Source organism: Microbulbifer rhizosphaerae (assembly GCF_014191725.1).
Lineage (GTDB): Bacteria > Pseudomonadota > Gammaproteobacteria > Pseudomonadales > Cellvibrionaceae > Microbulbifer > Microbulbifer rhizosphaerae.
The window spans coordinates 57,672-173,014 of sequence record NZ_JACHWZ010000008.1; the positions used below are offsets into that span (position 1 = coordinate 57,672).

A 115,343-nucleotide genomic window follows, 5' to 3' on the forward strand; every position below is an offset into this window, starting at 1 on the left:
GCGAGAAAGCGGGTCTTGGCTGCGTGCAGCTCCCGCATCTTCGCCTCCACCTCGGCGCGACGGCGGTTCTCTGCCTGCAGCGCCTCGTTGCTGCGCAGCAGCTCCGCGGTGCGCTGCTGCACCCGCTCTTCGAGAGTGCGCTTGTTTTCCTCCAGGGCGTCCACCGCGGCACGGTAGTCGCTGATATCGGTAAAGGTGGTCACGAAGCCGCCGCCAGGCATGGGCGTGCCACGCACCTCCACGATGGTGCCGTTGAACAGTCGGCGCTCGAAACGATGGGCGCTGCCGTGGCGCAGCAGTTCCAGGCGCCGCTCAATCTCCGCCTCGATGTCCACCCCTTCGCCATAGAGGCCGCGCTCAGCGTTGTAGCGGTACAGATTCGCCACCGGGCAGCCGATGTACAGCAACCGCTCCGGGTAGTCGAACAGCTCCACATAGTGCCGGTTCCAGGCCACCAGGCACAGTTCCGCGTCCACCACGCTGATGCCCTGGCCGACGGTCTCCACCGTAGTTTGCAGCAGCTCCTGGCTGAAGCGCAGCTTCTGTGAGGTACCGTCCACCAGCCGCGCGATATCCTCCAGCCCGAAAGGCCGGTTGCTGCGCAGCAGGTCCACCACCTGGTGTGCGGTGGCGGAGCCGACGATACCCGCCAGAATGCTCTCCGACTCCTGCACTACAAAACGCGGCGCCGCATCGTCCGCCAGCAGGCGCTGCTGGCTGCGCCGCTCGAAGCCGCTCCAGATCTCCTCCAGGCGCTCCGGCCCCACGAAGGGCTGCATCAGGCTGCGCAGCTGGCCCACCTGAATGGCTGTCAATTCCAGGTCGGCGCTGCGGTCCAGTTCGGTCAGTTCCACGAAGGCGTCCGCCTGGCGGCGATCGCGGGCCTGCTGTCGGCACACCAGGGACACCGCGGCGAATAACAGCAGGTTGACCAGCAGGCTCCAGAAGACGCCGTGGCTCAGCGGGTCCAGCTCCGACAGGCTGAACAGCTGCTCCGGCCTCAGCCACTGCTGACCGAACAGGCCCTGGGAGAGCAGCAGGTGCTGCGGGTACACCGCCGGCAGCACCAGGCAGTAGAACCAGAGCCCGTAGCCAGCCACCAGTCCCGCCAGCACCCCCAGGCGGTGGGCGCGGCGCCAGTAGAGGGCGCCGATCAGCGCCGGTGCCAGCTGCGCGGCGGCGGCGAAGGACAGCAGGCCGATAGACGCCAGCGGCGCCACCCCGGTGATCGCTTTATGCATGCCCCAGCTCATCAGCAGCAGCAACAGGATGCTGGCCCGGCGGATCAGGCGCAGGTGGTTGCCCAGGGACGCGGCGGACAGGCGGGTGTAGCGACTCAGGAACAGCCACAGGGGCGCCACCAGTTCGTTGGAGATCATCACCGCCAGGGTCACCGAGGCGACGATCACCATACCGGTGGCGGCGGAGAAGCCGCCGATATAGGCGAGCAGGGTCAGCGCGCTGTTGCCGCCGACCATGGGCAGGGTCAGCACCAGGCTGTCCGGTTCCGGCAGACCGAGGGCCAGCATCGGCTCCCCCACCAGGGCGATGGGCAGAATCAGCAGAGAGAAGAGCCCCAGATACAAGGGCAACAGCCAGCGCGCGGTGCGCAGGTCGCGCTGGTCCTGGAACTCTACCACCGCCATATGGAACTGCCGCGGCAGGCAGACGATCGCCACCGTGGCCAGCAGGGTCTGGGTGAGGAAATTGGCGTCCGGCACCAGGGGGTCCAATTGCCCGGGGGAAAGCACATCGCCGCCGTCGAGCAGCAGCCCGGCGGCCAGCGCGGCCACCGCGCCAAAAGCAAACAGCTTCACCACCGACTCCAGGGCGATGGCCGCCACCACCCCGCGGTTGCGCTCGCGCCCCTCCAGGTGGCGGGTGCCGAACAGCATGGCGAAGAGCCCCATCAGCAGTGCGGTGGCCAGGGCGGTGTCGAGATCGATAAAACTGCCGGAGCCCGGCCCATCGCCGACCGTGTCCCAGGCCATGGTCACCGCGCGCAGCTGCAGGGCGATATAGGGCAGGCTGCCGACAATCGCCAGCAGGGTCACCAGCGCGGACAGCCCCTGGCTCTTGCCGTAGCGGGAGCCGATAAAGTCGGCAATGGAAGTGACCTTCTGCCGCTCACTCACCAGCATCAGCTTGCGCAGGAAGCCGCCGCCGAACAGGAACAGCAGCATGGGACCCAGGTAGATGGGCAGGTAGCTCCAGGTGCTGTTGACCGCCTGGCCCACGGCGCCGAAGAAGGTCCAGGAACTGCAGTAAACCGCCAGGGTCAGCGCGTAGACCAGGGGGCGGTAGCGCAGCAGCCAGCCCTTGCGCCGCTCGGCGCGCCAGGCCACCCAAAACAGTACCGCCACGTACAGCAGGGCAAAAACCAACAGGAAGGGTTTGCCGATCATTCGCTCACTCCGCGCGACCTTTTTTGTCTATTTGTCGCTTCTGAGCACTTTATAACTGATTGGGAGTGGGAGAGGCTATTGGCGATTGGTCGATGCGTGGGCTAGGCTCCAACGTAAGTCCCTAGCAGCCCGGAGAGGCCGTCATGATTATTGCAACCGATATGCCGGAAGTGACCCAGTGCGCGGTGACCCAGTGCGCCTACAATGCCGGCGCAGCCTGCCACGCCAGAGCGATCACCGTCGGGGAGGGCGACGAGCCCGACTGCGACACCTTTTTCGGCAACTCCCACCATACCAAGAGTGCTCGTACTGCCGGTGTTGGCGCCTGCAAGATGACCGACTGCGCGCACAACGACGACCTGGAGTGCTCCGCGAACGGTATCAAGGTGGGCCCTTCGATCAACTGCCTGACCTATACCCACTAAACTGCCCGACCTATATTCACTGCCCACTGCCCACTGGAGGGGGCGAACACAAGGTTTGCCCCTACAGCGCGCTTTCGTCGTTCCGGCGCATCACGGTTTTGATGCACCTGCGCTTGGCTTTGTTCCGCTTCAGAAGCGTTTTTCCGCATGTCGAAGCTACGGATTCAGGTTTCCATCCGTTTACGTTTGACCCTGCTTATCTTATAGGCCTCGGTGTTCGTTACCCGTTTGCCCCCACCGCACTTAATTTGTATGATCCCCCGCCCTTCGTCCCCAAAATAAAGATATCAATCCAAAGAGAGTGAGAGAATGAAATCGCTTATCCGTTTCGCCCTGGCCCTGAGCGCGCTCTGGGCTCTGCAAGCCAGCGCCACCCAACCGTCAGCCCCGGCCCGGGATCACATCAACACCACCCATATTTATCTGGCTGGCGATTCCACCATGACCGACCAGACCCTCAACGCCGACTATTGGGAAAGCCGCCATCCCGTGACCGGTTGGGGACAAAAATTCGAGCCCTTCGTCAACGGCGAAAACCTGGAAGCCTTGCGCCCCCTGATTCAGGGTGATCGGGTGAAGGTGGTGAACCGCGCCCGGGGCGGGCGCAGTACCCGCACCTTTTTCGAGGAGGGTCGCTGGGAAGGCATTTACCAAGACCTGAAACCCGGCGACCTGGTACTGATCCAGTTCGGCCACAACGACGCCTCCGTCAAAAAGACCGAGCGCTACGTCACGGTTGAGGGCTACAAGCAATACCTGCGTCTGTTTATCGACCAAACCCGGGCTCGCGGTGCCACCCCCATCATCCTCACCCCCGTGGCCCGGAACTATCCGTGGGAAAACGGCAAACTGATGAACGACCACGGCGAGTATGATGACGCCGCACGGAAAGTGGCCCAGCAAGATGGGGTCGAATGGATTGACTTGCAAGAGCGATCCAAGGCCTTCTTCAGCGAAAAAGGTCAGGAATACGTCAGCAAAACCTATTTCATGAACCTGACCGCCGGTCAATTTCCCGCCTACCCCGACGGCCAGAACGACAATACCCACTTCCAGCCAGAAGGCGGCGTGGAAGTGGCGCGACTGGTATACGAGGGCCTGAAGGATATTGCTTCAACCCATTGATCGCGCCACAGCGGGGCTAACCTTCTTCTGATCTGAACTCACCGAGTTTATTACATCTTCTGCAGCTATCAGTCAGTTTCGCGCCAGGTTTTCGCCGGGAAATTTCATTGCAAAACCACCGTGACCCGAGATTTCCACCGCAACGGCACTGCCGGTTTCCACTTCGCTGCGGGTAAACTCTCGCGGCGTGTTACCGTCGGTGATCAGCTCACCCGCTCGCGGGCCGATAAAGGACAGATCCAGCTGCAGTCTCCTGGCCTCCTCTTCGCCGTTGATGCCGGCGATATACCAGGTGTCGCCGTTTCTGCGCGCCATCACGGCGAACTTTCCGGGATAGCCGTCCAGCAGGCGGCTCTCGTCCCAGACGCTGGGAATATGGCCCAGGTAGTCCCGCACATACTGCGGTACCCCTGCCATGCCTTCATCCGTTTCGGCAATATGCTGCAGGCCCGATAGGAAAAGCACCGGCAGTGCCAGTTCAAAGCCGTTGCTGGTGCGGCGGTCGATATTCGGGATTTCCGAAAATGCCGTGGGAGTAAAATCCATCGGGTCAAAAACGTTGCGCGTGAACGGCAGCATGGCCATATGCCCGGGTGCCCGGTCGGCGGCCCCCTGCCCAAAGGTGATAAATTCCATACCACGCACCGCCTCCATGGTCATCAGGTTGGGGAAGGTGCGCTGCCATCCACGCGGTAGTGTGGCACCGTGAAAATTCACCAGTAGTTCAAAATCTGCCGCGTCTTCGAGAATATCCCGGTAGTAAGCAATCATCGACTGGCCGTCGCCGGCAAAGAAATCCACTTTGACACCGGCGATGCCCATCTGCTGCAGGCGCGCGAACTCCAGGCGGCGCTTGTCGCGCTCCAGTAGCGCGCCCTTGGGCGTATACTCGGTCTTGTTCCAGGCGCCGGAGGAGTTGTACCAGAGCAGTAAGCGGACATTTTTCTGCGCGGCGTAGTCCGCAAGCTCGGCGATTTTTTCGTAACCAATATTCTGGTCCCAGTTCACATCCACCAATGTATAGGGCCAGCCCATATCCGCTGAGTAGTCGATAAAACGCTTCTGGGTTTCGTAGTTCACCGAGGCGTCTTTCAGCAGTGCCCAGCTCCAACTCGCCAGCCCCGGTTTCACCCACGGCATGAGGGACACAGCCGGTTCAGCCAGATCGGTGCCCAGGGTCGACCGCGCAATCGTCGGCAGGTCACCGATAGCGATAATCCTCCAGGGAGATTCAAGCGGCAGTTCGGCCTGCGCCATCAGGGCGCCGCCGGTGAATTTCTCCGGTGCCATCGGATAGCCGATACGGTATTCGCCATCGGGTGATTCCGCCTGCAGGCGGGAAGCGTGGTATCGGCCGTCCATATCCGCCTCGGTAATCAGGGCCCAGCCACCGCCGGTGTGAAACAGCGCGGGGAAAACCCAACCGGCCCCGGAAGGCGATGCCTCGCCAACAGGAATATCCATCTGGTAGTGCTCTTCGTAGGAGGGGTTGGTATTCGCCCAGCCGGTCTGCGCCTCGGCCATCGGCTGCAGCCAGGCGCGACTGTCAGCGGCAAAGGCAAAACTGGTGAGTTCCTCCTTCAGCTCGTACTCACTTTGCGTATCTCCGGGAACCCGGTAGCGGAAAGCCACACCATCGTCGAATACACGCAGTACAATCTGCAGGATTTCACCATCCGTATTTTCTACGCGATACATCTGCTCGTTGGCCCGGTACTCGATCACCCGCTGCTTGCCCTGAACCATGGTGTAGTCATCGCGCACCTGGTTCACAGGTCCCGCACTCAGGTTGCGCAGTTCGCTGCCCAGGTCGCGATCGTTCAGTACCAGTCCCATCTGCGAGGGCTGCAGCACCTCGGCCCGGTCACGCGTGATCGAGTAGTGCAACTGGCCCCGATCATTCAGTTCTATCTCCACCGCGATGCGTCCATCGGGGCTCTGCAGTGCGTATTGCTGCTCCCCACTACACGCGGCGAGCCCCAGAACCAGCCAAGTCGAAAACAGCCTGAATAGTATTCGTTTCATGATTTGATCCGTTGAAATTACCCTTGCCAATAACAAACCCGGTAAACGTCACTCCCGGTGAAGATGAAACCGCTTGGCCCGCCGGAGTCAGGTTCTAACCCGATATCAGGTTTCGGGCATCGCTTTACTGAGCGTTTTCTATCTCCCGATAGTAATTTTTCAATACCGCGAACGCTTTCTTCTTGATGCCTTTATCATCGATCAGGCCTTTTCGGTTCCAGCCCTGCTGGTAAACCGGGTGGTTTCGCCGGGGTGAGCGGAAGTCCGCCAGTATCCAGGGAGAGAGACCGCTGTAGTTGTCCGGCATCCGCTTGAACATGGCCACCTGTTCTTTGTAAAACCACTCCTGGAACTCTTCGCTCCAGCGGGTTTTTTCGTCGGCATAAAAACCACCTTTGGCTCCGGCCCCGGTTTCGCTAAAAAACAGCGGCTTGTCATAGGCGACTTCCCACTTTGCGGTGCGGCAATCATCCGGCAGGCCGCCATACCAACCCAGGTACTCGTTCACCGAGACGATATCGGTATATGCGCCCAGCGGGTCGTCGATACGGTTGACATCGCCGTTGTAACCGACTTCCAGCGCCGCGGAAATCAGGCGGCTGTCATCGAGGGACCTGGCCTTGTCGATCAGGGATTTCATAAAGCTGGTGCGCAGGGGACTGACTGGTGTCTCGTTGCCGACGGACCAGATGATCACCGAGGTCCGGTTCCTGTCGCGAACGATCATCTCCTCCAGTTGAGTTTTGGCCTTGTCCAGCACCTCATCACTGCCGAAGTCGATAGTCCAGTAGACCGGAATCTCCGACCAGACCAGTATTCCCATGGCATCTGCCATACGGGTCATCTGCTCGTTGTGGGGATAGTGGGCGAGGCGCACCATATTGGCGTTCAGCTCCTTCGCCCAGGTAAGGAGCTGTTCCGCGTCCTCCGCACTGAAGGCTCTTCGCACCTGCTGGGGAATCTCCTCGTGAACACTGATGCCGCGCAGGAATACCTGCTCGCCGTTCAACAGTATTTTTTTGCCGGCAGTCTCGATTTTGCGAAAACCGATGCTATCCGTAAGCGTCTCGCCATTGAAGTCCAGCTTCACCTGGTACAGCTTGGGACTGTCGGGAGACCAGAGCCCCAGGTCTTCCAGCTCGAACTCGAATTCCAGCCGGCCGCCGCTCACCGGGAAACGGCGTTCGAAGCTGAGTTCCGGAACGGCGATGGTCACGTCGCCCTTGCCGGCCGCCCTGTTCAGGTCGACGCTGCCGGACACCAGAAAACGGCTGTCCTTCTTGGCCTTGCGGATATCCTGTGCCGGGTCCAGCTGCAGGGCATACTGCTGAATAAAATTGTCCGGCGTGACCAGCAGTTTGACGTCCCGGGTAATACCGCCATAGTTCCACCAGTCGGTATTGACCGTGGGGATTTCCTGCGGGTGTCGCTTGTTGTCGACTTTTACCACAAGAAAATTGTCTTTCTCTTTCAGGAGATCTGCGGGAATTTCAAAATTGAACGGGGTAAAACCACCTTTGTGGCTTCCCAGCTTCTTCCCGTTGACATAGACATGCGCCTCATAGTTCACTGCGCCGAAATAGAGGAATGCCCTCTCCCCCTTTTTCAATTTCCGCAGGTCGAAATCCCGCTGGTACCAGATGGTACCCTCGTAGTAGGTGAGCGTATCGCTCTGGGAATTCCAGTCCCCAGGTACTTCGATGGAATAGGGTTTTTGATATCCGTGTTCCAGCCGGTCGAGCTTATCCTTCGCCACCGGCCGGTTCCAGTAGGCTTCCCGGTCGCCCTCGCCCCGCTCCTTGTAACGGTAGGTATAGAAGCCGGTTTCGTAGGGATCGACGATATAGTGCCAAGTGCCGTTCAGGGAGATCGACTCCCTGCTGTCGGTGTTGACGATCAATTTTTCCATCGCTGTGGAGTCCAGGGCAATCAAGGTAATTGCAAAGAAACTCAATAATTTTTTAATCATAAGCATCACATTGTTACGAAGATTAGAGGGGCAGAACCCTGGGAACGCCGAGTTCCAGCTCGGCAAGCGGGCCAGTGGCCCGCCCGGGTGAACACAAGGTTCGCCCCTACCAAGTACGCTCGTCATTCCCGCGCCGGTATGACAAACCTATAAATACCGGATTTGAAATAGAGTATCTACAAACCGCCATTTACCCGATCAAGCGGCTTATTATTTCAAAGGCGGGATTTCTATCGGTTGAATCGTGCCATCATCATTGTAAGACAGCGGTGCCATGGATACGCGCCGCTCCCAGTGACTGGGCCCCTCGACATGATAGAAAAGATACCACTGGTCTTTGAATTCGGTAATCGATCCATGAACGTTGAACGAATGACTATCTATTATCTCCCCCTTGAATTCAAACGGGCCTAACGGGCTCTTGGCGGTACTGTAAAACATTCGATTGGCTTCACGCTGTCCGGGTGGCCTGGTGGGGTAGCTTGCGTAGTAAATGCCATTGTGCTTGTGGACCCAGAGGCCTTCGTAGAATCCCTTCATATCCAGACGTTGAATTGGCCCGTCGCGGGTAATCATGTCCTCTTTTAATTTCACCACACCCAGCTGCTTAGCGCCGCCGACGTAAAGAAATGCCTGCCCGTCATCATCTATGAAAACGTTGGGGTCTATCATATATTCAATTCCCGCCTCATGCTTTCTTACAAGAGGCTTGCCGAGCGCATCCTTAAACGGCCCGATCGGAGAATCTGACACAGCTACGCCGATCTCCCCTCCCGCGGTAAAGTAAAAATAGTACTTTCCATTTCGCTCTATGCAATCCGGTGCCCAGGCTTCTTCGTCAGCCCAGGCGATGTCTTCGAGGCTGAAAATAACACCATGATCGGTCCAGGTCTCCATATCGTCCGTGGAGAAGACGTGCCAATCCACCATACCCTTCCAGTTGCGCGCTCCCTCGGCATCGTGGGAAGGGTAGACATACAGCTTTTCATCAAACACGCGAGCGGACGGATCAGCATGGAAATCAGGCAGGATGACTTCCTGGCCGAATACGGGAGTTGTGAGTGCCTGCAGCCCCACTGCAATAACGAGAGTTTTTATGGGAATTTTTTTCATAATGTTGTCTACCTAATATCCGCAATTACTATTGTGCCTCAAGGGTTAACACCTCATCTGACAACCCTTCCGAAGAGACTCTTACCCTTATTGTTCCTTTTGAACGACCCGATTGAAGCGTAAGCAGGGCCTTTCCAAAATAGGTTTGAATCGAGTGTCCGGTGAAAGGGTCTCTGAGGTCTCCATTGTCCAGCCCAAGCAACCTGCCATTGCCAACCACCTCTACCGTAATTTCCTGGTCTGCATTTGGAACTACGACACCATTCTCATCCACAAGCCTGATCGCAATGTGAGACAGGTCCTGACCATCGGCGGAAATCTGTGTACGGTCAGGGGACAATAGAATTTGTGCAGGATTTCCGGCGGTTTTCAACTCATAGGAAGCTACTTCCCGGCCTGCCTTGTATCCTTTGGCCACAATGCGGCCTTTTTCATAAGGGACATGCCAGGTGATCGTGTTATTCGAATAATCAGAAGTATTTCGGAATCCTAAGGATTTATCATTCAAGACCAATTCCACACTATCGCAATTGGTGGTGGTATGCACCTGGATGACGCGCCCTTCATATTGGGGGAAACTCCAGTGGCCTGCTAAAAAAGGCCAGCTCCAGTGCGGCTTTCCTGTGTCCATATCCAGCGACTGATCGGCTACTGCGATTCTCACCATGGGCACATCATTCCAAACGGACCGGTGAAATGCAGCTGCGGGTTTTTCAACCATACTGACATCAAAAAGACCGTTCACCCGTCCGAAGCTCGGCCATGCTTTGCTTTCACCCAAATAATCAATCCCGGGCCAAAGAAACTGACCAAAAACAAAGTCATTGTTCGCTACATCGAACCATGGATTAATAGGGTCAAAAGCTCTGAACTGATCTTTTCTCCCGCGATAGTAAGAAAAGGCTTCAGATACGTAGATAATTCGATCGGGAAATTCTCTTTTTTCATCTTCCAGCCAGGGCTCTTGGTAGTTATAACCAACTACATCCAGGCTTTGGGCAAAACCATTTACATTATACCTTCTCTCCTGATCCGGCCGAAGCGCAGCTGTAACCAATCGACTGGGATCCAGGTCATGAACATAATCTCTTAACTTGATAGCCCGCTCCGTGCCTTTTCCGCTCGTATCGAACTGCTCATCTGTTTCATTTCCGATGCTCCACAGCACAATAGAGGGGTGATTGCGGTCCCGCAGCACCATTGCTTCTATGTCTTGTTGCCACCACTCATCGAAATATTTCGCATAATACCCACCTTTCCATTTATCAAACGCTTCGCCGATGACTACAAAGCCCAACCTGTCGCACATGTCCAGGAACTCCGAAGTAGGCGGATTATGGGAGAGGCGGATCGCGTTGACGCCATATTCCTTGAGTATTTGAAGCCTGCGCAAGTATGACTTATCAGGGACTGCAGTACCCAGAGATCCCGCATCAAGATGGAGGTTCATACCCTTCATCTTGATATTCTTTCCATTAAGAAAAAAGCCTTTATCCGGGCGGAACCTTATTTCCCTGACACCAAAAGTGGTTTTGTATTCGTCAACCGTTTTACCATTTACTTTTACCTTGGTTTCCATCGTGTACAGGTAAGGCTCTTCGATGGACCAGAGCTGCGGTTCCTTGAGGTTTAAGGATTGCTGCAGGGTCTCTTGCTTCGATTTACCAACCTGAAGCTTCGATTTCTCTAAAGCGATTTGCTTTCCCTCCTTGTCAACGATCCGGTTTTCTACCAAAACTTCTACCAGACTTTTACTGCTGTTCTCAATAGTGGTAGCTATGTTGACTTGCGCTTCCTTTTCTGAAATTTCCGGAGTGGTGATGTATGTCCCCCATGTTGCGATATGTATCGGATCAGTAACTTTTAGCCAAACATGTCTGTAGATCCCTGAGCCTGAATACCAGCGTGATGAAGGGCTGTCGCTATGGTCTACTCTCACGGCAATGGTATTCTCCCCTCCGTAGTTTAAGTAAGGGGTTAAGTCATATTCGAAGGTGGTATATCCATAAGGATGAAATCCTAAATGCTTACCGTTGAGATACACATTGCTTTGATGGTATACCCCGTCAAATTGAATAACTACCTTTTTGTTTTCATGGGATTTGGGGACTGTAAAACTTTTGCGGTACCAACCAATGCCTCCAGGGAAATAACCCATTGCTCCTGCCATCCAACCTTGCCCGGCATTCTCCTTTGACACTTGCTGCTTTACACTCCAGTCGTGCGGCAACTGTACTTCCTGCCAATTGCTGTCATCGAAATTGGGATTTTTGGCTTCAGAGGAATCTCCGAGAAAAAACTTCCAGTCAAAATCAAAATTCTTTGTCTCTCTTGGGCTTTGCGCCAGGCTAAAGGCAGATACTGCCAGGAGAATAATTGTGCAGATAAATTTCATTCTGTTTGATTTCTAATCGTTAGTTTGAAATTCTTTTAAACCAAGGGCTCGTCAAGTGCACCCTTAAATGGTCCGACGGGACGGATCAGCGTGAAAATCGGGCAGGATAACCTCCTGGCCGAATACGGAGGCTGCGTATGCCAGCAACCCCACTGCAATAACGAGAGGTTTTTTCATGGGTTTGGACTCCGTGTACTGTCCAAGTAAGGCTTTAAAGCAGGAGCCAATTGTTTGGCGACCTTTGCATGACCCAGGGGGGATGGGTGAACACTCGGACTGCTTTTCTTTACGTAGTCTACCGGATTGGCAGTTCCATACCCCTCAAGCCACCCGCTGGTATCAATATAGTGAACCTTGGCGTCACCCGCTGCGATTCTGGCATCTACCGCATTTTTGACTTCAGTCTCAAACCAGCCGTTAAACAGTCTTAGGCTGAATATCTCAGTATTGGGGTAAATGTGCCTCAGGTATGCCAGGAAATCGATGTAACGACTTTGAAAAAGAGCCGGATCGATGTCGGTGTAATGATCGTTTGAGCCCAGGTTTACGACAATGGCCGCAGGCGTATAGGTTGAAAAGTCCCAGTTTGACGTTGTTGTGTAATTGGGTGTTTGCAATTTTGAATAGGCAGATTCCATTCCTACAGGATGCGCTCCGTATCCATCCACAAGCGCTATGCCAGGATCTGAAATCTGCGTATGCTCGACACCCAACAAGTCGCCTGCCACCCACGCGAATGCAGCCCCATTTCCATAGGTAGTATCCGCACCGGTAGTAATCGAATCACCAATGAACTCGACGATCTTATTGTTGGAACTGGAAGGTGCTACCGTCGTTGCCTCTGCATCAAAAACCAGACCGTTAAATGCAATTTCTTTCTGATCAAATTGTGCTGCAACTCTTAGCGTATGCGTTCCTGGAGGTAATCCATCAGGCGTTAAATCAACGGTCCCATTGACATTGCTGAACAATTTATCAGCGGCATCGTCGATCTTCACAAGAAGCGTAGTCGCTTTGTTTAACTTGATTTGTACATTCGCACCTGTAAACCTGACCTTCAGGTATGCTCCACCCCAATAGCTGTGATAGGAATCCGGATCACTTTTGTCCCAGCGGCCGTAATACTCTATATTGGGGTCAGCAGGCTTTACGACCGTGAATTGGTCAATTTCTGCTGAATTGTCCAACAGTGGCGCATGTCCAGCCCCACTGATTGCTTCTGCGGCATAGAACGCCTTCTCATTAGCACATCCTGATGTACTGATTAACAATGCCGTGACTATGAAGAAGATTGCGTATTTTTTCATTTTCTCAAACCAACTCTTTAGGGCAGCGACCGGCCGCATTGGCGGCCGGTAGGGCATTGAAAAGTTTTTCCTTGAGGCGGTTAAAAAATTTACTGTCCTGGGCGATTACCAGTTGAACAAGGTTCCGTCCTGCAGGCGGTTTACCGGCAGGTAGGCAGGCTTGTAAGGGTACTCGGCTGCCAGCTCTTCGTTGATATCCACACCATGACCGGGCTTGTTCCCGGGATACAGGTAGCCATCGGCAAAGTGATAATCGTGCGGGAATACTTCATCGGTTGCTTCAGTGTGCGGCATATATTCCTGGATACCGAAATTGGGCACCCAGGTATCAAAGTGCAGCGCGGCGCCCATGCACACCGGGGACAGGTCCGTGGCTCCGTGACTACCCGTACGTACATGGTAGAGGTCAGCCAGGTTGGCAATACGGCGCAAATGCGAAATGCCGCCGGCGTGAACAACAGTTGTGCGGATATAGTCGATCAACTGCTCTGTAATCAACTGCTGGCAGTCGTGGATAGAGTTGAAAACCTCTCCGACCGCTAGAGGGGTGGTCGTATGCTGGCGAATCAGACGGAAACTCTCCTGGTTTTCAGCGGGCACACTGTCTTCCATCCAAAACAGGCGGTAGGGTTCCAGGTCTTTGCCTACCCGGGCCGCCTCTATCGGGGTGAGGCGGTGGTGAACGTCGTGCAGCAGGTGGTACTCAAAACCAAATTTTTCGCGCAGCCTGTCGAACAGGTTGGGGACAAACGTCATGTACTTTTCCGTCGACCACCGGCTCTCGGTAGGCAGGGCGGCATCGGCCGGTTCGTAGTGCCTTCTGTCCTTGCTGTTTTTGCTGACCCCGTAGGTAGACGACAGGCCGGGAATGCCGCTCTGGGCGCGAATCGCCTTGTAACCCAGCTCAATATAGCGCGCCACCTCATCCACGGTTTCCTCAATATCGCCACCGTTGGCATGGCCATAGACCATAACGCCGTCGCGGGACTTCCCTCCGAGCAACTGGTAGAGCGGTAAGCCGGCAATTTTGGCTTTGATATCCCAGAGAGCGGTATCCACCGCCGCAATCGCGGTCATGGTCACCGGCCCCCGACGCCAGTAGGCGCCGCGATAGAGGTACTGCCAAATATCCTCGATCTGCTGCGGGTCGCGACCGATCAGGCAGGGCACCACGTGATCCTGAAGATAAGACACCACGGCCAGCTCCCGACCGTTGAGCGTCGCATCACCCAGGCCGTAGACGCCTTCGTCAGTCAGCACCTTCAGCGTTACAAAATTTCTGCCCGGGCAGGTCACGATCACCTTGGCGTCTATGATTTTCATGGTCGACATCTCTTTGAATTAAGAACGTCCAATGCGCTCACACTGTGAATAATCGAAACCCCGAATATTACACTGTAGGAGCGGCCGTTGGCCGCGATCGGCTTCGCTTCGTAGTGAAGACTGATCGCGGCCAGCGGCGGATGGCCGCCCCGCCGCTCCTACAGGGAGGGAGTAGTTACCCCTCGGCTGCGATATCGATCACCGTTTCCCGCAGGCCCTCGCCCGATACGGTGAGCTTGATCTCGCCCGCCTGACCCGGTTTGGCACGCACGATCGCCAGGCACAGGCCGTTGAAGGCCGCGCGCTCGGCCGAAGCGAAGGACACCATGCTCGTGGGATCGCCGTTATCCGTGGCCACCAATTCACCGGGCCCCTCGACGGTGAAGGTGAGATCGTTGTGCGTTCGGGGTACCACCAGCCCGTCTTCATCGACCACCTTCACCGTCACAAAGGCCAAGTCGAGGCCGTCGGCCCGAATAACCGGCCGATCCGCTTCGGCTTCGAGCGCGGCCGGTGCGCCGGTAGTGCGCACACTGGCTGTGGCCCATCGTTCGCCCTTCTTGTAGGCCACCACTTTCAACTCACCGGGTTGGTATTTCACATCGTCCCAACGCAAACGGTACTTGTATTCCCCCTTTTTCCTGCGCCCCAGGGATTCCCCGTTCAGGAACAGCTCCGCTTCGTCGCCCGAGGTGAACACGTGCACCGGGGTCACCTCACCGACCCGCTCCGGCCAGTTCCAGTGCGGCAGTATGTGCGCCATGGGCAGGTCCGGCCGCCAGTGGGACTGATAGAGGTAGAAGCGATCCTTCTTGAATCCTGCCAGGTCGATGACGCCGAAGTAGGAACTGCGCGAGGAATAGTAGGGCGTGGGCTCGCCCAGGTAGTCCCAGCCGCTCCAGACGAAGCCGCCACCGACATAGGGATGCTTCGCCAGGGAACCGAAGACCTTGTCGGCGGAGGAGCCGAAGGGCGTGCTGTACAGCTCGTAGGCGCTGACCTGGCCGGATTGCGGGTCGCCGCCGTCGCCGTCCTTGACCGGTGCACTGATTTCACCGGTGACGGGGAACAGATACTCCCCGCGGGAGCTCACGGCGGCTGCGTTTTCGCTGCTGAAGATCAGCTTATCGGGAAAGGTTTTGTGAAATTCCGGGTACAGCGGCGCGGTGCGTATACCCGGGAGACCGGCGTAGGCCGGCGCGTCGCGGATGCCCTCGCCCTGGTAATTCAGGCTGATGGTATCCATGACCCCGGGCAGGGGCATGTGCGGCTTGGCGTAATTCATGGCCGCGGCCGTCGGCCGGGTGGGGTCCTCTTGTTTGGCGATCTCGTGGAGACGCAGCGCCACGGCCGCCCCACTCTCATCCGTGTACTGCTCGCCGACTTCGTTGCCGACGCTCCACATAATTACCGAGGGGTGATTGCGGTCGCGGCGAATAAACGCGCGCAGGTCCGGCTCGTGCCAATCCGGAAAGATAAGGTGGAAATCCAGCGGCGTTTTCTTCCGCTCCCACGCATCGTAGATTTCGTTCACCACCAGAAAGCCCATCCGGTCGGTCAGCTCCAGCAGTTCGGGCGCGGGCGGATTGTGGGCGATGCGAATGGCGTTGGCGCCCATCTCACGCAGCATCTCGAGCTGGCGCTCGGCCGCGCGGACATTGAAGGCCGTCCCGAGAGCGCCCAGGTCGTGGTGCTGGTTGGCGCCCTGCAGGTAGATGGGCTCGCCGTTGACGAACACTCCCTGTTCTGCATCGAAGCGCAGCTCGCGAATACCGAAGCGGGTTTCGTAGCGGTCGAGGGTTTGACCGTTCTGCTCCAGGGTGGTTACAGCTACGTAGCGGTGAGGCGTCTGTGTGGGCGGCGGTCCCCACAGGCGGGGTTTTTCAATGGTAACCGCGCTCTCCAGCTCGGCACTTTCACCGGCGGTCAGCGCAACCTGAAGCGGCTCGAAACGGGCAACCGCCTCCCCGGTTTTCCGCCCCTCGGTATCCAGCGCGTACAGTTTAGTAGTCGCGGTCACGGCGGCATCTTTGTCCGAGTCGTTGTCGATGGACACCGCCAAATGGACCCTGGCGAAGGCTTCGGACACTTGGGGTGTGGTGACGCGGGTGCCCCACTGGCCAATATGGACGGGATGGGTTTTGGTCAGCCAGACATTGCGGTAGAGCCCGCCCCCCGGATACCAGCGCGACGAGTCGGGCGGGTTGTCCAGGCGGATGGCCAACTGGTTCTCGCCACCCGGCACCACGAAGGGCGTGATATCCAGGCGCCAGGACGCGTAGCCATAGGGCCAGCCGCCGACCAAGTGGCCATTCAGCCATACCATGGCGTAGGACATGGCACCGTCGATATCGAGGAAAATGAACTTGCCGGCATCCGACGCCGGAATATCGAGCTTGTTCCGGTACCAGGCCACCCCCGGGCTCGGCAGGCGGCCCATGCCGCCGCCGACTGCGGCATTCTCGCCGGCCATAAACGGGCCTTCAATCGCCCAGTCGTGGGGTACACGCACGGTTTCCCAATCGCTGTCGTCAAACCCGGTTTGTACGAACGGGAAATCGCTGCCCGGGTCGCCCGATGGGCGCTGGAACCGTTTCGCGGGGTCTTTGATGAAGTCGTTGGCCGTGGGCAGAATCCAGGGCTTGAGCACCGGCGTGTCCGACTCGACTGCGACCGCCTCTGTGGGTTTGGCGTCGGCGGGCCGGTCGTCCCGGTGATTCCCGACCTCCGGACGAACGTCGTAAATCAGCGCATCGGCGTCCTTCTCCGACGCGTATTTCATAAAGCGCCAGCCTTGATCGAGCAGAATCCGCTCGCGAACGGACGCCTGCGGCGACTCTGCCAGGCCGCTCGACCCCTCACGGCTGGCCATTTGCTTATCGCAAGCGCATAACACGGCACCGATACTGAAAAATATAACCGCCCGGACAAAGAGAGTTTTTATAGTCATTTTTCTGGTTCAATCGAAGATTATAAAAATGGATATCGCTTTGAGTACTGAGATCTGAAACTCACGTTTTTACTTACGTTTTTAATCACGCAGTCGGTTTATTCTTGTCTGAGATGGCCCGACATAAGACGGCTTCAAGCCTCCAAAATCAATCGTGACCCGGTCAACACTAACAGAGGGATCTGTCCCCCATAGCTTGAATCGGTAGTTGCCGGGAACAAGATCCAGTTCCCCGGTTCCGACCATGCGGCTTTCCAACACATTATTCTGCCAAGGCTGCGCTCCCGGATCACCCATATTAAATGTAATCCACCGGGGATTCTCATCACCAATGCTGATGGCGCATCGCAATTGTCGGGATACATCCAGAGGAAAAGCCGGAACAGCCTCTACGATAACCTCGGCTTTTCCGCCCTCGACGACAACCACTTCATATTCCAGAACGGGGGATTCCTGACGAACCTGCAACAAATCCTCAATGTACCACCCTTGCATCGGCTCCAGCAGCATAGCCGAACCACTTCGCCCCAAACCGGTCACCGAACGCCAGGAGGCCACCCTTCCCATCTGTTTTTGATTGTACTGGCTTGCCGGCATGGAAATTACACCATTAGTCTCAATGTAGGCGCCAGACGGGGCATTCAATTCTTGATTGAATACTGAGACATCTACACGGTAGCGGTGCTTTCCATCGGTAATTTCTATGTCGCCGTCGATGTCCTGGCCGACAGGTGCCTTATCATAGTTGACAGTTACCCAGATACGCTCCGAGTCATCGCTCAACAAACCCCCATCATCACTTAGCTCTATCCAGGGAGCACTGGTTTTAGCCGACCATTCCTGCGGATCCTGTCCGCGGTTAAAAATGTCGATAAAATGGCGCTCTTGGGTATAACGATTAAATGCCGGGAGACGATTCTCTTCCGTAAACACCGGAGACAGTTGTCGGGATTTCTGCACGAACTCCACCCCATACAGTTTTGCCCCATCCCCGCGGGGATGGATCGTCAATTTGTTCAAGCCGGGCCGCAACACATAATCTTCGACTTCGAGCTTCTGTATCCGGCCAACTGAACCGTTAACCCTGATCGATTTATGATCATTTAATGTAACCCACCAGGAATTACTGTCCTGATCCGGGTGGTCGACCGACAAACTAAGGGTATGAACCCCACCGGGCCCTCCCTCAAAATAGAATTCAAAGTCGGCTTTTGTAGGGCTGTCCACAACATAGGGAATCGTATCCCACGAACCCGGGCCGGGAATGGTGCGTTTGCTTCCTTTCCCAGGCCATATCAGAAACGTACCATCCGAATCATTCCCGGTCGTAAGCTCCCCTGATATGTTGGCCTCCGAAGCGCTTATGGTTACCTTCGATTCCCGGGTTGTGATGTCGGGAAGGGAGCCAGTCAGCGGTTTTAACGGTTGCGGTTGCCCCTCAATAGCGACACCAACTCCACCAGCGTGTTTCGTTTCAATGCGAGTCGTAATCGGTTCAAAAAACACCGAAGAGCCTTCCTGGTATCCGGGACGATAATCTGCAATATGCTCCCATTTGCCACCGGCAATTTCCTGGTTGTAATGGCGGGTTAACTGTTTAATCCGGTCGAACGCCGCAAACGCCGAATCGCTCATCCGGTTCGCTGCCACCCGGCCCTGTTTGGCGTATTCCCTGCTTTTATAGGCATACAACCACTTCTCGTTCATCGCAGTGGCGCCGGCGATGGGATAGTACACCAGCTGAAAGTATGCATCCGAGGCCTGCTCGGGAAGCTCTTTCGAGATTTTCTCTGCAAGGGTGTTCAGATCCTGATAGCTGCGCACCCGCTGTTCGACCTCATCGCCGTAATGCCACAGACTATACAGAGGATCCCGAACGGGCGGATACCCGGCCCATTGGGATTCATTGAAGCCCATGAATTCAGGTTTCCGTTCGGTGGCCAGCCGGTAGTACTCCCACATCATGTCGGATATCGCTTTCCCATGTTGTTGGGAAATATCCCGTGATGCCACCGTCTCAAAGAAGTCCCGCAGGTTATCCGGCGTCCATGAATCGATATCCCAGGCGAGATCCATGAAAAATTCGGTCTCCCACTCGCGGCGTTTCAGATCCCCCACATTGGCAATCCATATGTGATCCATATTCTGCTGGCTGGCGCGGGTCATTTCGCGCCAAATCAGGGCAGGCGATGTCGGGGACAGCCAGATATAGGGATGAGGCGCCCCGAGATAGGACAGATGATAATAAACCCCCGCACCGCCGGAGCGGTGTTGCTCAGCTTCATTGGAAAACCGCCGGATATATCCATGGTTATCTTCCGGCCATATGATGGTTATCTCTTCCGGAATCTCCAACCCGTTTTCATAGATTTCGAGCACTTCTTTATAGGGGGTAAACGACTGCGGAACTTCGGACACATCATCATTGATATACTGTTTGAGCAATCCCCGCTGATCTGAAATTACCTTTTCGAGTAGACTGACCTTGTCTTCCATGGAGCCGGCACCTATCATGCCGGTGTCGTGAATGCCCCGCATACCTACCGTGTACATGGCGTTCAGCCCCTGGCTTTCCTTCACACGCTGCTGCCAGTACTCGTAAACGGAGGAGGCGTTGTTTTGATAATTGAAATCCCCCCGCGTGTGGTGATCCCATTCACCCACGTTGTTTCGAAGCATCGGCTCGGCATGGGAGGTTCCGACCACAATTTCCCATTCCCGGGCGGTCTCCGGATTCCCCGGAACCTGGAAAAACGGCACCGTGTTCGGGTGCATCGCCGGCCATAGCATATTGGCTTTCAGGCGCAGCATTAATTCGAATACTTTGGCATAGGTTTTGGGGCCTATATTGCCAACTGACGGCTCAAACGTCTTGGACGCCCAGGGTTCAAGACCCCATCCTTCATCATTGAGAAAGATCCCCCGATACTTAACCGAAGGGGAGGTGGAAAAGGTGTCCTGGTTGCTTACGGATAAAGAGTTCTTCTTCTCAACCGGCACATCCGCCCACCAGTACCAGGGAGAGACACCCATCTTTTTTGAAAGGTCAAACACCCCGTAAGCCATGCCCCTCGGATCACTGCCCACGATAAACATCGCCTGATCGATGCCCGCAGCAGGCTCGGCTTTAAACATATACCCGTAGGTCTCCCATTCTCCTGTGAGGCGAGAGGTGTCGATAGTTCTGCGAATCATCCCGGAAGTGACATCCCCAAGGATAATCGCATTCCCTACAACGTTTTCAAGGCTGGTATATACTTCCGGTTTTCGACCGGTGATAGCTTCTATATCCTGAGCCAGTAAGTGTGCGACTATGGGATTTAATGTAGAACCCTCGACATCGTAAATAATGGAAACTGTTCTGTTTTGGTCTGCAATAGCAAATTGTTCATCGACTGGTTGGCAGCCGACTATCGGTATTAATAGAAGCCACCCCAACAGGGCGAGCACACTGAGGTTAAAACGCAGAACATTTACCATCATAAGCATCACATTAATAGATAGTATTCCTATCCTTCTCACCCACTGAAAACAAATGTTATTATTTATCATACATTTATACAAGCAGAAGAACGAGGCCTGAATGATGACTAGAATCACGGTATTATTCGCCTTCTTGTTTGGGATAGTGGCTTCGGCGGATGCCCAGGAAACCATTCCCCTATACTCCGGCGAAATCCCCAATGCCGTCGAAGCACCTGACGAGGAATCCGTCAGGGACCCCTCCGCGAAGCACACCTTCAAATTGAAGGTGTCCCGCCCCACGCTATCGGTCTACCTGCCGGACCCGCAACAGGCCAACGGGACCGCGGTCATCATCTGCCCCGGCGGTGGCTACACCGGACTGTCCGTCGTCAAAGAAGGCAGTGAGGTCGCCAGGGCCTTCAACGAAATGGGTGTGGCGGCTTTCGTGCTCAAGTACCGCACCCCGAGCGACCGGCATATGACCGACAAAGCCACCGGCCCCCTGCAGGATGCGCAACAGGCTTTGCGGGTGGTGCGCCGGAACTCGAAAAAATGGCATGTCGATCCCGACCGCGTTGGTATCATCGGCTTTTCCGCCGGCGGACACCTGGCCTCCACTGCCGGTACCCACTTCGATCGCCCGGTAGTCGCCACCTGGGAGAGGGACAACCTCAGACCCGATTTTATGGTCTTGGTCTATCCCGTTATCAGCTTCACTGATAGACAGACACACGTTGGGTCGCGCACAAATCTGTTGGGCCCCAAACCGCCCGAGGCACTGACCCGGCGCTACTCCAACGAACTCCAGGTGACAGCCCAGACACCGCCTACCCTACTGGTCCACGCCGGCGACGATCGGGCGGTACCGGTGGGGAACAGCATCACCTTTTTCCAGGCGCTGCACGTCCAAGGTGTACCGGCACAACTTATCGTCTACCCCGAGGGCGGCCACGGCTTCGGCCTGCACAACCCCACCACCCCGGACAGCTGGATCGAGCGTTGCCGGGACTGGCTGGCGAGCCGTGGCCTTTTGATCGCGCAGGGCGCGTAGGCGGCTCCTACTCCGCCATTAACCCGGGGGAGTCTTATCGATGGGCCAGACAAAGAGAACTGCTGGCCCATCCTCAGGCATTCCGCCAATTCAAATTTCAGTGAGCGACACTTGTAGTTGCCCAAGGCAACCACAGCAGATAAAGAAAGGCTGAAAATAATATTCTTCTACATGACCACCAAGGGGTTAGTGGTGGTTTCACAACGTAGCAAGCGGATGCTTGGCGGTGGTCACCGGAGCCCAGGAAGCGCAGTATATACACAGCACTTGAGCATTCCGGTCACCGCCAAGCGATACCTTCTCAAAAAATCCTGAGATTGGGTTTATCAGAATCTCGCATTAATACCTATAAGATAACGAGGTCCGGCGTACTCGATTAAGCGCATATGCTCCTCGGAATCTGCATAGTGAAAGACCTTTTCATCGGTCACATTCAATGCCGATGCGGATACCGTGATGTTCTCGGTGAGATCATAAGAGGCGCGTAGATCCAGCTGTCCATAGGGTCAACATGCCTGGGCAGCCCTTCGTCTTCCCGACGGCTCAGGCAATCACCACGCCAGTTATAGGCAGCGCGGAATTGTATGCCGTCCTTGTCGTGGAAGCCGATAATGTTTATAGGTGTCTTCGGCAAGCAAATCGCCATGATGACATTTGACCGACCTCGCTCTCCGTACCCTTCAGGTTTTTATGCGATTGCCCTGCCCCCGGCAAGCGGGCCTGAGGCCCGCCCGGGAGAACACAGGGTTCGCCCTTACAAAATTGTTGATCTGTAGGGACGAACGCAAGGTTCGTCCCCAACAACGCAATTTCGTCGTTCCGGCGAAAGCCGGAACCCAGGAGCCACAGTCCTGGATACCGGTACCGGATCAAGCCCGGGTCAGTCGTCGTCCAGGATGGTGCCAACACCCACCCCGTCCTGCACTTCGGCGCCCTTGGCCCAAATGGCCTCCAGGGTAAACTGCTCATCGCCTTCGCGCTTATGGTCCGGTCTAACCCGGACCTCGACGACCTTGCTCTTCTCGCCGACCGCGAAGTGCACCACGCGCCCCAGCGGAATAAAGTCGCGGCCGTTTTTCGCCGTGCCCGACTGGGTACGAACCAGGACTTTTACCGGTTGACGGGCGGTGCCCGACAGGGACACCTTAAACTGCATCGAAGCTGCGGACGGCAGTTTTCCGTCGCCTTCAACCAGGGAGAAACCGCCGAACGACAGACCGGGCATTGCCGGTTGACGGGCGGTGCCCGACAGGGGTACCTCACACTGCTTCGAAGCTGCGAACGGCAGTTTTCCGTCCCCTTCAACCAGGGAGAAACCGCCGAAGAACGACAGACCGGGCATTGCCGGTTGACGGGCGGTGCCCGGCAGGGGTACCTCAAACTGCATCGGAGCTGCGAACGGCAGTTTTCCGTCCCCTTCAACCAGGGAGGCATCGGCGATCGACAGGCCGGGTAGCGCATCGGAATCGTCGTCGATCAGCGTGACCTCGGCTTCGCCGGAGTCGCCGATAACCCCGTTGTCGGCGTTCTCAAGCTTCACGGTGAAGTCTTCTTCATCTTCCAGGTAGCCGTCGTTGACCAGCGATACAACAATCGCTTTCGGGTTCATATCGCCATCGACCCAGGTCAGCGTGCCATTGGTATCCACAAAGTCCTCGCCCGCGGACGCGGAACCGGCCAGGGTGGCAAAGTCGGCCGATACTGCACCGAGAGTGCCTCCTGTGCGACTGACCAGCAGGGTGATGCTGCCGTCGGCTTCACTGGCCTGGACGTTTGCAACGATGAAATCCAGGTAGCTGGATGCCGGCACCAGGGTATTCAGGGCCTCGTCCAGCATAGCGGTGGCGTCGGCATAGAGCGCCTCGTCGGAACCGCCTTCCTCGATCATCGCCTGGGCAACCGCCAGCACGTCCATCAGGTACTGCCAGCTGTCCGCAGTCCAGTCGTTTTCAACGAGGATGCCCGCCTTGGCGATCAGGTAAGGCAGTGTGCGGTCGTCATGGTCCAGGTTGTGCGTGCCAAACAACTCAATTTCAGCAATATTGCCGTGGGAACCGTTGGAACCCAAGAGACGCACATAGCGGTAGGGCGTGTCGTCCGATACCTCAAGCGTGGTCACATGGTTGTCCCAAGTGGCTTGGAGATATTCGTCGTGCGGAACCCTGGCCAGTCTCGTCCAGTTTTCACCGTCATTGGAGCCCTCGATAACGGAGTTGTTGAGCCTCCTGCCATAATCCCAGCGCGGCGTGAGACGCACCCGGGTCAGGCTGACGTAACGGCCCTCGCCAAAGTCCGCCTGAACCCAGGTGCCGCTGGGGGACTGCAAGTCCACATAAGTCGACCGTTCACCGTCAAAGGCCGGCAGGCCACTCAGCGTGACGCCCTCCTCAGGAGTGCCCCAGCGTTGGTGGGAAGCCAGGATGCTTGCCTCACCCGCTACATTAATGGTATCGCTGAAAGGTTCGAGCAGCGCGATTGCCTGCTCCAGCAGGTCGAGATAAGACAACTTCCGGTATGGGCCCACGGCCGGGTCTGCGGCGATCTCGCGAACCTCGGATTCCGCCCGTTCCAGCATATCCACACTGAACTGCGTGTACTGGTCCAATGAGCCGGTAGTTGTCAGTATTTCATCCACCGCTGCACTGGCATCCGCAAAGACGGTTACCGGCAGTGAAACCTGAAGGCGGACAGGCGTGTAATCGAAGGAGACAGCAAAGCGCAGCTCCTGCCGGCCCAACTGGTCGCTGTTCAGCGCCCAGGAGACGAGCCCGGTTACGGGATCGAACGTCGCACCGTCGGGCAGTTCGGCTGTCACATAAACGCCTTCGTCAGCAACACCCTCCGGAAAGATGGAAAACTCCAGCGTCTCGTCGACGAACCAGCGCTCCGGAACACCGTCAAAACTCAGGTTGCCGGAGGCGGGAACCAGCATGTTCAGCGCTTTTTCCAGGGCCGCGGTGGCCGCAGTGACTGCATATATACCGGAGGCCTTCTCCGCCTGCGCCAACGCGTCCTGTAACTGCTGCCAACTGGCATTGTCCCAGAGAGCGGCATCCAGCGTGGAGGCCTTCAGTTGCAGATAGCGAAGCGTCCGGTCGTCGAGAGCGTAGTCTCCAGAGCCAAACAACTCGACTTCAGCAACATTTCCATAAGAACCGTTGTGGCCGACGAAACGCACATAGCGGTAGGCCGTGGCATCCGACACCTCAAGCGTGGTCACATGGTTGTCCCAAGTGGCGTTGAGATACTCGTTGTACGGAACCTTGGCCAGTCGCGTCCAGTTTTCACCGTCATTGGAGCCCTCGATAACGGCATTGTTGAGCTTTCTGCCAAAATCGTAGCGCGGGGTGAGACGCACCTGGGTCAGGCTGACGTAACGGCCCTCGCCAAAGTCCGCCTGAATCCAGCCGCCACTGGGAACTTCCAGATTCACATAAGTCGACGGATCACGGTCAAAGGCCGGCACACCCGCCAGGGTTTCGTCAATTTCCGGGGCACCCCGTTGTGAATGGGAGGCGAGAATACCCGCGAAACGCCCGGCATCGATGTCATCGCCAGTGTGCACGGGCTCCACCAGTTCCATCACCCGCTCGAAGTGGGCGATAGCCTCCAGTCTGTCCTCAATCGGCTCATCCGGATTGGAGGTAATGAGGCGCGTGTCAGCTTCCGCCCGGGCCAGCATGGTCAAACTGGCCTCGGTATAACTTTCCGGCTCGCCGAGGCTCTCCAGCAGTTCATCAATGGCGGCGTCCGCGCTGGCGGAAACGGTTATCGGCAAACTATCTTCCACCTGGGCGTAACCGAAGTCGGCGCGAATAGTGAGGACTTGATCGCCAACCTGGCCGGCGTCAGGTGTCCAGGTGATCAGTCCGCGCGCCTGATCAAACACCGCGCCCGCGGGCAGATCAGCGGAAAATTCCACCGGGTCGTCCTGGGTCGGCGTTACCGCCACGGGAATCTCCAGGGTTTCACCGACGAACCAGCGCGGTGGCGCCGAGGCCAGATCCGCGATCACTTCCTTGCGCTCGCCGAAGATATAGATTTCGCCAAAATCGAGCACCGGGCAACCGCAAACTCCAGGGTCAGTGTAGAATTTCAGGTAGCGGAAGGCCCTGTTCCGGAATTCCTCGTAGACAGGTAGCCGGTGCATGCGATCACCATAACCGACGTTACCGGTGATTTTCAGCCAGTTGACCCCGTCGTCGGAGGCGAGCACATGAGTGCCGCGAGTCCGGTCCGGGAATGCCTGCCGGGGATGGATATGAACGGCCTCAGTAACCACGCGGAAACTGGCACCGAAATCCAATAGAACATAGGGCTCGTCTCCCCAACGGCTGTTGGCGGAACTGGAGTCACCATCGACCAGCATATTCAGCCGGGTATTGGCGCTATCGACAATGCTGGGATAGTCCAGGCGTACTCCGTTGGCTTCCGGGCCCAACTCGTCCTTGGTACCCTCCTCGGGAATCACAGGATTGAGAGGTTGCAATGCCCTGGCCGCGACCAGGAACCGGGCAATTGCCATATCGATTTCAGCCAACGAGCCACCCGCATGGATGGCATCCAACGCTGCGGTGTGCGCCGCGTGGAAGGCCTCCCGACCGCTGGACTCGTAAGCCACGCCCGGCTCCATTGCTTCAGCGACAAGCTCTACCGCCGCCTCGGCACTGGCCGTTACCATGATGGTAACCTGGTGCGAGGTCATGTACTCGCCGTCTTCGGCAACCACGTGGAAACGGTACTCCCCTGCGTCCCCACTGGCCGGCGCCCAATTGAAGCGACCGGTACTTGAGTCCAGCGTCGCACTGGCGGGAACCATGCCTTCGGTAAAGTAGAACGGCGACGAACCAGCCTCGGCGGCGGCCGCAAACGAGCGGTCCAGTTCGCCACCCGCATAAGTCAGAATATCAGTGGACAGGGTATCGAACACCGGTGGGGTAAGCGTGTCGTCGGAAGTGTTCACGTGGTCGATATCCACCACTGTGGTAATGCTTCCCCCAATAACGCGGATATACCGGAGGTCGCCGGAGCCCCAGGTACTCCGCTTGGAAGTATCGAACGGAATATAGCGCCACTCGCCCCCTGTATCGGGCACGTGAAGCTGAGTGGTTGCAGGCAGGTCACGACCCCGGGCGAACTCGATAGTGGCCGGGCCATCAGATCTGACTTTGAAGGCGTTCACGCTATCGGAAAACCATGCGCTCCAAAGTACAAACACGGCCGGCTCCGCAGTGGTGGTATCGACGGAAAGATAGGAAACCTCGCCTTCTGTCTTCTCCTGCACACTGCCGCCCAGAACGATTTCTTTCTTCTCTACCTCGATAATATGCGCCGGTCCTGACGGTGGAAGCTCGTCCAGCACTTCCCTGGGCTCTCCGCGCGGCGGCACCGAGGTATCGGCGACGGAAGCTGGCAGGTGCATCCAGAATTCACTGTCATAGACGTGTTCGCGCGGCCCCCAGTAGCCCCCCGAACGGACACCGCGCCAACTGTGTTCCATGCTTTTTTCGTAAATCATCTGGATAAAGCGATTATCCCCTTCCGTCAGGTCGTAGCCGTCGGCCATATATTCGTAAAAGTAATACATGGCCGGGAAGGCGTTGGCTCTCAACCGCCCGCGGTAGGCCGATCTGGGCCACCGGTAAAGCGAATCGATAGAGCCATCCGCCAGAATACTGCTGGCAACCGGGACCCAGGGAATGTCGAAGCCCATATTGTATTTGGCAAATTGGATATAGGCCTTGCGCAGCGCATCGTCGCTAAAGTGCACCGGATCGATGGCATCACTCGCCGTGGATACCGTTCCCGTGACAGGGTCCACCTTGGTGTCCTGGCTCGCTATGATCTGCGAAATGATAAACAGGCTATCCACATTGCCGATAGCGTGCGCCTGGTCGCGCCCCATCTCGACCAGTTGGATATGAGGCTCCTCGAGCGGTTCCCCTGTCTGGTCGTTTTGCGTCACCAGACGGAACTGGCGTTCGATAGAGCCGACCCATCCCTGGTTTTCCGCCGTGGAACCGACCGTAGCCCATTCCACCGCCTCTTCGTAGGCTGCGCGATCATCCGCAAATATTGCCGACGCCACATTGCCAATCAGGGCGTAGGAATACTGGTTCATAAAATAGTGATTTTTGCGGATATAGGCATCCGCCTGCGGCTGCAGGAAATTGTGGACATAGTTGTAGGTCATCTCCTCTGTCCACTCCAGCTCCGGCCTCGTGGTCGAAGTAGCGCGCAAAATCTCGGCCGCAGCGGTCATATGATAGATCGGCTGCCCCATCTTGATGTGCGCATCGGCAAAATACTCCACGCCATTCGGGTTCATATGCGAATAGACACCGACGATATACATCGCCTTCTCCCGGTGGCGCTCGTCACCGGTAACCACGTACTGTACGGAGTGCATCAACGCGGCCTGGGCGTCATCAATGAACCCGGCAATCAACCCGTTGTGGCTGATTACGTCGTGTGCGGGATAACCATTACCGTCGTGGTTCCTGGGCCCGTAATCAAGCCTTGCCCAGTGACGTCTGCGCATGCCCTCATAGTAGCTGGCCCAGGGCTCCTGACCGGCGATTACCTGGGTGCGCAGGTTCTCCAGCGATTCCTTGGTGAAACGGATGCCCGGGTGTTTGAAACCCTCCGGGGAGATGGTTTCATTGATCTGGACAACATTGTCCGTGATGGTGGATGGTCCGCTGTCTGCGTGGGTGGTATTCGCGAGCGACAGCCCCGCGAATACAACGCCCGCAAGCAATGCGGCTTTCATTTTCAGTTTTCTTATAGACATGATTTCTCTCATGTAGTTATTACGATCACACAGCTGCCGCGGTACAACGCAACTACTACTCCATCCGCAGCGGCACCAGGGAGTCGGGCATCCGGTAGAGACCGGAGTTGCACATCCATCGACTTCAAGGAGCTGCCAGCTATTACTTGGCTTATTGACAAACCTTGATGCGTCCCTCTCGCCAGAAATAAAACCCTTTTCTGGCCATCGCTACCTCGCTGTTTTCGGTACTGATAATAAAGGCGTTTTTCCTACACCATGATTTCTCTTAAGTAGGGTGAGCACGAGCCCGCCAGGGATGGCGGGCATGCAGAAAACGCAAGGAGCAGTTTTCTGCATGCGCTTTGCCCATCCTACTTAATTATCGTGTCTCTTTAGTCGTCGTCCAGGATGGTGCCAACACCCACCCCGTCCTGGATTTCGGCGCCCTTGGCCCATTTGGCCTCCAGGGTGAACTGTTCGTCGCCTTCTCGCTTGTCATCCGGTCTCACCCGAACCTCGACGACCTTGCTCTTCTCGCCGGCCGCAAAGTGCACCACGCGCCCCAGCGGAATAAAGTCGCGGCCGTTTTTCGCCGTGCCCGACTGGGTACGAATCAGGACTTTTACCGGTTGACGGGCGGTGCCCGACAGGGACACTTCAAACTGCATCGAAGCTGCGAACGGCAGTTTTCCGTCCCCTTCAACCAGGGAGGCATCGGCGATCGACAGGCCGGGCAGCGCATCGGAATCGTCGTCGATCAGCGTGACCTGGGCTTCGCCGGAGTCGCCGATAACCCCGTTGTCGGCGTTCTCAAGCTTCACGGTGAAGTCTTCTTCATCTTCCAGGTAGCCGTCGTTGACCAGCGATACAACAACCGCTTTCGGGTCCATATCGCCATCGCCCCAGGTCAGCGTGCCATTGGTATCCACAAAGTCCTCGCCCGCGGACGCGGAACCGGCCAGGGTGGCAAAGTCGGCCGATACTGCACCGAGAGTGCCTCCTGTGCGACTGACCAGCAGGGTGATGCTGCCGTCGGCTTCACTGGCCTGGACGTTTGCAACGATGAAATCCAGGTAGCTGGATGCCGGCACCAGGGTATTCAGGGCCTCGTCCAGCATAGCGGTGGCGTCGGCATAGAGCGCCTCGTCGGAACCGCCTTCCTCGATCATCGCCTGGGCAACCGCCAGCACGTCCATCAGGTACTGCCAGCTGTCCGCAGTCCAGTCGTTTTCAACGAGGATGCCCGCCTTGGCGATCAGGTAAGGCAATGTGCGGTCGTCATAGTCAAAGTTGTGCGTGCCAAACAACTCAATCTTAGCAACATTGCCGTGGGAACCGTTGTGACCGAAAAAACGCACATAGCGGTAGGTCGTGGCATCCGACACCTCAAGCGTGGTCACTTTGTTGTCCCAAGTGGCGTTGAGGTAGTGGTTGTACGGAACTCTGACCAGGGTCGTCCAGTTTTCACCATCATTGGAACCGGCGATAACGGCGTTGTTGAGTCTTCTGCCGTAATTCCAACGCGGCGTGAGACGCACCCGGGTCAGGCTGACGTAACGGCCCTCGCCAAAGTCCGCCTGAATCCAGGTGCCGCTGGCGGACTGCAAATCCACATAGCTACCGGTACCATCAAAGGCTGGCAGGCCACTCAGCGTAACGTCCACAGAGGGATTTCCCCACTTATGATGAGAGGCCAGAATCGTTGCCTCACCCGATACATCGATGTCATCACTGAAAGGCTCAAGCAGCGATATCGCCTGCTCCAAAAGCCTTAGGTATGACAATTTTCTGTACGGGTTCACCTCGGGATTCTCAACGATCTCCCGGACGTCCGATTCGGCCCGCGCCAGCATATCCAGACTGAAACTCGTGTACTGCTCAGGAAGGCCCACAGTTGCAAGTATTTCATCCACTACCGCAGCGCCATCCGTGTAAACAGTCACCGATAGCGATTTCTTGATACGCAAAAGCGAGAAATCGAAACCGATGTCAAATTCGAGCGATTGATCACCCACCTGGTCACTGCCGGGTGTCCACGACACTTGGCCGGTGAGCGGATTAAAGCTGGCGCCGGCCGGCAGTGCGGCTTCGACTTCCATGCCGGCATCCGCCATCCCCTCGGGGAAGATCGAAAACTCCAGGGACTCACCCACAAACCAGCGGCCCGGCACGTCGTCGAAACTCAGGTTGCCGGAGGCGGGAATCAGCGAGTTCAGCGCCGTATCCAGGGCAGCGGTGGCCTCAGCGACCGCATATATACCGGACGCTGCCTCCACCTGGGCCAGCATGTCCTGTAACTGCCGCCAACTGGCATCACTCCAGTGAGCGGCATCCAGGGTGGAGGCCTTCAATTGCAGGTAGCGAAGGGTCAGGTCGTCGTGAACGTAATCACCGGTGCCGAACAACTCGATTTCGGCAACATTGCCGTGGGTACCGTTGTGACCGAAGAAACGCACATAGCGGTAGGCCGTGGCGTCCGACACCTCAAGCGTGGTCACATGATTGTCCCAAGTGGCGTTGAGATACTCGTTGTACGGAACTCTGGCCAGTGTCGTCCAGTTCTCACCATCATTGGAGCCGGCGATAACGGCGTTGTTGAGCCTTCTGCCAAAATCCCAGCGCGGCGTGAGACGCACCCGGGTCAGACTGACGTAATTGCCTTCGCCAAAGTCCGCCTGAACCCAGGTGCCGCTGGAGGCCTCAAGACTCACAAAGGCACCGGTGCCGTCAAAGGCTGGCAAACCCGCCAGGCTCTCGTCAATTTCCGGATCACCATATTGTGGGTGTGAAGCGAGAATCGCCGCGAAACGCCCGGTGTCGATTTCATCGCCGGTGTGCTTGGGTTCCATCAGTTCCATCGCCTGCTCGAACAGGACAATAGACTCCAACTTTTGCTGGACTGTCATGTTCGGATCGGCAGCAATGTCGCGCGCCTCGGCTTCCGCCCGGGCCAGCATGGTCCAGCTCGAGTCGGAATAGCTTTCCGGTGCATCAAGCGTTGCCAGCAACTCATCAACGACGGCATTTGCACTCTCGGAGATGGTTATCGACAAGTTATCTTCCACCTGGGCGAAGCCGTAGTCGGCGGTAATAGACAGGGTCTGCTCTCCCGTCTGGTCGGCCGTAGGTGTCCAGGTGATCAGGCCGTTGTCCAGATCGAATACCGCTCCCGCGGGCAGGTCCACGGAAAATTCCACCGGGTCGTCCTGGGGCGGTGTGACCGCGACGGGAATCTCCAGGGTCTGACCGACAAACCAGCGCCCAGGGGCAGTTGCCAGATCGCTAACTATCTCCTGGCGCTCGCCGAACAGGTACATCTCGCCGATATCGAAGACTCCGCAGGCGCAATGCGGGGAAATGACGCGCAAGTAACGGAACATGGTGTTCTGGTATTCGGGGTAAACCGCCAGGCGCTGCATTTCCCCGCCGTAAACGGCGCTGTCAGTCAGGCGCACCCAGTTCTCACCATCATGGGAACCCTCCAGGCGACCGTCCTGCAGGCGTTCCGGAAAGCCCCCGCGCGCCTGGATATGCAGGGCAGTGGCTCGAATCCGGAAGTTGGCGCCGAAGTCCATGGTCACCGACGGGTCGCCCCAGCGACTGTTGAAGGTGCCGGGATCACCATCCACCAGGTGACCCAGCCAGGTATTGCTCCAGGCCACCATCTTCGGGTAGTTCAGGCGCACACCGTCCGGTTCGAGACCAAGATCGTCCTTGGCCGCGTCCTCTGCAATCACCGGATTCAGTTCCTGCAGCTGTTTGGAAGTCGCCAGGAACTCGGTCAAGGCCGCGTCGATTTCTGCTGCAGGTGCCATCGTCAGAATCGCGCTTTGCACCACTGCCTTGGCCGCGTAGAAGGCGAGACGCGTGGCGGAGACATAGCGCTTGTCCGTATCCAGGGCGGCGGCAATCAGATCCACCGCGTCCTCGGCGGAGGTGCCGACGGTGATAGTCACCGCGTGGGAGGTCTTGTAAGTATCGTTTTCGGCAACCACCTGGAGGCGATACTCGCCGCTCTGGCCAGCGCCGGGTGCGAAATGAAACTGGCCCGTGAGCGGATCGATGCTGGCACTGGCCGGCACTTCACCAGCCAGGGAATACACCACGTCGGTGGTCCCGGCGGTGACGCCGAAATCGCGCTCGAAGGCACCGCCGGCATAGCTGACGACTTCGGTGGACAGGCTGTTGAACTGTGGCGCTGCAGCCGTTACTGCTTCATCCCGGTTCAGGTGGTCAAAGTCCACCGTCACTGAACCCTCTTCGCCGAAAATCCGGAAGAACTTCAGGCCGGAGGAGCCGCCGATACTTTGCCGGGAAGTGTCGACCGGTACATAGCGCCACTCGCCGCCGGTGTCGGGAAGATACAGGGAAGATGCCGGGGCCTTCGTGTGGCCGTGAGAGAACTCCACCCGCGCCGGCCCATCGGTTCTCACGCGAAGCGTATTGACACCCGAGGAATACCGCCCCCCCCAAAGGGTGAAATTGGTGGGCTCGAAGGGGTTGGCCTGCACCCGCAGGTAGCCGAGATCCTCTTCGAAAACCTCCTCCGCGGATCCGTCCAGCACAATTTCCCTGAGTTCGAATTCAGTCAGATGGCCTGGCCCCCAGGCCGGCGGTTCATCGAGCGTTTCGCGCGGCTCACCGCGGGGCGGCACCGAGGTATCGGCGACGGATGCGGGCAGGTGCGCCCAGAACTCGCTGTTGTAGACATGCTCCCGCGGACCCCAGTAGTCGCCGCGGCGAATACTCTGCCAGCCCGCCTGGTGGTTGGCGTCGTAGGCGAGCTGGATATAGCGGTTCTCGCCCTCGCTCAGGTCATAGCCGGCGCTGTATTTGAAGTAGTAATAGAGCGCCCTATAGACATTGCCACTCAGGCGGCCACGCCCCTGGGCGTTGACGGTCTTGTAGATGGAATTGATGGTGCCATCGGAGCTTATGTCGTTCGCGATGGGCGTCCAGCGGATATCGTAACCCACATTGTATTTAATGAATTCAATAAACGCCTTGCGCAAAGCGTCGTCGCTGAAGTGCACCGGATCTACTGCATTGTCCGCCGTCGAAATCGTACCCGCGACAGGGTCCACTTTGGTGCCCTGACTGGAGATAATCTGCGAAATAATAAACAGTGTATCCACGTTGCCGATCGCGTGCGGCTGGTCGCGGCCCATCTCCGCCAGTTGGACATAGGGATCGTCCAGTGGCTCACCGGTCTCATCGTTGTGGGTCATCAGGCGGAACACGCGCTCGATGGAACCCACCCAGCCTTGGTTTTCCGCCGTGGAGCCCACCGTGGTCCACTCCACCGCCTCCTCGTAGGCCGCTCGGTCATCCGCGAAGATGGCCGCTGCCACGTTCCCGGCCAGGGCGTAGGAGTACTGGTTCATAAAGTAGCGATTATTGCGGATATAGGCATCCATCTGCGGCTGCAGGAAATTGTTGACATACTTGTATGTCAACTCCTCGGTCCACTCCAGCTCTGGATCTGTGGTCGAGGTGGCACGCAGAATTTCGGCCGCCGCGGTCATGTGGTAGATCGGCTGCCCCATCTTGATATGCACATCGGCAAAGTACTCCACGCCATTCGGGTTCATGTTCGAATAGACACCGACGATATACATAGCCTTCGCACGGTGGCGCTCGTCACCAGTGACGACATACTGTATGGAATGCATCAAGGCAGCTTGGGCGTCATCAATGAACCCAGCAACCAAGCCGTTGTGGCTGATTACGTCGTGTGCGGGGTAGCCATTGCCATTGTGGTTCCTGGGCCCATAATTCAGGCTCGCCCACCAGCGGCGACGCATGCCCTCGTAGTAGCTGGCCCAGGGTTCCTGACCGGCGATTACCTGGGTGCGCAGGTTTTCCAGCGATTCCTTGGTGAAGCGGATGCCCGGGTGTTTGAAACCCTCCGGGGAGATGGTTTCGTTGATCTCGACAATATTGTCGGTGATGACGGATTCGCCGCTGTCTGCGTGCGCGGTATTCGCGAGCGACAGCCCCGCGAATACACCGCCCGCAAGCAGTGCGGCTATCATTTTTAGTTTTTTTATAGACATGACTTCTCTCATCTATTATGTAGTTATTACGATCACATAGCTGCCGCGGTACAACGTGAACTACTACTCCATCCGCAGCGGCACCAGGGAGTCGGGCATCCGGTAGAGACCGGAGCTGCACATCCATCGACTTCAAGGAGCTGCCAGCTATTGCTTGGTTTATTGACAGACCTCGATGTGTCCCCTTCGCCAGAAATAAAACCCTCTAATTTTCCTGTTTCCCTGTAGGAGCCTGCTTGCGGGGCCAAGCCGCGCGTATACAAAGCATCGCTTTGTGCGCGGGTTGGCGCCCCGCCTTGGATGGCGAAGCCGGGGCCCGATCGAACACTGAGCGTTCGCACCATGGATGGCAGCTCAGGATTCGATGCCGGCATTGTTCGCCTGCAAGCAGGCTCCTACACCGTGATTTCTCTTAAGTAGGATGGGCACGCTGCGCTTTGCCCATCCTACCCAATTATCGTGTCTCCTTAGTCGTCGTCCAGGATGGTGCCAACGCCCACCCCATCCTGGATTTCGGCGCCCTTGGCCCAAATGGCTTCCAGGGTGAACTGCTCATCGCCTTCGCGCTTGTCGTCCGGTCTCACCCGGACCTCGACGACCTTGCTCTTCTCGCCGACGGCGAAGTGCACCACGCGCCCCAGTGGAATAAAGTCGCGGCCGTTTTCCGCCGTGCCCGACTGGGTACGAACCAGGACTTTTGCCGGTTGACGGGCGGTGCCCGACAGGGACACCTCAAACTGCATCGAAGCTGCGGACGGCAGTTTTCCGTCCCCTTCCACCAGGGAGACATCGCCGATAGACAGACCGGGCAGCGCATCGCTGTCGTCGTCGACCACCGTGATCCCGGCCTCCCCGGATTCGCCGATAACTCCGTTATCGGCGCCGTCGAGCTTCACGATGAATTCCTCGGTGTCTTCCAGGTAGCCATCGTCAACCAGCGATACAAGGATCGCCTTGGATTCCATATCGCCATCGGTCCAGGTCAGTACACCGCTGGTGTGGACAAAATCCTCTCCGGCAATCGCAGTCTGGGCCAAGGTGGCGTAGTCGGCCGATACCGGGCCGAGAGTGCCTCCTGTGCGACTTACCAGCAGGGTAATGCTGCCATCCGCTTCGCTGACCTGGGCGCTCGCGACCAGAAAATCGATCAGGCTGGCCGCCGGCACTAATGCATCCAGGGCTTCATCCAGTGCCTGAGTGGCATCCGTATAGAGCGATTCGTCGGAAGCCGGATCGGCAATTACCGCCTGCGCAACCGCCAGCACGTCCATCAGGTACTGCCAGCTATCCACAGTCCAATCGCTCTCGTTGAGGATGCCTGCTTTGGCTATCAGGTAGGGCAGCGTCTTGTCGTCGTAGCCAAAATTGCTCGCGCCGAAGTACTCGATCTCCGCGACATTTGCATGGGAGGCCTCCGCCCCCTGAAAGCGCAGGTAGCGGTACTGGCCCGCATCGGCAATATCCAGCACGCGCGCACTGCTGTCGTAATTGCTGCTGTACAGGCCACTGGAATCGGCCCCTGAATTGTTGTCGTAGTTGGCAATACAGTCCGCTCCGGCGGGTGCGACGCCAGTGACGATCAGATTGTCGATATTCGCCAGTCCGTTGGCTTGGCTGGCCTCGACCCGTATCCAGTTGTCGCCTGCATCCAGGTTCACGGTCACCGGCGCTGTAACGGTCCAATTAGTCCAGGAACCAGTGCCTTCAAAGACCACTTCCGCCACGGCAATGCCATTGACGATCAGAAAACCGGGGCGTGCGCTGGCGCCGTTGGCATGGCGGAAGCTGATGGAGTAGCGGCCGGTCCCGGGCACATGAATTTCGTGATCGACACCATTGCCGAGGGCGTTGGCGGTATTGGAAAAGCCGCTGCCAGTGAACCCGGCGTTGTTCGAATCGATGGTGCCGTCCACACTGCAATGGCCGGCCTCCCGCTCTTCGATGACCAGGGTGCTCACCTCTTCGCCGTCCGGAGGAGAACCGGCGTCAGTGGACCCTTCAAGGGCCGCCAGCAGCGTCCAGGTTTCGCCGTCGTTCGAACCTTCCACCGATGCTCCATTCAGGCGTAGCGCGTGGGCCGGGCGCGGCGTCAGCCGAACTCGCGCGAGATCCACCATTCGCCCCTCGCCGAAGTCGGCCTGTACCCAGCCGGAAGCGTCATCCAGGTCTACAGAGGTCTCCGTACTGCCATCGAAAGCCGGCAAGCCACTGAGAGTCGCATCAATCGATGGGTCGCCGAACTGGTGACTTGAGGCCAGGACGCTGGCCTGGGTTCTTACATCGATCGGCTGCACTCTGGGTTCCAGCAGTTGCAGAGCCTGTTCGAGTAGCTCGAGGTAGCGGAGTTTTCTGGCGGCACTGTATTCCGCGTTCTCTGCAACCGCGCGCACTTCCGCCTCGGCGCGCTCGAGCACCGCCAGGCTGAAATCGCTGTACTGATCGCTGGAACCGATGGAGTCGAGGATTTCGTCCACAACCGCGCTGGCATCCGCGTAGATCTTTACCGGCAGCAGGACCTGGAGGCGAACAAGTGTGTAGTCGAAAGAGACGGTAAAGCGCAGTGTCTGCTCGCCCAGTTGATCGTCACCCGGCGTCCAGGAGATCCGGCCGGAGGTGGGATCGAAGCTGGCGCCGTCGGGCAGATCGACTGCCTTCACCCGCACGCCCGCCTCTGCGACACCGTTCGGGTAGGCGGAGAAAGTCAGCGCCTCGCCGGTAAACCAGCGTTGTGGGAAGCCGGTGAAACTCGGGCTGCCGGAGGCTGGCACCAACGTATTCAGGGCCGAGTCCAGCGCTTGTGTGGCCTCGGCCAGCGCAGCCTCGTCGCGGGCCTCGCCAGCGGATGCCACTGCGTCGAGGAGGGCCTGCCAGCTCTCTTGCGACCAGTCCTCCTCGTTCAGGAAGGCGGCCTTGGTCATCAGGTAGGTCAGGGTGCGGTCATCCACATCCGCATTAGTGGTGCCGAAATACTCAACTTCCGCGACGTCGCCGTGGGAGCCCCAACCGCCGTTGTAACGCAGGTAGCGGTACTGGCTGCTGTCCGCGACCTGCAGCGTTCTCGGCGAGTTGTCATTCCGGCTGCTATAGGCGTCCGTCGGCAGGGAAGCCAGCAGCGTCCAGTTCTCACCGTCATTGGACCCGGTAATGCTCGCGCCGTTGAGCCGTGTGGCCTGGCCAGAGCGGGGAGTTAATTTCACCTGGGTCAGGCTCACGTATCGCCCCTCACCATAATCGGCCCGAACCCAGGCGTGGTTGGCATCCTGCAAAGAGATGATCGTCGTGTAGTCGCCATCAAATATCGGCAATCCGCTGACGGTCGGGTCAAGATCCGGGTTGCCCCACATATGATGGGAGGCAAGAATCGTGGCAACGAGACCCGTTTTGATCTTCCCAACTTTGGAGTCAAGCAGGGAGATAGCGTTGTCCAGCAACGCCAGGGCCTTGATTTTAAGTTCCATGCCCACGTTGGGATCGACTGCAACCGCCCGCGCGTCGGCTGCGGCTCGTTCGAGCATCTGCAGACTGAAAGCGGTGTAGTCGTCGGGCGAGCCGATCGAAGCCACAATCTCGTCGACGGCTGCGCTGGCATCCGCGGAAACGGTTATCGGTATTTCATTGATTATGGTGTCAAAACCGTAGTCCGCGGTAACCACCAGGGTGTGCTCCCCGGTCTGATCGCTGCCCGGCGTCCAGCGGATGGTACTGGAGGCGGCGTCGAAGACGGCACCGGCGGGCAGGTCGAAACTGAATTCCGGGGCTTCACTCTGCGGATAGGAGGTATCCACCGGGATCTCCAGCGGTTCACCCACAAACCAGCGCGGCAACGCCGAGGCGAGATCGTTATTCACCTCCTTGCGCTCACCGAACAGGTACATTTCGCCGATATCGAATACCGGGCAGGGGCAATCCACGGCAATGGCGCGAAGGTAACGAAACGCATTGTCCTGATATTCGGGATAGACCAGCAGACGCTGCATATCCTCGCCGTAAACGGCGTCGTCGGTCAGGCGCACCCAGCTCTCACCATCGTTGGACCCTTCTAGGTGACCGTGCTGCAGGCGGTCCGGGAAGCCCGCGCGCGCCTGGATATGCAGTGCGGTAGGGCGAATGCGGAAGTTGACTCCGAAGTCCATGGTCACCGTTGGGTCGCCCCAACGACTGTTGAAAGTGACGGAATCGCCGTCCACCAACCCTCCCAACCCAGTGTTGGTCGAGGCAACTATGTTCGGGTAGTCCAGGCGTACGCTGCCCGGCTCGCCGCCGAGTTCGTCCTTGGCCACTTCTTCGGGTACCGCCGGGTTGAGCGGCAAGAGAGCATCCGCCACGACCTGGAACTGTGCCAATGCAGTCTCGATCTCCCCGGGCGTCGCGCCGGTTTCGATCAGTTCCAGCGTCGCCGCCTGCGTCGCGTAGAAGACTTCGCGGGTGGCCGATTCATATTTGCTATCCGGGTCCAGCGCCTGCGCAATATGATCCGCCGCCTCTTCGGCACTCGCGAGCACGGTGATGTCGACCTGGTGCGGGGCCATGTATTCGCCGTCTTCGGCGATCACCTGGAGACGGTACTGACCTTCCTGGCCGTTGGCGGGTGTCCAGCTGAAGCCGCCACTGGCGGTATCGAGCAGTGCACCGGCCGGCATGTCCCCCTCGGTGGAGTAATAGAGCGCGGAGCCGGCGTCGCTTGCGGCAATAAAATCGAGCCCGACACTGCCGCCGACATAGGTCACGATATTCGTGGAAAGGGTGTCGAAAACCGGGGGCGACAGGATTTCAGCGGAGTTGTTGAGATGATCGATATCCACCCTGGTGCCGCTTTCGCCGATAACGCGGACAAAGCTCATATCGCCGGAGCCGCCTGTATTCTGCCGGGAAGCATCGAAGGGGATATACCGCCATTGCCCATCGGTATTGGGCAGGTAGAGGCTGGAAGTCGCGGGCAGGTGATGGCCCCGGGTGAATTCAATGGTGGCCGGACCGTTGGTCCTGATCTTGAAGGCGCGCATGCCCGACCAAAGCCTGGTCCACAAGAGGGTGAAGTTAACCGGCTGCTCCGGGCTCGTTTCCACGGACAGGTAGGAGACATCGCCTTCCGTCTGCACCTCGCCCACACCGTCGAGCAGGACGTGTCTGCGCTCGATTTCCCTGATGTACGAAGGGCCGGACGCCGGCAGTTCGTCCAGTGTTTCCCGGGGTTCGCCGCGGGTTGGCACCGAGGTGTCGGCCGCAGCAGCGGGCAGGTGCATCCAGAATTCACTGTCGTACACATGCTCGCGTGGGCCCCAGTAACCGCCGCCGCGGATCGAGTCCAGGTTGTAGTTCTTTTCCCAGGCCAGCTTGATAAAACGGTTGTCCCCCTCATCCAGGTCGTAGCCTTCTGCCGTATGGGCAAAGTAGTAGTAGAGTGCGGAGTGGACATTGCCCCTCAGGCGGCCTCGCTGGTAGACGCTGATATTCTTGTAGACGGAGTCAATAGTGCCGTCGGCAAGAATACTGCTGGCGGTAGGCGTCCAACGGATATCGTAGCCCGCATTGTATTTGACGTACTCGATATAGGCCTTGCGCAGCGCGTCGTCGCGGAAGTGCGCCGGATCTATGGCGTCGCTGGCCGTTGAAATCGTCCCCATCTCCGGGTCAACCTTGGTGCCCTGGCTGGAGATAATCTGCGAAATAATGAAAAGGCTGTCCGCGTTGCCGATGCCGTGCGCTTGGTCCCGCCCCATTTCCACCAGTTGCACATGGGGCTCATCGACCGGCTCTCCGGTCTTGTCGTTGTGGGTCACCAGGCGACACTGGCGTTCGATAGAGCCGACCCACCCCTGGTTTTCCGCCGTGGAACCGACCGTAGCCCATTCCACCGCCTCTTCGTAGGCTGCGCGATCATCCGCAAATACCGCCGACGCCACATTGCCAATCAGGGCGTAGGAATACTGGTTCATAAAATAGTGATTTTTGCGGATATAGGCATCCGCCTGCGGCTGCAGGAAATTGTGGACATAGTTGTAGGTCAGTTCCTCTGTCCACTCCAGCTCCGGCCTCGTGGTCGAGGTGGACCGCAGAATTTCCGCCGCCGCGGTCATATGATAAATCGGCTGCCCCATTTTGATATGCGCATCGGCAAAATACTCCACGCCATTCGGGTTCATATGCGAATAGACACCGACGATGTACATCGCCTTCTCCCGGTGGCGCTCGTCACCGGTAACCACGTACTGTACGGAGTGCATCAGGGCGGCCTGGGCGTCATCAATGAACGCGGCTATCAACCCGTTGTGGCTGATTACGTCGTGTGCGGGGTAGCCATTGCCATTGTGGTTCCTGGGCCCGTAATCCAGCCTTGCCCAGTGACGTCTGCGCATGCCCTCATAGTAGCTGGCCCAGGGCTCCTGACCGGCGATCACCTGGGTGCGCAGGTTCTCCAGCGATTCCTTGGTGAAACGGATGCCCGGGTGTTTGAAGCCCTCCGGGGAGATGGTTTCATTGATCTGGACAACATTGTCCGTGATGGTGGATGGACCGCTGTCCGCGTGGGCGACTCTCGCGACGGACAATCCCGCGAGTACAACACCCGTGAGTACAACACCCGTGAGTACAACCCCCACAAGCCGCGCGGCTGTGATTTTCAATTTTCCTACAGACATAATTTTCTCCCATCTATTATGTAGTTATTAGGTCACGTAGTTGCCACGGTACAACGCGAACCACTACTTCATCCGCAGCGACATCAGAGATGTCGGACATCCGGCATAGAAACCGGAGTTGCACATTCATCGACTTTGAGGCTGTCAGTTACTATTTGACAGGCCCCGATGTACCCCACTCACCAAAAATTAAAACCCCATAAAGATATTATTTTTAATACAAGCAAATTAAATAAAGCAGCCCCGTGGACATCAGAGTCCGGCGGAACAAATACCACTGACTCCATAGCTACATCGCTCTCTCCCAAGCCGAAAAAAAGCCCGACTGGCGCCCTGCCAGGACACCGAGTCGGGCCAAGAGAGAGACCTATCAAAACTCATCACAATTACCGAATCCATATGGCTGCTCCACCGGATGCCTTCAGATCCAGCGACAACAAGGTGCCGCGCTCCACCATTCTCGTATCAAGGGAAACTCTGGTTTTGGTCGGGGCTTCATCGTTATCCTGATAAAAAGTCGCTGTGTACTTTTTCCCTTCCTCAAGAAAGTCGAGGTCGATTTCCACAGACCTTTTATCATTGTTGGTGATAGCCCCGACAAACCACTGGCCTCCTGATCGCCTGGCGACCGCAATGTATTGGCCGATTTCTCCGCTCAGCACCCGGGTGTCGTCCCAGACGGTTGGCACCTTCTCGAAAAATTCTATTTCCGGTTCGCCACCGTAGTCCGCCGCTTTGTCGTACCAGAACAGCGTCTGCAGCGGGCTGTACATCACCACCGCGAGCGCCAGCTGGTGCGCGTGGGTGGTTTTGATGCGGTCGTTGTAGTAGCAGATGGTGTAGTCGCCCATGCCCGCTATGCCGCGGGTAAACGGCAGGATGGTGTTGTGGGTTGCATCGGGCATCTCTTCATTGCCGCGGATGCCCTCCACGGTCAGGATATTGGGCAGGGTGCGCTGCTCCCCGGTCAGCCTGAACTCGTCATGTATGTTGACCATCAGCTCGTTTTGCGCCGCCCGCGCCACCGACTCATGGAGCCAGGTTGTCCAGCGGTGGGAGCCCACCTGAACGAAGCCGTACTTCACCCCGGCGACGCCCCACTCCCGGTAAAGGGGAAATAGTTCGTGGTCCTGCTTCAGCAACGCCTGCTGGTTGACATAGAGCCAGATACCCACGCCCTTCTCTTTTCCGTAGTGGATGACTTCCGGCAGGTCCAGGTCGATATCCACCGTGCGGGCATCGGTGTCAAAGGTGAAAACCGGCCCGTACCATTTCGCGTCGAACAGCAGGTACTGGATATTGTGCTCCGCGGCAAAGTCGATCCAGGCCTTGGCGCCCTCCTCCGTCAGGGTCATATCGCGGACTATCTTGCCGGGCTTGATCCAGGAGGTGTCTGCGACGCGGCTGGGCGCGTTAAGGTTCAGCAGGATATCGTTGTGCTCGATCAGCTGCCCCGGATTTTCCGCCGCCATAATGACCCGCCAGGGGGTAGCGAAATAAGGCACCTTGTCCACCGGCTCGTAGAGCGCTGTGCGCACCGTATTGGGCTTGCTGCCGGACAGGGTGAATTTAGTGCGGACGAAGTCGACCATTGCCGCTTCGGTGATACTGGCGTAGAGCCCATTCTCAAGCTGCAAGGTCAGCGGGCGCTCACTCTCCCCGGGCCAATCGGCTAGTGGCAGCAGTGAATAAGGTCCCTGGGCCCAGGGTTCGAACCAGGCCAGGGTTCCTTTTGGAAAGCTGAACTCGGTCTGCTCATCCACCACCCGGTAGTAGATGCCGGTGGGGTTTTCATGGAAGTAATAGCGGATGGCGACGCCTTCGTTGTAGGCCCGCAGCTGGATGTCCATTTTGTAGTTGGCGCTGGCCTCCTGCTCGAAGGTCAGCGTCAGTGCATTGTATTTGTCCGCTACCTGATTGCGCTCGCCATAGGGGGGACGCCAGGAGGAATCCACCTGTCCCCTGTCCACACCCGCCAGCCGCAGGCCTTCCATCCAGGCGCCCTGCGGTCTTTCCTTAATCGCCAGCGCCCATTCGGACAGGTGGTTATCGAGAGAAATAGAGAGTTCTGATTTATCTACCACCGACTTGCGTTTGTAAGAAACCTGGTAGAGGATCTTCGCCTCGCTTCCTTTCTCCGCTTCCCGGTGTATCTCCAGCAGGTAGTTTCCATCCGGGGAGCGCAACTGCTCTTGGAAAGTCACACTTTCAGAGTTCTCCGCCTTGCTAACCTGGGAAATCCCCAGGACGAAAACAAGGACTGTCAGCGACTTAAGTAACATGTTTTCCACCTGTAACCGACAGATATGCCAAGCAGTGAGGCTCCCTGTAGGTAGGATGGGCAAAGCGAAGCGTGCCCATCTTCCAGGGCGTGGTGTGATGGGCACGCTCCGCTTTGCCCATCCTACGAAATCATTACCTTCACGCTTTGCCATCATTCAGTTCACCCTACAAAAATGGTTGTCACCAGTAGGGGTCCCAGGTCTGCGTCAGACGGACCAGGGCCTCCAGGTAGAAGTAATCGCCCCAGATACAGCTCTCGCCCACGCCCACGTTATTGGGCATGTGATAGACGCCCTCTTTCAGCAGGCCTGTGCCGGCGTCGCTCGCCCCACAGGCGTAATTCCGGATCAGGCTGCGGGTGATCTCCACGGCGGCATTCCGGTAGTTGCCTATATCGGGATCGGCCAGCGGCAAGGTTTTGTTCAGTTCCAACAGCCCGCACACCGCAATGGCCGCGGCGGATGTGTCGCGCTCATGGGAAGGTTCCCGGAATACGAGGTCCCAGCAGCAGACGTCGTCCGCCGGCAGGCGGTTCAGGAAATAGTTGGCCAGGCGCGCGGAGAGCTGCACCAGGCGGGGATTGTGGTAATAGCGGTAGACCAGCGGAAAGCCGGCAATGCCCCACCCCTGTCCTCGGGACCAGCAGGATTCGTCGGAGAATCCCTGATGGGTGGACCCGTATTTCGGCGCGCCCGTCACCGGGTCCATATGGAAAGTGTGGTGGGTGGAGCCGTCTGCGCGGACGATATAGCGCGCGGCATTCTCGATGTGCGTGTCTGCGGCCAGCTTCAGATCGGTGTTGCCAGTTTCTGCCGCGGCCCAGTACAGTAGCGGCAGGTTCAGGTTGCAGTCGATAATCATCCGCCCGGCCTGCTCCGGGTCGTTCAGATCGCCCCAGGCCTGGATGATTCCGGCGTTCGGGAGGTACCGCTTGTAGAGCAGATTCGCCGCCTCCAGGGCCGCCTCGCGGGCGAGCCGGCTGCCGGTGAGCTTGTAGGCGGAGACACAGGAGAGCGAATAGAGAAAACCCAGGTCGTGATGGTCGACGTTTACACGCTCAAAAATACGGGCACTGAAACTTTCCACCTGCTTCAGTGCTGCAGACCTGTATTTCTCTTCCCCGCTGGCTTCATAGGCCAGCCACAGCAATCCGGTCCAGAAACCGTTGGTCCACTCGACGTTGTCTATGGTCGCATAAACACTATCGACACTCGACGGCTCAGGATACTGATCTCCAAATGCCTCCAGCCCTGCGTCAATGCGGCCCAGGGCAGTATCGATAGCGCCGCGGATCAGTTCCCGGTCGCCCGCCGGGTCGAATTCCCTATCGAATGCCCGGGACAAAGACTCTCTCTCAATGGAGTAGCTTGAGCTGTCAGCCGATTGTTGATGAATGGTCATGAATTCCTCCCCGCGGTAAGTTCCTGGTTCTGAGGCTCAGGATCAGGTCGCAGTGTGAATACCGCCGCAATCCAGAACACCAAGGCGCCGGCGCCGATCATCAAATAAGTATTGGCGAACCCGAATAGGTCGTAGGCCCTGCCAACCGGCTGGGACAAAATGGCCAGTCCCAGTGAGTGGCCGAAGCTCACGCCGACCATGTAGAGTGTGGATGCCAGGCGGCTTTCAAAGTGCGTCGCTATATAGCGGAATATCGACACGACCAATATGGGCAGCTCGATCGCGTGCAGCATCTTCATACAGGAGATGGCAACAGGCCCGGTCACCAGGCCGGAGCCGGTAATCCGCACGATCATGATGGCGGCGGCGAGCAGCAGTCCGTTTTTGATACCTATACGGTTTACTATCCATGGGGACACGAAAAGCATGCCCGCTTCGAGGAATATCTGCGCCGAATTGAGCCTGCCGAACATCTCCCGCCCGAGTGCCTCGGTGGCGAACTGCGAGGCGAAATAGACCGGGAACTGCTGGTCGAAAACCAGGTACAGGTTGGTCACCCCGAGTATCAATACCATAAACCCCCAGAATTCCCGCAGCTTGAGCACGGCCAGGGCATCCGTTACCTTCAGGCTCGACGACGCTTTCAAGTCCTGGGCGGTGGTCTCCACCTTGAGGAACAACAGCGCGGGCAGGAGGATCAATACCGTGGCGGAGGCGATAAAGAAGTTGATCTGGGGACTGATGTTGAACAGGGTTCCGGAATAGAAGGCGGCGAAGGCAAAGCCAAGCGAACCCCAGAGACGCACACGACTGTACTCGAATCCGTACTTGCGCCCCACCCTATCCACATAGGATTCCAGCGCGAAGGAACCGGCGATAAAGGTCATCCCGAGATAGGCACCGCCCAGCGCCGCGCCCAGGAATATGTTCGATTTGATCAGGGGTTCGTAGACAAAGACAAAAAACGGTCCGCACAGGCCGACCATCACCGAGAGAAACAACAGCACGTGCCGGCGCAACCCGACCTTGTCCGAAATATAGCCGTACAGCGGCTGCGTTATCAGCGCGGCGATAAAGTTGGCTGCGAAGACAATACCGATCTGTTCGCCGTTCAAACCCAGCGTGCTTTTCAGCCAGTTGGAAAGCAGGGAAATACTCATGGCCTGCGCCGCGAAATAGGCGAAGACGAATGCACTCAACAGCACATAGAGCCGGAACTTCAGCGACGCTGCCTCTTTGGAGAGTGGTGCTTCCGCTGCGGAAACGCCACTCTGAATATCTGCCACTATCGCCATGGGGACTCACCTCTCATTTTCGCTTGCGAGCCGGTCTCCCAGAGAGAAGAACCGCCGCTTAGTTATTATTTTCTGAATCTAATTATTTTTCTGTGTTTTGCCGCCGCAGGGGGGGCCCTACGCACTTTGTAGGAGCCTGCTTGCAGGCGAACATTGCCGGCAAGAAACTCTGTGTCCGCCGTCCATGGCGCGACCTCATCACGTTCGACCATGCCCCGGCCCCGCCATCCATGGCGGGTCGCCTTCCCGCGCACAAAGCGTTGCTTCGTAAACGCGCGGGCTGGCCCTGCAAGCAGGCTCCTACATGGTGCCAGGTCTTAACCCAGCAGCATTGCAATCACCACTATCGCGCCAGCCAGCCTCCGTCGACGGGCAGGGTGATCCCCTGCACGTAATCCGATGCGGACGAGGCCAGAAATACCGTGGCACCGCCCAGGTCCGCCGGGTCACCCCAGCGCCCCGCCGGAATACGACCGAGGATTTCCGCATTGCGCACCTCGTCCGCGCGCAGAGCCGCGGTGTTGTTGGTGGCGAAATAGCCCGGTGCTATGGCATTCACATTGATGCCGTGACGGGCCCATTCATTGGCAAGCGTTTTGGTCAGGCCCATAACTCCGCTTTTCGATGCCGTATAGGAGGGGACCCGAATCCCGCCCTGAAACGACAACATGCTGGCAATATTGATGATCTTGCCACCGCGGCCGGCGGCCATCATCTGCTTCGCCGCCGCCTGGGACAGGAAAAACAGCGTGCGCAGGTTGGTGTTCATCACGCTGTCCCACTCCTCCACGGTGAAATCAATGGAGTCATTGCGCTGTATGATACCGGCGTTGTTCACGAGGATATCGACGGTGCCGAGCGCCTTCACCACCTCCGCCACAATTTCGGCAACAGCCTCTGCGGATGACAGATCTGCTTTAACAAAATGCGACCGGCGGCCCGCCGCCTTGATTCCGGCCAGTGTTTCCTCCGGGCTCAAACGCCCGACCAGCGCGATATCTGCACCGGCGTCCGCCAGCGCCAGCGCCATGCCCTGCCCCAGGCCGGTATTGGCGCCGGTGACCAGTGCGACTTTTCCTTCCAGACTGAAAGCGGATGTGGACATAACTCTTACCCTTATTTCAGCTGACAGATATCGAGCACATTCAAATCGGTGTAAGTACCATCCAGCTCGACAATGCCGCACAGTTTTTCGTTACTCATCATTTCTGGATGGGTCGAATAATAGGTATTCCTGAACACGGAGCGTCTCCTCTACTGATAATCGCTCTGCTTAAATAACTTTTCGGCCGCAATCAGGGCTCCCAGCTCGCCCGAGTGGCCATCCAGGGCCGACGGAACTATGTAGTTTTCCGGGTCCGCCGCCGCCGGTAGGGTGGTGTAGCCGTTGAGCATCTGAGTGAATTCGGTGCGAACCATCGCAAACAGCTGCTTTTGGGACATGACTCCACCGCCGAGAATAATGCGCTCCGGCGCATAACACAGGGTGAGGTTGACACACATCGCAGCCAGGTAGCGCGCCTGCAGTGCCCAGGCCGGATGATCCGGTGCCAGGTCCTGCCCTTTGCGTCCCCAGCGGGCCTCGATTGCCGGCCCCGAAGCCAGGCCTTCCAGGCAGTCACCGTGAAACGGACAGCTGCCACGGAAATCGTTCTTTTCGTCAAACCGTGGCAACAACATATGCCCGATTTCCGGATGCATCGCGCCATTGACGATCTCGCTGTTCGACACCACCCCGGCGCCTATGCCCGTGCCGATGGTCACATAGACGAAGTTCTTCAAACCGCGCGCCGCGCCCAGCAAACCCTCACCCAGGGTGGCACCGTTGACGTCGGTGTCGAAAGCTACCGGGACATTCAAAGCGCGGGAAATACTACCCACTACATCGGTGTAGGCCCAATGGGGTTTGGGCGCAGTTGTGATATATCCGTAATACTGCGACTGCCGATGCAGACCGACCGGGCCGAAGCTGGCCACGCCGATCGCTCTCAGAGCGCCATATTCGGCTTCCCCCTCTTTAAAAAATTCTATCGCCCGAGCGAGCGTCTCGTCCGGGGTGGTAGTCGGAAAACTGGTTCTTGCCAAAACCTTGTCCGGCGAGTGGCCGATCACACAATTGAACTTGGTGCCGCCCCCTTCGATACCACCAATCAGGGTTGCCACTTGCAAATCCATCGCACTCATCCTTTTACCACCTTTTCAGCTCTCAATAACTCGGATATAGCCAAATATATGTGATACCCGGTACTCGCCGGCATATCGTTGGATACGGGTGTACCGGACGCATCCAGCCGGTCGAGCCAACCGCCCGAAACCGCTCCCTGAATGTGGTCCGCCCACAACCGATCGAAAATTTCGTTCGCCACCGTGATGCTATCGGTATTGCCCGAGCAGACAAGTGCCAGTTGGGCTTTCAGCGCCTCGGTAAGCCCCCAGCACCTGTGAACAGGTTCGCGAATATCGCCTTGAAGCGTATGTGACAAGTAGAGCCGGCCATTTGGCAAGGTCAGTTCACGGGCTTTGCGATACAACAAGGCCGCGGCGGAGGAAACCGGACCGCCACAAATACGTGCGTGCTCGTGCAGTAGCCAGACCCATTCGTATTGATGTCCCGCCTCGAACCTGTCATCTTCGTGCGGCCCCCAATCTTCCGCAAATATCTCCCGCAGGCCCGAGAGCTTGCGGTCGACAAATCGGGACTCCATCAACGCTACCAGCTCCTGGCTCCGCAGGAGGGAGCGTTGGTCCCGGGCCGCTTCATGCCAGGCCAGTGACGCCTCCAGCAGATGCATATGCGGGTTCTGCTCCACCCGACCGATTGTCGGCAGGCGCTCGAAATAGCGGCCCCGGTTTTCGAGACAGCGCAGCCGTTGGTCAATCGCCATGCTCAGCGCCATTCCCCCAGTCAGAGCTACGGCTCCAGCGCCCGCGCGCAGGGCCCAGGCATGGGCCAGTAGAACGAATGCGCTGTCGTAAAGATCCGCCCGATCGTCCGATAATTCCCGCGAATTCAGGTCGACCGTGCGCCCATATAAACCGTCTTCCCTGCGGCAGGCTTGGTGTAAGGTCCTCAGACCGGTGCGAACGAGCTCAAGCGAGCGCTTTGGCTGCCATCCCATCACGGCCGCCAATGCAAATACGAATACCTGTCTCGCCTGAACGCGAACGCGGGAAACCGGGTTTTCCAGCGGGCGCCCTTGCAAATCCAGTGATTCCCAGAAACCGCCCCCGTCGGCTACGCCATTTTCCGACCACAGGGGAAAAGACGCTTCGAACATCCACGAGCGGGCCAATTCCGCCCTGCGGCCGAGGCCGGCCATACCGGTATCCTCGATCGTCGGTATTCTGTCTTTAAGAAAAACCATCTGTGGATCAACGCTCTGGTTAAATGACTTCTTAGTCCGGAAATATGTCGGGTTAATAGCGGCACACGGATGTGCCGCCGCCGGCCCGGACCGGCGTTAGCCCACGAAATACTGACGCAGTTCCATGTATCTGCGTCAGTATTTCGTGGATGACAATCCAATAGATCGGGAGGAGCCATTGGATTGCCGGGTTAATAACACCGTCACTGCTCCCATGTCTTCCCACTGTGGAAGTACGGAAAAAGGGGCGCCACTCGGGCGCCCATCAAGGAGAGAGACTGTACAGCAAGATCAGAAGCTATAGCGCAGGCCCGCCCCGAAGACACGGCCGTTGACAAAGTGCTGCAAGAGGAAGTTCGAATCGTAATCCCTCGGATCGCCCGCGTAACGGTCCGGCGCCTCGTTGGTCAGATTCGACGCGTTCATCGACAGGGCCAGGTCCTCGGTGATGTTGAAATTCATCGACGCATCCAGGATGCCGTAGCCCTCCGTATAAACCCCCCAGCTCGGCCACGCGTCGTTGTTATTCGCGAACTCGGAACGGTAGGTGTAGACCACACGGGCCGACATGAAATCATCCTCGTACATGCCCGACAACGACCAGCTGGTGTCCGACTGAAAGGGCATGGGCATTTCGACGATCTCGTCGTTCATCTTGACCGGGTTTTCGGTATCCAGAATGGTGTAGGAACCCGAAACCCCGAAGTTGTTCAGCGCTTCCGGCAGGAAGTCGTAGTCGAAGAAGGTCTGGAAGGCCAGCTCCACGCCCCGCGCCATACCCTTCTCGGCGTTGATCGTGCGCGAGACACTGTACTGGTTGGCCGGGCAGCCGTTGTCGGGAGATTCGTGGGTCGGGAAGGCCGATATGCTCCGACAGGTGCGCTCGCTGTTGTGGAAGCCATCGATATCCTTATAGAAAACACCGAGCGAGACGTAATTCGCCCCCGAGAAGTATTTCTCCAACGACACGTCGAAGCTGTCCGCCTCGAATGGACGCAGATCGGGATTGCCCACCGAACCCGCACCGGTTTGTGGGTCGACGCGAACGACGGGGTTGAGCGCCGACAGGCTGGGGCGGGAAATGCCCTTGGCGTAACCGAATCGAACCAGGGTGTCCTCGTCGATATAGCCGGTCACATTCAACGACGGCAGCACATCGATGTAGGAGGTGCCTTCCTCGTTGGGCACGATTTCGTCGTTCGGATCGACGATCATGGCCCGTGCATACAGATCGGTCTGCACCACACGCACGCCGGCGTTACCCTTGATGATGTCGCCGTAGGCGAAGTCAGCCACGAAATAAGCGGCAAGACTGTCTTCTTCGGAATAGCGGCGGTCAAGTAGGTGCTCTTCTTGCTCGCCGTCCAAGGGAATGCCCGCCTGCGGGAAGAGGTTGCGCACACGGTTACCTTCCAGCTCCAAGGGGTCGTAGACCACATAGCCGCCGCTGTAGCCAGCCCGGCCGTCCAGCCAATTGGTCGGCGAAACGTCCAGCATGCCCGCCAGAGAGTCCGCCGAAATGGCGTTGGACTGATCCTCCGCCAACCGTTCGCCATCGGTGGTCAGCCTCTTGCCCCAATGAAAGAAGTTCCTGTAACTGGCCGACTGGGTCGCATAGCGGGCGCCGAACTTGATGTCTTCAATCAGCGGCAGGTCCATTTGGTATTTAAAGTCGACTTGCGTCGCCCAGCCGTCATCCTCCCACTTCTGATTTCGATTATTGTCAAAGTAGTTGAGGACAAAGTTGGAAGGATCACTCAAGCTGGGTCCGGATATAGCCAGATCATGGGGTTCGCTCATCAGATTGCGGGTAACATCCCAAGTCACACCCGAGCGCGGAACGAATGCGACCTTGCGGTTGTCCGCCTCCTGAGTAGCCTGGATGTACGACACATCGAATTTCACGTCCAGCTTCTCCGTGGCTTGCCACTCACCACCGAAGGCAGTATTCCAAGTTTCATACGGGTGGTCTTCATGCCCGCCCCAGGTTTCCAGGCCGGAGACTCCCAGGAAGGTTCCACTGGCCAGCCTCTGTCCGGCCACTAGCTCGTTGGCGCCGCCGTTGCTGTTGCGGTTCATGAAACTTTCGTCAAACGTGTAGTCGACGGTGCTCAGGTCCTGGACGTAGCGACTATCACCACCAATACCGCTACCAAAGACCATGAAGCGATATTCCTGATCGTACAGGTAATAGTTGTAGTTGGCCGTCGCATAGAGCTCGAGCGTGTCGCTGGGTCGCCACTCGAAGGCCACATTCGCGCCCTTGCGCACCCGGTTGATATCCTCCTGGAAAGCCTGTTTGGTCTGGCCCAGTGCGGTAATCAGGTTTGCTCTTTCCTCTTCGCTATAGTCCGCGTAGTTCGCTTCAGTCAAATAGCTAATATCCGAGCGCCCCAGATAGGCCGCATCCACTTCACCGGCAGTAACCAGGTCAGCGTATTCGGCGCTGTCGGCGCTAATGGCGCGGCGCAATTGCGGCCCGCGGGCAAAGACGGGATCGGAGTCCGAACGGTTGTGGCTCTCCTGATAGTTGCCGGCGATCATCAGACCCATCTCGCCAAAGTCTGTCTGCCAGCGATCGGCATACAGGCCAAAAAACTCCGGACTGTTACCTTCGGATAAATCATTATAGCGGTTCGAAACCGCGACGTTGAAAGTACGCTCATCGAAATCCAGCGGCTTTCGCGTCTTGACATTGACCAGGCCGCCAATGCCGCCCTCGATGTGCTCGGCCGACGGGTTCTTGTACACATCGACGCCGGCGATCATGCCCGGGATCGCCCCTTCGATATTGAATTCGCGACCGCCGGCAGTGAAATAGGCCCGCCCGTCCACCCGCGAGGCCGTCTGCCCCGAGAGCCCCCGGATGGTCAGGCCACTGCCCTCGCCGAATGGAGAGGCGCCTTCGCCACCGTAGCGGTAGCCCTGGACGCCGGGAATGCGGGTGAGGGTTTCGGCCACGTTCGGGTCGGGCAATTTGCCGATGTCCTCGGCGGTGATGGAATCGACGATTTCCATCGTGTTTTTCTTGATAGCCACGGAAGTCTCAAGGCTCTGGCGCATTCCGGTAACCTGAACCTCCTCCAGTTGCGCCGCGTCTTTCTTTTTCTCCTCAGAAACCGCTTCCTGGGCAAAGGTCGTTGCCGACATCGCCATAAGCGAGGTGTAGGCCGCAATAGCGGCGGAGAGTTTTTTGTACTTTATTATCATTTTGCTATCTCCTCATCGTCTTCTTGTGGTGAACAGCGGGGTGTTCGCCGGAGGCGAACGGAAAGTTATAGGAACGCTCGTAGCGACGTCCGCGTTTTATTGACCCAGCCGTTTGCCCCCAGGGCAAAAATCCGGCACTTCGGCTCAAACTTTTGAAATAGCTGTTATCGTTAACAAAACCGGCATTTAAATTTCCCATCTCATGGGATCGCAATTGCCTTTCAGAGCCCGGGAAACCGGCAGTGACCGCTGCCGCTCGGAATGCCTTCTTTCTTATTTCTCTAATTACAGCATATTTATATTATAATATGAACTTAACTCACGACACATCAACAAGCAACTTTTTTTTGCGACCATGTTTACTTCCGCAGTCTCGGCTCGTTTTCCCACCCCCGGACAATCAACGAAACCTCACGTCGGAAACATGGCCGCGAATATCCAGGTTCGCCTCATCTGCGTTGCGCACTTTGCGCCCGTTGATTTGCAAATTTTCGAAGAGCACTCCACGTACAGCGCGCTCCTCGTCGTAGCCGGCAAGAACCGATGCCTTTATATTGGGGCCTGTGTAACTCACGTTGCGGAATGTCACGTTTTCGATCCCGCGCCCGGGTGCTGCGCTATATTTTTCACTAAAGACCACGCCCAGGGTTAGCAGCTGGCCCTCCTGAAAATCCTCTACCCGGATCGTGTCGAAAAGTACGTTGCGGGCCAGGTTCCTGTCGCTGACATTGATCGCCATGGTGCCCTGCGCAGTGAGATCGTCCTCGTCGTGTTCGAGGATGTCGATATTTTGAAACAGCAGGTTTTCGATCAGTTCGCCCTCACTGCCCTCCTCGGCATTGCCGTGTATGCCGATGTTGATGGGGTGCGCGACGTCGGCCCACAGGACCGAATTGGTGATGCGGAAATTCCGCACATCGCCGTAGTAGTCCCAGCGGTGTCCATAGATGGCGATACTGTCGTCCGAGGTGCGCAAAAAGACGTCGTCCACTTCCACATCGGAGCAGCTCATGAAATCCAGGCCATCGGACCATTTATCGGCGCTGAAGGTTTTCAGGTTGCGAATGACAAGCTCCGAAGACTGGCCACAGAACACCGTGTAATGTTTGGGGTTCAGTACCGTCGGCCCATCGATAACGATGTTCTTGGAAAAGGTAACCTCGAATCCTCGCTGCGGCCTGTCGAGCATGCCCCTACCTAGCACCTTCACATTTTCCACCCGATCGAGAACTACGGGCCCACGCAACAGGGCACCGGCCTCCAGATAGACCGTCTTGTTCGAGGGAAAGCGAAAGCCTTCTTCGCCCTCCGCCAGTTCGTGCACGCCGGGACCAAACCAAATCACATCCGGGTCTTCCGGATCGGGCTTTTCCGTTGTTTCAATGGGGTTGGCGATGACATGCAGGTTGTGCAGCCGGTCGCCGTCGAATTCGACGGACAGCTTGCGGGGCTGGTCGATGGTGAAGGTGATGCTGTGGCCAAAGCGGCCGACCTCCGGCTTGATGCCGGCCGCCAAAGGCCGTACACGGACATTGCGAAAGTCGCCATTGTTCTTGCGCACGGACACTTCCACCGGTCCGTCCATGTCGAAACGGACCATGGTCGCAGACTGGGGCCGATCCAGGTCGACCATCACGTTGTACTCGTACAGATCCTGCCAGGTTCCGCCGGGTTCGCGAACCCGCACGGTGAAATCGTCGTTCAGATGTGTATAAAAGGTTGGTGGCGCCGGTGGCGGATAGACAATCAATTCCTCCTGCGCCAGCGCTGGCGCGGTCCAGCTGCATACCAGGAGCGAAAAAGGCGCTGCCATAGCTCGCACTACCCGCCCCAGTACCCAACGTACTCCACTCGAGCTATCTGGCAAGTTGCCCGGTGCGGGCTTGTCTGGAATACCTGGCTTGGCCATAAAGGCTCCTCTCATCCGGCAGCTCCGGCGGGCGCTGTCGCGCCCGATCTCGGCTCAAATCGCTGAATTATTGTTATCGATAACAGATTCGGTGGTAAAAAACGCCGGATCCGCAATCAGTACCGGCGTTCGAGGCCCGGGAAGCGAAGGCCCCGCCCCACCTTTATATCTTCATTGTTAGAGTACTATAAATAATACTGAAACATTTGATAAGCCCTTTTGGGCACTTAATTTCTCCCGTAGGGAAAAATTCCTCCAATTTAATAGCTTTTTTGGAATTTTGCACCCCCAATATGGCCTCTAAGGACCATACTGTTGCGCTGCGTGAAAGCATCGGGGAGGAAATAAACTCCGTCAGGACAGCGCCCGGCCTGTGGAATGGCGCTTGACGAGTTTGTATGTCATGCGCTGATGGAGGGGTTTTGGCCCCCTGCCCTTCCTCAGGTCGTTGATCATCTTGTGGATTATCGACACCGCTGCGCCGCCCATGGCTGTTATCGGCTGGTGTATCGTGGTCAGATCCGGCCAGATAATGCTGGCTATAGGCGTATCGTCAAAACCAGCCACACTCAGTTCTTCGGGAACGCGGATACCGCGCCCTTGGGCCACGGATACTACGGCTGCCGCCATATCGTCGTTGGAAGCGAGAATAGCGGTGGGCTGCTCATCGCCGCTCAGCAGTATTTCCGCGGCCGCCAAGCCGGACTTGTAGGTAAAACGGCCAGGGGCGATCCAATTTTCACGCACTGTCAGGCCGGCAGCCTCCATCGCCTTGAGGAAGCCATCCAGTCGGCATTGCGAGGGTGTGTGTGTGGGATCACCCTCGACGAACGCAATCTTTCGGTGTCCCAGCCTAATGAGGTGACGGGTTATCGACATTGCGCTCCGATAGTCGTCGATATACACCGCGGACACCTCCGGAAGCGGCCTTGCGGTGGCCAGTGCCGCCACAGGGATGTCCAGGCCGGCCAGCATCCGCACCGTCGATTCTGAATCGCACAACGGGGGTGGAAGTATGACCCCTTCCACTCCCGCATCGACCAGGCGACTGACCGCTTTCTTCTGTGAAGTGAGCCCGGAGCAATACTCGGGAATCAGTTGGCAGCCCAGTTTGCGTGACTGCTCGAGACTCCCGACCATGATCTTGCTCAGATAACTCTCCGAAGGGTTCGAGAACAGGATGCCAATCCTGGTCGTCCCCAACCCCATACGGGTTGACCGGGCGGCCATATTGGGGATGTAGTTGAGTTCCTTAATCGATGCCAAAACACGCTGGCGCAGCGGTTCGCGGACGTTGGCCTGCCCATTGATCACCCGGGATACAGTCATCGAGGAGACTTTCGCATGGCGGGCGACGTCATGAATGGTGACGGTGGCTCGCTTGGCGCGATTTCTATTTTTCAACAACGCCTCTCCAGCATCAAAGATGAGATTTACTCTAACCGACTTTCTTGCCGAATGGCACTCGGCTTAACCTGTAGGAGCCTGCTTGCAGGCGAATGGTACGGGCAGCAAGCTTCCGGTTGCCATCCATGGCGAGACGAAGGCACGTTCGATCAGGCCCCGGCCCCGCCATCCCTGGCGGGTCGCCAGACCGCTCACAAAGCGATGCTTTGTATATGCGCGGCTTGGCCCTGCAAGCAGGCTCCTACAGAAAACCATATAGGACTGGAATCATAACGCGTGATCGGCCGGAAGGTTTTCACCTTTCCAGATTTTCACCGCCGTCCAGGGCTCTTCGTCTCCGGCCCAGAAGGAGTCTTCAACAGGCAGGCCCAGCGCGAGCAAACCGGTGCTGCAGAGGTACAGGCTTCCGGTGGAGATGTAATACTCGCCCAACGCATTCTGGTGGCCGCAAAACCCGATCTGTAACCAACCGTTTTTGTCAAAGGTTCCCGGCGCCGTCATCTGGCGATCCATGACCGCAGTCAGCGCACATCGCACCTGCGCAGGCTTGATATCATCCGGCAAGCGATGCTGCAGGGCAGCCTGTGACAGATGCTGAAAAGCACCCATTCGATAGGCAATGGATCGGCCGATGGCCGGATAGGTACCTTCGGGCGATATCAGCCGCTCCTGAATGGCCGCATAGCGGCTGAAGCGGCGATTCAAAGTCTCCACCTCTTCCCCACTGATTTTGTTCTTGTCCCGCATCGCCGTGGCGATGTCCATCAACATGGGCTGGATGACAAAGCTGTTGTAATAATCCCAGTGAAACTCTTCACCGTCACCATAGATGCCGTCGCCCAGGTACCACTCCTGATGCTTTTTCACTGGCAGATTGATCCGCATGATGTCAAAAGGCAAATCGTTTGCCAGCAGGAAGGCCTCGATCATGGCACTGAACAGTAACCAGTTCGAGTAATATGGGTTTACCTCGCGGGTTGCCTGCAAACAACTGACGGCCTGCTGCTGCGTCTGTGTGGGAAGCGACTGCCACAACCGCCGTGGGGCACGCAAAAAAGCGTGGGCCAGGAAAGCGGCATCCACCAGCATCTGCGGTTCCATATGGTCAAACAGGTAGTCCGGTGAGCGCGGATCGACAATGGCCGCTACAGTGGCAACGGCCTGATTTCGGTAGCGGTTGCGGAGTTCGATCTCCGCCGTACCGCCGGAATCCGATTCCAACCAGGGAGCGATTCCAGCCAGCAGGCGTCCCACGCCTTCCAGATAGGTGGAAGGTTTGATCTTGGACTCCGTGGTGGTTTCCACCGGCATGGAGCTTTTCAGCTGACCTGCGCTACCGGCTTCCAGCAACGGCCTGGAGATTTGATCGAGCAAATTCAACCAATACCGACGGTGGTCGATGGAAACGCCGCCTTCCGGGATATCAGCGGCTTGCAACCGGGGCGCTGCCAGGGCGCCGGCGCCGAGCAGCGGAGCTGCCTTGAGAAAATTACGTCGATTCATTCTGTATCACCTATCAAGATCGATTATTGCCGGCGGAAAGCGCGCTGTTCGAGCATAGGGGGAAATGCGTCGATCAGGCGAAGCCGGATCGCCTTATACTCGACTTCCGCCGCTTCGGATTGGATCTGGAGCCTGCTGCCCAGCAACAGCTGGCCATTTTTATCCAATGCGCCCGAGAGAGACATAACAACCTTTCCGTTGATCATATGGATGGATCTATCCCCTACCACGTACAGGTCGATCCTGCTCCATTCGCCATGGGGTTTGTCGGGCTCGATGGCAGCGTGCAGATAGCCTCTCCATGGGGCGAAGTCTCTGGGCGGGTCGTAGACACTGCGCTCTCCATCCTGACGGAACGGGGCCCGGGCTGAGGTGCCGGCCAGGGTGATGAAATCGCCGAAGTCCTTTTCCTGCACCTGGGATTCCAGGCAGGACATCCAAGTGTTCCAGAAGGCGCCGTGGTCACCGTGGCAATGATAGAGCAAACCGCTGTTCCGCTTTTCATCCCTGTGGTAACTACTCACCCACAGGGAGCCCGCACCAGTTGGGAACCACCTTGCAGGCGAATGGTGCCGGCATCTGGCCCTGCGCTCGCCGTCCTTGGCGCTACACCTATGCTTTCTATCTGGCCCCGGCCCCGCCATCCATGGCGGGTGGATCAATAAACCTTCACTTCCCAAAGCGACTGACGCGGGGCGTCGACGTCCTTACCGGGAAACAAGGAGACCCTGACATAGCGGGCGTCGGTGCTTTTTTCATGTACCCAGGGCATACCGCGCAAGGCGGTCGTGCCGGAATCGCTGTAGCCTTTCCAACGCTCGCCGTCGCTCGATGTTTCGACCTTATACTTATAATACTTGGTTGCATACTCGGGGAAAATCTCGATGCGGCGGGTGGTTTTTACTTCACCCAGGTCGATCGTGAGGGAGGGTGACTCGTCGCTCTCGGCGGCCGACCAGCGCGTGCCGTAATTTTCGTCGACGAGACCTTCGGCCTCGTAGTTCTCCGCCGCGGAGGAGGCGGTGACTTTCGCGCCGAATGCAAGATTGGCCGGCTGTTGCTCGTCTGTCACCTGGGGAAAGGCGCCGCGATGGGTGGGCACCACCCGCTCGATGAGGTTGTCCTTATTAAAGACCAGGCGGTCGATACACAGCTGGCGATGGGCCATACCCATGAACGGGTTGGCGTCGCGGTGGTAGACGAGGTAGTAATCCCCTTTCCACTGGAGCACTGAATGGTGGCCGGGACCGAAGACGGTGCGGTCGGCGCTGGTGACCAGAATCGGGCTTTGTTCCGGTTCGGTCCAGGGGCCGGTCGGGGATTTCGAATAGCTGTAACGGATTTTATAGCTCGGCTCGGAGACTTTGCCATCGCTGTACATCAGGAAATAGCGGCCGTCGCGCTTGAGCATGTAAGGGCCTTCGAAAAAGTGCGGCGGGTGAGTGCGGCGAGGGGGCTTCGTGAAGGAAACCATATCGTCGGCGAGCGAGCCGACGTAACCGGGTCCGCGTTCCCATTCCCAGCCGGAGCCCCAGTACAGATAGGCCTGGCCGTCGTCGTCGATATAGGCATTGGCGTCGATGTGGTGTACCTCGGGATCGAAATCGAGGGCGATGAAGGGCTTGTCCTCATCAAGGGCATTGCGCCAGGGCCCGAGCGGATGGTCGGCGACACCGGCCCAGATTTCATGATTGATGGAGATATACATGTAGAAGCGGCCATCGGCCCCTTCGATGACGTCGGGCGCCCAGACATTCGTAAAGTTGTCATCGCGGCCGGGCCAGTTGAGCACTGTATTTTTCCAGTTTTTAAAATCCTTCGAGTGCCAGACTGTCAGCTCGTTCGCACCCCAGCCGGGGCCGTCGGTAGTGACATAAATATAGAAAGTGTCATCGTGGACGATGATGGTGGGATCGGCCCAGTAGCCGGGGACGAAGGGATTGCCGGTACTGGGGGCGTCCCAGCGGCCCGGCGGATTGGGGCCGGCATTTTCGGATTCAGCGGTGGTGGCGCAGGCCGGAGCCACAAGCGCCACAATCAGAGACAGACTACGGAGCATAGACATGGGATTTCCCTCATTATTATTTCATCACTTCGATAGATCGCGCACGGGGCACGACCGAGCTGCTATTTGCTTTCCTGTACCCTCACGTAATCAAAATCGGCATATCCTCCACCGGTCGGGGAGCCGGATCGCGCAAAAATCCCAAAGTGCGCCCCAACCCAGCGCCCCGGCTTGGCCAGTAAGCCTTCGTTGAAATCAGTAAAGGTTTCGCCTCCGGTCCGATAGGCGAAAAGCACCCGCGCCCCTTCCCTTACAGTGGCGCGGACTTCGATCATCGGCTCTTCCAGGTTGGCCACCACCGTTTCCCGCAGTACACACCCCTTCATCGCGCCGGGGCAAGCCTCGTGAACCAGCTGGTAGCCGGCGTCACCGCTGCGCAAGCCCAGCCAGGCGTAGTCGTAGCCGTAAATAAGTAATCCGGCATCCAGGGGCTGCTCGCCGCCCAGTTGCAGTTTCGTCGTCACCTGGAATTCCCGGTCGGGGAATTTCTGCAGCAGCAGGGAGGGCATTTCCCACAGGTTCGTGACCTGGGCGTCCGCGGGCAACGGCTGGGCCGCCAGCCGCAGCCAGCCCTCGCGGTCCCCGAGGGAATACCAGTCGTCCCGCCAGTTGGCATTCCATTGCCATTGGGGCCCGAGTTTTACCGAACCAAATTCGTCACTGGTGGCTATCCGGAAATCGGCCGACGGCTGCGCGACGTCCGGCTTTCTGTAACTCAGGACCGGTTCCCCTTTGCCGTCGCCGTCCTCATCGGCGCCGATCACCGGCCAGTCGTCCCGCCATTGCATCGGCTGCAAATGAACGATACGGCCGTAGGCCTCCTTGTACTGGAAGTGCAGGTACCAGTCTTCGCCGCCCGGCGTGGTCACCCAGGCACCCTGGTGGGGACCGTTGATGGCGGTATTCCCCTGGGCGAGCACCACCCGGTGCTCGTAGGGACCTTCGATATCGCGGGTGCGGAACACCGTCTGCCAGCCCATTTCCACGCCGCCGGCCGGCGCGAAAACGTAGTAGTAGCCATTGCGCTTGTAGAACTTGGGTCCCTCCACCGTGTGGTGCAGGGGATAGTCGCCGCCGTCGATGATGACTTTGCCTTCGTCGAGCACTTTGGTGCCGTCCGCGGACATCTTGTGCAGGGTCAGCACATTGTTGAAACCGGCCCGGCTGGCGGCCCAGGCGTGCAGCAGGTAAGCCTGCCCGTCGTCGTCCCACAGGGGCGCGGGGTCTATGATTCCCTTGCCCTCCAGCATCAGTACTGGCTCGCTCCAGGGGCCAGTCGGGTTCTCTGCGGTGGTGACGTAAATACCGAAATCCGGGTCCGGGTAGAAAACCCAGAACTTGCCGTCGTGGTATCGGATGCTGGGGGCCCAGGCGCCCTTGCCGTGCTGGGGCCTGGAAAAGACGTCAAGCGGTACCTGCTGCTGAAAGACGTGCCCGATCAACTGCCAGTTGACCAGATCCCGGGAGTGCAGAATGGGCAGGCCGGGCGCACTGTTGAAACTGGACGAGACCATGTAGAAGTCGTCGCCCACGCGAACCGCATCCGGGTCCGAGTAATCGGCGTGGATGATCGGGTTGGTATAGGTCTGTGTGTCGACGGAGGCCGGCACGTGATCCGAACCCGCCTTCTGCCCGCAGGCCGCCGTCAGCGCGGCCAACATTACCAGGAAAAATCGCTTTGACATTTGCTTTCCTCAATTACAAACGGGCTGTGTCCGCAGTGGTTGTACCGTCGGGATCGTGTCCGCCCACCACGATATCGGCGATACCGGCAGCCGCACCCTTTGGCAGGCCGTTGAAAACGACCCGGATAAAGGCGACCGATTTGCCGAAGTTGCCCGTGGCAAGCCGCCGCCGGTCGACACTCTCTGTGTCGGACTGGTTGACGATGGTGGTCCACTCTACGGCATCCGTTGACGCTTCGATCCGGTAACGATAATTGCCCTCGGCCGGGAAGGTAAGTTCCACCGAAGTCACGTCATAAGCTGCCTCCAAGGCCAGCATCCACCAGGCGCCCGGCTTTTGGTCTGCCGCCAGCCAGGCGGTGTCAGGGTTGCCGTCGTTCGCCAGGGACGAAGCATACCCCTCGGCGGCGTTACTGGCCTTGCTCGGGCGGCTGTAGGCGAGCAGTTTCGAGGCCGAGGGACCGCCGGCCGCCAACTCGCCGTCGAAGCGGTGATAAGGCCGTTCGCCAACTTTGGCCGTCACGCCCTCGCGATAGACCGGCAGGCCCTTGGAAACAATGGAGAGCGCAGCGCTTTTCAAACCGGGGGAGCTGGCCTGGACCACACTGGTACCCGATTCATAGCTCCGGAACTCGATGGCGGCCTGGCCGTCGCGGATTTGAATGTCGGAGGCCTCGCCGTGTCCCGGCGGGGTGAAGGTGATCGAACGGCCGGTGGGAAATTCACCGGGGCCGGACAGAATACTCAGGGTAACGGGCACGTCGTTACTGAGCCGTATCCCCTCAGAATTCAATACAGAAACAATCAGGTGCGCATCGTCGGTGCCATTGACACTCTCCAGGATGGTTTTATCCGCAGTCAGCGACAATTTCGCCGGCGTGCCCTGCCCTTTACCCACAACCGGCCAGGCGGGCGGCGGTATGTCGCGGTAGGCATTGCGATACCAGTACCAGGCACGCTTGGGCAGGCGGAAATAATCGACAATGCCCATCAGCTCGAGATTGGGGCCGCCATGGCTGCCGTGGTCGAAACCACTCCAGATCGCCTGTCCGCTACGCCAGGCGTGAACCGGTTGACCCTTATCCCCGGAGAGGTGGTCCCAGCCGGGCGCGTATTCCCCGGGGCGGTGAGTGGTGATACTGCCGTATTCGGAAACCATATTCGGGACGCCCGGGTCCTGGAATGCGGGTTGCGAGGCACCGTCGCCATTGTATCCCGCTATATCGCCGATCCGGTCGATGCGGTTCGAGTCATCAAACGGCCGCTGGGCGCCGCCGACGGCCGCCGGGCGCGTGGGATCGAGTTCGCGGGCGAGCGCCACCCCCCTGACCAACAGATCGCGCATCTTCGGCACCGTTTCCGGGGCGGTAAAAAACATTTCGTTGCCGATACTCCAGGCGATGATCGACGGGTGATTGCGGTGGATGCGAATCATCGATCGCAGGGAGTGCAACACGCTTTCCTCGAAGGCGGCTTCGTCCGCCGGATCGATGGGATAAGCACTGGCATTCCAATGGCCGTCGCCGCGAAAGCCGCCCATGCCCCAGAAGGTGCCTTCCGACCAGAAGAGCATGCCGAGTTCATCGCAGGCTTCGGAGAAGGCCGGATCATGGGGGTAGTGGGAGCCGCGGATAAAGTTGAAGCCGGCATCCTTCATGATCTTTACATCGCGGAAGAAGCCGGTATTGGTCACCGCGTCGCCCCAGCCGGCGTGATCCTGGTGCACATTGGCACCGTAGAGATAAGTGTGATCGCCATTGAGGAAAAATCCACTGTCGGCGGTCCACTCGAACCAGCGGAAACCAAAAGTCGTGCTATAGCGATCGAGTTCCGCGGTGCCGTCGCGTAGAGTGGTGACGGCCCGGTAGAGCATAGGCGTTGCAGGACTCCAGAGTTCCGGAGCGGCAATGGCTTTCGTGGTCTGGTCGAATACCACGGTTGATTGCGCGGGCACAGTCCGCTCGGAGCGCGTCGTGGCGACAATCTCTCCGTCCGGGTCGACGATATCGGTTTTAACCGTGATCGCGCGACTTTGTGCGGACGCGTTACGGACTTCCGTTTGGATATTGACCTTGCTGGAGCGCCCTTCCTCTGCGGCTAGGGTCGGTGTCGTTACAAATGTGCCATACCAGGCGACGTGCACCGGATCGGTGACCACCAGCTGCACGTCGCGATAGATACCCCCGCTAAAGGCGTGATCTCCGGCCCTCGGTGCCAGACCGGGGTTCCACTCATTGTTCACGCGCACGGCGATGACGTTGTCGCCCGGCTTGAGGTAATCGGTAAGATCAAAAGTAAAGCCGACGTAGCCGCCCTGATGGCGCCCTACCTTCACACCGTTGGCATACACCTGGGTATCCTGAAACACGCCTTCGAACTCGACGGCAATGCGTTTGCCGTCCCAGGCTTTTGGGACTTGCAGATGCTTGCGATACCAGCCCGTGCCCGTGTAAAACTTCGGGCTTAAAAAGTAGGGCAGGCTGAATGAATGCGGCAGGTGCACATCATCCCAACCCTGGTCGCGAAACGTCGCCTGATCCGCCTCGGCGACATCCCCGAGGGAGAACTTCCACTCCCGGTTGATGTTCACTTCTTCTCTCGCCTCAACGGCAAGTGAGGAGAGCAAGCTGGCGAATACGATCCCGATCAGTGTTAATTTACGATTGCAATAAGACATATCCGGTGCTCGTCATCTTTCTACGACAGTCAGTGTGGCGACCAAGGTATCTACCTCGAGTTTCGGGGTTCAACCGTAGGGTGCGCCGTGCGCACCGCTCCAAGGCTGGTGGGAGTGGCTTTTGGTGCGCACGGCGCACCCTACGGCTGTCCCGGAAGCGTTCCCCCCCGGTTTTCGCCTTTGACAGATCTCCTCGAACCCCGAAACTTGAGTATCTACCCTCCACGACGACATCCACCGTCTCGGCAATATCCCGAAAGGGGCCCGTCCCGCCGGGGCCGGGCGCTCAGATCGCACAGCGAATGCGAGCGCGGGCAGGTCCAGGAGACACCCTCCGCGCCGCATAAGTGCCGACCAGCACTCCTGCGGTGTTCATCATCGCGATGCTTCATTTTGCCCTCGTTATTCTTATTTGGAACTGACTGGAGAGCCGTCACCGGTCTACACGAACTTGAGGTAAAGTTATCGTTAACATTTTAATATATTATTTGTCATACTATATCGAACGATTGCAACTGGCAAGCCCCTGAATCAGGATAACTTCCCGGGGCAGTCAGCCCATTAGGAATCCCGTCGCGAGACTTTCCCGCTCAGGTTTCGGAGTTCAAATCCGGGCCTCTCTCCCCGGGTATTCCGGTTACCGTATAGGTTTTCCCAGCCTGGGTATCAAATTCAATCTGACCTGCATTCACAGCGGTATAGTTGACGACCTTGCCCATGTTGTCTGTAACTACGGCGCCGTTGATATGCGAATAGAACAGCTTGGCTCTGTTGCCGGCAGTAGAAGTAATTGCGATTGTTTGGACCCGCGCCCGATCCCAGGCCACATCCAACGTAAATCCGCCTCTGGCGCGAAGGCCCGAGAAGCTTCCAGAAGGCCATGCTGACGGGAGGGCCGGCAGAACATCAATTGTTCCGAGATGACTTTGAATAAGCATCTCTGCCATACCTGAAGTCAATCCAAAGTTTCCGTCGATCTGGAAAGGCGGATGCGTATCGAGTAGATTTTTCAACGTGCTTCCCGTGATTTGTCCGCCAAGGATGGCATGAGCATGATCCCCGTCCAACAATCTTGCCCACAAGTTTATTTTATTCGCCCTGCTCCACCCTGTGCCGCCGTCTCCGCGATGCAACAAGGTTGTCCTAGCCGCATCCAACCACTCCGGTGTGTGTTTATTAATTTGCTTTCCTGGGTAAAGTGCCACCAATTGAGAGATATGACGATGCGTATTTTCCGGATCATCGATATCTTCCTTCCATTCCTGGATCTGACCATATCGGCCTATTTCAATAGGCGAAAGTTGATCGCGTTTGGCTTGTAATTCCTCCCTGAACGCAGCATCTATATTTAAAATTGTGCTGGCCTTGATGGTGTTCGCAAACAGATCCCAGACCAACTGCTGATCGAATGCACAGCCTTTGCTGATCGTTCCCTGCTCCGGAGAATAACATGGAGAGGAGACCAGGGTACCGTCAGCATCCTCAACTAAAAGCTTCGTCCAAAACTGCGATGTTTCCTTTAGCAGTGGATAGATCCGATCGTTCAGCATGGTTACATCACCGGAAAAGGCGTATGCTTCCCACAGGTTATTCATGATAAATGCGTTGGCTGAAGGCGCCCAGCCCCAGTTGAAGTTCCAACCCGGCGCTGTAAAGCCGAATGGATTGTTCATCGTATTGACTGACCAACCCCCACCGGTTACCCCATAATGCTTCTCTGCCGTAGTCCTGCCGGGCTTCACCAGGGATTCCACATAATCCAACAGCGGCACCATCGTTTCCGACAGGTTGGCTACCTGGGCAGGCCAGTAGTTCATTTGCAGATTGACATTGAAATGATAATCGCTGGTCCATGGAGGTTCATTGGAATTATTCCAAACACCCTGGAGATTTGCCGGCAGGGAACCCGCCCTTGACGATGAAATCAATAAATACCGGCCGTATTGAAACATGAGCGTTTCAAGCGAATTGTCTGGTGCAGAAGCGTAGCTTTCCAGCAACTGATCGGTGGGTATTTGCGGTTGAGTACTGTTAAAATTGAGCGAAACTCGATTGAACAAAGCCTGATAATCGTTCAGATGCACTGCCTTAAGGCCTGAATATGTTATTCCGCTCGCGGTATTGACGGCATTCATAGCGCGCCGCTGCGGATCGGCTCCTTTGTATGTGGGATACTGATTCGCATAATCCGTTCCGGCCGACATGATAATGGTCAGCGCGTCAGCAGCGTCAACTGTGATGAACCCCTTACCCGCCGCGAGCGAACCGCCTTCGCTGACCAGTTTCATGCGGGATTCATACTTCATACCGTTATTCGACAAACGGCCTTTCACCACAATGGTGTTACCGCTTGCCGTAACAGACGCACCGGTTTGTGCGCTGACGGGCCGTACATCAAGGGTTAATTTCCCCGGTTGACTCGCCGTCAATCGCATAACCATTACATTGTGAGGATAGCTGACAAAATATTCGCGAAGGTAATCCACACCTTTATATGTATAGGATATCCTGGCAATCGCGTCTTCCAGGTCCAGCTCCCTGCGATATTCAGAAACCGTAACATTGTCGGGAAGCTTAAAATCCAGATGGATATCCCCGAAGTTCTGGTAATTGCCAAAGCCCTCATTTAATCCTGTCAGGTGAGATTTCGCCTCCTGAGCCGCGTCTCCAATGTTGCCTGCATTCAGCTTGGAACGAATGCTTGATAAATGTTTCGCCGCCCCATCCCTGTTGCCGCCTCTATAGTCGGTTGTGCTGTTGGGGCCTCCTGTCCATAGGGTCTTCTCATTAAACTGTATTCGCTCATGATCTACCGCACCGAATACCATTCCCCCGATATGACCATTGCCGATCGGTAACGCTTCATTCTCCCAGTCCGTTGCCGGGCGGTCATACCACAGAGAAAGCTTGTGCTCTGGCGCTACGGCCTTTCCCTCATAAGTAACCGCGGCTGCCCTCGCCTGGACAGAGAGCAAGAAAAGTGCGGAAGTCGCTGAAACAAAAACACATAGGATCCCAATTGTTGTGATACGTATCTTCGGAAATAACATATCATTTATCCTTATTCTGATTTCAAGTCCCGGCTACCCGTACCGTCCGTGTCACAGGCTCGGGACTATCCACACAGCCAATCGATTGACCGCCAGGTCTGCTGTTATAAAAAAGTCGAAAGTCGTCTTTGGGAAGACGAGAAAAATCCGTCTCTCGTCATCCCCGCGACTCGTCAGAGCAACGAAGCTCACGGGGGACAGTAATCATGAGCTTTCTGGATTCCCGCGTCCGAAGGAATGACGATTTTTAGAGATGCCCATAAGCAAATAATACGACCCGGCGTTCGGCCCAATCCTGAAAGGCCTTATTTGGCGTAACGAATCACACTCTGCTGTTGTACACCCAGGTTATCGATTCCCAAGCGCATTACATCGCCTTCCTTCAGGAATTTGGGCGGAGTCATGCCCAGGCCTACCCCCGGCGGCGTGCCGGTGCTGATAATGTCACCGGGTTGCAGGCTCATAAACTGGCTGATGTAGTGCACCAGGAAAGGCACCTTGTACACCATGGTGGCAGTGGTGCCGTCCTGGACCCGCTCGCCATTCAGCTCCAACCAGATACCCGCATTTTCCACATCACCGGCGTCTTCCGGCGTCACCAGGTAGGGGCCTATGGGGGCGAATGTGTCACATCCCTTACCCTTCACCCACTGGCCCTGCCGTTCAAGCTGATATTCCCGCTCAGAGAGGTCATTGACAACGCAGAACCCGGCCACGTAGTCCATGGCGTCGGCTTCGGACACGTATTTGGCTTCGCGGCCGATCACCACACCCAGCTCAACTTCCCAGTCACTTTTCTGTGACCCGGGCGGAAGCTGAACCTGATCGAAGGGGCCGGTGATGGCAGAGGTGGCTTTCATAAACAATACGGGCTCCGGCGGTACTTCCATGCCGGACTCGCGGGCGTGATCGGCGTAATTCAGGCCCACACAGATAAATTTTCCCACGCCGGAAACCGGTTCGGCAATGCGAGGGTCGCCTTCCACCAGCGGTAGGCTGGCGGGGTCCATATCCTGCACCCGGGCAAACATTTCACTGCTGAGGAATTCAGCATTGATATCCTTGATGTGGCCCGACAAATCGCGGACGTTGCCTTGGGCATCCAGTATGCCGGGCTTTTCCTGTCCCACATCACCAAAACGTAATAATTTCATAGTAAATCAACCTCTGCTAGTGAACTTCGAAACTAAATCATCAGTACGGGCTGGCATCGTGAATTTTCGCCGTTCTGTAGCCATAGACGGCGATCGCCACGAAGCACAATAAGGGCAGTGTAAATGAGGCTTCCACCGCGCTGACAAAGCCCATATTCCAATTGTCAATCACTCCGGCCTGCAACATGGGCAGAAAGGTTCCCCCAACAATGGCCATAATCAGACCGGCCGAAGCTAACTTTGCATCATCCCCGTCAATGTCTTTCAGGGCGATTCCATAGATGGTGGGGAACATCAGCGACATGCAGGCGGAAATGCCTACCAGGCAGTAAAGCCCGCCCTGACCGCCGAGCAAGACAGTCCCCAGCGACAGGCATACCCCACCCTTCGCCAGATACACCAGCAGCGTACCCGGGTGAATAAACTTCAACAGGAAGGTACAGATAAAACGACTGACACAGAAAATCGTCATGGCGGCGATATTGTATTGCTGGGACAATACCTGGGCGTCTTTCTCCATCATCCCCTCGGCCACGAACACTTCCGTGCCGTAGTGGATGATAAAGGTCCAGCACATGATCTGGGCGCCCACGTAAAGCATTTGCGCCACCACGCCTTCGACATATTTCTTCGATCGCAGCAGGCGCCCGAAGATCGCCTTCAGGCTCGCGTCCGTCTTTGCAGCCTCTTTGTGATTCGGCATTTTCATCAATGCGATCAGCAAGAACAATACCGCAATCACAATACCTATCATGATATAGGGCTGGCTGACGATTTCGAGGTCGGCGGCTTTTACGGCCTCAAACTCCTGTGCGGGCAGAAGCTCCCGCGCTTCCCTGCCACGCGCGTCCAACCTGGCCAGAATGAATTGTGAGGCGGCATACATACCGATCAGAGAACCCACCGGATTGAACGCCTGGGCCAGGTTCAGGCGGCGGGTGGCGGTCTCTGCCGGCCCCATGGACAGGATATAGGGATTGGCGGTGGTCTCCAGAAACGACAGGCCGCAGGTAATCACGAAGTACGCCATCAAGAAGGGGTAAAACTCCCCGATCGAACTGGCCGGAATAAACAGCAGGCCACCGATGGTATACAGCCCGAGCCCCAGGAGAATGCCAGCCTTGTAGGAAAACCGGCGAATAAACAGCGCTGCCGGAAAAGCCATGACACCGTAACCGCCGTAAAACGCCACCTGTATCCAGGTCGCTTCGGTTGCGCCGGTGAGGAAGATTTTCTGGAACGCCGCCACCATGGGATTGGTGATGTCGTTGGCGAACCCCCACAGGGCAAAACAACAGGTCACAAGAATAAAAGGAATCAATACGGCACCGGGAACCAGTTCCGGCTTCTCTGCCGTGGGCGTAGCCCGGGCTTCAGTGGCTTCTACTGTGCTCATGACAAATCCTCTTTATTATATTTTGTAACTGCTCACCCCTCTCCCGCTTGCGGGGGAGGGGCCGGGGGAGGGGGGGCGCTAATCGGCCCCCCTCTCCCTAACCCAGTGACTCGCGCCATCCATGGCGCTCGGCCTTCGGCCAGCTAAAGCCTGCCCAAATCCGCTCCCGGCGGATTTGTCCCCGAAGGGGGGGAGAGGGGACTGATGGGGTCAGTTGCACCAGCCACCGTCAATGACATGGGCCGCCCCGGTGGTGTAGGTGGATTCGTCGGACCCCAGGTACACCAGAAGCGACGCGATTTCTTCCGCACGGGCCAGACGCCCCATGGGTTGTCGGTTTTCAAAATCCCTGCGGGCCTGAACGGGATCGTCGAAGGCGTTCAGGCGCGCCTGCAATGACGGGGTATCCACGGTGCCGGGGCACACCGCATTGCAGCGGATGCCCTGTTTGACGAAGTCGCAGGCGACGGACTTGCTCAAACCGATCACCGCGGCCTTGGTGGTACTGTAGGCAAAACGGTTGGGCACGGCTTTAAGGCTACTGGCTATGGAGGCCATGTTGATGATGCTGCCGCCGCCGTTGGCGATCATGCTGGGCAAAAATGCCCGGATCATTTGGTAACAGGATTTGACATTCAAATTAGAGGAAAAGTCCCAGTCCTGTTCGTCACAATCCAAAATGCTACCGTTGTGAACGAAACCGGCACAGTTAAACAGAATATCAATCGCACCAACTTCGTCGGCAAACGCGCGGATATCGTCACCTTTCATGACATCCAGCACCTTTACTTTGACAGCCGGCACGGCGGACTGGAGTTGTTCCAGGGCCTGTTCGTTAATGTCCGCGGCCCAGACCGTAGCCCCCTCGGCCACATAGGCCTCTACGCAGGCGCGGCCAATGCCGGCCCCGGCGGCCGTAATGACGGCGGTTTTTCCCAGTAGACGTTGCCCCACGTTATCGTCCTCCCAATTATCTTCACACTTGCAAATGGTAAAACCGCTCGGCATTCCCCGCCCATATGGCTTGCTGCTGCACTTCGGTCAGCGGGGCGACAAAACGCTCCGCGAAAGCCAGCCACTGTGGGTAATTCCCGGCCAGTTCCAGCACTGGCCAGTCACTGCCCCACATCAACCGGTGCGCGCCGAAACACGCCAATAGGTGCTCCATATAGGGCATCAAACTTTCAAACCCGGGATTGTCACCCGCCTCGGTCATCAAGCCGGACAGCTTGCAGCAGGCCGATGTTTCCGAGGCGATACGCGCGATGTCCCCTGCCCATTCCGTCGTGCGGCCTGTGGCAATTTCCGGTTTGGCGCCGTGATCGATCACCGCTTTCAAATCGGGGTAGCGCCGCAGCAGGATCAGCAGTGGTTCCAGATGCCTGGGGGTCACCAGCGCGTCGAAAGTCAGCCCGCGTTCAATCAACGCCGTAAACACGGGCTCCAGCTCCGGTTTGAGCATCCACCGGGTATCGGCGATGTCCTGGATCATCGGCCGAATCCCCTTGAAGGCGGAATGCCTCGCCAGGCGATCGAGCGTGTCGACAGCGTTCCCGCTCTCCATATCAACCCAGCCCACGACGCCGGCTATGAAATCCGAGTCATCGGCCAGGCGCAACATGAACTCCGTTTCCTCGACACTTTCCGCCGCCTGTACCAGTACGGTTTTGCTAACGCCGGCTGCGGCCAGTAGTGGCTGCAATTGCGCGGGGAGATAGTCCCGGTACAACACCTCCAGTTCCGGCCCCAGCCATTCGTAGTCGCCCCGCGACAACTGCCAGAAGTGTTGGTGCGCATCGATGCGTAACATTAGCCTTTCCGCCCCGGCAATGGTGCCTCTGGGTGGATCAATCCGACATCCTGCAGCGCCGCCCAGAAAGCTGCGGGGATCGCCGTCTGCATTTGCGATACCGCAGACTCCACACGCCGGGGAGAACTCAACCCGGGAATCACGCTGACAACCACCGGATGCGCCAGGGGGAATTGCAGGGCCGCGGCCGGCAGCGGAACGGCGAACTCGTGGCACATTTCTTCGATCCGGGCGACCCGCTCGATAATTTCCCGGGGCGCCGGTTCGTAGTTGTAATGGAAAATCGCGCCTTCCCGTTTCACGCCAGTGGCCAGGATTCCCGAGTTATAGGGGCCACCCAGTACAATCGAGGTATTGCTCTCCACACAACGGGGCAAAAAGCGCTCCAGGACCTGTTGCTCCAACAGTGTGTAGCGCCCGGCCAGCAGGAAACAATCGAAATCGGCGTGGTCCATGGCCTGTTCACACACCTCGTATTCGTTCACGCCGAGACCGATGGCGCTCACCAGGCCCTGTGAACGGAGCTCGGCCATGGCTTTGTAGCCCCCCTCCATGGCAATGCGGAACAGACGCTCGTGGTCGCTGCCGTGGGTGACCCGGCCGATGTCGTGCATGTACAGGATGTCTATCTTGGGCAGTCCCAGCCGCTGAATGCTGTGTTCATAGGAACGCATTACACCGTCGTACGAATAATCATATACAGGCTCGAACGGCATGGGTGAGCAGAAGCCGTACTTGTCTTCGGCCTTGCCGCAGGGGACCAGAAGGCGGCCAACCTTTGTGGACAGAACATACTCGTTTGCGGGAACCTCCCGCAACGCATCCCCAACGCGACGTTCGCTCAAGCCAAACCCATAGTAGGGTGCGGTATCAATATGGTTGAGCTCCGCGGCAAACGCCTTTTCGATGGCCGCCTTCGCCGCCTCATCGGGCATGGGGTGATAGAGGTTACCCAGGGTGGCCGCACCAAAACCGAGAGCCGTCACCTCCAGCGCGGTCTGCCCTATTCGTCTTTTTTCTCCGAACATACCGTTTCTGTCCCTCGCTCTGAAATGAGCGTTTAGCGCCGGGGCAGGCAAGCGGGCCCGATGGGCTCGAACTGTTTATAGGTCAACACAAACTCCTGATGCCCCAGGGCTTCGGATTTTGTTTTTTCACCCCCGGCCACGCTGCACACCAACTGGTAAATTTCCTCGCCCACGCCGGTGACGGCGGCGCGGCCTTCAATCACCTTGCCCGCGTCGATGTCCATATCGTCGGCCATCTTGCGGTAGGTCTCCGGATTTGCGCAGACCTTGATCACCGGCGAAATAGCCGAACCAACTACAGAACCGCGACCGGTGGTAAACAGGATGATATGGGCACCGGAAGCGATCATTTCCACAATCTCGGCACTGTCCGAGATATTGGGAAAGCCGAACAGCGGATCCCCGTCGGGCACCACATCCATCAGGTACAGGCCGCCCCGTGGGGGGATATCACCGGGTTTTATCATGCCGTGAATTTGGGAAGCACCGGATTTGGCGTAGGCGCCCATAGATTTCTCTTCCTGGGTTGTCAGGCCACCTTCCGCATTGCCCGGGGCAAAGCTGCCGTAGCCCATCACTCGATAATAGTTTTCGGCCTTTTGTACGGCCTCTATAATTTCACGACCCAGTTCCGGGGTTACGGCGCGGTCCGCCATTATCTGCTCGCAGCCGATCAACTCGCCGGTTTCTTCAAAAATGCAGGCCGCGCCCCTGTCCACCAGCATATCGAAACAGCTGCCGACAGCGGGGTTGGCACTGATACCACTGGTACCGTCCGAACCACCGCAAATGGTTCCGACCACCAGTTCCTCCACCTCCATATCGACCATAGGGGCGGTGGCGATTTCCCGTTGTATTTCGCTGACAGCCTGAAGTCCGGCCTCGACGGTCTGCCGGGTTCCGCCGGATTCCTGGATCACAAAAGTGCTCACGGGGCGGCCGCTTTCGCTGATGGTTTTATTTAAATGCTCCCGATTAAAACCTTCACAGCCGAGGGAAACGATCACCACACCGCCAACATTGGGATGGGTGCACAACTGCTCCATGATTTTGAGTGAATAGTCGTTGGGGTAACATCCGGGAAAGCCTATCAACTGGATATTGTCCGAGTCGGCCCGGGTGACAATCGTACGCGCCACGTGGTGGGCGCATTCCACCAGGTAAGTTACCAGCAGGACGTTCCGGATACCCTTGCGTCCGTCAGCCCGTAAATAGCCCTTCATCACTCTTCCCTCTGCTTGCTTTCCCTGGTGTGGCTTGGAATATAGTCACTTTTCATATTGTGCAGGTGGACGTGCCGGGAAAAGGCGATATCGTCCGTGGCCGAACCGATGGGCGCACCGTATTTGATAATCCGGGCGCCCTTCGCAATATTCACGCGAGCCACTTTGTGCCCGACATTGATTTCGGTGTGAAGGGTGACGGACTTGCCTTCCAGCATCACGGATTCACCCGCCGTCACGCGAGCACAACACACCAGCACGTTGTCGCTGGCATGCAGCAACACAAACCGCTTATCAGTCATCTTGACGTTTTTCCTGCTTGGGCCTGTGCAGAGACAGATCAATTCGCCATCCCTATCCGGGGACAGGTGAGGCCGGAGTTCGGGCCTGGAGTTGAACACGGTCACCGCAACCATTCGTTTTGTCGTTTGTTTTTGTTGTGTTTTTTATTTATAAAGAACCAGAAAACTCTAGCCAATCCCGGGGGCGAAGTCAACGCACAATGCGTCTAAAAGCCTGTTTGGAATCTTGCACGAAACTTTCCAGGGTCGGGTGGGATGTCGCTTTCCGGGACCGTATGAGGCATGGATGCCGATTACGAGCGTACAGGGACGTATTAAAGGGGGGCGCCCAGCCCGTGTCCCGGAAAGCGGCACCCCACCCGGCCCCGCACCGAACTCGAATTTTCTAAGACTTCAAACAGGCTCTAACCCCTTCAACTTACGCCAGCTCGCTGCAGACCCGGGTGGCACATTCCAGCAAAGTTCGCTCGGCGGTATCCAGGTGGGCCTCCAGGGCCTTGACCGCACCGGCCACATCCCGGGCCAGAACGGCGACCATCAGGTCGATATGCTCATCCACGGCGATACGCAGGCGCGACTTCTCGCCAGCCTTATGCCACTGGTAGTGGTAGTGGCAAACAAAGGACACCACTTCGAAGAACTGGCTGATAAAGCGGTTGTCGATCCCCATCTGGAGGGCCTGGTGCAACCTGGCATCCAGGGCGGGGACCTCGGTATAACGCTTGCCGAAATCCCGCTTTACCGTCTGGTGCAGGGCCAGCACCTCGCGCAGTTCCCCCCAGACCGGGTGACCGTCATCGCAGTCCAGGAGTTTCACCAGTGCGCGCATCTCCAACACCTTGCGAAACTCGACCAGTTCGCCGGCGAAGCGAGCGTCGAACTCCACCATCTGCCACTGCGAGCGGGGCTTCTTTTCAATCAGGCCAAAACGGGAGAACCTCACCAGAAACTCTCTTACGGTCACCGTATTGCAGCCGGACTGCTTTGCCAGCTCCAATTCCGAAAAGCGACTGCCAGGCAACAGCTTGCCGCCGTTGATCAGGGACAGGAAATACTTCTGCACCACTTCCTCCTTGGAGGCGGGCGCACTGCTGATATCGTAGTAATCCTCTTCCCCCGGTTTGCGCACCACGCGCTTGCCGGCACCGTCCCGCTCAATCAGGCCCTTCCCGTTCAATTGCTCCAGGGCGGCGCGAAGGGTGGTGCGGCTGACCTCCAGCTCAGTAGCGAGGGCCAGGTCACTGGGCAGGTAGGGGCTATCACTCCCGAAGATTGTTTCCACCCGATCCAGCAGGCGGTTGCAGGTTTGTTGCACCAGGTAACTTTTTTTTGCCACGCAAAGAACCTCTAATTCACAAGCAGTACGTGAACCTGCCTGGGGCCATGGGCCCCGAGCACGATTTTTTGCTCGATATCCCCGGTCCGGGAGGGACCGGTAACCAAGGTGACGGTGCGCGGCATATCTTCCGGGCGCCGTCGGAGGTCAGCCCAGACCGCCTCCTGGGTGGCCAGGATATCCCGGCGCGACAGAGTCACGATCAACAACTCCGGCAGGAAATAGCTGGCCGAAGAGTGCCCCGGTGCCGACAGCAGCACCAGGCTGCCGGTTTCCGCAATGCCGCGAAACGCCGAGGTGATACACACCGGACTATCGGCATCCCCGGCTCCCGAGCGAATATCCAGCTCCGGCACCGAGGCCCAGCCCAGCTCCGCCGCGGAGCCATTGGCAAAGCACTGCGTCCGCCGCTGTTGATCCGACAGATGGCGCCATACCGCCGCGGGTATCCCGGATGCCGATTCCACCCACTCCACCGAGGCGGAAGCGGCCGACAACCGGTGTTCGAACTCTGCACACAGAGCTTCAGCCGTTAGTTGGGTCCGGACGGGGATGGTATGGGTGGGAATGGTATCGGCGCGAGCGCCTCCCTCCCCGGCCACAGGCGCATCGGCCAGCGGCTTTTTATTGCGCCGGATAGCGGCGAAAATCCGCTCGCGTGCCTTACTCATGCGCCCCCCCTTGCTCATGGCGAAGCCCCTCAGCGCCGGTCTTCGCGGCGCGCTTCTTTAGTTGCGCGAGTTGCGCGTGAAAAGTCTCCCCTTCCGGGGCGGGGAAATCCCGATACCGGGTCCAGCCGCCGGCCAGCGGCATGCGCGACAAACGGCGCCGCCTGCCGCCGCACAACGCCATCCCCCACGCCGCCAGGCCCGTGAATTTGCGATAGAGCGCCGGCCGGGACGCCAGCCAGGCCCATGCGCTCAAACCGGCGCGGGCCAACGGCGAAGTCATTTTTTTCCCGTGCTCGCGCACCCGCCAGCGCCTCATGATATCGGTGAGGGGTATCTTCACCGGGCACACGGCCACGCATTGACCGCAGAAGGTGGAGGCGTTGGGCAGGGCCGCGGATTTCTCCACCCCGATCAGGGCAGGTGTGAGGGCTGCACCCAGGGGGCCCGGGTATACCCACCCGTAGGCGTGGCCACCCACGGCGCCATAGACCGGGCAGTGATTCATACAGGCGCCACAGCGGATGCAGTTCAGAATGTCCTGGTTTTCACTGCCCAGCAGCTCGCTGCGGCCGTTATCCAGCACTACCACATGGAATTCTTCCGGGCCGTGCATATCCCCTTCGCGTTTGGGGCCGGAGGAAAGGGTGACATAAGCGGTAGCTTCCTGGCCGGTGGCCGAGCGGGGCAACAGGCGCAAGAAGGTCGACAAATCCTCCAGAGTGGGGATTACCCGTTCAATGGTGGTCACCACCACGTGCACCCTGGCGAGGGTCTGGGTTAAATCGCCGTTGCCTTCGTTGGTGACAATCACCGTGGACCCGGTCTCGGCGATCATGAAGTTGGCGCCGGTGATGCCCACATCCGCCTTGAAAAAATGCTCGCGCAACTCCTGCCTGGCTTCGGCCACCAGGCTTTCCGCGGTCGAGAGATCCCGGTCCGGCGGCAGCTGCGGGTGGCTTTCGACAAAGGTCCGCTCGATATCGTCCTGCGCCAAGTGAACGGCGGGCATCACGATGTGGCTCGGCGCTTCGCGGCGCAACTGCAGGATATATTCGCCGAGGTCCGTCTCCACCGGCGTGATCCCCTGATCGACGAGATAATCATTAAGCCCCAGCTCCTCGGTCACCATGGACTTGCCCTTGGTGACGGTTTTCGCCCCCACCCTTTGGCAGATGGCCAGGATCGCCTCGCGCGCATCGTCCGCGGTACTGGCCCAGTGGATGTGACCACCCTGCCCCAGTACCTTCTGCTCGAACTGCTCCAGCCAGGTGTCCAGATCCGACATGACCCGACGCTTGATGCGGCGGGCATCTTCGCGCAGAGCTTCGAATTCCGGCAACTGCCCCACTGCCGCGGCCCGGCGCGCCTGCAGGCCGTCGCCCAGCTTTCCGAAGGCACCTTGCAGTTTCGGGTCCCGCAGGGCCTGCGCGGCCTGTTGTTTGAAGGAACTACAACTCGGTTGCATAAGTGCTCTTTCAACCTCTAAATGCCGGGTTCAGTTGGCTTGTCAGTGTTCCTGGCAAGGCGCGTCCCGCAGGCAATGGCCCGGTCCTTGTCAAGGGGCGCAACGCCGCCAGGGACGCTGACAAGCCAACCCGAAGGGCGCTCCCATGGCGCTCCACAGCGGCGTTGCCGTGCTTGCCAAGGGCTGGGCCATTGCCGGCGCCCGGCGCCTTGCTGTGAAACGCCATGGGAACGCTGAACCCGACATTTAGAGGTTGAAAGAGCACTAGACCTCCCCCTCACCAATCGCGGGAAGGTCGGTCATGCCCGCCAATACTTCCGCCACATGACGAACCTTGACGCGGCTGCCCTGCCGGGTCAGCTTGCCGGCCATATTCAACAGGCAGCCCAGATCCCCCGCCAGCAGGGTGTCCGCCCCGCTGGCCTCGATATTGTCCATCTTGCGGCTTACCATCTGGTTGGAAATGTCCGCGTACTTGACACAAAACAGGCCGCCGAAACCACAACAGACTTCGGCGTCGTCCATTTCCCGCACCTCCACCCCCCGCACACTGCGCAGCAGCTTGCGGGGCTGCTGCTTGATGTTCAGCTCGCGGAGTCCGGCACAGCTATCGTGGTAACAAACAGCTCCCTGATAGTCGGCTTCCACAGATTCCATCCCCATCACATCCACCAGGAAGCTGGTCAATTCATAGGTCCGGGAAGCCAATCCAGTCGCACGATCCCGCCATTCGGGCTCCGCCGCCAGCAATTTGGGGTAGTGATCCCTAATCATGCCGGCGCAGGAGCCGGAGGGAGCCACCACCGCATCGAAGGGCTCAAACGTCTCGACAACCTGTTTGGCCAGGGCTTTTGCCTCCGCTTCTCCGCCGGCGTTGTAGGCGGGCTGGCCGCAACAGGTCTGGTGTTCGGGCACCACGACCTCGCAGCCCGCGTCTTCCAGCAGCTTGATTGCCGCGAAACCGACACTCGGGCGCATGACATCCACCAGGCAGGTCACATAGAGGGCAACCCGTCTTGACCGTCCGACCTCAAGCTTCCCTCCAAGCTCCATAAGTTTCTCCGGGGATTTATTCTCTGGCGATGCACCCGATCAGGATCGGGGCAAGTAGACACCAATCCTATTGTTTAGTATTAATAAAAGTCAATGGATTTGGTGCTGTGTGTTCCAGTCGCGCAAAGTGCCGTCCAGGTGTGCGGGGGGGAGCGATTGCCAGATTCGCTGGCTCTTCCGGTGACCAAATAGATCGGCCGTGACGCTCCAAGTCCTCGCGGCGCCTTTGGCCCGATCTATTTGGTTGTTGTCGGTGAAATATTGTGGAGTTGCTTTTAGAGAGACCCGCGTATACCCAGTGTGATTGTACGGCCGTTCTCCAGGAAGTTATCCCTGCGTGATCTACTGCCACTGTAAATACCATCGGGATCCGGGAAGTACTCGTAGGTCTTCTCATCATTGAGATTGGTCCCATCAATACGCACTTCCAGCCAATCGGTCAAATGGTAGCTGAGTGATGCATCCAGATAACCCGCGCCGGTGCGCCAGCGCTGCAGGTCACGCCCCGGGTCGTTATTGGTCTCGACGGCAGTTCTGTCCTTGTAAGTCCAGGATAACCGGGCGGTGAAAACTTCATCCTCCCAGAAACCCGTCATGGCATAGCCATACTTCGGCACATTCCATACTTCGTGATCCACACCGGATCTCGAAGTCCAGTTCTGGCCATCGGTATCCACGCGGGTATAGCTCATCTGAGTGCCTAAATTGCTCCATATACCCGGCAGGAAGGTAAAGTTTTGCTGATAGGCGACCTCCAAGCCTGTGAAGGAGACATCACCTTCATTGACCTTGGTGGAGAGAGTGATTGGAAGATCCGGATCCACTTTACCATCTACATCCTGGAGATTTGACCCGAGAGCAGAATCGGGCAAACCGAGAGAACTCCAGGGAACCACCACAGTCTCGCTTATAGTGGTATCCGACAAATCCTTCTGGAAAAGTCCGACACTGACCAGGGCGCCTTCGGCAAAGTACCACTCAGCGGTGAGGTCGTATTGATCCGCTTCCATTGGTAGAAGACCTGGATTACCGCTGTTTGCCTGTGGCTCGAACACGTTGGGAATGACCAAGCCACCAGCGATATCCGTGAGTGCCGAACGCGTAATGGTTTTCCCGTAGGAAGCGCGCAAGACAACATCGTTATAGACATCGTAAGCCAAGCTGACGGAAGGCATAAGATTATCGTAGGAATCTTCACTGGAATTGGACTCAAACTCCCCGTCAACCAGCAGGAAGTTATCGATGCTTACATCGGTCTCTGAATAACGCAACCCCACATTTATGCGCAATTCACGGTTGTAAACGTCACCTCGCAGATCAGTTTGCAAATAGACTGACGCCACATCCTCCTGGGCCTGGAAGGTAGCGCCAAAATCACGCGGTGACATGCGGGTCGCCCGTTCCGGCTGGAAAAAATTCTCGATGGTATCCCGGGTCCAGTTTGCCCAGCCTTTGGGAAAGTTTTCACCCGCCCCCTTGGCAAAGGGGTCGATTCTCAGTTCGCTGTCCATCACTGCGAGACGCTGCTCGGTGGTCATTGTATTCCAGGTCAATCCGTTGGGAAGAAGTTGGTCATCAAAGACAGAATTACCATTGGTTCTCGACGAATACTTCGAGGATTCTGCGAAGCTCACACCGGACTTCAGGGTGCCCAGCCAATCGCGAACACCATAGTCCCACGCGATCTCAAACTTGGCCATATCATCATCGTCTTCTTCATTACGCAGGCTGAAATCCCGATCTGCCCGTGTGTAAAATTGCGGATTGGTGATATCGCCGTTGAGGATTACAAGATTCGGGTAGAGACCGTTGCCCCGGTGATCCATCAGCATTTCCACGCCCTCGCGAGTTTCGGAGCCCATCCGCCAGCGCGTTAACTCGGCGTCACTGCTTGAAGACGTGATTTGCCCCCTGAGGGTCACTGTATCTGTCGGTAGGTATTCAGCGCGCAGGTTGAAGCTCTGGAATTCAGTTTCGCTGTCATTTACGACACTCTCCGCAAATATGGGCACATTACCGAAAACGCCGTGCAAGTTATTGTGCTCATCAATGATTGGATCGATCGGCACGATTCCAGTGCCAACAGTAGTTCCGGAATTACGAATCGCGGCACCAAAGGTATACTCGTCGCGTTTGTCGCTAATATCTGCCAATAAGGTATCCAGACTGACGTCAAGCTTATCGTTCTTGAACTGGAAGGAATTGACCAATGCGGTGCGTTCACGCTCGTTCTTGGTAGCGAAGGTCCGGTAGAAACGAGGCATAAATGCGTTGTCGATCTGATCTCGGGTAAGACCATTGAAATTTGCGTCGGGGTTATCCAAATCGAGCTTGAATCCGAAGGCTCCTGGATCTTTCTCGTTCTCACCCAGCGCCGAACGGTTAAAACTACCTGTGGTCTGAAATCCGGAACGGGTGTTGACGGCCTCTGAGTGCGCCAAACCAATCAGTGCGCCGAAGTTTCCCCAGGTATTGCTATACAGAAATGACCCGCGGGGGCTGGTTTCCTCAGACGAATCGTTATGGGGCGCCGATACCGCATAGCGAATCACCTGACCATCCTGGTCGTGGGGCCGCGGTGTAGCCAAATCGACCACACCACCAATCCCTCCCTCGGTCAGTTCAGCCATTGGTGTTTTGTAAACCCTAACGGCACCGAAAAGCTCAGATGGGAACACATCGTAATTAAAGTCGCGCGTGGAGCTGCCAATATTATCCGAGGAAGTGGTATGCACCGGCGCACCATTGATAGTAGTCACCGCAAAGCTGGGACCCAACCCGCGAATGCTGATACGGTTACCCTCATTGCTGGATCCATCACGGGAAAGGTAGATACCGGGAATACGCTGCAGGGATTCCGCTACATTCGCATCGGGGAACTTGCCGATATCCTCCGCCACAACGGCGTCAACCACTCCTGTGGCCTCTTGTTTAATGGCGAGTGATTGCCGCAGACTACTGCGCATACCGGTAACTGAGATTTCCTCAATCACTTCAGCCTGACCGGAGTTGGTAGTTTCAGTTTGTGCATTGCTGGTAGTTGCAACAAGGGATGCGACAGCCAACCCAAGGGCGGCACTCAGGTCGTTTCTGGCGAAATATTCTCTCATCATATCTTAACCTGCTTTATTATCCATATCGTTGGCGAGCAAAAAATCGAAGTTACCCCCTTCGAATTCTGCCCCTGGTCCTGAAATTAGCGGGCCGATACTGCTGAACTTCCCTGCCCTCACTTCCTCCATCACTACTTTGGCCACTTTGGCGCTCCATACATCTTCTCTTCTGTCTACAGCTGGAAGAAGATTATTGGCTCAGTGGCATAGTGGCCTTGCCACGTCCAATATTTTTAGCGGTGCGCTAAACGCCAAGCAACTCCCAGCCTTAAACGGTGACCGTAATGCTGGTCAAAGGTGAGGAGATTTTGGCACGCGGAGCAATTTGCGAAGAATGCGCCCCGCCTGGAAGGGTTATCTGCTTGATCACGCGTCACCCAGCGATAATCGTAGTACCCGGCTTCGTAAGGATCGACCACATATCTCCAATCGCCATTAAGTGATTGGAAATCCCTAAGGTAGAGGTCTGGAGAGTGAGTCGCGCTGGCAGGCGGGCAAAGCAAATATAGAAGAACGGCCACTGCCACGGGAAAGCTACGAGGGGTCAGATGTTCCATATCAATTTATCTCCGCATTTATAGGCAACATTCGCCCGCGGCTTTCCGTGACAATACGACATCCAATTCTGGTATCACGCATAAATGGCCATACCATGCTGTCATATTAGTCATATTAATATTAGAGGATTAGCGAATGCAAATGCATTATCAGGCTTCTAGGGCGGATATTGCGCCACGGCCAGCGGTGGTGGGTAACCTGCGGCATTCGCTCCGCCGCATCTGGGGATGGAGCTGACACGGTGAATCTGTTCCAAGTCATTCCGCCCGCCGCATACGCTCACCGTGGGGGCGCCTTCGGCGTCTAAATCTACTCCGGCAGATTTGTTAGGTATGGATACCGATTCCGAGGAGATATAGTTTTACAGGACGGCAAATACCATCTGTTTTTCAAGTCAGAGAGTTCCGGGAAAGGCATCAAGAAAGCGGGCTCCGAAAATCGGAGTATGTGCTCCAGGACATGCATCAAAGAGCTGACGTCTGCCTCTATGGCCAGAAGATTGCACAATTATGGCTGGCAAGAAGCGGAAAGTACGGTTTTCGTGGCCAACGGGAAGATAAAGAGGCTCGCCAAGCAAGCCTCTTCGCACGCATCAAAAACTCAGTTTGACTGGTGACCCGTCATAGACCACTTTCCGCGCCGGTGAGTCAGGGCGTCCGTTTGAAACCAGGCGAACATTCAGTTCGCGCCGTTCAGTCATACCCGCGAAGCTCCCCTGGCGCTCGCCGATGCTCAGGATTCTCTGTTTGTCGTCCCACCTCAGGGCAACCGTCGCATACTGGCCGCGCTCGTAGTCGTAAGTCTCGTTGTCATCCTGATAGAGGGTGAATTCCGCATCCCCTCCCGCGTAAACGGTAATATCGTAGGGTGCGTCGGGCTTTTCCGTGGCGTACTGCTGCAAGGGGCCGGTGGGCAGGATGGAGCCGGCACGCACATACAGCGGGATAATGTCCAGGGGCGCCTCGCGCGTATGCTCCTGACCGCCGCGGATTTTCTCGCCACTGTAGTAGTCGTACCAGTCGGCACCGGCGGGCAGGTAGGTAGTGACGCGGGTGCCGACCGTAGACCGCTTCCTTTCCAGCTCGGCGATATCCTTTGGCGTACGCCAGGACAAGCGAACATTGCGATCACTTTCCCCCTGGTAATGCTCGATGCCGAGCTTCACGCGCTCGCCCTGCTCCAGCTTGCGCTTGACGCCGTGGTAACGGCGGCCGCCGCTCTTCCAGTCCTCGATGACCTTTTCACCATTGAGGTACAAAACAAAGCCGTCATCGCCTTCCAGGCCGATCTCATACTCGCCGCTTTCCGGTGCGATGAGGCTGCCGCTCCAGCGCGCGGAAAAGTTGTTCAGGCTCGACAGGCCTGGCGGGAAATCGGCCAATGGGGGCCCCGGCCAGGTGTGATCCAGCACTGCATCCACCACCTTGCCGGCTGGCTGCTCGAAGTTGCGGCCGCTGAAGTACTGACCGGCAAGGCCGGGCTTGTTGTCCGGCGTGCGCAGGTAGGCACCAGGAATGGTCTTGGCGGGCGGGTCCTCAAGGTGGTACATGGGTCGGGTGACCGGGTGTACCAGCAAGGACGGACCGTACATGAAGGCGTCGTTGATGTTGTGCACCCGCTTGTCCCTGGGGAAGTCCATCGCCAGGGCGCGCATCAGGGTGTAGTCGTTTTCCGTGACCTGCCAGCTCAGGCTGTAGGTGTAGGGCAGCATGCGGTAACGCAATTCAACCGCTTGCTTGAGCGCGTCGTATACGGGCGGATCCAGCTCCTTGAAAATATAGGGTTCGCGCTCGATGTGGGTGCCATGCACGCGCATGATGGGATTGAAGGCGCCATACTGGAACCAGCGCGTGAACAATTCGCGGTACGCCGGATTCTGCTCGCCGCCCGGATAGTTGGGCACGAAAAAGCCACCGATGTCGTTGGTCCAATAGGGGTTGCCCGTAATCGTGACGCTGACGCCGCCGCTGATTTGTCGGCGAAGGGTATCCCAACTAGCGTGAATATCGCCGGACCAGGAGGCCGCCGCCGTGCGTTGCGCGCCCGCCCAAGCCGAACGGGTCAGGGTAAATACCCGCTTGTTGCTGGTGGCACGCTGACCGTCGTAAGTGCCCTGTGTGGTCATCAGGGTGTAGGGGTTCAGGTAGCGGGAGAAATCGCCCATGGCGTTGTTGCCCAGACTTTTGATATCCGCCACCACTTTGTCAGGATCCCAACAGGCGGACCCTACTTCCACCTCCGTACCGTCCATCCACAGTGCATCGACACCTTTGTCCAGCAGACCAGCTTTCACATGCTTGAAGTAGATTTCCCGGCCCTGTTCGCTGAAGGCATCGTAGATGCGCGCCTTCTTTGAAATCCAGTGCAGGGGTTCGAAGCGCAGTCCATGGCCATCCAGCTCGGCGGCGAGGGGCGTGTCGTTACCCACCGACGGCCAAATGGAAATCATAAGCTTCATGTTGAGGTCGTGAATCGCCGAGGTCATGGCCTCCGGCTCGGGGAAGCGCTCCGGGTCCCAGATCATGCCGCTCCAGTTGCCATCCCATTCGCCGCCCCATTCGCCGCCGCCCCAGTACTGCCAGTCCTGCACGATGTAATCGAGCGGAAAGCCCTCTTCGCGAAAGGTGCGGGCAACTTCCACAATACGTTCCTGCGTCGGATAGCGTTCTTTACTCATAAACAGGCCGAAAGCCTGCTTGGGATACATGGGCGCGTCACCGGTCAGGTCACGGTAGGCGGAGACCACGTCGTCCATACCGTCTCCGGCCATGAAGTAGTAATCCACACCGCCGGGTGCGCTCTCGGCCCAAAGGGTCGCGCCTTCGGCGTTGTCTTTGAACTTCATTGCGGAGTAGGTATCCCACAGGATGCCGTAGTTCTCCGTGGACATCATAACGGGGATGACGCTACCCACGTTGGTTTGGACCAGCAGCAGCTCCTGGTTACGGCGGTTCAACAGCGACTCCTGAGTACCGCGGTCGATCTCTGTCTCATTGATAAAGCCGAATCCGTAGATGGCTTCATCCTGTTTAAGGGAGAAAGTGTTGGACACTTCGTAGCTTGGCGCTTCGGCGATCTCAACCTTTTCAATGCGCTGAGGTGCACCGGCCGATTCCCGGGTATAGAGCTTGCCGTTGCCGTCGCTGAAACTCAGCGAGCCGCTGTGCTTATCAATCTCTATCGTCAGCTCCGCGGATGCGAGTTTGAGCGTGGTACCGCCGTCCTCCAGCTCAAAGGCAATGGGATCGGGCTGGTCGATAACCACAAGGCTCGGGTGCTGCCAGTAGTTATCCCCCAGGTTGCTGTTAACCCTGACCGTCCTGGGGCCGTAGAAGATGACGTTCTTGACCGTATCCCCCAGCCTGATCTGCACACCATCTGGCAATCGGCGATAGTCGAATCCACCATCAGTCTCTTGAGTCTCTGGCAACAGTGATACCAGATGACCGTTTTCATCAAGGCCGGAAGCCGGGGGCGGTGGTTCCGTCGTACAGGACGCGGCCGCGACCGTAATGGCAGCGATAGTTGCCATTTGCTTATAGTTCATTCCATCATCCTTTATATATATTCTTATTTATCAGAGGCTCGCTGACTGGAGGACTGGCTTCTGTCTCCATGTACTGGGAGAGATTGAGTTATCGATAACATTTTTATATAGTATTTGTCATATTATATTGCATAATTACAACTGGCAAGTCCCCTTGAGTCAGAATGACTGGGAGCAGTTTCACAACAACTTCTGACTGAATAGCCGGTTTGAGTCTCAGAGCTTAGCGAAGCACCGCTTGGTGCCCGTCGATACCCACAACTCAGCGATGGAATAAGAAATCAATGAAAATAATGTATAGACAAGGCCTTTGGGATGCCCGCAAACCGCGAAGATTCCGTTCCGCAGTCCTTATCCTGCTGGCCGCGGCCGGACTGCTCTCCAGCGGCTGCACCGATAGCTCCCGGAAGGAAGAAACGCCTTATTCAGCCTACCTGTTCACCTATTTTCTCGGCAACGACCCCGGCGAGGAGGCCATTCGATATGCCCTGAGCTGGGATGGCTATCACTACCGGGCACTCAAGGGCAACAAGCCCATCATCAGCTCAGAACGTATCAGTTCCTCCGGTGGCGTGAGGGACCCACATATCCTGAGAGGGGCCGACGGCAAGTTCTATATGACCGTTACGGACCTCTACGTACCCGAACAGGGCTGGTCCAACTTTGCCATGGTCATGATGAAATCCGATGACCTGGTCAACTGGACATCCAGCATCGTCAATATTCCGGAAACCTTCCCCGAAGAATTCGGGGATGTGGACCGGGTCTGGGCGCCGCAGACCATCTACGATCCGGAAAGCGAACGCTACATGCTCTACTGGTCCATGCGCTCCGGCGACGGCCCCGACATCATCTACTATGCCTTCGCCAACGACGATTTTACCGGCCTCGCCACGGTACCCCAGCAGCTCTATTTCAGCCCCACCAACGATGCCACTATCGACGGGGACATAGTGTTCCACGACGGCAAATACCATCTGTTTTTCAAGACCGAGGGCTCCGGCAAAGGCATCAAGAAGGCCGTCTCCAAGAATCTCACCGGGGACTATGTACTCCAGGACAAGTATCTGCACCAGACCGATAAGGCCGTGGAGGGATCTGCAGTTTTCAAACTGATTGGATCGGACAAATATATCCTCATGTACGACGTGTACATGGACGGAAAATATCAGTTTACCGAAAGCGATGACTTGGCGAATTTCTCCGTGATCGACGGCGAGATCTCCATGGATTTCCACCCGCGACACGGATCGGTGCTCCCGATCACCAGCGCTGAAGCCGAAGCCCTGCAAAAACAATGGGGGCCGGTGGAAGCCGCGGTTATTTCTTCGGAGTCACCCGATATCAAGAAAGGCAACCTGACGATCGATGCGGCAGAGGGCACCCTCTACCTTCCCGTCAAACCCGGTACAGACCTGAGCCGGCTGGACCCGAAATTCAAACTGGTGACCGAATTTTCCCTTAGCCCGGAAGGCCCCCGGGATTTCTCCTCCGGGGCCGTGAGCTACACCCTCTCCCGGAGCGGACTGGCTGACAAAACCTATAAAGTGACTGCCGAAGTCGACGGCAATCCGGTTTTGGACGGGTATTATGCCGACCCGGAAATTATTTATTCCGAAAGGGATAAAAAATACTACATGTATCCAACAAGCGACGGATTTTATCGCTGGTCTGGCACATATTTCGAAACTTTTTCTTCTTCCGACCTGATACACTGGGAAAACGAGGGTACCATTCTGGACCTGAAAGCCGACGTGAGCTGGGCGGACCGCAACGCCTGGGCACCGGCCGGCATCGAGAAAGTCGTCGACGGGCGGGACGGAGAAGATAAAAAGTACAAGTATTTCTACTACTTCACCGCGGCGCAGAAGATCGGCGTGGCCGTGGCGGACGACCCCGCCGGCCCCTTCACCGATTCCGGCCGACCCCTGATCGATTTCAAACCGGACGGAGTGACCGGGGGCCAGGAAATCGACCCGGACGTGTTCCTGGACCCCGTCTCCGGGAAATCCTATCTCTACTGGGGCAACGGCTACCTGGCGGTGGCTGAACTCAACGACGATATGGTCTCCATTGCCAGGGATTCCATTAAGGTACTCACTCCGGATGACACCTTCAGGGAGGGCGCCGAGGTGTTTTACCGGAACGGCACCTACTATATCCTGTGGTCCGAAAATGACACCCGCAGCGAGGACTACCGGGTGCGTTACGCCATGGCCGACTCGCCCACCGGGCCTTTGCGGATTCCCGAAAACAATCTCGTCATCGCCAAGAAGCCAGAACTCGGTATCTACGGCACTGGACACAACTCCGTGGTCAAAGTCCCGGGAGAAGACCGGTGGCACATCGTCTATCACCGTTTCAACCGCCCGAATGGCATCGCCATGGGCGAATCCGCCGGCTATCACCGGGAAGTGTGCATCGACGTTCTGGAGTTCAACGACGACGGTACTATCAAGCCGGTAATACCGACATTGCAAGGTCTTGCCGGCAGCAGCACTCCAGCAGACGATAAGGGGTAATCATATGCGCGAATCCTGGAGATGGTTTGGTCCCAACGATCCGGTCAGCCTGGACGATATCCGCCAGGCCGGCGCCACCGATATAGTGAGCGCTCTGCACCATATTCCCACTGGGGAGGTGTGGCCAGTGGATGCGATCCGCAGGCACAAGGCATCGATCGAAACGGCCGACTCCGGCCGCTCTCAATTAAAGTGGTCGGTGGTTGAAAGTATTCCGGTCCACGAAGATATCAAGTTGTCCAGGCCCGGGCATCGGGGCTATGTGGACAACTGGATTGCCAGTATGGAGAATCTGGCGGAGTGCGGGATAAAAGTCATCTGCTACAACTTTATGCCGGTGATCGACTGGACCCGGACCGACCTCAGCTACCGGCTGCCCAGCGGCGCCTACGCGCTGCGTTTCGACCAGAGAAAATTCGCGGCTTTTGACCTGTTTATCCTGGAACGGAAAGATGCCGAGTGCGACTATTCGGAACAGGAGATTACCGAAGCAAAGGCAACCTTCTCCGCAATGACAGAGAAGGAAAAACAGCAACTCACCGAAAACATTATCGCCGGGTTACCCGGCAGAATGACCGACAGTTACAGGCTGGATGATTTCCGTTCCGCACTGGACAACTACCGCGGAATCGACCGGGACACCCTGCGCAGGAACCTCTTCGCTTTCCTCTCCCGGGTATTGCCGATAGCCGAAAAGCTGGGCGTCAAGCTGGCCATACATCCGGACGATCCGCCGAGGGACATGCTCGGCCTACCCAGGATCATTTGCACCGCCGAGGACCTGGAATTCCTCTTCGGGGAACTCCCCAGCCCGGCCAATGGCATGACCCTTTGTGTGGGCACCTACGGCAGCAGGCCGGACAACGACCTGCCGGAAATGGCTCGCCGCTTCAGCCCGCGTATTCACTTTGCGCATCTGCGCGGCGTCAGTCGCGATGCTGACGAACAGCGGTCATTCTACGAGGCCTGCCACCTGGATAGCGACATCGATATGGTCCAGGTAGTCTGGAACCTGCTGGCGGAGGAGCAGAGAAGGGGCGATTCCGCACCAAAAATATTTATCCGCCCCGATCACGGACACCAGATGATGGACGATATTGGCAAAACAGTGAATCCGGGTTACTCGGCCATTGGCCGCCTGAAGGGACTGGCGGAAATCCGTGGGGTTATCCGGGCACTCTCTATCAACCACTTGAGTTGAGGCCGTAGGGGGCGCCGTGCGCACCATTCAGGTTCGAGGGCTCCGGCCGGTGCGAGGCTGCCATGGATGGCGGTCACGCAGACAGCGCATGGAGCAGTTGTCTGCCACTGCGCCAACTACAGAGTGACAGTTTTTTGGGTTGAAAGAATAAAGACATAATCTGATGAGGGAAAACCATGGGTAACTTCCATAGAACCGGTCCTGTACTGTTGACGGGCGGCCTGCTTGCCGCCGGCCTGCTCCTATCCGCCTGCGAACGCCAGCCGGATTCCAATGCGGAAAATCAATCGCCATCCGCGAATTCCACAGCGGCGAAAGCCAACGACTGGGAAAATCCCGAGATTTTCCAGATCAACAAGGAGCCGGCGAGAGCGACTTTCTACGCTTACGAAAACCGCCATCTGGCCGACAAAGGCACCAGGGAAAATTCCCGCTATTTCCACTCGTTAAACGGAGAGTGGAAATTCAATTGGGTCAGAAAGCCCGGCGACCGCCCGATGGATTTCTGGAAACAGGGCTTCGACGCTTCCAACTGGGGCAGTATCCAAGTGCCCTCTAACTGGGAACTACAGGGGCATGGCATTCCCCACTACGTCAATATCCCCTATGTCTTCCCCGCCGACCAGCCGCGCATCCCCCATGATTACAATCCGGTGGGCTCCTATATCAAGACCTTGGAAATACCGGACGACTGGCAGGACAGGCAGGTATTCCTCCACTTCGGAGCGGTCAGCTCCGCCATGTACCTGTGGGTCAACGGCGAGAAGGTCGGTTACAGCCAGGGCTCGAAACTGCCGGCGGAGTTCAATATCACTCGCTACGTAAAACCCGGTGACAACAAAATTGCCGTGGAAGTGTACCGATGGTCCGATGGCAGCTACCTGGAGGACCAGGATGCCTGGAGCCTGAGCGGCATCGATCGCGAGGTCTTTGCTTTCTCTACGCCCAATACTCACATCCGCGACTTCACCGTCACCAGCGACCTGGACGAAAGCTACCGCAACGGGGACTTCGCCCTGGAGCTGGACTTTGCCGGCTCCGGGTCGGGGACAACACCCGCCGAGCTGACGGTTGCGGTGAGCGATGGAGACCGGGTTGTATTCAGTGAATCACAAACCGTTGAAGCCGGTGGCGACACCCGCTTCCAGGTGGCGGGAGAAATTGAGGGGGTCAAACCCTGGTCGGCGGAAACGCCAGACCTCTACCAGTTGATTATCGAAGCCAGGATCGGTGAAGACACCCAGGTTATCGAGCAGGCCATCGGCTTCCGAAATCTGAAAATGGAAAACGGCCAGTTCCTGGTAAACGGGGTTCCGGTGACCATTCGCGGTGTCAACCGCCACGAGCACGATCCGCGCACCGGCAAGGTGCTGACCCGCGAGAGCATGATCCGCGATATCCAGCTGATGAAAGAGCTGAATATCAACGCCGTGCGGACCTCCCACTACCCCAACGATCCACGCTGGTATGAACTCGCCGACCAGTACGGCTTGTATGTGTTGGACGAGGCCAATATCGAGTCCCACGAATATATGGAGGAGGGCAACAAGGCCGCCAGAAAAGATCCATCCGCGCGCGAAAAATACCACCTCGGCTACAAACCGGAGTGGGAAGCCGCGCACCTGGCGCGGGTCGCCAACATGGTGGAGCGGGACAAAAATCATCCGTCGGTGATTCTCTGGTCCCTGGGTAACGAGGCGGGAATAGGGCCCGCGTTCGAGAAAAGTTCGCAGTGGATACGGAACAACGACCCCTCCCGCCCGGTGACCTATGGCGGCTGGGGCACGGTGGACGGCCACTCCACCCTGGAGTACGTGGATATCTACACGCCCATGTATGATTTTATCCCCGAAATGGTCGACTACGCCGAGAGCAATCCCGGCCAGCCGATGATCCAGGCGGAATACGCCCACGCCATGGGCAACAGCATCGGCAACCTGCAGGAATACTGGGATACCATCTATCACTATCCGCAGCTGCAGGGCGGCTTTATCTGGGATTGGGTGGACCAGACCCTGTTCAAGACCAACGCCGAGGGCGTTGAGATCATGGCCTACGGCGGCGACTTCGGCGAAAGCCCGCGGCCGGACTCGGACAACTTCCTCGCCAACGGCGTGATACAGTCGGACCGCACACTGAATCCCCACGCCTGGGAAATAAGGAAAGTTTATCAGCCGTTGAAGTTCGAAGCTGATAAACCGCAACCCCTGGAATCCGGGCTCGAATTCACCCTTTGGAACCGTCACGATTTCCTGTCCGCCGATAAATTCTGGATTCGCTGGCGACTGCTGGAAAACGGCCGCTCGATCGCTGAAGGTGCCGGCCCCGCGCTGGAGACCGAGGCCGGGGAGCGGGAGAAGTTCCAACTGCGGCTGCCCGAATACGACAGGAATCCCAGCGCGGAATATCACCTGACAATCGAGACGCTCGCCAATGAGGGCACTATTCCATTGCTCGGCCGTGACCATGTCGTGGCTTGGGACCAGTTCCAACTGCATACCCCCGAGCAGTCAGCGGCGGCGCAGCAAGCAAAAGCAAAAGCAAAAGCAAAAGCAAAAGCAAAAGTCAGTGTGAAGGATGGCGACCATGGGCTGACGGTAACCGGCAAAAATATCTCGGTGCAATTCAACAAATCCAACGGCCAGATGGTGTCCTACAAGATCGACGGCAAAGAGCTGCTGATCAAAGGGTTGACCCCCAACCTGTGGCGGGCGCCCATCGACAACGACGCTGCCTGGATGCTGAAAGATCCGACCTGGAAGGCCGCCACCCAGGAGGCGCAGCTGGTGGAGTTCCGCCATAGCGCCGATGGTTCGCAAAGTGCGGTCGTCAACACTCTGCACCAGCTCGGCGATCAGACCGCTGAATTTGCCACCGAGTACCGGATACTGGGCTCCGGTGAAATCCGGGTCCGCGCCCACTTCAAGCCGTTGAAGGACGGTCTGCCTGTCCTGCCCCGGGTGGGCATGAACCTGGTGCTGAAAGGCGAGTACAAGCAGTTGCAGTGGTTTGGCCGAGGTCCCCACGAAAACTACGAGGACCGCAAGACCGGCGCCGCCGTGGGTGTGTACAACGCCCCAGTGGACAGCCAGTATCACGACTATTCGCGCCCCCAGGAAACCGGCAACAAAACCGATGTGCGCTGGATGTCCCTGACGGACGGCAGCGGTTCCGGCCTGCGCATTGAGGGCGAACAGCTGTTGAGCATGTCGGCCCTGCCGGTACTGCAATCGGACCTGGAGCACGACCGCAAATCCGTTCGCCTGCACGGTGCGGAACTCAGGCCGAAAGACCTGGTCAGTCTGAATATCGACTGGAAGCAAATGGGTGTCGGCGGCGACAATTCCTGGGGCGCCAGGCCGCTGGAGAAATACCAGATCCCGGCCGCGTCCTACAGCTATGGGTTCCGTCTGATTCCCCAGAAGTCAACGGTGCTTGCTGAGCACGATTAAACAGAGATCGGCCCACGGGGGCTCCGACCGGCCCTGCTCCGGTGGCCATCCGGCAAAAAACCTCATCGGTAAATATTTGCCGGATGGCCACCGGCAGCAGGGCCTCGCTCAGTGGGTGGTGCCGTAGGGTGCGCCGTGCGCACCGAATCGAAGCCGGAGGGGTTTTCAACCTAATTCGGTGCGCACGGCGCACCCTACGCTCGCTACAAACCTCTCTTTGTAGGAGCTTGCTTGCAGGGCAAAAATGTGCGCTTAGCGAGCACTGCTCGCTGCGCATTTTTGCGACCGGCCATGGACGGCCGGGCCGGCGATAGCTCCATGGATGGTTGCTTGGGCATGTGCTGATTCGAGACCTCGATCTTTCGCCTGCAAGCAGGCTCCTACAGGTGCAAAATCGTAGGATGGGCAAAGCGCAGCGTGCCCATCGGCCAAATGATGGGCACGTCGCTGCGCTCCGTTGACTCGCGCCATCCCTGGCGCTCGCCCGCTTCGCGGGCGCCTGCGGCGTCCAAATCGGCAATCCTGCCGATTTGTGCCCATCCTACAAATAGCGTAACGCCCCCCCGGTTCAATTCGTCATGGCGCGGGTGCTTCTATCTCAATAAACTTAAAAAATGAAACCATGAAAACTCCGTTTATCTCTTTGTTCACCCTGCTGTTGGCTACGACCCAGGCGCAGGCAGCGGAATCAATTCCAGGCCCGGCTGAGGTCGGCGCCCGGCAAATTCCGGTGATCGAAGAAGCCTATGCCGGCAGTTCAATAAACGTGGTCGCCGGCAGTCGCCAGACACTCTACACGGACGGCGCGTACCAATACGCCGGCTTCTACGGCGCCGACGGCCGGCTATTGCTGGCCAAGCGCCGTCTGGGCGAGAACAGCTGGCAGATCCACCCCACCGAATTCATCACCGACCTGAAGGACGCCCACAACACCATCAGCCTTGTGGTGGACGGGGGGGGTTACCTGCACCTAGCCTGGGGTCACCATAACACCCCCCTCAACTACAGTCGAAGCGTCGAACCGGACAGCCTGATCATGGGCGAGCCGCGCGCTATGGTCGGCGAGGCGGAACAGAGCGTGACCTATCCGCAGTTTTTCCGGCTCGCAGACGGCAACCTGTTGTTCCTCTACCGAGACGGCGGCTCCGGCAATGGCCGCCTGGTACTCAACCATTACGCCGCTGAACAGCAGAAGTGGTCCCGGCGCCAGGGCAACCTCATCGACGGTGAATCCCAACGCAGCGCCTACTGGGACATGAGCATTGATAAAGGCGGGCGTTTGCACCTGGCCTGGAACTGGCGGGAAACCCCGGACGTGGCCAGCAACCACGACCTGCTCTACGCCCGCTCCGACGACGGGGGCAAAAGCTGGCAGCGCAGCGATGGCAGCGACTACAAACTGCCGATCACACAAGCCCGCGCCGAAGTTGCCGCCACCATCCCACAAAACCGCAACCTGATGAACCCGCCCGCGGTGGACGCGAATCATCGGGGCCAGCCTGTTATCGCTTCCTACTGGTCACCGGAGAAGGGAGCCCGCCCCCGCTTCAATCTCGTCTACCGGGACGAGCGCGGCTGGCACACAATCCCGGGCCCCGAAGCGGGACAGGATTTCACATTGCAGGGGCACGGCACCAAACGTCCGCCAATATCACGCGCAGCGCTGCTGGTGGAATCCGGGAAGGACAAGGGCGCCCACCTGATCTACCGCGACGACAGCCGAGGCGGCCGCGTACTGGCCGCCTCCCTGGACGACCTGCGCAGCCCGGAGTGGCATTTCCGCTATCTCACAGAAGAAAACGTCGGCGCCTGGGAACCATCGATTGATCCGGCGCAGTGGCAGCGAATGAAACAGGCCCAGCTGCTGTTGCAGCCGGTGACGCAGTTGGACGGCGACGACCGCAGCGGCAGCGACGCCAAACCCACGCCGCTGAGCCTGTTGATCTGGGGTCCGGTCAGGGAAAATCACCAACGTCGCGGGGTCGCTGATGACGATACCAAAGCTGTCGGCCCCTGAAACCCACAACGCTCAAGACACCCGCGACAATGCTTTTATCGGCTTCCCCTCGCTCGGGAGTTGCCCAGAGGCTGATGCTCGGAATACTTAGCCCTTTGCGACGGGGGCGTTTCTGTTGCTGGCGAAGGAGATATATCGGTTAAGTGAAGGAGAGCTGTGGGAGCGCCCCTGGGAACGCCGGGCTCCAGCTCGGCAAGCGGGCCTGCGGGCCTGCGGGCCGCCCGGGCGAATACAAGATTCGCCCCTACAGCGCGCTTTCGTCGTTCCGACGCAGGCCGGAACCCAGGTGCCACCTGGATACCGGCCTGCGCCTGTATGACGAGCCAATAAGAACTTGAAATAGAGTATCTGTAAGTCCCGGGGTCGCGTCCCGGCAACGCCGAATCCCAGCTCGGTTCTACTGGTACACCCTTATATAATCCACCTCATACTTTGCCGGGAACTCAGTGTTGCTGGGATCCCCTCCGTTATTGCCACCTATCGCCAGATTGACAAGCATATACTTTGGGCTGTCGACAAAGGGGTTGCTGCCGTCTGGGTTTGCCACATTGCTTAAATCAGTTTCGTTCATTAGCGCACCATCCACATAAAGACGGATGGTGTTTGCATTCCAGTCCATCGTCCATACATGGAATTCATTTTCCCAGTTGGGATTGATATCTCTTAGTGAGGAGAGTGATCGGGAAGAGGAATCCCAGGCGGCGGACCAGGGATCGGAGTTATTGGCCTTCCACGCGACATTGGCCAGAATTTTATTCTGGTAGTATTCCATAATGTCGATCTCGCCATTTTCCGGCCATTTTCCGTAACCGAGCATCCAGAACGCCGGCCACATACCGCTTCGGACATCGATTTTTGCGCGCATTTCAAATCGGCCGTAAGTCCAGTCCACTTTTTCGGAAGTTTTGAGGCTGGCCGACGTATAGGCGGCGCCCTCATAATTCTCCCGATGAGCGGTGATGGTCAATACACCGTTTTCCACCCAGGCGTTTTCCGGTCGCGCGACCGTGTAATACTGGGCTTCGTTATTGCGCACCAGTCCCTCCTCGTAGCCCCAATAGGTGCTATCGGGCAGTCCGGTATAGGCAAATTCTTCCGACCAGACGAGGGATAGGCTCTCCGTTTCCGGGTACATGTCTCTCGCCTGTATTAGCTCGAACTGTTGATTGTGGGTACCGTAATAGGTGTACTGACGAATATCACCGCCGTTGCTGGTGCTGTGCTCCCATACATCCAGCGCCTTGCCACTGTGCCGGGAAATAATGCTCACGTATCCATTGCCGAGCTCATTGATTTGCCACTGCTGATTGTTTGTTCCGACGTAAGAGTATTGGCGAATTTCACCACCACTTTCTGTCGAAAAATCCCAGACATCCAGAGATTTAGCGCTGTGCGCCGGTCGTATGCTGTAGTACCCGTTACCCAAATCGGTAACATCAAACTGCTGGTTGGTACCGTGGTGATAGGACCATTGCTGGATATTCGCTCCGTTACTGGTGCTTTGGCTGGCCACGTCCAGCGCAAGACCACTAAGCGGGAAACGATGGCATAACGCCCGTTGGGAATATCTGCCACAGAGGAGAAGGTTGTTAACATCAAAAATAAAAGAAGACTGCGCGTGAAAGGCCGCCACGCCGCTTCCACCCCGCGGTGGGCGGTTGGAGGATGCGCAACTGTGGTAATTATCGTTGGAAGGTGGCATCGGCAAACACACCCAGACCAGTTTCCTTCCACTCCGGGGAAAATGGAGGTGCAGGCGGCGTGGACTGAGTTGGAGGAATACCTGTCGGGCAGTACCGTCCGGTAATCAGAAATACCCCAGCAGCCTCCCCAGGCAAAGCGCCGCCCCCCAGGCCACCACTGAAATGGCCGCCGGCAGTCTCGCAACGTCGGCTTTCCACGGTCCACTAACCCGCGTATGCCAAGCCAACCAGAGTGCGTTAGTGATGGCAAGCAGTACCACCAGCATCTTCGCCTGGAACCAGGGGGAGACCGCGTATTCGGTGGCGCGAGTGGAAAACAGCAGGGTCCCGCAAACCACCGCAATCACCAGCCCCGTCGCGGAAGTGGTCCGCAACACCTGCCATAGCGGAGCCAGGGGCAGGTTGCGCCACAGGCCCAGCAGCCGCAGATCCAATGGCACGATACCCCCAACCAATAGGGCCACCCCAAGGACATGGCCGGTGTTGACCAGTGGATACAGCCACACCGAGTTACGCAGTGTCGTGGCTATCCCGGAGCTTTCCAGGGCAATCAGCCAGGACTCCATGAGCCGGCTCAGCGAGTCGTCAGGAGTCACGCCCCGGGTAGAGGTTGTAATCCTCGCCATCGATCACCACGCGCTCCGCCTTCACCAGGCGCTGGCCCTTCCGGGCGGAGCGATGCCCATGTACGGTGATCTCGCGGCCCACGCTGAGCAGTTCGTCCTTCAACCCCGCCCGCTTGTTACGCCACGGCTGGCCGACTTCAATCACCCACTCCGCACCATCCACCTCAATGGTCACTTCGCCGTGGGGATTTCCCAGGCGTACGTCGGTAATGGTACCGGTGATTTCAAACTCCTCATCCGTGGCCCAACCCCAACCGTGATGGGCCGGGGACGCGGTGGACCACACCAGCAGGGCGCCGATGATCAGCGCCAGGAATCCGGATCGATTGCCAACAGTCATCATTATCTCCTCCCGGACAGGTGTCGGGCTTTTCCATGGGATACAGACAACAGTAGGCTAAGATCGGGGAAATGCTCAACGGGGAGCGATTGCGATTATCCACTCCGCCACCCTACTCCCCGCATTCGTATGAATGAGATACACAAGGCAAGTCCGACAGGACCAGATACGACATACCCCCTGTGCCAGGCATGATCATTTTTTGGTGAGGAGAAGAGACGAAAGTGAGAGGCGGGACTGCCGATTACCTGAAAATGGAGTGCCGGAAAAATTCTATGGTTCCGTTCGACAGCCCAATCCAGTCCACACGCCAGTAGAGACTGTCAGCAGGGGAAACCCTTCTTGGTCCCCGGGATGGCATTCCCCACCCCTGAGACCTCCAGTACAACCGATCGATGTGAATAACATTTATCGATGTAGAGGGCAGTAACTCAACTGACTTTTTCTCCGTGCGCCTGCTTGTCGGCGTGGTAAGAGGAACGCACCAGCGGCCCACAGGCGGCGTGTTTGAAGCCGATCTGTTCGGCGTAGCGGCGATACTCTTCGAATTCGTCCGGGTGCACGTAGCGCTGCACCGGCAGGTGTTCCCTGCTTGGTTGCAGGTACTGGCCAATGGTGAGCATGTCGATATCGTGCGCGCGCATATCGTCCAGTACGGCGAAGATCTCTTCCTTCTCTTCACCCAAGCCCACCATCAGGCCGGATTTGGTGAGCACGTCCGGGCGGCGCTTCTTGTATTCCTGCAGCAGTTTCAGCGACCACTTGTAGTTGGCGCCGGGGCGGGATTCGCGGTACAGGCGGGGGACGGTTTCCAGGTTGTGGTTGAATACGTCCGGGGCCTCGGCTTCGAGAATATCCAGGGCCACGTCCATACGCCCGCGGAAATCCGGGGTGAGAATTTCCACCTGCAGGTTCGGGGACATTTCGCGGGAACGCTTGATGCACTCGGCAAAGTGCTGGGCGCCGCCGTCGCGCAGGTCGTCCCGATCCACGGAGGTGATCACCACGTAGCGCAGGCCCATGGCGGAGATGGCTTCGGCCAGATGCTGCGGCTCTTCCGGATCAAGTGGCAGGGGTTTGCCGTGGCCGACGTCGCAGAAGGGGCAGCGGCGGGTGCATATCTCGCCCATGACCATAAAGGTGGCGGTGCCGCCGCTGAAACACTCACCCAGGTTCGGGCAGCTGGCCTCCTCGCACACTGTGGCGAGTTTCTGCGAACGCAAAATGCTCTTGATACGGTCCACCTCCTTGGAGGCGGGCACTTTCACGCGAATCCAGTCCGGCTTGCGCAGCACGTCGTCGCTGGCGATCACCTTGACAGGGATGCGTTCAACTTTATCGCCGTCACGCAATTTTTCGCCCTGCTGTAAGCGGCGCGTGCGTTTTACCGGTACCAGATCGGGTCTCTCAGCCATTGCTCGTTTCCTTTGCGGCGCTGCACGCCGTAAAAATGCTTTCGTCCGCAGTTTCCCAGCGGGCCTCGGACAAGTTCAAGGTGCCCAGTAATTCGCGCACATAAATTTCCGCCACCGCCTGCCAGCCGGGCACCGGTTGGACCAGCTCCGCCATCTGCACCATTTGCAGGCCCGCGTAGCCGCAGGGGTTGATGCGCAGGAAGGGCGCCAGGTCCATATCGATATTGATGGCGATGCCGTGAAAGCTGCAACCGCGGCGCACGCGCAGGCCGATGGAGGCGACCTTGTTGCCGGCGCGGGGGCCTTCGCTCAGGTAGACGCCCGGTGCATCGGCGCGGGGCGCGGCACGAATGCCGAACTCCGTCAGCATGGCGACAGTGGCGCTCTCCAGGGCGGTTACCAGCTCGCGCACACCCACTTTGGCGCGCTTAAGATCCAGCAGCGGATAGACCACCAGTTGACCGGGGCCGTGATAGGTCACCTGCCCGCCGCGATCCACCTGCACTACCGGGATATCCCCGGGATTCAGCAGGTGCTCCGCCCTGCCCGCCTGGCCCTGGGTGAACACCGGCTCGTGTTCCACGCACCAGATCTCGTCCGGGCTGTCGGCATCGCGGGTATCGGTGTAGTGGGACATGGCGCGCCACACGGTCTCATAGCCGCGCCTGCCCAGGTCTCTCACGGTGGTCATCAGAGCACCATATGCACGGACGGGTGAGCCTTCAGTTCCTCGAACAGCGCCTGCAGCTGCGGCTCGCCGGTGGCGACGATAAAGAAGGTCACGGAGGTGAACTTGCCGTTGCGACTCTCGCGCAGGGTGATGCGCTCCTCGTCCAGATCCGGCGCGTGGCGGCGCATCACTTCCAGAACAAATTCGTGCACCTGGTCATCGGAATCGCGCACGACCTTGACGGGGTAGTCCTCGCAGGGGAATTCGATTTTGGGGGGCACTTGGGGATCTTTGGAATCTTGGCTCATACCGCTCTCGTCGGGCACGCCCGTGTGCGTGTCGGGCCGGGATTATACAGCGGTGCGTGGTGAGTGGACAGGGAGGGCGGGAGGGGCGAACCCTATGTTCGCCCCCTCGGGCCTGTGGGCCATTGCCGAGTTGGAGCCTTCAGCGCTCTAGAACAGCTCGGCGCTCCCAGGGGCGGCTTCGCCGCCTTGCGGAGCTGGAGCTCCGCGGTCCCGGGTGCCGGCAGGTCAGTTGAAGAAGCCCATCACAAAACGCTTGATCGAATCCCAAATACGCTTGAAGAAGCCGGCCTTTTCCACTTCCTCGGCGGCCACTGCGGGCACGTCGGCCACGGTCTCGCCGTCCAGGGTGACCACAACCTTGCCTACAGGCTGGCCCTTCTCCAATGGCGCTTCCAGCTCGCCGTCGATGATCAGGTCGGCCTTGATATTCTCCTCGCCGCCACGGGGGATAGTGACGAAGACGTCTTCCTGTACCGAGATACCCACCTGGCCGGACTTGCCACCCCAGACACGCTCGGTCTGCAATGTGTCGTCCTTGCTGTACACCTTGTGGGTCTGGAAGTAGCGGAAGCCGTAGGCGAGCAGTTTCTGGGTCTCGGAGGCGCGCTTTTCATCACTGTCAGTGCCTACCACTACTGCGATAAGGCGCATGCCGCGCTTCACCGCGGAGGCCACCAGGCAGTAGCCCGCCTCCTCGGTGTGGCCGGTCTTGAGGCCATCCACCGCCGGATCGCGCCACAGCAGCCTGTTGCGGTTGGGCTGGTTAATGCCGGCGTAGCTGAAATACTTCTCGGAGTAGATGTCGTAGTGCTGGGGATGGTCGGCGATTACCGCGCGGGCCAGGGTGGCCAGGTCGCGGGCGGTGGTGAGGTGCCCCTCCGCCGGCCAGCCAGTGGAGTTGACGAAATGGGTGTCGCGCATACCCAGCAGTTCCGCCTGCTGGTTCATCACCTCGGCGAACACTTCCTCGCTGCCGGAGACATGCTCCGCCAGGGCGATACTGGCGTCGTTGCCGGACTGCACGATCACGCCGCGCAGCAGATCGATAACCGGCACCTTGTTTCCCACTTTGACAAACATCTTGGAGCCGCCCTTGCGCCAAGCCTTTTCGGAGATGCGCACCTGGTCGGTCTCTTTGATACTGCCCTTCTCGATCTCTTCCGACACTATGTAGGCGGTCATCATTTTGGTCAGGCTGGCGGGGGGGATCTGCTTGTCGGCATCGTGCTCCACCAGCACCTGTCCAGTGTGCGCGTCGACCAATATATAGGCAGAGGCGGCCAGCTGCGGTGGCGCGGGGATCAGCGACTGTTCAGCCTGGGCCAGTGCGGCGCAGATAAACAGGAGGGAGCAGACGATAAGGCGTTTGATCATGGGCAGTTGTCTCTTTAATTCCTCGTATTTTGTTGGAGATAGCTTCTAGTCGTAAACCACCTGAGGCTGGCCGAGCCGGTTCTTTTCCACCGATTCCCGCAGCGCCACCAGCACCCGCTGCTGGGAGATGGGCCCGATGCGCACACGGTAGAGTGTTTTGCCCGCGCGCTCAACGGGGCTGACCGATACAGGATAGTCGACAACCGCCGATACCCGCCCGCGGACCCTGTCTGCCTGGGAGGCGCTGCCGTAGGCACCCACCTGCAGGAAGGTGTTCGCGGGCAGCTTGAAGCTGGCATCTTCCGCCAGGGCTTCCCGCGCGGAAACATCTTTTTCCACCGCCAGTGTTTCTCCCGCCGTCGGCAGTGTCTCCGGGTCCAGCGCCACCACTTCCACCCGGGTCACACCCTTGTTGATGTAGCCGAGTTTCTGCGCGGCAGTGTAACTCAAATCGATGATGCGGCCCGGGACGAATGGGCCGCGATCATTGATCCGCACGATTACGCTGCGGCCGTTTTCCAGGTTGGTGACCTTGGCGTAGCTGGGCAGCGGCAGGGATTTGTGCGCGGCGGACATGGCATACATATTGTAGACCTCGCCGTTGGCGGTGCGCTTGCCGTGGAACTTGGTACCGTACCAGGAGGCGTGCCCCTGCTCCCGATAGCCTTTGACGCCGTTGCGCACCCGGTAGGTGACGCCGTTGACTATGTAGGGGGATTTGTTACCGGCCACACCCACCGGCTCGCGCACCGGTGTGGGTTCCGGTGCCGCCAGCATATCCACCGGCACCGGCGGGCCGCTGTCTCTGACCATATCCCCCGCGGGTTTTGCGGGCTTACTCTGCTGGCCACCGCAACCCGCCAGCAATAGAAGGATCAATGCCGCACCCAGGCAGGCGTTATTCTTGTACATGCTTCCCCCTGGCGCGCGGTACAAAAACTCCGCGTCCCCAAGCCATCGTTATCAGGAATGGTTTTTAAAATCAGGTTCTATGGATTATCGGAGCAGAAAAAGGTTCAGTTTAAACGGGCAGCGGTGAATTCGACATGACCCACGCCACAGTTTTTCCGAGCGGGCCTGCGGCCCGCAGCTCGGCGCTCCAGGAATATCTTACGGCTTGCCGCCGCGCGCCTTGACGATCTCCCGGCCCAGTTCGTAAGCCGCCATGGCGTAGAGGCGGCTGCGGTTGTAGCGGGTGATCACATAGAAGTTGTTCAGGCCGATCCAGTACTGCTTGCCTTTCTTCAACTGCAGGGAGAAGACATTGGCGGCCGTGTCCGCCTCCACCTGGGCGGTGGTGGGAAAGCCCTTTTCCGCCAGCTGGCCCACGGTCCAGTTCAGGTCCAGGGAATCGTTCACGAGGGTCATGTCGGCGTTGGGACGCGGCTGGCTCAATACAGTGACCGGCTCCCCGGGCTTCCATCCGTGCTCGGCAAAATAGTTGGCCACACTGCCGATGGCATCAGTGGTGTCTGTCCAGATATCCACCCGGCCGTCACCGTTGAAGTCCACCGCGAAGGCGCGATAGCTGGATGGCATAAACTGGCCGAAACCCATGGCACCGGCATAGGAACCCACGAGCGCAGTGGGGTCCACCCCCTGTTCACGGGTGAGCAGCAGGTAGTTTTCCAGCTCCTTGGTGAAGAAGGGGGCGCGGCGGGGATAGTTGAAGGCCAGGGTGGCCAGGGCGTCCAGCACTCGGTAGCTGCCCATGTTGCCGCCGTAGCGGGTTTCGATGCCGATAATGGCGACGATCATCTCCGCTGGCACGCCGTATTTCTTCTCGGCTTCTTCCAGCGTCTTGGCGTTCCTGTCCCAGAAATCCACCCCACCGGCGATGCTCTGGGGGGTGACGAACAGTTCGCGGTATTCGTACCAGGGCTTGGCCTTTTCCGCCGGGCGCTTGATGGCCTTGAGAATGGACTCTTTCAACCGGGCTTCGCGCATCAGTTCGATGAGTTCCTCGCGATCGAACTCGTGCTCGGCCACCATGTAGTCCACGAATTCCCTGGCGCTGGGGTTATCGCCGTGACCGGGTTCCTGGGCGCAGGCCGCAAGTATCAACCCCATTCCGGCCAGTAGTCCTGTGGTCCACTTCAAAACAACCGCTCCTGTTCTCATAATGCTTCTCTACAACTTCCGGATTTTTATCACTCTAAAATGACACCCTGCGCCTCTCTGTGCCAATGGCCATCAGGATACCAAAGCCCGCCATCAGGGTGACCACCGAGGTGCCGCCGTGGCTCACCAGGGGCAGGGGCACGCCGACCACCGGCAGCAAGCCGGTGACCATGCCGATATTCACAAATACATAGACAAAGAAAGTGAGGGTTATACTCCCCGCCAAGAGACGGCCGAAGACATCCTGGGCCACAAAGCTAATATAGATGCCCCGGGCAACGATCAGCAGGTACAGCGCCAACAGTAGCAGCGCACCGCGCAGCCCCCACTCCTCCCCCAGCACTGCGATGATAAAATCCGTGTGGCTCTCCGGCAAAAAGTCCAACTGCGACTGGGTGCCCTGCATGTAACCCTTGCCGTACAGCCCTCCGGAGCCGATGGCCGCCTTGGATTGGAAAATATTCCAGCCGGCGCCCAGGCGATCGGCATCGGGATTGAACAGGGTGAGGATACGCTGGCGCTGGTAATCCCGCAGCCCCCACTCCCAGATGGGCCAGGCGGCCGCAACCAACGCCACCAGCGCACCGCCGATCATCTTCCAGCTGAGCCCCGCCAGATAGAGGGCGAACAGGCCGGAGGCGGCGATCAAAATAGCTGTCCCCAGGTCCGGCTGGCGAACGATCAGCGCCGCCGGTACCGCGACAATAGCCATTGCCCCCAACACGGTGAGGAAAGACGGCGGCACAGGTCGGCTGTGCAGGAAGGCGGCCACAGACAAGGGGACCGCCAGCTTCAACGCCTCGGAGGGCTGGAAACGAAATCCACCGATTTCCAGCCAGCGCTGCGCGCCCTTGGCCCCCACCCCTATAAACAGCACCGCCACCAGCAGGCCGCAGCCGCCCACATAGAGCCAGGGCGACCAGCGCCGGTACATATCCAGCGGCACCTGGGCGGCGACCAGCATCGCCACGAAAGCCAACGCCAGGAACACCGCCTGCCGGCGCACATAGTGCACCTCGCCGCCGGCGGCGCTGTACAGCACTGTCAGACCCACGCCGGAGAGCAGCATCAGTAGCAGCAGCAGGGGGATATCGATATGCCAGCGGCGCGACAGGCTCGCCGGGCGGGAGAGACCGCCGTGAGAATCCGGCAGCCGGTGCATGTAATCGCGACTAGCCACGGCTCACTCCCTCGTCGTCTGCTTCGGCGGCGCGCACGGTATTTTCCATCGGGCGCGACATCCAGTCGAAGAAAAGCTCCCGAGCCACCGGTGCGGCCACCGCGCCGCCGCCCTCGCCGTTCTCTACCAGCACCGCTACCGCGATCTGCGGATCATCCACCGGCGCGAAGGCCACAAACAGTGCGTGGTCCCTGTGGCGCTCTTTCAATGCCTCGGAGTCGTAGCGCTCACCCTGGGCGATACCGACCACCTGGGCGGTGCCGGACTTGCCGGCGACTCTGAAATCCAGCCCGGCACCGGCTTTCTTGCCGGTGCCGTGGATACTGTTGACCACGGATTCCATCCCCTCGAACACCAGTTTCCAGTGCTCCGGTCTGGCCTCCACGTGGTGCAGAATTTCCGGTGGCTGCTCCACACCGTCCACCGCCATCACCACCTGGGGTTTGTAGTGGGTGCCGCGGTTGGCCATGGTGGCAGTCATCACCGCCAGTTGCAGCGGCGTGGCCAGCACGAAGCCCTGCCCCAGCACCGCGTTCAGGCTGTCCCCGGGAAACCAGGGCAGGCCGCGGGCACCGCGCTTCCACGCCCGTGAGGGGAACAGGCCGGGGCGTTCCACCGGCAGGTCAATGCCGGTTTTCGCCCCCAGGCCGAAGCGGTTGGCGATATCGTGCATGCGGTCGATGTTCCACTTGTGGGCCATATCGTAGAAGTAGACGTCGCAGCTCTCCGTCAGCGCCTGGATCAGGTCCACCTTGTCACCGTGGCCCCAGCGTTTCCAGTCCCGATAGCGCCGGGTATCGTTGGGCAGCCGGTAGAACCCCGGATCCTTGATGGTGGTTTCGGCGGTGATCACCCCGTCGGCCAGGCCCCCCAGGCCCATCATCGGCTTGAGAGTGGAACCCGGGGGGTACTGCCCCTGCAGGGCGCGGTTGAACAGCGGCACGTCGAGAGAGTCGCTGAGCGCGCGATAGTCGTTGAAGCTGATGCCGGTGACGAACAGGTTGGGGTCGAAGGACGGCTTGCTGACGAACGCCAGCACGCCGCCGGTGTTCACGTCGATGGCCACCACCGCGCCGCGGTTATCCCCCAGGGCTTCGGTGGCCACCTTCTGCAGGCGGGCGTCCAGGTGCAGGGTCAGCTCCGCGCCCGGCCTGGGGTCGTGGCGCTCCAGTACCCGCAGCACCCGCCCGCGGGCGTTGGTCTCCACGTTCTCGTAACCCACCTCGCCCAGCAGCAGATCTTCGTAGGAGCGCTCCAATCCCACCTTGCCGATGCTCTGGGTACCGCTGTAGCGGCGCACGTCCTCTTCACTGAACTGGGCCAGGTCGCGCTCGCTGATGCGGCCCACGTAGCCCACGCTGTGGGCGAAGAGGTCGGTGAGGGGGTAGTAGCGCACCAGTTCCGCTTCCACGGACACGCCGGGCAGGCGGAACTCGTTGACGCTGATGCGCGCGATCTCGTCCTCGCTGAGGCGGAAGCGCAGCGGTATTGGCTCGAACGGCCGCCGTCGTTGCAGGCGTTTGCGGAATTTCTGTACGTCGCTGTCTTCCAGGCGCACCAACTGGCCGAGCAGCTCCAGGGTGGCGTCCATGTTGCGGACCCGCTCGTGGACGATGGCCAGGGTATAACTGGGGCGGTTGTCCGCCAGCAGGGCGCCGTTGCGGTCGTAGATCAGGCCGCGGGTGGGCGCCACGGGGCGCACCTGGATGCGGTTCTCGTCGGACTGGGTGCGGTAGTCGTCATAGTTGACCACCTGCAGATTGTAGAGGCGCGCCACCAGCACCCCCAGCAACATCGCCACCCCCACGAGCGCCACCAGCATGCGGTTGTGAAACAGCCGCTGCTCGGTGAGGTGGTCTTTGAAGTGCAGATCATGCATGGGGTGACTGGAAGTTTGGCGCGTAAATTGATTACAGAGTGTACAGGTTTAATGCGGAATGATGAATGCGGAATCGGAATAAACAGTGAAACCGTGGGTCATTCCACATTCACGAGGCATATCCCTCCGCCCCCGCGAGGCGATCAAAAAGCCGGTGTAATCGCGACTAACCTCGGCTTACCTCCTCGTCGTCTGCTTCGGCGGCGCGCACGGTGTTTTCCATCGGGCGCGACATCCAGTCGAAGAACAGCTCCCGGGCCACCGGCGCGGCTACCTTGCCTCCGCCCTCGCCGTTCTCCACCAGCACCGCCACCGCGATCTGCGGATCATCCACCGGCGCGAAGGCCACAAACAGGGCGTGGTCCCGGTGGCGCTCTTTCAATGCCTCGGAGTCGTAGCGCTCGCCTTGGGCGATGCCCACCACCTGGGCGGTGCCGGACTTGCCGGCGACGCGAAAATCCAACCCTGCACCAGCCTTCTTGCCGGTACCCTTGGGGCTGTTGACCACGGATTCCATCCCCTCGAACACCAGGCTCCAGTGCTCCGGCCTGGCCTCCACGTGGTGCAGCACTTCCGGCGGCTGCTCCACGCCGTCCACCGCCATCACCACCTGAGGCCGGTAGTGGATGCCGCGGTTGGCCATAGTGGCGGTCATCACCGCCAGCTGTAGCGGCGTGGCCAGATCGAAGCCCTGCCCGAGCACCGCGTTCAGGCTGTCCCCGGGAAACCAGGGCAGGCCGCGGGCACCGCGCTTCCAGTCCCGCGAGGGGAACAGCCCCGGGCGCTCAACCGGCAGATCGATACCGGTCCTGGCGCCGAGGCCGAAGCGAGTGGCGATGCGGTGCATGTCGTCGATATTCCAGCGACTCGCCATACTCCAGAAGTAGATGTCGCAACTCTCCGCCAGCGCCTGGATCAGGTCCACCTTGTCGCCGTGGCCCCAGCGCTTCCATTGTTCGCGATAGAGCCGCGTGTCATTGGGTAGCTTGAAGAAACCTGGATCCTTGATGGTGGTACCGGCAGTGATCACACCCGCTTCCAGGCCACCCAGCCCCATCATCGGCTTAAGGGTGGAGCCCGGGGGGTACTGCCCCTGCAGGGCGCGGTTGAACAGCGGCACGTCGAGAGAGTCGCTGAGCGCGCGATAGTCGTTGAAGCTGATGCCGGTGACGAACAGGTTGGGGTCGAAGGACGGCTTGCTGACGAACGCCAGCACGCCGCCGGTGTTCACGTCGATGGCCACCACCGCGCCGCGGTTATCCCCCAGGGCTTCGGTGGCCACCTTCTGCAGGCGGGCGTCCAGGTGCAGGGTCAGCTCCGCGCCCGGCCTGGGGTCGTGGCGCTCCAGTACCCGCAGCACCCGCCCGCGGGCGTTGGTCTCCACGTTCTCGTAACCCACCTCGCCCAGCAGCAGATCTTCGTAGGAGCGCTCCAATCCCACCTTGCCGATGCTCTGGGTACCGCTGTAGCGGCGCACGTCCTCTTCACTGAACTGGGCCAGGTCGCGCTCGCTGATGCGGCCCACGTAGCCCACGCTGTGGGCGAAGAGGTCGGTGAGGGGGTAGTAGCGCACCAGTTCCGCTTCCACGGACACGCCGGGCAGGCGGAACTCGTTGACGCTGATGCGCGCGATCTCGTCCTCGCTGAGGCGGAAGCGCAGCGGTATTGGCTCGAACGGCCGCCGTCGTTGCAGGCGTTTGCGGAATTTCTGTACGTCGCTGTCTTCCAGGCGCACCAACTGGCCGAGCAGCTCCAGGGTGGCGTCCATGTTGCGGACCCGCTCGTGGACGATGGCCAGGGTATAACTGGGGCGGTTGTCCGCCAGCAGGGCGCCGTTGCGGTCGTAGATCAGGCCGCGGGTGGGCGCCACGGGGCGCACCTGGATGCGGTTCTCGTCGGACTGGGTGCGGTAGTCGTCATAGTTGACCACCTGCAGATTGTAGAGGCGCGCCACCAGCACCCCCAGCAACATCGCCACCCCCACGAGCGCCACCAGCATGCGGTTGTGAAACAGCCGCTGCTCGGTGAGGTGGTCTTTGAAGTGCAGATTGTGCATGGGTTAATGCGGAATGCGGAATGCGGAATGCGGAATAAACAACGAAACCATGGGGCATTCGTGAATGCACATACCTGTACCTCACCCCTTCATCTGGTGCAAATCGACAATCCTACAGATTTGCCACATTCCACATTTCACATTCCGCATTATTTGTGATACGGGTGTCCCGCGAGCAGTGTCCAGGCGCGGTACAGCTGTTCCGCCAGCACCACCCGTACCAATGGGTGGGGCAAGGTGAGCGGCGATAGGGACCAGCGCTGTCGGGCGCGCGCCAGGCAATCGGGCGCCAGGCCGTCAGGCCCCCCAACTAGCAGGCTGACGTTTTCGCCCAGCATCTGCCAGTCCGCCAGTTGCCGGGACAGCTGCTCCGTGCTCCAAGGCTTGCCCTTCACGTCCAGCGCGACTACATGGTCGCGTGGCGCCAGCGCCGCCAGCATCGCCTCGCCCTCTTTCTGGCGGGCCTTTTCCACCAGCGCCGGCGAGCTTTTCTGGCCGCGCTGGCCCAGGGGGATTTCCACCATTTCCAGAACTATTTCCCGGGGCAACCGCTTGGCATACTCGGCATAGCCTTCCTGCACCCAGCCCGGCATCTTGCCGCCAGCGGCGAGAATACGGATTTTCATCAATCTCTATACGCAGGGTGGATAAGCGCTGCGCATTTACTGCCTCCCGGTGGGCGTAAGTGACCAGAGCTTCTCCAGGTCGTAGAAGCTGCGCACATCCGCCAGCATCACGTGCACCACCAGGTCCCCGTAGTCCACCAGCACCCACTCGCCCTGCTCCTTGCCCTCGACGCCGATGGGACGGACTCCGGCTTTCTTGCCCTCCTCCACCACATTGTCCGCCAGGGACTTCACTTGGCGGTTGGAGGTACCGGTGCAGATCACCAGGGTGTCCATCACATCGCTCATTTCCGAGACGTCCAGGGCGACGATGTCCTTGCCCTTGAGATCTTCCAGTGCCCCCAGGGCGATATCTTTGATATTCGTCATAACACCTTTGCTTGAAACCTTGACTAGGGGCCGCTTTCAGTGGCCGTTCGATAGAGTTGATTGTTTTCAATATATTCCAATACCGCATCCGGCAGCAGGTAGCGCGGCGACCGGCCAGCGGCGATCAGTTGGCGGATATCGGTGGCGGATATCGGCAGCAGTGTCTGCTCCCGCACCACCAGGCGCCCGCAGGGCTCCCGGTGCAGTTGCCCTACCCCGCCACCCTGCCTCTCCAGCAGTTCCGCCACCTCTCCTTCCCCGGGCAGCCGCCAGCCCGGACGGGCGACCACCACCAGGTGGGCCAGCTCCAGCAGGCGCTCCCAGCGGTGCCAGTTGGGCAAGGTGAGCAGCGAATCCAGCCCCATGCAGAAGCTGATGGATACTTCCTCTCCCAGTTCCCCGCGCAGCTCCTCCAGCGTGTCCACCGTGTAGGTGGGGCCGGGGCGCAGGAGTTCGCGTTCGTCCAGTTGCAGTTCCCCACCGCCCGCCAGCGCAAGTGCCAGCATTTGCCGGCGGTGTTCCGCCGATACCCCCGGGCTCTCCCGGTGGCGCGGCTGGCGGCTGGGTAGAATACGCATCTCGTCGACCCCCAACGCCTCGCGAAGCTCCAGGGCCATACGCAGGTGGCCGAAGTGCACCGGGTCGAAGGTGCCGCCGAACAGGGCGATGGTGTGTAGCTTCTTCAATGAACAATTACCAATTATCAATAACTACTCATCCCCGCCGCTCCTACAGGGTGGTTTCCCTGAATCAATGCGGATTTCCTACGGGTGGGTAGTTATGGTTCATTGGCGGATATGGCCCTCACCAAGCACTATCCACTTCTGCGAGGTCAGCCCCTCCAGCCCCACCGGGCCGCGGGCGTGGATCTTGTCGGTGCTGATGCCGATCTCCGCCCCCAGGCCGTACTCGAAGCCGTCCGCAAAGCGGGTGGAGGCGTTGACCATTACCGAGCTGGAGTCCACCTCGGCGAGGAAGCGTCGCGCGCGGCTGTAGTCCCCGGTGACGATGGATTCGGTGTGGCCGGAGCCGTAGCGGGCGATATGATCCATGGCCGCATCCAAATCCTCAACGATACGGATAGACAGCACCGGCGCCAGGTATTCCTCGCTCCAGTCCGCTTCAGCGGCGGGGTTGCAATCCTCGAGGATCTTGCGCGTCCGCTCGCAGCCGCGCAGCTCCACACCCTTCTCGCGGTAGGCCTGCGCCAGCTTCGGCAGTATATCCGCGGCCACGCCCTCCGCCACCAGCAGGCTCTCCATGGCGTTGCACACGCCGTAGCGGTGGGTCTTGGCATTCAGCGCGATATCGAAGGCTTTCTGCAGGTCTGCGCGGTCGTCGATATATACGTGGCAGACGCCGTGCAGGTGCTTGATCACCGGCACCCGCGCGTCGCGGCTGACCCGCTCGATCAGGCTGGGGCCGCCGCGGGGCACGATCACGTCCACGTATTCCGGCATGCTGATCAGTGCGCTCACCGCGGCGCGGTCGGTGGTGTCCACCACCTGTACCGCGGTCTCCGGCAGTCCGGCCTCTGCCAGGCCGGCGGCGATGCAGACGGCGATGGCGCCGTTGGAGTGCAGCGCCTCGCTGCCGCCGCGCAAAATGGTGGCGTTGCCGGATTTCAGGCACAAGCTGGCGGCGTCGATAGTCACATTGGGGCGGGATTCATAGATGATCCCCACCACCCCCAGGGGCACGCGCATCTTGCCGACCTGGATGCCGCTGGGGCGGTATTTGAGGTCGTCGATCTCGCCCACCGGGTCCGGCAGCTCGGCGATCTGGTGCAGGCCTTCGATCATCCCGTCGATACGCTCGCCGGTGAGTTCGAGCCGGTCCAGCAGCGCCGCGTCCAGGCCATTGTCGCGCCCCGCCTTCATGTCCCGGTCGTTGGCCTCGGCGATCTGATCGCGGCGGACGTCCAGTTGTTCGGCAATGGCATGAAGTGCGCGGTTCTTGGTGGCGGTATCCGCCCGCGCCATCCGCCTCGATGCCTCGCGGGCTGCGCGGCCCATCTCTTCCAGTCTGGCTTGGGTGGATTGCTGTTCACTGGTATTCGCGGCGCTACTGTTCACTCCAACTCTCCGTGCTTTTTAACCTATCGGTTAAATAGGTCATCCTTACCTATTTAACCGGTCGTCCGTGAAATACTGGCGCAGATGCGTGGATCTGCTGGTATTTCCCGGACTCGCGCTGGCCTTCGGTCAGCGGCGGCACATCCTTGTGCCGCGCTGTGGGTCGGTCGCGCAGTATACCCCACCGGACCGCGGATTCACCGGGCCACAGGGGCTTATTCGCAACTCCAGCGATCCAGGCTGGCGGCGATACTGGCCAGGCGCTCCAGGGGATCCGAGGTGGCCAGAAGTTCCACACGCGCTCCGATCCTCCAGCGGTAGCAGTTGCGCCAGTTGCCAGGACAGGGCATCGGCGCTGTCCACCGGGGCAAACTGCAGGGACAGCATGGCCGCGTGTTGCTTCAACTCCCGCAATACTTCGAGCAGGCCGTCGCAGTTCGCGGGCACCGGCCTGGCCGGCTCGTCCGGCAGCCACTCCACCTCGTCGCCGATCAACAGGCCATCCTCCGCGCGGTGGGTTTCCAGTATCCGGAAGCGCCGCCCACCGCGCACCTGGATATGCAACAGTCCCTCTTCCCCCTGGCTCCAGTCGACGATCTGCACAGTGAGCCCAACGGGCCACACCGAAGCGCGCCCAACCTCCCGGCCATTGCGAATCAGTGCCACGCCAAAGCCGCTGTCTGTCTTCAGGGTCTCGGCCACCAGGCGCAGGTAGCGCTGCTCGAAAATGCGCAGAGGCAGAGTGACACTGGGAAACAGCGCCATACCGAGAGGAAAAAGGGGAATCTGTGGCAAAAGTGGTACTCCCGATCCAGTCGTCCGAACCCCAAGTTACCATTCGCGCGGGGGGGCGACTTCTTATAGAAAAGAATTGTATGCCAGCTGGTCTAAACTTTTCGGAGAAATCCCTTTTGGAGTCGCCCATGCGCTGGCGCCAGGGCCGCAGAAGCGAAAATATCGAAGACCGCCGCGGGGGAACCGGCGGCAGGTTGGGAAATCTTTTGGCCCTGGCCCCCCTGCTGCTGCGCAGTAAAAAGGGCTGGCTGATCCTCGGCGTTATCGTCGCTATCTACTATTTCAGCGACGGCTTGGACCACTTGCCCGGCGGCGGCCAACCCCCACCCCTGAGTACCGAACAGCCCGGCCAGCCGGGCACACACGGCAACGAGGTCGCCGATTTCGTTTCCGTGGTACTGGCAGACACCGAGGACACCTGGAACCAACTGTTCGAGACTGCCGGCATCCAGTACCAGCCGCCGAAGCTGGTGCTCTACCACGACACCGTGCGCTCCGCCTGTGGTCTCAATACCGCCGCAGTGGGCCCTTTCTACTGCCCCGACGACAGAAAGGTCTACCTGGACCTGAATTTTCTCAACGACCTGAAACAGTTGGGTGCGCCGGGGGATTTCGCCTTCGGCTATGTCATTGCCCACGAAGTGGGCCACCATGTGCAGAACCTGTTGGGTACCACCCAGAAGGTACAGCAGGCGCGCACACAGTCGGACAAGGCCACTGCGAATCGGCTGTCGGTAATGCTGGAATTGCAGGCGGACTGCTTCGCCGGCGTCTGGGCCTACTACGCCAACCGCGACCGTCAGATGCTGGAGCCGGGCGACCTGGAAGAGGGGCTGGCCGCTGCCTCGGCAGTGGGCGACGACCGCCTGCAGAAACGCACCGGGCACGCGGTATCCCCCGACGCCTTCACCCACGGCAGCGCCAAGCAGCGGGTCTACTGGTTCAAGCAGGGCTTCAACAGCGGCGATGTAACCAAGTGCAATACCTTTGCCGCTCTGGCGGGCCAGTGACAGCCGCGCTAAGCTGCTCTCCGTAAACAACAATTCCCGGCCGGTACCATCGGCCCATTTTATGGAGAAAACCCATGCCAAAGGCCACAGCCCGCCACATCCTGGTGGAAAACGAAGAAGAGTGCCTCAAGCTGAAAAAACAGATCGAAGAGGGCGCCGACTTCGGCATCATCGCCCAGGAACACTCCAAATGCCCCTCCGGCCGCTCCGGCGGAGAGCTGGGGGAATTCAGCCAGGGGCAGATGGTGCCTGAATTTGACAAGGTGGTATTTTCCGGTGACTTGAACAAGGTGCTGGGGCCGGTGAAGACCCAGTTTGGCTACCATCTGATCGAGGTTACCGACCGCAGCGAGTAAAAAAGCCGACAGTAACTCCTACAAAAAGGGCTGCCTCACAAGGCAGCCCTTTCCAGTCATGCGTTGCAGGCAACGCTGTCCTCTGACTTCTCCTCTTTATCTTCTGAAACCCCCAGCGGCTTGAACAGTAGCAACAGCAGCGGCAACAGAGTCAGCGATCCCAGCAGCGCCGCGGACATGGCCAGTGCAGTGAGCAGGCCGAAGTAGATGGACGGCACGAACTTGGACAGGGCCAGGATGGAGAAGCCGGCGATAATGGTGATCGCGGTGTAGAACATGGCGCGGCCTATGGTGGCGTGGCTGCGGTGCATGGTGGCCAGGTAGTCGCCGTCCTTTTCGAACTCGGCGCGGAAGCGGTAGAGGTAGTGGATCGCGTGATCCACACCGATGCCCACGGTGATCGCGGCGATGGTGATGGTCATCATGTCCAGCGGAACACCGGCCAAGCCCATGCCGCCGAGCACCACGCAAGCGGCGAGCATGTTCGGCACCAAAGCGATAATTGCCAGGGACAGGGAGCGGAACAGCACCAGGAACATCAGCAGGATGCCCACGAACACCGCGCCCAGGGTGAGTATCTGCGACTTGAACAGGCTCTGCAGCATATTGTTGTAGAGCACCAGCAGGCCGGTCTGGTGTATATATTCCGGCGTTATGCCCATATCGTTTTCCGCGTAGTCATAGATCCGCTGGATCAGTTCCTCGCGGCGCAGGTTGGGATCGGTTTCCATGGCGCGCAGGGTGATTCGCGCCTGGCTGTGTTCGACGGACAGATAGGGGGCCACCAGCACATCGTTGATGTCTTCCGGCAGGCTGGTGCGCGCCACTGCCAGTTCGAAATCGTTGAGAGGGCCGTTGTTTAAATCCCGCGCCACCTTATACAGGGTGGCCAGGGACTGCACCTTGCCGATTTCCGGTTGTTGCTCCAGGAAATCGTGCAGTTGCTCGATTTTCGCCAGCCCGGCGACGGTAAACCAGTAGCTGTTTTCCACTGTTTCCCCTTCCCCGCCGAACGGATCCTCGGCGGCAAACGGGTCTTCCTCGGCAAAGCCGTCGTCCGCCGTATCCATGGCGAAGGGATCCTCCTCACCCTCGAATGCCGGAACCTCTTCCTCCGGTTTATCCAGAATGATATCCAGGGTCACGGTACCCCCCAGGCGCTGATCGATCACCTGCATGCCCTGGTAGATTTCCGTGGATTTGTCGAAGTAGTCGATAAAGCGGTTTTCCACCTTCAACATGGAGATACCCACGACGCTGACCACTGCCGCCAGTAGCGAGACACCGAGTACAATGCCGCGGCGCCGCTCGGCGAAGCGGGAAAAAATCAGGGTAAAAACTCCGGAGTTGTCTTCCCCGACGCCGTCGGTACGCTTGCGCAACAGCATCAGTGCCGCGGGAATAATTGCGAACGACAGCACCAGCGCCAGGGTCACGCCGATGGTCATCATCCAGCCAAAGTCGATCACCGGGCGGATGCCGCTCACCACCAACGACATGAAGGCCACCATGGTGGTCAGCGCGGTGTACAGGCAGGGCTTGGCCATAAACTGGACCGTCTCCATCACCAGCCGCCGGCGCTCCCAGTCGGGGTTCTGCGCGGCGAACTCGCGGTAGCGCACCGCCAGGTGAATGGTGATGGCCAGGGTGATGATCAGCAGCAGGGCGACGAAGTTGGCGGAGATGACCGTGAGGCGCCAGTCCAACCAACTGAGCAGAC

68 protein-coding genes (2 of these 68 cut by a window edge) are annotated in these 115,343 nt (G+C 58.4%); 9 read left to right on the top strand and 59 right to left on the bottom strand.

From position 1 onward, the window contains the following. Nucleotides 1-2,405: the 5' portion of a hybrid sensor histidine kinase/response regulator gene (locus FHS09_RS09830; protein WP_183459329.1), read on the bottom strand. The gene continues 1,093 nt to the left of window position 1, outside the view; the window shows 2,405 of its 3,498 coding nt (coding positions 1-2,405); the start codon lies at nt 2,403-2,405; the stop codon falls past the left edge of the window. Between the two features lie 143 nt (nt 2,406-2,548). Between FHS09_RS09830 and FHS09_RS09835 the strand changes: the two genes are divergently transcribed. Next, nucleotides 2,549-2,830, top strand: coding sequence for a DUF1540 domain-containing protein (locus FHS09_RS09835; protein WP_183459331.1), 282 nt, complete (start codon nt 2,549-2,551; stop codon nt 2,828-2,830). Nucleotides 2,831-3,139: 309 nt separating this feature from the next. Further along, nucleotides 3,140-3,955, top strand: coding sequence for a rhamnogalacturonan acetylesterase (locus tag FHS09_RS09840; protein WP_183459333.1), 816 nt, complete (start codon nt 3,140-3,142; stop codon nt 3,953-3,955). A 72-nt stretch (nt 3,956-4,027) separates the two neighbouring features. Here the strand turns inward: FHS09_RS09840 and FHS09_RS09845 are convergent, their stop codons facing one another. From FHS09_RS09845 to FHS09_RS09880, 8 genes are all read right to left on the bottom strand, one after another. After that, the gene (locus FHS09_RS09845; RefSeq protein ID WP_183459334.1) at nt 4,028-5,980 is read right to left on the bottom strand and encodes a glycoside hydrolase family 97 protein; all 1,953 of its coding nucleotides are present in this window, start codon (nt 5,978-5,980) and stop codon (nt 4,028-4,030) included. A gap of 124 nt (nt 5,981-6,104) precedes the next feature. Beyond that, nucleotides 6,105-7,949 (bottom strand): glycoside hydrolase family 2 protein, encoded by a 1,845-nt coding sequence (locus FHS09_RS09850; RefSeq protein WP_183459336.1) that lies wholly within the window; start codon nt 7,947-7,949, stop codon nt 6,105-6,107. 210 nt (nt 7,950-8,159) lie between these two features. After that, the gene (locus FHS09_RS09855; RefSeq protein ID WP_183459338.1) at nt 8,160-9,062 is read right to left on the bottom strand and encodes a family 43 glycosylhydrolase; all 903 of its coding nucleotides are present in this window, start codon (nt 9,060-9,062) and stop codon (nt 8,160-8,162) included. Between the two features lie 28 nt (nt 9,063-9,090). Then, nucleotides 9,091-11,457, bottom strand: coding sequence for a glycoside hydrolase family 2 TIM barrel-domain containing protein (locus FHS09_RS09860; RefSeq protein WP_183459340.1), 2,367 nt, complete (start codon nt 11,455-11,457; stop codon nt 9,091-9,093). 173 nt (nt 11,458-11,630) lie between these two features. After that, complete coding sequence (locus FHS09_RS09865; protein WP_183459342.1) at nt 11,631-12,764, bottom strand: SGNH/GDSL hydrolase family protein; 1,134 nt, start codon at nt 12,762-12,764, stop codon at nt 11,631-11,633. Between the two features lie 105 nt (nt 12,765-12,869). Continuing rightward, entirely contained in the window at nt 12,870-14,087 is a 1,218-nt protein-coding gene (gene manD, locus FHS09_RS09870) for a D-mannonate dehydratase ManD (protein WP_183459344.1), read from the bottom strand. 175 nt (nt 14,088-14,262) lie between these two features. After that, nucleotides 14,263-16,959, bottom strand: a complete 2,697-nt coding sequence (gene galB / locus FHS09_RS09875) for a beta-galactosidase GalB (RefSeq protein WP_221191917.1) — start codon at nt 16,957-16,959, stop codon at nt 14,263-14,265. A 159-nt stretch (nt 16,960-17,118) separates the two neighbouring features. Further along, nucleotides 17,119-20,520 (bottom strand): glycosyl hydrolase 115 family protein, encoded by a 3,402-nt coding sequence (locus FHS09_RS09880; protein ID WP_183459348.1) that lies wholly within the window; start codon nt 20,518-20,520, stop codon nt 17,119-17,121. Between the two features lie 100 nt (nt 20,521-20,620). Between FHS09_RS09880 and FHS09_RS09885 the strand changes: the two genes are divergently transcribed. Then, on the top strand, nt 20,621-21,553 hold the full coding sequence (locus FHS09_RS09885) for an alpha/beta hydrolase (RefSeq protein WP_221191918.1): 933 nt from the start codon (nt 20,621-20,623) through the stop codon (nt 21,551-21,553). An 880-nt stretch (nt 21,554-22,433) separates the two neighbouring features. Here FHS09_RS09885 and FHS09_RS09895 read toward each other — a convergent pair. The 32 genes from FHS09_RS09895 to FHS09_RS10050 form a co-directional block, all read right to left on the bottom strand. After that, nucleotides 22,434-28,346, bottom strand: coding sequence for a Calx-beta domain-containing protein (locus FHS09_RS09895; protein WP_183459350.1), 5,913 nt, complete (start codon nt 28,344-28,346; stop codon nt 22,434-22,436). A 374-nt stretch (nt 28,347-28,720) separates the two neighbouring features. Continuing rightward, nucleotides 28,721-34,384 carry a Calx-beta domain-containing protein gene (locus tag FHS09_RS09900; RefSeq protein WP_183459352.1) on the bottom strand — a complete coding sequence of 1,888 codons (5,664 nt, stop codon included), beginning with the start codon at nt 34,382-34,384 and terminating at the stop codon, nt 28,721-28,723. 467 nt (nt 34,385-34,851) lie between these two features. Continuing rightward, nucleotides 34,852-41,022, bottom strand: coding sequence for a Calx-beta domain-containing protein (locus FHS09_RS09905; RefSeq protein ID WP_183459354.1), 6,171 nt, complete (start codon nt 41,020-41,022; stop codon nt 34,852-34,854). Between the two features lie 386 nt (nt 41,023-41,408). Continuing rightward, a complete protein-coding gene (locus FHS09_RS09910) occupies nt 41,409-43,304 on the bottom strand; it encodes a glycoside hydrolase family 97 protein (RefSeq protein ID WP_183459356.1) in 1,896 nt (631 codons plus the stop codon). Between the two features lie 181 nt (nt 43,305-43,485). Further along, on the bottom strand, nt 43,486-44,706 hold the full coding sequence (locus tag FHS09_RS09915) for a glycoside hydrolase family 88 protein (protein WP_183459358.1): 1,221 nt from the start codon (nt 44,704-44,706) through the stop codon (nt 43,486-43,488). Continuing rightward, a complete protein-coding gene (locus FHS09_RS09920; RefSeq protein ID WP_221191919.1) occupies nt 44,703-46,001 on the bottom strand; it encodes an oligosaccharide MFS transporter in 1,299 nt (432 codons plus the stop codon). Before FHS09_RS09920 ends, FHS09_RS09915 begins: the two co-directional genes overlap by 4 nt. Before the next feature lie 343 nt (nt 46,002-46,344). Further along, on the bottom strand, nt 46,345-47,106 hold the full coding sequence (gene kduD, locus FHS09_RS09925; protein WP_183459360.1) for a 2-dehydro-3-deoxy-D-gluconate 5-dehydrogenase KduD: 762 nt from the start codon (nt 47,104-47,106) through the stop codon (nt 46,345-46,347). A gap of 149 nt (nt 47,107-47,255) precedes the next feature. Then, nucleotides 47,256-48,185, bottom strand: coding sequence for an ROK family protein (locus tag FHS09_RS09930; protein ID WP_246394798.1), 930 nt, complete (start codon nt 48,183-48,185; stop codon nt 47,256-47,258). Beyond that, complete coding sequence (locus FHS09_RS09935; RefSeq protein WP_183459364.1) at nt 48,182-49,366, bottom strand: AGE family epimerase/isomerase; 1,185 nt, start codon at nt 49,364-49,366, stop codon at nt 48,182-48,184. The genes FHS09_RS09930 and FHS09_RS09935 overlap by 4 nt, the downstream gene beginning before the upstream one ends. A gap of 291 nt (nt 49,367-49,657) precedes the next feature. Further along, entirely contained in the window at nt 49,658-52,576 is a 2,919-nt protein-coding gene (locus tag FHS09_RS09940) for a TonB-dependent receptor (RefSeq protein ID WP_221191920.1), read from the bottom strand. Between the two features lie 400 nt (nt 52,577-52,976). Continuing rightward, complete coding sequence (locus FHS09_RS09945; RefSeq protein WP_221191921.1) at nt 52,977-54,389, bottom strand: glycosyl hydrolase family 28 protein; 1,413 nt, start codon at nt 54,387-54,389, stop codon at nt 52,977-52,979. A 450-nt stretch (nt 54,390-54,839) separates the two neighbouring features. Next, entirely contained in the window at nt 54,840-55,889 is a 1,050-nt protein-coding gene (locus FHS09_RS09950) for a LacI family DNA-binding transcriptional regulator (protein WP_221191922.1), read from the bottom strand. 270 nt (nt 55,890-56,159) lie between these two features. After that, the gene (locus FHS09_RS09955; protein WP_183459366.1) at nt 56,160-57,395 is read right to left on the bottom strand and encodes a DUF2264 domain-containing protein; all 1,236 of its coding nucleotides are present in this window, start codon (nt 57,393-57,395) and stop codon (nt 56,160-56,162) included. A gap of 23 nt (nt 57,396-57,418) precedes the next feature. Then, on the bottom strand, nt 57,419-58,039 hold the full coding sequence (locus tag FHS09_RS09960) for a 3-keto-disaccharide hydrolase (RefSeq protein ID WP_281383119.1): 621 nt from the start codon (nt 58,037-58,039) through the stop codon (nt 57,419-57,421). 14 nt (nt 58,040-58,053) lie between these two features. Next, a complete protein-coding gene (locus FHS09_RS09965) occupies nt 58,054-59,460 on the bottom strand; it encodes a family 43 glycosylhydrolase (protein ID WP_183459370.1) in 1,407 nt (468 codons plus the stop codon). A 62-nt stretch (nt 59,461-59,522) separates the two neighbouring features. Then, nucleotides 59,523-61,145: a glycoside hydrolase family 43 protein gene (locus tag FHS09_RS09970; RefSeq protein WP_183459372.1), complete on the bottom strand. Its 1,623-nt coding sequence runs from the start codon at nt 61,143-61,145 to the stop codon at nt 59,523-59,525. Between the two features lie 13 nt (nt 61,146-61,158). Continuing rightward, nucleotides 61,159-63,822 (bottom strand): glycoside hydrolase family 2 protein, encoded by a 2,664-nt coding sequence (locus tag FHS09_RS09975; protein WP_183459374.1) that lies wholly within the window; start codon nt 63,820-63,822, stop codon nt 61,159-61,161. A 590-nt stretch (nt 63,823-64,412) separates the two neighbouring features. Next, nucleotides 64,413-66,872, bottom strand: a complete 2,460-nt coding sequence (locus FHS09_RS09980; RefSeq protein WP_183459376.1) for a glycoside hydrolase family 95 protein — start codon at nt 66,870-66,872, stop codon at nt 64,413-64,415. Between the two features lie 305 nt (nt 66,873-67,177). Beyond that, the gene (locus FHS09_RS09985) at nt 67,178-68,026 is read right to left on the bottom strand and encodes a fumarylacetoacetate hydrolase family protein (RefSeq protein WP_183459378.1); all 849 of its coding nucleotides are present in this window, start codon (nt 68,024-68,026) and stop codon (nt 67,178-67,180) included. A 40-nt stretch (nt 68,027-68,066) separates the two neighbouring features. Beyond that, complete coding sequence (gene fucP, locus FHS09_RS09990) at nt 68,067-69,422, bottom strand: L-fucose:H+ symporter permease (protein WP_183459380.1); 1,356 nt, start codon at nt 69,420-69,422, stop codon at nt 68,067-68,069. Between the two features lie 210 nt (nt 69,423-69,632). Further along, a complete protein-coding gene (locus tag FHS09_RS09995) occupies nt 69,633-70,376 on the bottom strand; it encodes an SDR family oxidoreductase (RefSeq protein ID WP_343057459.1) in 744 nt (247 codons plus the stop codon). Between the two features lie 22 nt (nt 70,377-70,398). Then, the gene (locus FHS09_RS10000) at nt 70,399-71,232 is read right to left on the bottom strand and encodes an amidohydrolase family protein (protein WP_183459384.1); all 834 of its coding nucleotides are present in this window, start codon (nt 71,230-71,232) and stop codon (nt 70,399-70,401) included. Further along, nucleotides 71,232-72,260, bottom strand: coding sequence for an aldo/keto reductase (locus tag FHS09_RS10005; protein WP_183459387.1), 1,029 nt, complete (start codon nt 72,258-72,260; stop codon nt 71,232-71,234). Before FHS09_RS10005 ends, FHS09_RS10000 begins: the two co-directional genes overlap by 1 nt. 32 nt (nt 72,261-72,292) lie before the next feature. Continuing rightward, nucleotides 72,293-73,483 carry a UxaA family hydrolase gene (locus tag FHS09_RS10010; RefSeq protein ID WP_183459389.1) on the bottom strand — a complete coding sequence of 397 codons (1,191 nt, stop codon included), beginning with the start codon at nt 73,481-73,483 and terminating at the stop codon, nt 72,293-72,295. Continuing rightward, nucleotides 73,483-73,785 (bottom strand): UxaA family hydrolase, encoded by a 303-nt coding sequence (locus FHS09_RS10015; RefSeq protein WP_183459391.1) that lies wholly within the window; start codon nt 73,783-73,785, stop codon nt 73,483-73,485. The genes FHS09_RS10010 and FHS09_RS10015 overlap by 1 nt, the downstream gene beginning before the upstream one ends. A 418-nt stretch (nt 73,786-74,203) precedes the next feature. Further along, the gene (locus FHS09_RS10020) at nt 74,204-75,121 is read right to left on the bottom strand and encodes a GntR family transcriptional regulator (protein ID WP_221191923.1); all 918 of its coding nucleotides are present in this window, start codon (nt 75,119-75,121) and stop codon (nt 74,204-74,206) included. 11 nt (nt 75,122-75,132) lie between these two features. Then, entirely contained in the window at nt 75,133-75,792 is a 660-nt protein-coding gene (locus FHS09_RS10025) for a LutC/YkgG family protein (RefSeq protein WP_183459393.1), read from the bottom strand. Continuing rightward, nucleotides 75,785-77,257, bottom strand: coding sequence for a LutB/LldF family L-lactate oxidation iron-sulfur protein (locus FHS09_RS10030; protein WP_183459395.1), 1,473 nt, complete (start codon nt 77,255-77,257; stop codon nt 75,785-75,787). The genes FHS09_RS10025 and FHS09_RS10030 overlap by 8 nt, the downstream gene beginning before the upstream one ends. 264 nt (nt 77,258-77,521) lie before the next feature. Beyond that, a complete protein-coding gene (locus FHS09_RS10035) occupies nt 77,522-78,310 on the bottom strand; it encodes a (Fe-S)-binding protein (RefSeq protein WP_183459397.1) in 789 nt (262 codons plus the stop codon). Between the two features lie 275 nt (nt 78,311-78,585). Continuing rightward, a complete protein-coding gene (locus FHS09_RS10040; protein WP_183459399.1) occupies nt 78,586-81,423 on the bottom strand; it encodes a TonB-dependent receptor in 2,838 nt (945 codons plus the stop codon). 3 nt (nt 81,424-81,426) lie between these two features. After that, nucleotides 81,427-81,567 carry a hypothetical protein gene (locus FHS09_RS10045; protein WP_183459401.1) on the bottom strand — a complete coding sequence of 47 codons (141 nt, stop codon included), beginning with the start codon at nt 81,565-81,567 and terminating at the stop codon, nt 81,427-81,429. A gap of 1,006 nt (nt 81,568-82,573) precedes the next feature. After that, the gene (locus FHS09_RS10050; RefSeq protein WP_221191924.1) at nt 82,574-85,528 is read right to left on the bottom strand and encodes a TIM-barrel domain-containing protein; all 2,955 of its coding nucleotides are present in this window, start codon (nt 85,526-85,528) and stop codon (nt 82,574-82,576) included. 293 nt (nt 85,529-85,821) lie between these two features. Between FHS09_RS10050 and FHS09_RS10055 the strand changes: the two genes are divergently transcribed. The 4 genes from FHS09_RS10055 to FHS09_RS10070 all read left to right on the top strand — a co-directional run bounded on the left by FHS09_RS10055 (nt 85,822) and on the right by FHS09_RS10070 (nt 94,720). Next, nucleotides 85,822-88,050 carry a glycoside hydrolase family 43 protein gene (locus FHS09_RS10055; protein WP_183459403.1) on the top strand — a complete coding sequence of 743 codons (2,229 nt, stop codon included), beginning with the start codon at nt 85,822-85,824 and terminating at the stop codon, nt 88,048-88,050. Between the two features lie 4 nt (nt 88,051-88,054). Further along, nucleotides 88,055-89,251 (top strand): mannonate dehydratase, encoded by a 1,197-nt coding sequence (uxuA, locus tag FHS09_RS10060; protein ID WP_183459405.1) that lies wholly within the window; start codon nt 88,055-88,057, stop codon nt 89,249-89,251. 176 nt (nt 89,252-89,427) lie between these two features. After that, nucleotides 89,428-92,703 carry a beta-galactosidase, LacZ type gene (lacZ, locus tag FHS09_RS10065; RefSeq protein ID WP_183459407.1) on the top strand — a complete coding sequence of 1,092 codons (3,276 nt, stop codon included), beginning with the start codon at nt 89,428-89,430 and terminating at the stop codon, nt 92,701-92,703. Between the two features lie 622 nt (nt 92,704-93,325). After that, entirely contained in the window at nt 93,326-94,720 is a 1,395-nt protein-coding gene (locus FHS09_RS10070; RefSeq protein WP_183459409.1) for a BNR repeat-containing protein, read from the top strand. A gap of 397 nt (nt 94,721-95,117) precedes the next feature. Here FHS09_RS10070 and FHS09_RS10075 read toward each other — a convergent pair whose 3' ends face one another. From FHS09_RS10075 to FHS09_RS10155, 17 genes are all read right to left on the bottom strand, one after another. Further along, the gene (locus FHS09_RS10075) at nt 95,118-96,353 is read right to left on the bottom strand and encodes an RICIN domain-containing protein (protein WP_343057460.1); all 1,236 of its coding nucleotides are present in this window, start codon (nt 96,351-96,353) and stop codon (nt 95,118-95,120) included. Between the two features lie 174 nt (nt 96,354-96,527). Continuing rightward, complete coding sequence (locus tag FHS09_RS10080; RefSeq protein WP_221191925.1) at nt 96,528-96,989, bottom strand: hypothetical protein; 462 nt, start codon at nt 96,987-96,989, stop codon at nt 96,528-96,530. Nucleotides 96,990-97,008: 19 nt separating this feature from the next. Then, on the bottom strand, nt 97,009-97,392 hold the full coding sequence (locus FHS09_RS10085) for a DUF6152 family protein (RefSeq protein ID WP_221191926.1): 384 nt from the start codon (nt 97,390-97,392) through the stop codon (nt 97,009-97,011). A gap of 428 nt (nt 97,393-97,820) precedes the next feature. Next, nucleotides 97,821-98,804 (bottom strand): lipoyl synthase, encoded by a 984-nt coding sequence (lipA, locus tag FHS09_RS10090; RefSeq protein WP_183459414.1) that lies wholly within the window; start codon nt 98,802-98,804, stop codon nt 97,821-97,823. Beyond that, nucleotides 98,797-99,495: a lipoyl(octanoyl) transferase LipB gene (lipB, locus tag FHS09_RS10095; RefSeq protein ID WP_183459416.1), complete on the bottom strand. Its 699-nt coding sequence runs from the start codon at nt 99,493-99,495 to the stop codon at nt 98,797-98,799. Before lipB ends, lipA begins: the two co-directional genes overlap by 8 nt. Then, nucleotides 99,495-99,782 carry an HP0495 family protein gene (locus FHS09_RS10100; protein ID WP_183459418.1) on the bottom strand — a complete coding sequence of 96 codons (288 nt, stop codon included), beginning with the start codon at nt 99,780-99,782 and terminating at the stop codon, nt 99,495-99,497. The genes lipB and FHS09_RS10100 overlap by 1 nt, the downstream gene beginning before the upstream one ends. Before the next feature lie 225 nt (nt 99,783-100,007). Then, a complete protein-coding gene (locus FHS09_RS10105; protein ID WP_183459420.1) occupies nt 100,008-101,156 on the bottom strand; it encodes a D-alanyl-D-alanine carboxypeptidase family protein in 1,149 nt (382 codons plus the stop codon). 45 nt (nt 101,157-101,201) lie between these two features. Then, nucleotides 101,202-102,068, bottom strand: coding sequence for a septal ring lytic transglycosylase RlpA family protein (locus tag FHS09_RS10110; protein ID WP_183459422.1), 867 nt, complete (start codon nt 102,066-102,068; stop codon nt 101,202-101,204). A gap of 198 nt (nt 102,069-102,266) precedes the next feature. Next, nucleotides 102,267-103,256 (bottom strand): lytic murein transglycosylase B, encoded by a 990-nt coding sequence (gene mltB / locus FHS09_RS10115; RefSeq protein WP_246394802.1) that lies wholly within the window; start codon nt 103,254-103,256, stop codon nt 102,267-102,269. A 55-nt stretch (nt 103,257-103,311) separates the two neighbouring features. After that, nucleotides 103,312-104,457, bottom strand: coding sequence for a rod shape-determining protein RodA (rodA, locus tag FHS09_RS10120; RefSeq protein WP_343057461.1), 1,146 nt, complete (start codon nt 104,455-104,457; stop codon nt 103,312-103,314). After that, the gene (gene mrdA / locus FHS09_RS10125) at nt 104,450-106,336 is read right to left on the bottom strand and encodes a penicillin-binding protein 2 (protein ID WP_183459426.1); all 1,887 of its coding nucleotides are present in this window, start codon (nt 106,334-106,336) and stop codon (nt 104,450-104,452) included. The genes rodA and mrdA (FHS09_RS10125) overlap by 8 nt, the downstream gene beginning before the upstream one ends. 166 nt (nt 106,337-106,502) lie before the next feature. After that, the gene (gene mrdA, locus FHS09_RS10130; protein WP_183459428.1) at nt 106,503-108,392 is read right to left on the bottom strand and encodes a penicillin-binding protein 2; all 1,890 of its coding nucleotides are present in this window, start codon (nt 108,390-108,392) and stop codon (nt 106,503-106,505) included. A gap of 149 nt (nt 108,393-108,541) precedes the next feature. Next, on the bottom strand, nt 108,542-109,018 hold the full coding sequence (rlmH, locus tag FHS09_RS10135; protein WP_183459430.1) for a 23S rRNA (pseudouridine(1915)-N(3))-methyltransferase RlmH: 477 nt from the start codon (nt 109,016-109,018) through the stop codon (nt 108,542-108,544). A gap of 36 nt (nt 109,019-109,054) precedes the next feature. Continuing rightward, on the bottom strand, nt 109,055-109,387 hold the full coding sequence (gene rsfS / locus FHS09_RS10140) for a ribosome silencing factor (RefSeq protein WP_183459432.1): 333 nt from the start codon (nt 109,385-109,387) through the stop codon (nt 109,055-109,057). A 23-nt stretch (nt 109,388-109,410) separates the two neighbouring features. Continuing rightward, a complete protein-coding gene (gene nadD, locus FHS09_RS10145; RefSeq protein ID WP_183459434.1) occupies nt 109,411-110,073 on the bottom strand; it encodes a nicotinate-nucleotide adenylyltransferase in 663 nt (220 codons plus the stop codon). Between the two features lie 99 nt (nt 110,074-110,172). Further along, nucleotides 110,173-111,462 carry a glutamate-5-semialdehyde dehydrogenase gene (locus FHS09_RS10150; RefSeq protein WP_183459436.1) on the bottom strand — a complete coding sequence of 430 codons (1,290 nt, stop codon included), beginning with the start codon at nt 111,460-111,462 and terminating at the stop codon, nt 110,173-110,175. A gap of 129 nt (nt 111,463-111,591) precedes the next feature. Further along, complete coding sequence (locus FHS09_RS10155) at nt 111,592-112,257, bottom strand: LON peptidase substrate-binding domain-containing protein (RefSeq protein WP_246394811.1); 666 nt, start codon at nt 112,255-112,257, stop codon at nt 111,592-111,594. 128 nt (nt 112,258-112,385) lie between these two features. On the opposite strand from FHS09_RS10155, the gene ypfJ reads away from it, so the two are divergent. Beyond that, nucleotides 112,386-113,267: a KPN_02809 family neutral zinc metallopeptidase gene (ypfJ, locus tag FHS09_RS10160; protein ID WP_183459438.1), complete on the top strand. Its 882-nt coding sequence runs from the start codon at nt 112,386-112,388 to the stop codon at nt 113,265-113,267. Between the two features lie 74 nt (nt 113,268-113,341). After that, nucleotides 113,342-113,623, top strand: a complete 282-nt coding sequence (locus FHS09_RS10165) for a peptidylprolyl isomerase (RefSeq protein WP_183459440.1) — start codon at nt 113,342-113,344, stop codon at nt 113,621-113,623. 56 nt (nt 113,624-113,679) lie between these two features. Here the strand turns inward: FHS09_RS10165 and FHS09_RS10170 are convergent, their stop codons facing one another. Further along, nucleotides 113,680-115,343, bottom strand: partial view of an efflux RND transporter permease subunit gene (locus FHS09_RS10170; protein ID WP_183459442.1) — the 3' portion only. Its footprint extends 910 nt past the window's final position; 1,664 of the gene's 2,574 nt are visible here — the last part of the coding sequence; its start codon lies off the right edge, out of view — the gene reads right to left on this strand; it ends in the stop codon at nt 113,680-113,682.

Coding starts and splice junctions, on each gene's coding strand:
- FHS09_RS09835 (WP_183459331.1), top strand. CDS start 2,549: ATGATTATTGCAACCGATATGCCGGAAGTGACCCAGTGCGCGGTGACC.
- FHS09_RS09840 (WP_183459333.1), top strand. CDS start 3,140: ATGAAATCGCTTATCCGTTTCGCCCTGGCCCTGAGCGCGCTCTGGGCT.
- FHS09_RS09845 (WP_183459334.1), bottom strand. CDS start 5,980: ATGAAACGAATACTATTCAGGCTGTTTTCGACTTGGCTGGTTCTGGGG.
- FHS09_RS09850 (WP_183459336.1), bottom strand. CDS start 7,949: ATGATTAAAAAATTATTGAGTTTCTTTGCAATTACCTTGATTGCCCTG.
- FHS09_RS09855 (WP_183459338.1), bottom strand. CDS start 9,062: ATGAAAAAAATTCCCATAAAAACTCTCGTTATTGCAGTGGGGCTGCAG.
- FHS09_RS09860 (WP_183459340.1), bottom strand. CDS start 11,457: ATGAAATTTATCTGCACAATTATTCTCCTGGCAGTATCTGCCTTTAGC.
- FHS09_RS09865 (WP_183459342.1), bottom strand. CDS start 12,764: ATGAAAAAATACGCAATCTTCTTCATAGTCACGGCATTGTTAATCAGT.
- manD (WP_183459344.1), bottom strand. CDS start 14,087: ATGAAAATCATAGACGCCAAGGTGATCGTGACCTGCCCGGGCAGAAAT.
- galB (WP_221191917.1), bottom strand. CDS start 16,959: ATGGCCAGCCGTGAGGGGTCGAGCGGCCTGGCAGAGTCGCCGCAGGCG.
- FHS09_RS09880 (WP_183459348.1), bottom strand. CDS start 20,520: ATGATGGTAAATGTTCTGCGTTTTAACCTCAGTGTGCTCGCCCTGTTG.
- FHS09_RS09885 (WP_221191918.1), top strand. CDS start 20,621: ATGATGACTAGAATCACGGTATTATTCGCCTTCTTGTTTGGGATAGTG.
- FHS09_RS09895 (WP_183459350.1), bottom strand. CDS start 28,346: ATGTCTATAAGAAAACTGAAAATGAAAGCCGCATTGCTTGCGGGCGTT.
- FHS09_RS09900 (WP_183459352.1), bottom strand. CDS start 34,384: ATGTCTATAAAAAAACTAAAAATGATAGCCGCACTGCTTGCGGGCGGT.
- FHS09_RS09905 (WP_183459354.1), bottom strand. CDS start 41,022: ATGTCTGTAGGAAAATTGAAAATCACAGCCGCGCGGCTTGTGGGGGTT.
- FHS09_RS09910 (WP_183459356.1), bottom strand. CDS start 43,304: ATGTTACTTAAGTCGCTGACAGTCCTTGTTTTCGTCCTGGGGATTTCC.
- FHS09_RS09915 (WP_183459358.1), bottom strand. CDS start 44,706: ATGACCATTCATCAACAATCGGCTGACAGCTCAAGCTACTCCATTGAG.
- FHS09_RS09920 (WP_221191919.1), bottom strand. CDS start 46,001: ATGGCGATAGTGGCAGATATTCAGAGTGGCGTTTCCGCAGCGGAAGCA.
- kduD (WP_183459360.1), bottom strand. CDS start 47,106: ATGTCCACATCCGCTTTCAGTCTGGAAGGAAAAGTCGCACTGGTCACC.
- FHS09_RS09930 (WP_246394798.1), bottom strand. CDS start 48,185: ATGAGTGCGATGGATTTGCAAGTGGCAACCCTGATTGGTGGTATCGAA.
- FHS09_RS09935 (WP_183459364.1), bottom strand. CDS start 49,366: ATGGTTTTTCTTAAAGACAGAATACCGACGATCGAGGATACCGGTATG.
- FHS09_RS09940 (WP_221191920.1), bottom strand. CDS start 52,576: ATGATAATAAAGTACAAAAAACTCTCCGCCGCTATTGCGGCCTACACC.
- FHS09_RS09945 (WP_221191921.1), bottom strand. CDS start 54,389: ATGGCAGCGCCTTTTTCGCTCCTGGTATGCAGCTGGACCGCGCCAGCG.
- FHS09_RS09955 (WP_183459366.1), bottom strand. CDS start 57,395: ATGAATCGACGTAATTTTCTCAAGGCAGCTCCGCTGCTCGGCGCCGGC.
- FHS09_RS09960 (WP_281383119.1), bottom strand. CDS start 58,039: ATGGCGGGGCCGGGGCCAGATAGAAAGCATAGGTGTAGCGCCAAGGAC.
- FHS09_RS09965 (WP_183459370.1), bottom strand. CDS start 59,460: ATGTCTATGCTCCGTAGTCTGTCTCTGATTGTGGCGCTTGTGGCTCCG.
- FHS09_RS09970 (WP_183459372.1), bottom strand. CDS start 61,145: ATGTCAAAGCGATTTTTCCTGGTAATGTTGGCCGCGCTGACGGCGGCC.
- FHS09_RS09975 (WP_183459374.1), bottom strand. CDS start 63,822: ATGTCTTATTGCAATCGTAAATTAACACTGATCGGGATCGTATTCGCC.
- FHS09_RS09980 (WP_183459376.1), bottom strand. CDS start 66,872: ATGTTATTTCCGAAGATACGTATCACAACAATTGGGATCCTATGTGTT.
- FHS09_RS09985 (WP_183459378.1), bottom strand. CDS start 68,026: ATGAAATTATTACGTTTTGGTGATGTGGGACAGGAAAAGCCCGGCATA.
- fucP (WP_183459380.1), bottom strand. CDS start 69,422: ATGAGCACAGTAGAAGCCACTGAAGCCCGGGCTACGCCCACGGCAGAG.
- FHS09_RS10000 (WP_183459384.1), bottom strand. CDS start 71,232: ATGTTACGCATCGATGCGCACCAACACTTCTGGCAGTTGTCGCGGGGC.
- FHS09_RS10005 (WP_183459387.1), bottom strand. CDS start 72,260: ATGTTCGGAGAAAAAAGACGAATAGGGCAGACCGCGCTGGAGGTGACG.
- FHS09_RS10010 (WP_183459389.1), bottom strand. CDS start 73,483: ATGAAGGGCTATTTACGGGCTGACGGACGCAAGGGTATCCGGAACGTC.
- FHS09_RS10015 (WP_183459391.1), bottom strand. CDS start 73,785: ATGACTGATAAGCGGTTTGTGTTGCTGCATGCCAGCGACAACGTGCTG.
- FHS09_RS10025 (WP_183459393.1), bottom strand. CDS start 75,792: ATGAGTAAGGCACGCGAGCGGATTTTCGCCGCTATCCGGCGCAATAAA.
- FHS09_RS10030 (WP_183459395.1), bottom strand. CDS start 77,257: ATGCAACCGAGTTGTAGTTCCTTCAAACAACAGGCCGCGCAGGCCCTG.
- FHS09_RS10035 (WP_183459397.1), bottom strand. CDS start 78,310: ATGGAGCTTGGAGGGAAGCTTGAGGTCGGACGGTCAAGACGGGTTGCC.
- FHS09_RS10040 (WP_183459399.1), bottom strand. CDS start 81,423: ATGATGAGAGAATATTTCGCCAGAAACGACCTGAGTGCCGCCCTTGGG.
- FHS09_RS10050 (WP_221191924.1), bottom strand. CDS start 85,528: ATGAACTATAAGCAAATGGCAACTATCGCTGCCATTACGGTCGCGGCC.
- FHS09_RS10055 (WP_183459403.1), top strand. CDS start 85,822: ATGTATAGACAAGGCCTTTGGGATGCCCGCAAACCGCGAAGATTCCGT.
- uxuA (WP_183459405.1), top strand. CDS start 88,055: ATGCGCGAATCCTGGAGATGGTTTGGTCCCAACGATCCGGTCAGCCTG.
- lacZ (WP_183459407.1), top strand. CDS start 89,428: ATGGGTAACTTCCATAGAACCGGTCCTGTACTGTTGACGGGCGGCCTG.
- FHS09_RS10070 (WP_183459409.1), top strand. CDS start 93,326: ATGAAAACTCCGTTTATCTCTTTGTTCACCCTGCTGTTGGCTACGACC.
- FHS09_RS10080 (WP_221191925.1), bottom strand. CDS start 96,989: ATGGAGTCCTGGCTGATTGCCCTGGAAAGCTCCGGGATAGCCACGACA.
- FHS09_RS10085 (WP_221191926.1), bottom strand. CDS start 97,392: ATGATGACTGTTGGCAATCGATCCGGATTCCTGGCGCTGATCATCGGC.
- lipA (WP_183459414.1), bottom strand. CDS start 98,804: ATGGCTGAGAGACCCGATCTGGTACCGGTAAAACGCACGCGCCGCTTA.
- lipB (WP_183459416.1), bottom strand. CDS start 99,495: ATGACCACCGTGAGAGACCTGGGCAGGCGCGGCTATGAGACCGTGTGG.
- FHS09_RS10100 (WP_183459418.1), bottom strand. CDS start 99,782: ATGAGCCAAGATTCCAAAGATCCCCAAGTGCCCCCCAAAATCGAATTC.
- FHS09_RS10105 (WP_183459420.1), bottom strand. CDS start 101,156: ATGATCAAACGCCTTATCGTCTGCTCCCTCCTGTTTATCTGCGCCGCA.
- FHS09_RS10110 (WP_183459422.1), bottom strand. CDS start 102,068: ATGTACAAGAATAACGCCTGCCTGGGTGCGGCATTGATCCTTCTATTG.
- mrdA (WP_183459426.1), bottom strand. CDS start 106,336: ATGCATGATCTGCACTTCAAAGACCACCTCACCGAGCAGCGGCTGTTT.
- mrdA (WP_183459428.1), bottom strand. CDS start 108,392: ATGCACAATCTGCACTTCAAAGACCACCTCACCGAGCAGCGGCTGTTT.
- rlmH (WP_183459430.1), bottom strand. CDS start 109,018: ATGAAAATCCGTATTCTCGCCGCTGGCGGCAAGATGCCGGGCTGGGTG.
- rsfS (WP_183459432.1), bottom strand. CDS start 109,387: ATGACGAATATCAAAGATATCGCCCTGGGGGCACTGGAAGATCTCAAG.
- ypfJ (WP_183459438.1), top strand. CDS start 112,386: ATGCGCTGGCGCCAGGGCCGCAGAAGCGAAAATATCGAAGACCGCCGC.
- FHS09_RS10165 (WP_183459440.1), top strand. CDS start 113,342: ATGCCAAAGGCCACAGCCCGCCACATCCTGGTGGAAAACGAAGAAGAG.